The 115,343-nt window shown below is 35.1% G+C and carries 98 protein-coding genes, 1 tRNA gene, 4 pseudogenes and 1 riboswitch (1 of these 104 running past the window's edge); of the genes and pseudogenes, 74 read left to right on the top strand and 29 right to left on the bottom strand.

Annotated elements, in window-relative coordinates; genetic code table 11:
* The 6 genes and pseudogenes from ACEVFT_RS13810 to ACEVFT_RS13785 form a co-directional block, all read left to right on the top strand.
* Nucleotides 1-1,042 carry the 3' portion of a spore germination protein gene (locus ACEVFT_RS13810; protein WP_393950374.1) on the top strand. The gene continues 599 nt to the left of window position 1, outside the view, so the window shows 1,042 of its 1,641 coding nt (coding positions 600-1,641); its start codon lies beyond the left edge, outside the window; the stop codon is at nt 1,040-1,042.
* A gap of 29 nt (nt 1,043-1,071) precedes the next feature.
* Complete coding sequence (locus ACEVFT_RS13805; RefSeq protein ID WP_393950372.1) at nt 1,072-2,160, top strand: spore germination protein; 1,089 nt, start codon at nt 1,072-1,074, stop codon at nt 2,158-2,160.
* Complete coding sequence (locus ACEVFT_RS13800; protein ID WP_393950371.1) at nt 2,139-3,353, top strand: Ger(x)C family spore germination protein; 1,215 nt, start codon at nt 2,139-2,141, stop codon at nt 3,351-3,353. The genes ACEVFT_RS13805 and ACEVFT_RS13800 overlap by 22 nt, the downstream gene beginning before the upstream one ends.
* 678 nt (nt 3,354-4,031) lie before the next feature.
* A pseudogene (locus ACEVFT_RS13795) lies at nt 4,032-4,112 on the top strand (helix-turn-helix domain-containing protein); the annotation flags it as partial.
* A 40-nt stretch (nt 4,113-4,152) separates the two neighbouring features.
* A pseudogene (locus ACEVFT_RS13790) lies at nt 4,153-4,281 on the top strand (alpha/beta fold hydrolase); the annotation flags it as partial.
* A 175-nt stretch (nt 4,282-4,456) separates the two neighbouring features.
* Nucleotides 4,457-4,612 carry a hypothetical protein gene (locus ACEVFT_RS13785; protein WP_393950369.1) on the top strand — a complete coding sequence of 52 codons (156 nt, stop codon included), beginning with the start codon at nt 4,457-4,459 and terminating at the stop codon, nt 4,610-4,612.
* Nucleotides 4,613-5,083: 471 nt separating this feature from the next.
* Here the strand turns inward: ACEVFT_RS13785 and ACEVFT_RS13780 are convergent, their stop codons facing one another.
* The 6 genes from ACEVFT_RS13780 to ACEVFT_RS13755 all read right to left on the bottom strand — a co-directional run bounded on the left by ACEVFT_RS13780 (nt 5,084) and on the right by ACEVFT_RS13755 (nt 10,828).
* Nucleotides 5,084-6,247, bottom strand: a complete 1,164-nt coding sequence (locus ACEVFT_RS13780; protein WP_393950367.1) for a site-specific integrase — start codon at nt 6,245-6,247, stop codon at nt 5,084-5,086.
* Between the two features lie 289 nt (nt 6,248-6,536).
* Entirely contained in the window at nt 6,537-7,715 is a 1,179-nt protein-coding gene (locus ACEVFT_RS13775) for a tyrosine-type recombinase/integrase (protein ID WP_048390905.1), read from the bottom strand.
* 79 nt (nt 7,716-7,794) lie between these two features.
* Entirely contained in the window at nt 7,795-7,980 is a 186-nt protein-coding gene (locus ACEVFT_RS13770; RefSeq protein WP_258860346.1) for a helix-turn-helix domain-containing protein, read from the bottom strand.
* Between the two features lie 89 nt (nt 7,981-8,069).
* On the bottom strand, nt 8,070-9,767 hold the full coding sequence (locus ACEVFT_RS13765; protein ID WP_393950364.1) for a YfjI family protein: 1,698 nt from the start codon (nt 9,765-9,767) through the stop codon (nt 8,070-8,072).
* Nucleotides 9,768-10,176: 409 nt separating this feature from the next.
* Entirely contained in the window at nt 10,177-10,593 is a 417-nt protein-coding gene (locus ACEVFT_RS13760) for a hypothetical protein (protein WP_393950362.1), read from the bottom strand.
* Between the two features lie 22 nt (nt 10,594-10,615).
* Nucleotides 10,616-10,828: a competence protein CoiA family protein gene (locus ACEVFT_RS13755; RefSeq protein ID WP_393950360.1), complete on the bottom strand. Its 213-nt coding sequence runs from the start codon at nt 10,826-10,828 to the stop codon at nt 10,616-10,618.
* A 141-nt stretch (nt 10,829-10,969) separates the two neighbouring features.
* On the opposite strand from ACEVFT_RS13755, the gene ACEVFT_RS13750 reads away from it, so the two are divergent.
* The 12 genes from ACEVFT_RS13750 to ACEVFT_RS13695 all read left to right on the top strand — a co-directional run bounded on the left by ACEVFT_RS13750 (nt 10,970) and on the right by ACEVFT_RS13695 (nt 31,688).
* Nucleotides 10,970-11,581, top strand: a complete 612-nt coding sequence (locus tag ACEVFT_RS13750; RefSeq protein WP_393950358.1) for a BrxA family protein — start codon at nt 10,970-10,972, stop codon at nt 11,579-11,581.
* The gene (locus ACEVFT_RS13745) at nt 11,568-12,110 is read left to right on the top strand and encodes a BREX protein BrxB domain-containing protein (RefSeq protein ID WP_393950356.1); all 543 of its coding nucleotides are present in this window, start codon (nt 11,568-11,570) and stop codon (nt 12,108-12,110) included. Before ACEVFT_RS13750 ends, ACEVFT_RS13745 begins: the two co-directional genes overlap by 14 nt.
* A gap of 12 nt (nt 12,111-12,122) precedes the next feature.
* The gene (gene brxC / locus ACEVFT_RS13740; protein WP_393950354.1) at nt 12,123-15,713 is read left to right on the top strand and encodes a BREX system P-loop protein BrxC; all 3,591 of its coding nucleotides are present in this window, start codon (nt 12,123-12,125) and stop codon (nt 15,711-15,713) included.
* A gap of 49 nt (nt 15,714-15,762) precedes the next feature.
* The gene (pglX, locus tag ACEVFT_RS13735) at nt 15,763-19,230 is read left to right on the top strand and encodes a BREX-1 system adenine-specific DNA-methyltransferase PglX (RefSeq protein ID WP_393950352.1); all 3,468 of its coding nucleotides are present in this window, start codon (nt 15,763-15,765) and stop codon (nt 19,228-19,230) included.
* 186 nt (nt 19,231-19,416) lie between these two features.
* Nucleotides 19,417-21,915, top strand: coding sequence for a BREX-1 system phosphatase PglZ type A (gene pglZ / locus ACEVFT_RS13730; protein WP_393950350.1), 2,499 nt, complete (start codon nt 19,417-19,419; stop codon nt 21,913-21,915).
* A gap of 241 nt (nt 21,916-22,156) precedes the next feature.
* Entirely contained in the window at nt 22,157-23,965 is a 1,809-nt protein-coding gene (locus ACEVFT_RS13725; RefSeq protein WP_393950348.1) for a hypothetical protein, read from the top strand.
* Nucleotides 23,966-24,242: 277 nt separating this feature from the next.
* On the top strand, nt 24,243-27,416 hold the full coding sequence (locus tag ACEVFT_RS13720) for a helicase-related protein (RefSeq protein WP_393950346.1): 3,174 nt from the start codon (nt 24,243-24,245) through the stop codon (nt 27,414-27,416).
* Between the two features lie 6 nt (nt 27,417-27,422).
* Complete coding sequence (locus ACEVFT_RS13715; protein WP_393950344.1) at nt 27,423-27,638, top strand: YdbC family protein; 216 nt, start codon at nt 27,423-27,425, stop codon at nt 27,636-27,638.
* A 232-nt stretch (nt 27,639-27,870) separates the two neighbouring features.
* Complete coding sequence (locus ACEVFT_RS13710; protein ID WP_393950342.1) at nt 27,871-28,434, top strand: hypothetical protein; 564 nt, start codon at nt 27,871-27,873, stop codon at nt 28,432-28,434.
* Nucleotides 28,435-28,463: 29 nt separating this feature from the next.
* Nucleotides 28,464-29,171, top strand: coding sequence for a hypothetical protein (locus tag ACEVFT_RS13705; protein WP_393950341.1), 708 nt, complete (start codon nt 28,464-28,466; stop codon nt 29,169-29,171).
* Nucleotides 29,172-29,844: 673 nt separating this feature from the next.
* Entirely contained in the window at nt 29,845-30,621 is a 777-nt protein-coding gene (locus ACEVFT_RS13700; RefSeq protein WP_393950339.1) for an MPN domain-containing protein, read from the top strand.
* Nucleotides 30,621-31,688 carry a DUF4145 domain-containing protein gene (locus ACEVFT_RS13695; RefSeq protein WP_393950337.1) on the top strand — a complete coding sequence of 356 codons (1,068 nt, stop codon included), beginning with the start codon at nt 30,621-30,623 and terminating at the stop codon, nt 31,686-31,688. The genes ACEVFT_RS13700 and ACEVFT_RS13695 overlap by 1 nt, the downstream gene beginning before the upstream one ends.
* 232 nt (nt 31,689-31,920) lie before the next feature.
* Here ACEVFT_RS13695 and ACEVFT_RS13690 read toward each other — a convergent pair whose 3' ends face one another.
* From ACEVFT_RS13690 to ACEVFT_RS13680, 3 genes are all read right to left on the bottom strand, one after another.
* A complete protein-coding gene (locus ACEVFT_RS13690; protein WP_393950335.1) occupies nt 31,921-32,841 on the bottom strand; it encodes a ParB/RepB/Spo0J family partition protein in 921 nt (306 codons plus the stop codon).
* Between the two features lie 20 nt (nt 32,842-32,861).
* Nucleotides 32,862-33,770, bottom strand: a complete 909-nt coding sequence (locus tag ACEVFT_RS13685; RefSeq protein ID WP_393950333.1) for a ParB/RepB/Spo0J family partition protein — start codon at nt 33,768-33,770, stop codon at nt 32,862-32,864.
* Between the two features lie 229 nt (nt 33,771-33,999).
* Nucleotides 34,000-34,641 carry a hypothetical protein gene (locus ACEVFT_RS13680; RefSeq protein ID WP_269897754.1) on the bottom strand — a complete coding sequence of 214 codons (642 nt, stop codon included), beginning with the start codon at nt 34,639-34,641 and terminating at the stop codon, nt 34,000-34,002.
* A gap of 921 nt (nt 34,642-35,562) precedes the next feature.
* Between ACEVFT_RS13680 and ACEVFT_RS24760 the strand changes: the two are divergent.
* A pseudogene (locus tag ACEVFT_RS24760) lies at nt 35,563-35,742 on the top strand (DUF7695 domain-containing protein); the annotation flags it as partial.
* A 658-nt stretch (nt 35,743-36,400) separates the two neighbouring features.
* Here the strand turns inward: ACEVFT_RS24760 and ACEVFT_RS13675 are convergent.
* Nucleotides 36,401-36,745, bottom strand: a complete 345-nt coding sequence (locus ACEVFT_RS13675; protein ID WP_048390943.1) for a helix-turn-helix domain-containing protein — start codon at nt 36,743-36,745, stop codon at nt 36,401-36,403.
* A gap of 115 nt (nt 36,746-36,860) precedes the next feature.
* Between ACEVFT_RS13675 and ACEVFT_RS13670 the strand changes: the two genes are divergently transcribed.
* From ACEVFT_RS13670 to ACEVFT_RS13655, 4 genes and pseudogenes are all read left to right on the top strand, one after another.
* Nucleotides 36,861-37,151 carry a hypothetical protein gene (locus ACEVFT_RS13670; protein WP_066037122.1) on the top strand — a complete coding sequence of 97 codons (291 nt, stop codon included), beginning with the start codon at nt 36,861-36,863 and terminating at the stop codon, nt 37,149-37,151.
* 1 nt (nt 37,152) lies between these two features.
* On the top strand, nt 37,153-37,452 hold the full coding sequence (locus ACEVFT_RS13665; protein WP_048390948.1) for a hypothetical protein: 300 nt from the start codon (nt 37,153-37,155) through the stop codon (nt 37,450-37,452).
* Nucleotides 37,453-37,713: 261 nt separating this feature from the next.
* Nucleotides 37,714-38,220 (top strand): DEAD/DEAH box helicase family protein, encoded by a 507-nt coding sequence (locus ACEVFT_RS13660; protein ID WP_393950329.1) that lies wholly within the window; start codon nt 37,714-37,716, stop codon nt 38,218-38,220.
* Nucleotides 38,183-38,911: pseudogene (locus tag ACEVFT_RS13655) on the top strand (IS3 family transposase); the annotation flags it as partial. The gene ACEVFT_RS13660 and the pseudogene ACEVFT_RS13655, both read left to right, overlap by 38 nt.
* A gap of 153 nt (nt 38,912-39,064) precedes the next feature.
* Here the strand turns inward: ACEVFT_RS13655 and ACEVFT_RS13650 are convergent.
* Nucleotides 39,065-40,708 (bottom strand): competence protein CoiA, encoded by a 1,644-nt coding sequence (locus ACEVFT_RS13650; RefSeq protein ID WP_393950327.1) that lies wholly within the window; start codon nt 40,706-40,708, stop codon nt 39,065-39,067.
* A 198-nt stretch (nt 40,709-40,906) separates the two neighbouring features.
* Between ACEVFT_RS13650 and ACEVFT_RS13645 the strand changes: the two genes are divergently transcribed.
* From ACEVFT_RS13645 to ACEVFT_RS13565, 17 genes are all read left to right on the top strand, one after another.
* Complete coding sequence (locus tag ACEVFT_RS13645) at nt 40,907-42,583, top strand: dynamin family protein (protein ID WP_393950325.1); 1,677 nt, start codon at nt 40,907-40,909, stop codon at nt 42,581-42,583.
* Entirely contained in the window at nt 42,580-44,763 is a 2,184-nt protein-coding gene (locus ACEVFT_RS13640; RefSeq protein WP_393950324.1) for a dynamin family protein, read from the top strand. Before ACEVFT_RS13645 ends, ACEVFT_RS13640 begins: the two co-directional genes overlap by 4 nt.
* 10 nt (nt 44,764-44,773) lie before the next feature.
* Nucleotides 44,774-46,072 (top strand): dynamin family protein, encoded by a 1,299-nt coding sequence (locus ACEVFT_RS13635; RefSeq protein WP_393950322.1) that lies wholly within the window; start codon nt 44,774-44,776, stop codon nt 46,070-46,072.
* The gene (locus ACEVFT_RS13630; protein ID WP_393950321.1) at nt 46,069-48,492 is read left to right on the top strand and encodes a CFI-box-CTERM domain-containing protein; all 2,424 of its coding nucleotides are present in this window, start codon (nt 46,069-46,071) and stop codon (nt 48,490-48,492) included. Before ACEVFT_RS13635 ends, ACEVFT_RS13630 begins: the two co-directional genes overlap by 4 nt.
* A 208-nt stretch (nt 48,493-48,700) precedes the next feature.
* On the top strand, nt 48,701-50,683 hold the full coding sequence (locus tag ACEVFT_RS13625; RefSeq protein WP_393950319.1) for a DUF262 domain-containing protein: 1,983 nt from the start codon (nt 48,701-48,703) through the stop codon (nt 50,681-50,683).
* Between the two features lie 65 nt (nt 50,684-50,748).
* Nucleotides 50,749-51,390 (top strand): hypothetical protein, encoded by a 642-nt coding sequence (locus ACEVFT_RS13620; protein WP_258860370.1) that lies wholly within the window; start codon nt 50,749-50,751, stop codon nt 51,388-51,390.
* Nucleotides 51,390-52,610, top strand: coding sequence for an adenine nucleotide alpha hydrolase family protein (locus ACEVFT_RS13615; protein WP_393950317.1), 1,221 nt, complete (start codon nt 51,390-51,392; stop codon nt 52,608-52,610). The genes ACEVFT_RS13620 and ACEVFT_RS13615 overlap by 1 nt, the downstream gene beginning before the upstream one ends.
* Complete coding sequence (locus ACEVFT_RS13610; RefSeq protein WP_340807275.1) at nt 52,600-53,307, top strand: TatD family hydrolase; 708 nt, start codon at nt 52,600-52,602, stop codon at nt 53,305-53,307. The genes ACEVFT_RS13615 and ACEVFT_RS13610 overlap by 11 nt, the downstream gene beginning before the upstream one ends.
* A gap of 350 nt (nt 53,308-53,657) precedes the next feature.
* Entirely contained in the window at nt 53,658-55,085 is a 1,428-nt protein-coding gene (locus ACEVFT_RS13605; RefSeq protein ID WP_393950314.1) for a reverse transcriptase domain-containing protein, read from the top strand.
* A gap of 383 nt (nt 55,086-55,468) precedes the next feature.
* Entirely contained in the window at nt 55,469-55,618 is a 150-nt protein-coding gene (locus tag ACEVFT_RS13600) for a hypothetical protein (RefSeq protein WP_347723990.1), read from the top strand.
* Between the two features lie 590 nt (nt 55,619-56,208).
* Nucleotides 56,209-57,495: an S-layer homology domain-containing protein gene (locus ACEVFT_RS13595; protein WP_393950313.1), complete on the top strand. Its 1,287-nt coding sequence runs from the start codon at nt 56,209-56,211 to the stop codon at nt 57,493-57,495.
* Nucleotides 57,496-58,141: 646 nt separating this feature from the next.
* Nucleotides 58,142-58,690 (top strand): helix-turn-helix domain-containing protein, encoded by a 549-nt coding sequence (locus tag ACEVFT_RS13590; protein WP_205445365.1) that lies wholly within the window; start codon nt 58,142-58,144, stop codon nt 58,688-58,690.
* A gap of 138 nt (nt 58,691-58,828) precedes the next feature.
* Nucleotides 58,829-60,085 carry a hydroxymethylglutaryl-CoA reductase, degradative gene (locus ACEVFT_RS13585; RefSeq protein WP_393950311.1) on the top strand — a complete coding sequence of 419 codons (1,257 nt, stop codon included), beginning with the start codon at nt 58,829-58,831 and terminating at the stop codon, nt 60,083-60,085.
* A gap of 3 nt (nt 60,086-60,088) precedes the next feature.
* Nucleotides 60,089-60,529: a hypothetical protein gene (locus ACEVFT_RS13580; RefSeq protein WP_205445362.1), complete on the top strand. Its 441-nt coding sequence runs from the start codon at nt 60,089-60,091 to the stop codon at nt 60,527-60,529.
* Nucleotides 60,526-61,881, top strand: a complete 1,356-nt coding sequence (locus tag ACEVFT_RS13575; protein WP_205445360.1) for a tripartite tricarboxylate transporter permease — start codon at nt 60,526-60,528, stop codon at nt 61,879-61,881. The genes ACEVFT_RS13580 and ACEVFT_RS13575 overlap by 4 nt, the downstream gene beginning before the upstream one ends.
* Nucleotides 61,882-61,900: 19 nt before the next feature.
* Complete coding sequence (locus ACEVFT_RS13570; RefSeq protein ID WP_393950308.1) at nt 61,901-62,797, top strand: hydroxymethylglutaryl-CoA lyase; 897 nt, start codon at nt 61,901-61,903, stop codon at nt 62,795-62,797.
* A 360-nt stretch (nt 62,798-63,157) separates the two neighbouring features.
* The gene (locus ACEVFT_RS13565; protein WP_393950307.1) at nt 63,158-65,113 is read left to right on the top strand and encodes an AraC family transcriptional regulator; all 1,956 of its coding nucleotides are present in this window, start codon (nt 63,158-63,160) and stop codon (nt 65,111-65,113) included.
* Nucleotides 65,114-65,335: 222 nt separating this feature from the next.
* Here ACEVFT_RS13565 and ACEVFT_RS13560 read toward each other — a convergent pair whose 3' ends face one another.
* Entirely contained in the window at nt 65,336-66,067 is a 732-nt protein-coding gene (locus ACEVFT_RS13560) for a response regulator transcription factor (protein ID WP_393950305.1), read from the bottom strand.
* 130 nt (nt 66,068-66,197) lie between these two features.
* Here ACEVFT_RS13560 and ACEVFT_RS13555 point away from each other — a divergent pair, with 130 nt between their 5' ends.
* Both ACEVFT_RS13555 and ACEVFT_RS13550 read left to right on the top strand, forming a co-directional pair.
* Nucleotides 66,198-67,658 carry an amidase gene (locus ACEVFT_RS13555; protein WP_393950304.1) on the top strand — a complete coding sequence of 487 codons (1,461 nt, stop codon included), beginning with the start codon at nt 66,198-66,200 and terminating at the stop codon, nt 67,656-67,658.
* A gap of 132 nt (nt 67,659-67,790) precedes the next feature.
* Nucleotides 67,791-69,047, top strand: a complete 1,257-nt coding sequence (locus tag ACEVFT_RS13550) for an MFS transporter (protein ID WP_393950302.1) — start codon at nt 67,791-67,793, stop codon at nt 69,045-69,047.
* Between the two features lie 71 nt (nt 69,048-69,118).
* Here ACEVFT_RS13550 and ACEVFT_RS13545 read toward each other — a convergent pair whose 3' ends face one another.
* The gene (locus ACEVFT_RS13545) at nt 69,119-69,559 is read right to left on the bottom strand and encodes a cell wall hydrolase (protein ID WP_205445351.1); all 441 of its coding nucleotides are present in this window, start codon (nt 69,557-69,559) and stop codon (nt 69,119-69,121) included.
* Between the two features lie 134 nt (nt 69,560-69,693).
* A complete protein-coding gene (locus tag ACEVFT_RS13540) occupies nt 69,694-70,248 on the bottom strand; it encodes an ECF transporter S component (RefSeq protein WP_393950300.1) in 555 nt (184 codons plus the stop codon).
* A 178-nt stretch (nt 70,249-70,426) separates the two neighbouring features.
* Between ACEVFT_RS13540 and ACEVFT_RS13535 the strand changes: the two genes are divergently transcribed.
* The 5 genes from ACEVFT_RS13535 (at nt 70,427) to ACEVFT_RS13515 (ending at nt 76,165) form a co-directional block, all read left to right on the top strand.
* Complete coding sequence (locus ACEVFT_RS13535; RefSeq protein WP_393950298.1) at nt 70,427-71,275, top strand: pyridoxamine kinase; 849 nt, start codon at nt 70,427-70,429, stop codon at nt 71,273-71,275.
* A 301-nt stretch (nt 71,276-71,576) separates the two neighbouring features.
* The gene (locus tag ACEVFT_RS13530) at nt 71,577-71,993 is read left to right on the top strand and encodes an SRA domain-containing endonuclease (protein ID WP_131521186.1); all 417 of its coding nucleotides are present in this window, start codon (nt 71,577-71,579) and stop codon (nt 71,991-71,993) included.
* A gap of 27 nt (nt 71,994-72,020) precedes the next feature.
* Nucleotides 72,021-73,937 (top strand): McrB family protein, encoded by a 1,917-nt coding sequence (locus ACEVFT_RS13525; RefSeq protein ID WP_393950297.1) that lies wholly within the window; start codon nt 72,021-72,023, stop codon nt 73,935-73,937.
* Nucleotides 73,921-75,207 carry an McrC family protein gene (locus tag ACEVFT_RS13520; protein WP_393950296.1) on the top strand — a complete coding sequence of 429 codons (1,287 nt, stop codon included), beginning with the start codon at nt 73,921-73,923 and terminating at the stop codon, nt 75,205-75,207. Before ACEVFT_RS13525 ends, ACEVFT_RS13520 begins: the two co-directional genes overlap by 17 nt.
* Before the next feature lie 37 nt (nt 75,208-75,244).
* Nucleotides 75,245-76,165, top strand: a complete 921-nt coding sequence (locus ACEVFT_RS13515; protein WP_393950294.1) for an EamA family transporter — start codon at nt 75,245-75,247, stop codon at nt 76,163-76,165.
* 114 nt (nt 76,166-76,279) lie between these two features.
* On the opposite strand, the gene ACEVFT_RS13510 is transcribed toward ACEVFT_RS13515, so the two are convergent.
* Entirely contained in the window at nt 76,280-76,822 is a 543-nt protein-coding gene (locus ACEVFT_RS13510) for a DinB family protein (RefSeq protein WP_393950292.1), read from the bottom strand.
* Nucleotides 76,823-76,930: 108 nt separating this feature from the next.
* Between ACEVFT_RS13510 and ACEVFT_RS13505 the strand changes: the two genes are divergently transcribed.
* A complete protein-coding gene (locus ACEVFT_RS13505; protein WP_393950290.1) occupies nt 76,931-77,428 on the top strand; it encodes a GNAT family N-acetyltransferase in 498 nt (165 codons plus the stop codon).
* Between the two features lie 60 nt (nt 77,429-77,488).
* Here ACEVFT_RS13505 and ACEVFT_RS13500 read toward each other — a convergent pair whose 3' ends face one another.
* The 7 genes from ACEVFT_RS13500 to ACEVFT_RS13470 all read right to left on the bottom strand — a co-directional run bounded on the left by ACEVFT_RS13500 (nt 77,489) and on the right by ACEVFT_RS13470 (nt 82,289).
* Complete coding sequence (locus tag ACEVFT_RS13500) at nt 77,489-77,734, bottom strand: hypothetical protein (protein WP_205445342.1); 246 nt, start codon at nt 77,732-77,734, stop codon at nt 77,489-77,491.
* A 696-nt stretch (nt 77,735-78,430) separates the two neighbouring features.
* On the bottom strand, nt 78,431-79,324 hold the full coding sequence (locus tag ACEVFT_RS13495) for a S8 family peptidase (protein ID WP_393950289.1): 894 nt from the start codon (nt 79,322-79,324) through the stop codon (nt 78,431-78,433).
* Nucleotides 79,325-79,834: 510 nt separating this feature from the next.
* The gene (locus ACEVFT_RS13490; protein ID WP_016993734.1) at nt 79,835-80,515 is read right to left on the bottom strand and encodes a hypothetical protein; all 681 of its coding nucleotides are present in this window, start codon (nt 80,513-80,515) and stop codon (nt 79,835-79,837) included.
* Between the two features lie 602 nt (nt 80,516-81,117).
* Nucleotides 81,118-81,369: a hypothetical protein gene (locus ACEVFT_RS13485; RefSeq protein ID WP_016993735.1), complete on the bottom strand. Its 252-nt coding sequence runs from the start codon at nt 81,367-81,369 to the stop codon at nt 81,118-81,120.
* 440 nt (nt 81,370-81,809) lie between these two features.
* Nucleotides 81,810-81,998, bottom strand: a complete 189-nt coding sequence (locus ACEVFT_RS13480; protein WP_342441448.1) for a hypothetical protein — start codon at nt 81,996-81,998, stop codon at nt 81,810-81,812.
* 5 nt (nt 81,999-82,003) lie between these two features.
* Nucleotides 82,004-82,177: a YvrJ family protein gene (locus ACEVFT_RS13475; protein WP_016993736.1), complete on the bottom strand. Its 174-nt coding sequence runs from the start codon at nt 82,175-82,177 to the stop codon at nt 82,004-82,006.
* A gap of 41 nt (nt 82,178-82,218) precedes the next feature.
* Nucleotides 82,219-82,289, bottom strand: a tRNA-Cys gene (locus ACEVFT_RS13470).
* Nucleotides 82,290-82,423: 134 nt separating this feature from the next.
* Here ACEVFT_RS13470 and ACEVFT_RS13465 point away from each other — a divergent pair.
* The 3 genes from ACEVFT_RS13465 (at nt 82,424) to ACEVFT_RS13455 (ending at nt 83,604) form a co-directional block, all read left to right on the top strand.
* Nucleotides 82,424-82,666, top strand: a complete 243-nt coding sequence (locus ACEVFT_RS13465) for a glutaredoxin family protein (protein ID WP_202342580.1) — start codon at nt 82,424-82,426, stop codon at nt 82,664-82,666.
* 143 nt (nt 82,667-82,809) lie between these two features.
* Entirely contained in the window at nt 82,810-83,400 is a 591-nt protein-coding gene (locus tag ACEVFT_RS13460) for a sigma-70 family RNA polymerase sigma factor (RefSeq protein ID WP_393950286.1), read from the top strand.
* A 3-nt stretch (nt 83,401-83,403) separates the two neighbouring features.
* Entirely contained in the window at nt 83,404-83,604 is a 201-nt protein-coding gene (locus tag ACEVFT_RS13455; protein WP_205445336.1) for a hypothetical protein, read from the top strand.
* Between the two features lie 195 nt (nt 83,605-83,799).
* Here ACEVFT_RS13455 and ACEVFT_RS13450 read toward each other — a convergent pair whose 3' ends face one another.
* The 3 genes from ACEVFT_RS13450 to ACEVFT_RS13440 form a co-directional block, all read right to left on the bottom strand.
* Entirely contained in the window at nt 83,800-84,699 is a 900-nt protein-coding gene (locus tag ACEVFT_RS13450) for a 3-hydroxyacyl-CoA dehydrogenase (protein ID WP_393950284.1), read from the bottom strand.
* Nucleotides 84,700-84,921: 222 nt separating this feature from the next.
* Nucleotides 84,922-85,818, bottom strand: a complete 897-nt coding sequence (locus tag ACEVFT_RS13445; protein WP_393950283.1) for a multicopper oxidase domain-containing protein — start codon at nt 85,816-85,818, stop codon at nt 84,922-84,924.
* 232 nt (nt 85,819-86,050) lie between these two features.
* Complete coding sequence (locus ACEVFT_RS13440) at nt 86,051-86,737, bottom strand: ZIP family metal transporter (RefSeq protein WP_243456400.1); 687 nt, start codon at nt 86,735-86,737, stop codon at nt 86,051-86,053.
* 418 nt (nt 86,738-87,155) lie between these two features.
* Between ACEVFT_RS13440 and ACEVFT_RS13435 the strand changes: the two genes are divergently transcribed.
* Together ACEVFT_RS13435 and ACEVFT_RS13430 are read left to right on the top strand one after the other, a co-directional pair.
* Nucleotides 87,156-88,844, top strand: a complete 1,689-nt coding sequence (locus ACEVFT_RS13435) for an FAD-dependent oxidoreductase (protein ID WP_393950282.1) — start codon at nt 87,156-87,158, stop codon at nt 88,842-88,844.
* A 131-nt stretch (nt 88,845-88,975) separates the two neighbouring features.
* Nucleotides 88,976-90,589: a GNAT family N-acetyltransferase gene (locus ACEVFT_RS13430; RefSeq protein ID WP_393950280.1), complete on the top strand. Its 1,614-nt coding sequence runs from the start codon at nt 88,976-88,978 to the stop codon at nt 90,587-90,589.
* Nucleotides 90,590-90,629: 40 nt separating this feature from the next.
* Here ACEVFT_RS13430 and ACEVFT_RS13425 read toward each other — a convergent pair whose 3' ends face one another.
* Complete coding sequence (locus ACEVFT_RS13425; protein WP_342533261.1) at nt 90,630-91,247, bottom strand: NUMOD4 domain-containing protein; 618 nt, start codon at nt 91,245-91,247, stop codon at nt 90,630-90,632.
* 225 nt (nt 91,248-91,472) lie between these two features.
* On the opposite strand from ACEVFT_RS13425, the gene ACEVFT_RS13420 reads away from it, so the two are divergent.
* The 7 genes from ACEVFT_RS13420 (at nt 91,473) to ACEVFT_RS13390 (ending at nt 98,909) form a co-directional block, all read left to right on the top strand.
* Nucleotides 91,473-93,074, top strand: a complete 1,602-nt coding sequence (locus ACEVFT_RS13420) for a Na/Pi cotransporter family protein (protein WP_393950489.1) — start codon at nt 91,473-91,475, stop codon at nt 93,072-93,074.
* A gap of 68 nt (nt 93,075-93,142) precedes the next feature.
* Nucleotides 93,143-93,592: an SACOL1771 family peroxiredoxin gene (locus ACEVFT_RS13415; protein WP_393950279.1), complete on the top strand. Its 450-nt coding sequence runs from the start codon at nt 93,143-93,145 to the stop codon at nt 93,590-93,592.
* A 141-nt stretch (nt 93,593-93,733) separates the two neighbouring features.
* The gene (locus ACEVFT_RS13410) at nt 93,734-94,369 is read left to right on the top strand and encodes a sugar transferase (RefSeq protein WP_205445321.1); all 636 of its coding nucleotides are present in this window, start codon (nt 93,734-93,736) and stop codon (nt 94,367-94,369) included.
* A gap of 46 nt (nt 94,370-94,415) precedes the next feature.
* On the top strand, nt 94,416-95,510 hold the full coding sequence (locus ACEVFT_RS13405) for a glycosyltransferase family 4 protein (protein WP_393950277.1): 1,095 nt from the start codon (nt 94,416-94,418) through the stop codon (nt 95,508-95,510).
* A 1-nt stretch (nt 95,511) separates the two neighbouring features.
* Nucleotides 95,512-97,185, top strand: a complete 1,674-nt coding sequence (locus ACEVFT_RS13400; RefSeq protein WP_393950276.1) for a GNAT family N-acetyltransferase — start codon at nt 95,512-95,514, stop codon at nt 97,183-97,185.
* Nucleotides 97,166-97,912: a hypothetical protein gene (locus tag ACEVFT_RS13395; RefSeq protein WP_342533257.1), complete on the top strand. Its 747-nt coding sequence runs from the start codon at nt 97,166-97,168 to the stop codon at nt 97,910-97,912. The genes ACEVFT_RS13400 and ACEVFT_RS13395 overlap by 20 nt, the downstream gene beginning before the upstream one ends.
* 4 nt (nt 97,913-97,916) lie before the next feature.
* Complete coding sequence (locus ACEVFT_RS13390) at nt 97,917-98,909, top strand: polysaccharide deacetylase family protein (RefSeq protein ID WP_342533256.1); 993 nt, start codon at nt 97,917-97,919, stop codon at nt 98,907-98,909.
* A gap of 90 nt (nt 98,910-98,999) precedes the next feature.
* Here ACEVFT_RS13390 and ACEVFT_RS13385 read toward each other — a convergent pair whose 3' ends face one another.
* Nucleotides 99,000-99,956, bottom strand: coding sequence for a hypothetical protein (locus ACEVFT_RS13385; protein ID WP_393950273.1), 957 nt, complete (start codon nt 99,954-99,956; stop codon nt 99,000-99,002).
* A 291-nt stretch (nt 99,957-100,247) separates the two neighbouring features.
* Here ACEVFT_RS13385 and ACEVFT_RS13380 point away from each other — a divergent pair, with 291 nt between their 5' ends.
* The 4 genes from ACEVFT_RS13380 (at nt 100,248) to spoIIP (ending at nt 103,760) form a co-directional block, all read left to right on the top strand.
* Nucleotides 100,248-101,234, top strand: a complete 987-nt coding sequence (locus ACEVFT_RS13380; RefSeq protein ID WP_342441433.1) for an agmatinase family protein — start codon at nt 100,248-100,250, stop codon at nt 101,232-101,234.
* A gap of 115 nt (nt 101,235-101,349) precedes the next feature.
* Nucleotides 101,350-102,237, top strand: coding sequence for a 5'-3' exonuclease (locus tag ACEVFT_RS13375; protein ID WP_393950271.1), 888 nt, complete (start codon nt 101,350-101,352; stop codon nt 102,235-102,237).
* A gap of 112 nt (nt 102,238-102,349) precedes the next feature.
* Entirely contained in the window at nt 102,350-102,889 is a 540-nt protein-coding gene (locus ACEVFT_RS13370) for an RNA polymerase sigma factor (RefSeq protein WP_393950269.1), read from the top strand.
* Nucleotides 102,879-103,760: a stage II sporulation protein P gene (spoIIP, locus tag ACEVFT_RS13365; RefSeq protein WP_393950267.1), complete on the top strand. Its 882-nt coding sequence runs from the start codon at nt 102,879-102,881 to the stop codon at nt 103,758-103,760. The genes ACEVFT_RS13370 and spoIIP overlap by 11 nt, the downstream gene beginning before the upstream one ends.
* 11 nt (nt 103,761-103,771) lie before the next feature.
* Here spoIIP and ACEVFT_RS13360 read toward each other — a convergent pair whose 3' ends face one another.
* Together ACEVFT_RS13360 and ACEVFT_RS13355 are read right to left on the bottom strand one after the other, a co-directional pair.
* Nucleotides 103,772-104,284: a C39 family peptidase gene (locus ACEVFT_RS13360; protein ID WP_393950265.1), complete on the bottom strand. Its 513-nt coding sequence runs from the start codon at nt 104,282-104,284 to the stop codon at nt 103,772-103,774.
* Between the two features lie 56 nt (nt 104,285-104,340).
* Nucleotides 104,341-104,685: a thioredoxin family protein gene (locus ACEVFT_RS13355; protein ID WP_205445306.1), complete on the bottom strand. Its 345-nt coding sequence runs from the start codon at nt 104,683-104,685 to the stop codon at nt 104,341-104,343.
* 351 nt (nt 104,686-105,036) lie between these two features.
* On the opposite strand from ACEVFT_RS13355, the gene ACEVFT_RS13350 reads away from it, so the two are divergent.
* The 10 genes from ACEVFT_RS13350 (at nt 105,037) to ACEVFT_RS13305 (ending at nt 115,185) form a co-directional block, all read left to right on the top strand.
* Nucleotides 105,037-107,421, top strand: coding sequence for a 3-hydroxyacyl-CoA dehydrogenase/enoyl-CoA hydratase family protein (locus ACEVFT_RS13350; protein ID WP_393950263.1), 2,385 nt, complete (start codon nt 105,037-105,039; stop codon nt 107,419-107,421).
* 49 nt (nt 107,422-107,470) lie between these two features.
* The gene (locus ACEVFT_RS13345) at nt 107,471-108,643 is read left to right on the top strand and encodes an acetyl-CoA C-acetyltransferase (protein WP_205445302.1); all 1,173 of its coding nucleotides are present in this window, start codon (nt 107,471-107,473) and stop codon (nt 108,641-108,643) included.
* A 126-nt stretch (nt 108,644-108,769) separates the two neighbouring features.
* On the top strand, nt 108,770-110,554 hold the full coding sequence (locus ACEVFT_RS13340; protein ID WP_393950261.1) for an acyl-CoA dehydrogenase family protein: 1,785 nt from the start codon (nt 108,770-108,772) through the stop codon (nt 110,552-110,554).
* 206 nt (nt 110,555-110,760) lie between these two features.
* On the top strand, nt 110,761-111,117 hold the full coding sequence (locus ACEVFT_RS13335) for an arsenate reductase family protein (protein WP_205445298.1): 357 nt from the start codon (nt 110,761-110,763) through the stop codon (nt 111,115-111,117).
* An 80-nt stretch (nt 111,118-111,197) separates the two neighbouring features.
* Nucleotides 111,198-111,578, top strand: a complete 381-nt coding sequence (gene gcvH, locus ACEVFT_RS13330) for a glycine cleavage system protein GcvH (RefSeq protein ID WP_205445297.1) — start codon at nt 111,198-111,200, stop codon at nt 111,576-111,578.
* A gap of 90 nt (nt 111,579-111,668) precedes the next feature.
* Entirely contained in the window at nt 111,669-112,010 is a 342-nt protein-coding gene (locus tag ACEVFT_RS13325) for a toprim domain-containing protein (RefSeq protein ID WP_004228229.1), read from the top strand.
* Nucleotides 112,011-112,023: 13 nt separating this feature from the next.
* Nucleotides 112,024-112,335 carry a thioredoxin family protein gene (locus ACEVFT_RS13320; protein ID WP_205445295.1) on the top strand — a complete coding sequence of 104 codons (312 nt, stop codon included), beginning with the start codon at nt 112,024-112,026 and terminating at the stop codon, nt 112,333-112,335.
* A gap of 56 nt (nt 112,336-112,391) precedes the next feature.
* A riboswitch (SAM riboswitch) is annotated at nt 112,392-112,495 on the top strand.
* Nucleotides 112,496-112,577: 82 nt separating this feature from the next.
* Nucleotides 112,578-113,606: a methionine ABC transporter ATP-binding protein gene (locus tag ACEVFT_RS13315; RefSeq protein WP_342534804.1), complete on the top strand. Its 1,029-nt coding sequence runs from the start codon at nt 112,578-112,580 to the stop codon at nt 113,604-113,606.
* A complete protein-coding gene (locus ACEVFT_RS13310; RefSeq protein WP_342533246.1) occupies nt 113,596-114,264 on the top strand; it encodes a methionine ABC transporter permease in 669 nt (222 codons plus the stop codon). Before ACEVFT_RS13315 ends, ACEVFT_RS13310 begins: the two co-directional genes overlap by 11 nt.
* Before the next feature lie 69 nt (nt 114,265-114,333).
* Nucleotides 114,334-115,185, top strand: coding sequence for a MetQ/NlpA family ABC transporter substrate-binding protein (locus ACEVFT_RS13305; RefSeq protein WP_393950258.1), 852 nt, complete (start codon nt 114,334-114,336; stop codon nt 115,183-115,185).
* The last annotated feature ends 158 nt before the right edge of the window (nt 115,186-115,343 follow it).

The following is a 115,343-nucleotide window of genomic DNA, read 5'->3' as shown; positions in this document are numbered from 1 at the left end:
ACGAGTAGGCTTTACTGAAATGTTAAGTGATAATACCGCAATTTTACGACAACATGGAGAAAATGAATCCTTATCTTTTATAAAATTCCAAGTCGGAAAGCGAGAAAAAAAAGACCTCGTTGTTGCTTATATGGAAGGGATTACTGATCCAGATTTATTACAAGAAACTAAGAGTAGAATTCAGAAAATCGATATTGATTATCTACCAGAAACGGGATATGTTGAGCAACTAATCGAAGATAACTATCTCAGTATTTTTCCACAGGTCCAGAATACGGAGCGTCCCGATCGTGTCATTAGTGCTTTGATGGAGGGACGTGTCGCAATCTTGTTGGATGGGACACCTTTTGCCTTAATCGTTCCTGTTACATTTAGTATGTTATTGCAGTCACCCGAAGACTATTACGAACGTTGGATTCCTGGCACACTCATTCGCCTATTGCGTTTCTTAGCAGCCTTCATTGCATTATTAGTACCCTCGCTATACATTTCTTTTATTTCGTTTCAGCCGGGGTTAATTCCCACCAAGCTAGCCATTTCTATAGCAGGAACGCGAGATGGAGTGCCATTCCCTGCACTTTTAGAAGCACTCATTATGGAAATATCCATCGAAATATTACGAGAAGCAGGGCTACGCTTACCCAAACCGATTGGTCCAGCGATGGGGATAGTAGGAGGACTGATTATTGGGGAAGCAGCTGTAAATGCAGGGATTGTTAGCCCTATTATGGTAATAGTAGTGGCGTTAACTGCCATTTCTTCCTTTGCCATTCCTCAGTATAGTGCTGGGATTGCTCTGCGCATTCTTCGTTTTGTGGCCATGTTCTGTGCTGCAATATTTGGGTTGTATGGGGTCATTTTGTTTTTCCTTTTCTTATGCAGTCATTTAGTAATACTGAAGAGTTTTGGAGTCCCTTATGTTAGTCCAGCCGTTCCTTATTACTTAAATGATTGGAAAGATTTTATGGTTCGTGTACCACTAAAGATGATGAAACGTCGTCCCAAGATGATAAAGACAAAAGATCCAATACGGAAAGGATAAATCGGGACAAAAGAAGGAGAAAAGTATAAATGAACAGTTCAAAAGATATAATTACGACTCCACAAGCAGTTGTTGTTGTTACCAATTTTATACTTGCAACTGGAATCCTTACTTTGCCCAGAACATCTGTGGAGAAAGTGAAAACACCAGATGTTTGGATTACTGTCATCTTAGGTGGGCTTATTATGATGATAGCAGGAATAATCATGGTGAAACTAAGTCAAAAATTTCCATATAAAACCTTTTATCAATACAGTCAAGACATATTAGGTAAATGGGTTGGTAGGTTATTTAGCCTACCAATTATTGGTTATTTTTTGGTGACTTCAGGATTTCAAGTTCGTTCAATGGCAGAAGTGACCAATTTTTATTTACTGGAAAGTACCCCTATTTGGGCTATTATTATGCCTTTTATGTGGATAGGTCTCTATCTAATTATTGGGGGTATCAATTCAATTGCTCGTATGTTTGAAATTATTTTTCCTATTACAGTTGTCTTTTTTTTGCTTGTTCTTTTCATGAGTTTCAAGTTGTTTGAAATTGATAATTTACGACCAGTATTAGGGTCAGGTATCATGCCAGTGTTAAAAGGAATTCAAACAACAAGTCTTGCTTTTACAGGACCTGAAATTATGCTACTTCTTGTGGCATTTATGGAAAAACCAAACAAAGCTGTAAAAGTAGTTTTAATTGGAACATTCATACCTATGATTTTCTACATTTTTCTTGTAATAATGGTCATCGGAGCGTTATCCATAGATGGTGTTGTAATAAGAACTTGGCCAAGTATTGACCTCATACGAAGTTATGAAATATCAGGTCTAATCTTTGAACGGTTCGAATCTATTCTATTGGTGATATGGATAATGCAAATATTTGCCACCTATACTATAGGCTTCTATGCAGCCGCTTTAGGATTGGCTCAACTTTTCAACAGAAAATTAAGTCAAATTATTTATGGATTACTTCCTGTTATTTATATTATTGCTATGACTCCAAATAACATCAATGAACTTTTTAAACTCGGTGATTGGCTTGGAATAGTCATGTGGATTTTATTTGGTGGGATACCCTTATTCCTTTTATCAATCATAAAATGGAAAGGAGCAAAAGCGTGAAAAGATGTAAAAATGTAAAACTGATATCTCTTACGGTTCTGTTTCTTCCGTTTCTTACAGGGTGCTGGAGTAGTCATGAAATTGAAGATGTTAGCATAGAGGTAGGCTTATCATTAGATAAGGGAGAGGTTTCAACCATTGAGAAGGAGTTAGAGGAACAAGGTGGGGGGTATCCAAAAAACAATAACATAACATTAACCTTTCAAACTGTAAATACAAAAGTTGCTGTTACAGGTAGTAAAGGTGGCGGATCGGAGCAAAAATCTTACTTGAATGTTTCAGAAACTGGAGACTCCACTTTTCAAATGGTCCGTGAAATTTCATTGAGAAGGGATCGTCCTATAATTGGTCATCACTTAAAGGTAATTATTATAAGTGAGGAGCTCTTAAACACCTATAACTTAGAAGAACTACTTGATAGTTATCTCCGAGATAACGATATTAGACCAAGTTGCCTAGTGTTAATTAGCAAGGGGAGGGCGAGTGATGCGCTTGAATCCAACCAAATCGGAGAAATACCTTCTTTTCGTTTGGTTAAAATGGTTGAAAATGGATATAGGAGCAACAAAATATTACCACCTATGCCGCTTGCTAAACTGACTGGAAAGATGCAGTCAGATTCCAGTTATCTCTTGCAAAACGTGATCTCAACAAATGGAGAGGTCAAATTTGCTGGAGCCGCAGTGATAAAAGGAGAGAGTAATATGTTGGTTGGTTTTTTGAAAGAAGAGGAATTAGAGGGGATTACATGGATAACTGGGAAAGTGAAAGGTGGTTTGGTTAAAAGTTCTGAAAAGGGACAATTAATCGCGTACGAGATAAAATCAATAAAAAGCAAAATCATCCCAAAAGTTAGAGGTGGAAATATTTCTTTTGATGTAAACATTAAATCAGAAGGACGTTTATCTGAGAATTGGGTGAATTCAGGGGACCCTTTTGATAATGAGTTTCTTAAGAAAACTGAAAAAGTAGTAGAATCTGAAGTGAAGCGTCTTATGAAGAATGTAGTACAGAAAATGCAGGAGGATTACGAAGTAGACGTTGCTGGATTTGGAAACGAGCTGAGGATTAAGTACCCTAAAGTATGGAGAAAAGTAAAAAAAGATTGGGATCAAACATTCAGTAAGATTCCAATCAAATACAACGTAGAAATAAGAATTACTGATTACGGGGCTATCGGCTCTAAGAAGTAACAACCTTATTAAGGATGTTTTAATGTGGGAAGAAATTTATTTTTGTTCTTGGAACAAATACTTTAAATCGAGGTAATCATTTTATTTCGAACAAGAAATTTAACACACGGAAATAAGATTAAAAAAATAGAGAAAATTGGTTGCTAATATGTATTGTAAATAAATCTTTTATTGATTAAAATGAATTTTTTTGTAAATATTAAATTATACAAAAGGTATGAATGGCTAATAAAACTAACTGAAAATAATTTATGGAAATAAAAAATCTATCGGCATAGTTAACTGACCCTTCGGGTTAGACAAAACAAAAAAGCATCTTCGATTGAATTTAGGGTAATGTATCCTAAATTTCAATTAAAGATGCTTTTTTTATGAGAACGGGAGTGAGTTATCTGCAAAAAGTAAAATTAAAGGCAGTTGAAATGAAATTACAAGGCTACAAAGGTTATATTAGAAGAATTAAATATTCGTAATGACACTCAAATTGAAACAAGGACACGTAGGTATAGAAATGGGAAAATGCATCGTTTCAAACAGCTTGTGAGGAAGCAGTATACTTTTTCTTTCAGATATCGAACAACTGAAATTCAAAAATAAATTTTTAAGCAATAAATCGAGGTTTAAAAAAAGTACGCCGAATAGGAGAGGAAGTGATTGGACAAGTGATTGTTGAGATAATTGAAATTAAAAGAACAAGTAACGATTAAACAACTATGTACAATATTGAATGTCCCTCAATCTACGTATTATAGATGGCGTCAGGAATCCAAACGGATTCAAGGGGCGTCCATCCAATGCTTATTTATCTCTATTAAACCAATTGAAAATAGAAAGGGTTCATGTAATTGCAATATCTTCGGGAGGACCAAGTGGAATCATTTTCGCATCACAATATCCAGAACGTGTAAGAAGCCTTAATCTACAATCGGGCGATTCTTGAATTCCACACTTTAATATAGGCTTGTTTAATTTTATTATGTATAGCATTATATAGTGGTAGATCGGTAGCAACTTCATTCTATTATATAGAGAAAAATAGTAACAATATTTTTTATTTATACGAAGAACTTTTAGGTAATGGTCAAACAACTGCCAAAAGAATTTTGCAATTTAATTCTATTGGGAAATTAAATGAACTTTGGGGAAAAAATGATGTAAGTGATTTATATAATATTGCAATTCATGAATATGGAAATCATAAATTGTGGATTCAAGAAAATAAAGAATTAAAAGAAGAGATTCTATATATAAAAAGATAGAAAGTGTTCTCGCTTGGAGATTTCTTTCTATTTGAAATCTAAATAATCTACAAAATTCTGTATCGTCTCCGACTTAATCTTCTTAGTCATGTGAATGTAAATGTTCATCGTCATATGTTAGGTAGTGGGTGTTTGATACTCATACGAGAAGATGTATTAGGGTGTTTGATAGGCAATAAAAAGAAGCTAGTTTCCCTGTATGGAGATTTATAATATGGTGTTGACACGTCTGGCTATAATCTGGCTAATAATAATTTAAAGTGCTTGAAAACGTTGATATGACTAGGTTTATAAGCAATTAGTTCAAATCCCCGCCGTCTCCATACAGTGAAATTTACTGAATTTCATGGAGTGTCATAAATGTTGATATATCAACGTTTATGGCGCTTTTTTATTGCCTTTGAGTTGTACTGAATAGGATTGAATCCTTATTAAAAACCTTATTAACCTTTGTTAATCCTTTGTTAGGAATTAATCGGATTCATTGTTTAAAAAGGCTGTAAATTTATTAATAGTACCTTCTTTCGTTTTTCGCGTAACATGGGCATAAATTTCTAATGTTGTTTTCACATCGTTATGGCCTAAACGATACTGAACTTCTTTAATCGAGGCACCCGCTTCGAATAACAACGAGCAATGTGTGTGACGTAGTCCGTGTGTCGTAATATGCACCAAACTGTGTTTTACAAGGAAGTCTGAAAGCCATTGTACAGTTTTATTAGGGTCTTGAAGAACGTTGTAAATATTAGAGAACACTAATTGTTGCTTCTTATTAGTGTTAATCCCTTTCTCAGCAAAAATCTTTTCTTGCTCACTTCGCCATAATTTTAAAATCTCAATGGTTTCTTCATCAATTTTGATTGTTCGAGGTTTACCATTTTTTGTTGGTCCAAGATAAAGCCCTTTCTCGCCACGTTTCACTGCTTTAGTAATTCGAACATCAAAAGTATCAAAGTCGATATCCTTCCATTTTAAAGCGAAAATTTCCCCTTTACGCATTCCAGAGAAAGCGAGCAAACGAAAAACAGCTCGCTTTTTAATATTAGGGTCTTCTTGTAAAAGGGTTAAGAACTGTACAAGCTCCTCACGCGAATAAAAATTTTCAAACTCTTCATCGTCCTCATCAATTGAAATTTTTGCTTTGATAATAGGCATTTCGATTAATTCAAAAGGGTTATTATCAATGATGCCATGTTTCATAGCGTACTTCATAACAAGAGCTGCATAGTTCTTCACCATTTTGAAGCGCTTTAGTTTTTTGGCCCATTGGTTTACATGCTTTTGACAGATTGCGGCATCAATATTAGCAATTCGATATGATCCGAAGGCAGTTAAAATGTGATTGCTGAAAATACGTTTAGTTTTTAGTAGGGTGCTATCCTCTACTGTATTTTCATATTGTTCTAACCATAATTCATAGACCTCTTGATACGTGTCTTTAGAAACTTTTCCGAAAGTACCATTTTTAATTTCTTGTTGCAACTCATAATAAGCCTCTTTAGCTTCTTTCTTTGTTTTAAAGCCGCTACGAGTAGTTGTTTTTTCCTTGCCTGTTAATGAATCTGTGCCAATATAAATGTGGAATTTATATCGGAGTTCATTAGTTTTTAGTTTGTAACTTTTAATATTAACCATATGTTCCTCCTGTTTCGTGCTTACGGAGACAAAGAGGTTGTAGTAACTAGTACTACAGTTTCAGTTTATGTGATAGGCGACGCTTTAGCAAATAAGACATTGTAAGACAACAAAAAACGCAATAGAGTTTTGATGCTCTATTGCGTATTAAATAAATATTTATTCGATTAGATATCGGGAGGTGCAGAGTGGAAAGTCATCGAATGAGAATTCCTTAGAGGCACTCTTCGTAACATTTTAAGTCCGGTATTTTCTTTTAAATTTCATTTTTCATCTGTTTTCCTCCTGATTAATTGATATCAAATTCTTTATAGTAATCAAGTAAACATTGTAAAGTATTTTGTTTTATTTTATTTGTAGCATGCGAATAAAACATATGAGTCGTATTCTCCTTTTTTGAATGTCCTACACGATCCTTAATACCAAAAAAGTCTGCTTCGGCTTCAAGAAGGTGTGTCACGTGGGTATGGCGTAAACCATGAACTGTAACATACTTGATATTAGCTTTATCAATAGCTTCAGTTAGATAGTCATTTGGAGAACTTGTTTTTAAATATTTATTGACTGTGTTATTGAAAATTATCTGTTCGTTATCCGATTTACGAGGTAGACCCAATTGCTTCAACTGTCTAAATTGTAACTCTTCCCATGTTTTCAACATCTCTAAGGTTGTAGGGTCTAAAGGAATAATATGACTAATTTTCCCTTTGGTAAGACCAACATTTTTACCCCTGTTATGTTTTGAATAGGAGTAAGCTGAATGAATCGAAAGTTGTCCGTTATCAAAATCTACATCAGACCAGGTTAAAACCAATAATTCGCCTTTACGCATCCCTGTATACATAAGAAGACGTAATAAACATTGTTTTTTATAATCTAGTTCGGGTAAAACTTGAAGTAATTTTTTGAAATCTGCTACTTCGATGTAATTACCGTTTTGAGTATGAGGTACTTCCTTTGGAATTCGTGCAAACTTGAAAGGATTTTTATGAATATCTCCGAGACGAAACGCTGTTTCCATAACATCTGAAGCATAGTTAACAATGTGATGAAAATACTTCAGTTTTTTTGAAAGTCCGATAGCAAATTGCTCGCACATTGCGACATTAATTTTTGCTAATTTCTTTTCGCCGAAGAACGGTAAAATATGATTTTTAAAATAACCCTCTGTTTTAGAGTAAGTACTCATTGTAATTCCTGATACTTTATATGCTTCGTCCCAAAATACATAAGCATCTTTAAACGTCTTTAACATATTTGAGGGATTTAGCCCGTTACTAAATTCAAATTTTAGCTTTTCAATTGCTCGCTCCGCTTGTTTTACAGTTTTAAATTTACTTCGGGTTACGATTTTTTCTTTACCTGTTAAAGGATCAACGCCAAGGTATACGGTAAAACGAAATACTGTTGTTCCATCCTTTAATTGATATGATTTAATTTGTGGGTATTTTTTTGAAATATTTAGCATGTTATATATCCTCCTCGATTGAATTTTATTTAATTGAAGAGATTAGTTTTGCGAAGTAATTCCCCTCAAATCTCTAGTTTTAAAAGCTATTTTGTTTCATAAATTCATCTAATGCTGATTTTGATACACGTCGAATACGACCGATCTCTGCTACCTCTAATCCCTTTGCACGAAAAGACATTAGCGTTTTGTAAGATACATTTAAATACTCAGCAGCGGTTTTTAAATTCATCCATTCTTCATTTTCTAATTCACGTGGTTGCATTGAATTTCCTACCTTTCTCTAATCTAGCTTTGTTGTTTAAAAGCTGGAAATATAATAACAGCCGTTTTTTCATATTCGAATAGCTACTGTTAATTTTTTTTATCTTTGTTTACAAAAGGTGATAAGATAATAAATTCTTTTCGTCCTGATTTACCACCTAAGTCAAAATGGATAAAACCACGCTCTTCTAAAATTTTTAATGATAGGTTAAACGTTGGGGCAGTAGTAAAAATCTTTTTTGTCTTTTGCCATAAATCTTGCTTAGAAACTTTACGCTGTTTCTTTTCTTCTGTTAGTAGTTCTAACTTACCTAGTAAATATTGAGCCATATCGTTCGATTCTTTGCTAAACATGATGCCATAAGCGTTAATAATTTGGGAATCAAAATATTCCTTTAACTTTAGTGCTGCCTTTAAAGTTTTTACTTCAATTGTTGTAGGAATATCTGATTTGTCCTTTGCAATGTCGGTGTGTTTAGCAACATGTAATAAACCTGTAATTCGTAATAAATTACCGATAATTTTCCCACCCCAACTTTTTAAAGAGTCACAATATAGTTGTTCTGGTAAAAATAATGTCTCCACATGGTGTTCAAATTTCTTCAGGACATCGTATGATTCCGAGGAAAGTTCAAGTGCAACTGAATCTTTACCTTCGAAACTTAGTAGTTTAGAAATTAAATTGTTATATAAATATTTAGTTTCTGAATCTACTGGTTTAGCATTGTACACATCTCGTTTACCTAATAAATCTTCAGGCATAGAGATTAAAAAACGAGGAATTAAGCCTCGATCAATGATTTTCTGAGGCATATCCTGAATAACGGTCGGCTGGGCTGAGATGCAAATTGTTACTAAAGGTTCTTCTATTCGTTCAGTATCTCTTGAGATTCGGTCAGTTCGCAGGGAGTCACCCGAATAACCCTTTAAATACACATCTAGTTTACTTGCTTCAAATTTAATAGATGATTTTAACCGTTCAAATAAATCTCCTTCTGAAGAGGCAATCGCAATACGTTCAGAATTTTGGGAAATCCTAGATACTATTACTTCTTCAGTTGAGTTATCTAAAATGAGAGTTGGAGCTGGCTTTGGTTTTAATTTTTCTCTTAAGGTCCACAAATTTTCCAAATCGTCTAGTGGCTCAGTATCACCTGATTTTGCATATTCATTTTCAAGTTTATCTATACGCCTATTTAGTAAAGATAGATGTTTTTCATTCTTTTTCTGCACTTCTTGATGCGATTTAATAAGATTCGATTCATAATCGAATAAAGGTCCCATCATTAATCCAAAAACAGCCGACTTACGATTTGATGCTTGTAATAGCACGGCTGTGTATGTGTTTAAAGGTTCTTTCCATCCTTTGATTGGTTCAACGTGAAACTTTTTTTGTAAAACAGTTGATAGTACACCAATTAAACAAATTGCAGCAAGATCTACTGGGGTCTGTGTAAAGCGACTTACTGCTAAAACCATATTTTTTAAAGTATTAGGAAAAATATTAACGTCAAATTGCTTTAGAGATGATTCTTCAAATGTTATGGGTGGTTGCCATTCAAACCCATACTCATCTAGGCTATTAATACTTTCGTACAACTCTTTATACAATTTAATACTTGATTGTTGTCCGTCGCTTTGAACATTAGGTGGCTTTTCCTTAGCATGTTTTTTTTCACTTTTAATATCTAGTTCTAATTTAGCTTCAGCTAATTTTAGTTTAGAAAAATCGTCTTCTACTTCTTGATCTTCTTGTTCGAATTCATTACATTCCAGATTGTTTTGCATATCGAATTTTCCTCCGTTATTACTAATTTCATGCCTAGGTACCTAAAGATAAAAAAAATGCATTAATAGCAACCCTTCCGGATAGGGTGCTGTTGAATCCTAGAAGGACTAAAAAGGCTTGTCCTACTAAAATTTGAAGTATTCTACCATGGCTTTTTAAGTATTCGAATAGCTTTGATCTTTTTTTTTGATTATTTTCGAAAATAAATGCCAATGAATTGTTTCAAATCTGCAAATCATTATATCTTTAGACTTTTTAATTCTTATAGGTCTAAAGAACCTTTTGAAGGTTGTAAAATAGTTTTGTAATTAGCAATGAAAAAAGCAAAAAAGGGTCACCCGTTAGGACAACCCTTTTCGCTCTTTGATATATGATTTGGTTTCAATTGAGGAAAAACAAATTTTGCATTTAATTATTAGAAAGGAAGGCTTTCATTACTAGTTCACGCTTTTTATCCTTATCTGATTTTACATAGTTACTTTGACTATATCTTTCTAAATACGTTTGCTGGTTTTCAATAGCTTGTTTTCTGTTTTCTTCCACCGCTGACTTAGCTAAAAGAGCCTTTTCTTCAAGTTGGCGTTCAAAAGCTTCCTTTGCCTGTAAAAAATGTTCAGCGTATTTTGATTGATTATTAATTTCGATGTCTAGGTCCGCTAGGCTAAGATTTTCATCGTTTATTTTAAATGCTTGAGAAAATGTTAGTTTATAAGGCATTGCGAAGAAGTGTGCTTTCGGCGGTAAAGTATTTGGATGTTCTAAAACATGAAAAGCTTCAATAGAAATGGCTTCATTAGCCGGCGTGATATACATTATACTTTTCACGTTTAAGTCTGTTTTAGGTAACTTAAGTACCGCCTGTAGGTCCTCTAATTCCCCTAGTTGTTTTAAAAAATCCTGCCAATGAATATCCGCTTTTTACATATAATTGCGCTTTGCAGTATGGGCAAATAAACGTACCTTTTTTGGAAATTTGCTTATGATTATCGATTTCAGGTGCGGGCAAATTTTGCGGGATTATATAAAGTCTATCATCGTTTGTATGCCAAGCTTCTCTCATAATAGAACCTCCTGTAAAATGGTATTTATAAGTTATACGAGTAACTATATTGAAGGTTTCACTATTTGGAATATAAATCAATTACCCATTTGTATAGGCAATCGTTATACTTATAGTAAGAATAAAAATGGAGGTCATAATATGGAATACTCTGCGGGAATTACAAGTGAACGTTGGTACCAGCAAGATATTGAGTATGTTTTAGCCTTATTAGAACAAGGATTGAATCGAGATGAGATTCGAGAAATTGTATTAAATGAAAATCCATTTTTAGTGAAAAGTGAGTCTGCACTTCAGAAAAGGTTTCAGTTGGCTTTTAAAAGAGCAATGAGCCTGTCTGATGAACTAAGAAGCCTCTATTTACAAGGAACTAAATACGATCAAAAAGCTTTGATTTTATATACATTTTTAAAAACGTATCGTTACGCCTATGAAAGTTTCTATGAATTAATTGTCTATCGTTATCAGCAGAAAAATAAACAATTAACTTTAGCGCATATGAATTTCTACATGGAAGAAAAAGAGCAGCAATCTGATAAAATTGCGAGTTGGCATATTGTTTCTAAGAAAAAGATTAACAATACGCTTCTATTATTATACAGGACGAGTGGTATAATTGACCTAAATGAAGATGTGTATATAATTGCACCCTTGCATGTGAGTCCACAGTTAAAAGAATACGCTTTAAAAAAGGATAGCTTATTGGCGGCAATGATTACGTTAGAGGTAGGTGGAAATGATGACGATTTATAAACGTTTAGAGCAATTAGAAGCACGCATTCATCAGGAGGGCTTTACTAAGCCTACTGGTATTGGCAGTGAAATCCCGCACTTTGTATTTGATTATCCAGCAGAAGACGAGCTAATCGTCCGTACATATACAGAAGGACTATTAAAGCGTACGCCATTGAATATTAAAGAAATCAACTTATTTGAATTCTTGCTTGCGTTATTTGAAGACGATTTAGAGGAACTTATTGAATTAGCTGAAGAAGAAGGATACGAAGAACTTTCACAAGCGATTCAAACTGTACTTGAAGATCGTACACTATTAGTAGATAGCTTTATTGAAAAAGCAGAGGATGCAGAGCTAATCTTTATCACAGGGGTAGGCACAGTTCATCCGTTTATAAGATCTAGCCATTTATTAAAGAAACTATCGAACCATGCATTTAGGACGCCATTAGTACTTTTTTATCCAGGCCATTTTACAGGTCTTGATTTACGTTTATATAATCAATTCCGTCATGAAGACGAATATCAAATTACACGAATTTCATAGGGAGTGCTTTAAATGATCATTAAAGATATTTTTAAAGAAGATATTAATCGTCCCATTAATGGTGTTGTACAAGCCGGACAAACAGACGAAGAAACAATTCACACAGAGTTAAAGGAATACGTTGTCACAGATGAGATTTTAAATAGCTTAAAAGATTTTTATAAAAACTATGAAGATGTTTATAAAGTACCTACAAAAGACGTGGGTGTTTGGATATCGGGTTTCTTTGGTTCAGGTAAATCTCACTTTTTAAAAATCCTTTCTTATTTATTAGACAATAAAGAAATTAAAGGTCGTCCACCATTCCAATGTTTTGAGGACAAAATTACTGATGAAACATTATTAGCGGCGATGCGTCGAATCGGTGCTAAAGAGTCTGATGCACTATTATTCAATGTTGGCTCTGAGGCAAGTACAAATGCGACGCGTGGCAGTAAAGAAAGTATAATTGAAATCATTTTACGTATTTTCAATGAGCATGTAGGCTATTCAACAACACTTTGGGTGGCGGATTTTGAACGCCAATTAGAGCGTGAAGGAAAGTACCTTGCTTTCACGAATAAAATTGAAGAACTGTACGGAGAAACGTGGCAAGACTATCGTTTAAAATTCCGTATGCGTTTCGGGAAAATGATTGCGGCATTAACTGCGATTGGCTATGACGAAGCATCGGCTGATTTTATGGTACGCAATGCGCAAAAGGAATTTAGCATTTCAGCGAAAGAGCTAGGGAAACTAATCGCGGAATATTGCGAATCAAAAGGTTCAGATTACCGTTTAGTATTCCTAATCGATGAAGTAGGTCAATACATCGGTATGGATAACAATTTAATGTTGGACTTACAAAACGCAGTGGAAGAAATCGGTGCTGCAACAAACGGACAAGCTTGGATTGCAATAACGTCACAAGAAAGCATTAAATCAGTGGCAAATGTAGTTGATACAACGAGCTTCTCGAAAATTCAAGGCCGCTTCAAAACACGTATTAATCTATCAAGTTCCAATACAGATGAAGTATTAAAGCGTCGTTTACTCGAAAAGTCGGAAACGGCTACAAAAACATTAGAAACGATGTATGAGCCGAATGAGCAATTAATTCGCAACCGCTTATCTTTTGATAAAGAGAAAACACAATATCGTTCAGCGTACCGAACAACAGATGAGTTTGTGGCCATATATCCGTTCGTTCCGTATCAAGTAGAACTATTACAAGCTGTACTAGAGAAAATCGGTATTCACGGTGAAGGAAGTTCATATGCATCGCGTGGGGAACGTTCATTACTGAAATCGTTCCAAGATGCAGCGATTAAGCATATTGATGATGAGCTTGGCACATTAGTAACGATGGCAGAATTTTACCCAACAATTCGTCAGCATTTAGAGTCAACGATTGTACAAACGATTACGAAAGCAGAAAGCCGAGCTACTAATAACGAGGGTCTGTACGTAGCTGATGTTGATATTTTAAAAGTTCTTTACTTAATTAAAGGAATCGACCATATTCAAGCTACACCAAGTAATATCGCGGCTCTCCTTTTAACACGCATAGATGCTGAACAAAATGAAACAGCGATTAAAGAGTCGTTAAACCGTTTAGAGCAAACGATGTTCATTGAAAAGCATGCGGACGGTACGTATTCATTCCTTTCTGATGAGGAACAAGAAATTAATAGTGAGATTCGAAATGTAGATGTGAATGCGAGTACCATTAAGGCGAACTTAGCAGAGACATTTTTCTCTGAAATGTACAATAAAGCGAAATTTACAAATAGCAAAGGCTTTATTTTTGAATACAATAAACGCTTTGATAACTATTCAAAATCGAATATGAAATATCCGTTAACGATGCAAGTTATTACAGGCTCTATGTCACTAGCAGAAGCGGCTTTGCAATCTGTTGAAGGACAAATGGTTGTCTACTTAAACGAAGAGCTAGTGGCAGAGGCGGAAGAAGCGATTCGTTTATCGGAGCAAATTCGACGTTATGTATCTGCAAAGCGTAACCCAAGTACAACACAAGCGCAGCACCGCATTTACGATACAAAATTAGCAAGTGTCGATGATTATGATAAAAAAGCAAAAGAATTATTAGCAAAAGCGTGTGAATCAGCAACGTTTTATATTCAAATGCAGGAGCGAACATTCCGTGGTAGCTTTGAAAAGCAAGTAAATGATGCATTTGAAATGCTCGTACAAAACACTTATAAATACTTAGAATATATCGATGAGCCAATCCCTATGAAGAATGTGACGGTTGAATGGAAACGTATATATGAACAAGGAATTCAGCAAGATTTGCTAAATACAACAGGGAATATTAGAGCTTATAATGAAGTGCTTCGTTATTTAGAAGAGCTGATTCGTTTACATCAAAAGCCATCGTTAAAAGAGGTACTAGATAAATATAGCCAAGTGCCATATGGTTGGACAGAAATTGATACAATTGGAATTTTGTTAGCGTTAATACATGATAGTAAATTGAAATTTACGATTACAGATGAACTATTTAGCCCAACTATTGCAACGGACTTTTATACAAAATTAAACCGTGCAACAGATCGCGATAAAATCCGCGTCGTGCCTGAAATCGAAGTTAATCCGGAAGTAAGACGGAACTTCATTCGTATATATAAAAAATTCTTCGGTCGATTAGATTGCGGTGACTCTTATCAAGAATTTGCAGACGCTTTAACTGCGGAAATGCATAAAAATTTTGGGGAACCACTTCAAAATATTACAGATCGTTATCAGCAAGGGAATTCGTCACAATATCCGTATCCTGAATATACAAAAGTAGTGTCAATTTCAAATGATATAAAACGCTTAATGCAAATTCGTGACCCTGAACAGTTAGTGAAGGCTTTCATCGACGCTGAGGGTGAATTAATTGATGCACAGGAAGAGCTAGATGATTTAATAGGATTTTATTTAAATGCACCAATTAAACGATTTGACGAAGCTGTACAGTATTTAAAAAATATTCAAAATGACTTAAATCATACACAATCAGATCAAGTGAAACTACTAAAGAAGCAACTTACGGATATTTTAGTAAAAATAGAGCCATATGATGATATCCATTTAACTCCGCGGATTATTGAAAAGTTACAGAAGGCAATTCAGCAGGAAGTGGTTGAACATAAGCAGGCAGTTAGTACACAAATTACACAGCTTGAGCAAAAATTAACTGAGCTTAAAGAATACTATTCAAATAACGAAGAGGTAAGTAAATTAATTGCTGAAAGGATGCTTCGATTTACGAATATACAGCAACAACTCTTAGCAGCGGATAGTTTAATTATGATTCAACTGAAATTAAGTGAGCTTCGAGATGTGACAGCACAAATTCAACAAGCGGCGAAACAAAAAGAAGATGAATTGCTTCGTGTAGTGAAGAAGCCAGTTGTAGACACACCACCTGGGGCTACACCACCGCCAGTTGTAAGGGAAAAAAGTATGAAGGTCATTTCATCGCAGATGTTGCGAGATATGTTAGTAAAAACAGAAATCCAAACACAGTCAGAATTAGATGATTTATTAGCAGAGCTAAAACAGCAGCTATTAAAAGAGTTAAAAGACAACACGTTAAAATTTGAATTATAAAAAGGAGGGGGATTTCCCCTTCTTTTACTTATAAGAGGTGAGCAAAATTATGAATAAAACAGCATTGAAAAACTTCGCAACTTGGTCACGTCGTAAATTAATTGAGCAAGTCCAAACAAAAGCCCGTTTATACGGAATCGATGAAAAGAATGGTTTACATATCGAGGAACAGTTTGGACAGCTATTAATTAACGGTCAAACGTATCCGCTATCAATCAAGCCTGCATTTACGTCATTACAAAAGCAGTTAGAACAAAAAGGTTATAAACAACTTCTTGAAGAAGCAGCTTACACATGGTTTAACCGAATCATCGCTATTCGCTATATGGAGGTACACGAATACTTATCAGAGCAGGTTAATGTGCTATCAAGTAGTATAGGACGAGCGGATCCAGATATTTTATTTGAATATGACACGATGGATTTAAATATTAAGGTTGAAGAAATACGTGAGCTAGTTAATGCTGGTAATACAGAGGAAGCATACCGCATTTTATTTGTGGCACAATGTAATGCGTTAAATCGCATTTTGCCGTTTATGTTTGAACCGATTCAGGATTATACAGAGTTACTATTACCGGACTTCTTATTAGATGCAGAATCTGTCATTAAAACTCTTGTGCAAAATAGAGAATTAACAGAAAGCTTTGCTGAAATTGAAGTGATTGGTTGGTTGTATCAATACTATATCGCCGAAGAAAAAGACCGTGTGTTTGCGCAAAAATCGAAGTATAAAAAAGAGGAAATTCCATTTGCGACACAGCTATTTACACCAAAATGGATTGTACAATATATGGTACAAAACTCACTTGGGCTTTATTGGACAGAAGCGCATCGAGAAGACGAAGATTTAATCGATAATTGGGATTACTTTATCAAACACGAAGAAGAGGATTTCCACGAAAAAATCGTGCCGTATGTGAATAAAGAATTAAAGGTAGAAGACATTAAGCTACTAGATCCTGCAATGGGTAGTGGGCATATTTTAGTTTATGCCTTTGAAGTTTTCCATGAAATTTACGAGAAGTGTGGATACCCTGAGCGTGATATCCCGCGCCTCATTTTAGAAAATAACTTATATGGTTTAGATATTGACGATCGTGCTTATCAATTAGCGGCATTTGCAGTTGTAATGAAGGCGGCACAATCTTCCCGCCGTTTCTTACGTAGTGTAGAACGTGAAGGTATTCAATTAAATCTAGCATCGATTCAAGAAACGAATCATATTTCAGACGATGTTGTTGCCTATATTGCACAGCAAGAGGATGGTGAGCGATACGATCGAGTAAAGGCATTTTTTAATCAATATCACAATGCGAAAACGTACGGTTCGTTAATTAATATTACGGAACGTGAGATAGCATTTATTGAAGAGCGATTTGAGCATATAATTAATAATCCAGTAAAAGATTTGTTCTATGTAGAACAGCATGATTTAGCGAAAAAAGTATTGCCAGCATTAATTCATCAGACGAAGATTATGCGCAAAGAATACGATATTGTTATTTTAAATCCACCGTATTTAAGTAATTCTAAGATGAATAATGAAATGTCAAAATTTTCCAAGTTAAATTATTCTTTAAGTAAGAATGATTTGTTTTCGATGTTTATTGAGAAAAGTCTAGAATTTACAAAATTAAATGGATTAAATGCAACGATAAATCAACAGGTATGGATGTTTACTTCGCGTTACAAGAAGGTTAGAACAAAAATTCTAAAAAACACTTCAATAATGTCGATGGTCTACCTTGGAAGTAATGCTTTTGAGGAAATTAATGGGGAAGTTGTTCAATCAACTGCATATGTACTTTTAAAAGGCAATATCTCTGATTTTAAAGGTGTATACTTTAAATTAAATAAGTTTTCAGACTCGGAAAGTAAACGTATAGCATTATTAAACTCAGAAAACAAATTCTATAAAAATCAAAAATTCTTCGATAATATTCCTGATTTCCCTTTAGCATTTTGGGCAACTGAAAAAACTGCAAAATTATTTAAAAATGAGATGAGTATAGTTAATTTTGCGGAACCTAAAGTAGGGCTGCAAACTGGGGAAAATGAAAAGTTTATAAGATATTGGTATGAGGTTAATTCTAATGATATATCATTCCCAGGGGAGTACAATATAGAAAATAAAAACACGAAAAAATGGTTCTCATATAATAAAGGAGGGACATTTAGGAAGTGGTATGGAAACAACGATTTAGTAGTTAATTGGAGAGATAACGGAAGGGATATTAAAGCCGATAAACATCAAAAATTATTAGAAGGAAAAATTGAAAAAAAGAATAGTGGATGTTGGAATGAAAACTATTACTTTAAAAGGGGCATTACTTGGTCAACGTTGACAACTAAAGATATATCTTTCCGCTATTCTGAAGAAGGGAATCTATTTGATAATAAAGGATCTATGATTTTCTTTGAGGAAGAAGACATTCAATTCTTTATAATGGGATATTTAAATTCAAGCGTGGCTAATTTATTTCTGAGTTATTTATCGCCAACATTAGATTATTCTCCGGGAACAGTTGCTAATTTACCCTATAAACATGATTTTTCTAAGAAAATTGTTGAGTTGGTAAAAGAGGCTATTGAAGTTGTTAAAGAGGATTGGTTGACGCATGAAACTTCTCCTGGATATAAAATTGCCAATTTAATTAAATATGATGTTAATTTATGTTCAGAAGCTTACAATATTTGGTTGAGGGAATGTGAAAGTAGAAAATCAAAACTAATTGATATAGAAAAAGGAATTGATGAATATTTTATAGACTTATATGATGTAAGAGAAGAAGTACATGAATTTTTGATAGAAAATGGAAGTTTGGATTCGTATTTGAGAGAATCGACAGAAGAAGTTTTATCAAAAGAATTAATTAGTTATTTTATTGGTACTATATTTGGGCGTTTTCAAGGTAGTCAAATAAAATCTAATCGAAATATAATATCGTTACTGGATAGTAACGAATTAATAGCATATTTTAAAAAATTTCTTTGTGAAGAATTTGGAGAAAATGAGTTAACCGAAAATTTCGAGTGGGTTATGAGCCATATATCTGTGAATGGTTCTACTGTAGAAGAGAAATTTGTGAATTATATATTCAATAATTTTTATAAAGATCATTCAACATTATATAATAATTTACCGATTTATTGGTTAGTAGACTCAGGCAAACAAAAAGGTCTACGTACATTAATCTATATGCACCGCTACCAACCTGATACGATGGCAACGATTCGATTCGATCATTTACAGGAAATCCAAGCTAAGTATCAGCAAGAAATTGCGGACTTAGAAAATCGTTTAGTAAATCCGAATTTAAGTGCAACGGATAAGAAGAAGCTAAATACTGAGAAAGTATCGTTTGAGAAGAAAATTGAAGAGCTTCGAGAGTTTGATAAGCGTTTAGCGGTAATTGCAGCGGAGGAAATCGAAATTGATTTAGATGTCGGTGTGAAGGTGAACTATGACGAGTTTTATCGTGGTGGTAAAGGTGTATTAGCAAAGATTAAATAGTTACTAAGTATAAAACATTCGTTATACTATTTTTATAGTGTGACGAATGTTTTAATATATAAAATAAAAACACCTTAGCCCTTGCTAATGCAGTGAGGATAAATGATGATCAAATTGGTATTCTAAATAGTATACATGCTTTTTATAAGTGTTACATTATAAAAAATTTTAGAAAGGAGCTTCACATTGAACGTATTACAATTATTAAAAGAACGCATAGAAGTTGAAGTACATAGGAAGCCTCGTACAGTTGTTTTTTGGTATGACGAGCAAGGGGAGCATACGGTGGAATCGCTAAAGGAAGAACTAGCAGATCAGCCAGTTCATGTACGAGCTTTGACACGTAATAATTTTTTCTCGTTAAAAATAGAAATTGAAACAGAAAAAAGAGATGATTCATTTTTACTATATGCAAATTTTGCAAAACCTGAAAAGGAAAAAAATTATTTACTTGATATGGAGCTATACGGTACAGAATTTAAAGCAGATACAACGGCTTTATTAGCAGAACAGTTACAAGTGAGTGATGCACTGTTACGAGAAATGATGGAAAAGTATCCCGAGTTTTTCAAAAGTGTGGAACGTAAAGAAAAGCTGAAAAAAGTTTTGAAGCCAAAAGCAAGTGAGCATGAATTTGAATACGCGATGTTAGCTGTATTAACTGGAACGCAAATTGCGGATATGGATAAAATTGCGCAAAATCTATTGATGTCTGGCTTACAAGAAGATTCGAATGAGTTATATAAATCAATTGCGAAGCGTTTCAGTAAAGAGCAACTCTTTGTTTTATTAGGACAATATTTCGGTGTTCATATTGAGGCATATACATTGCAACATTTAATGGAGCATATTTTGTATGCCCATTTCCAACGTTATGCGCAGTTTGAGGATGCTACATTGCAAAGAAAGTATGAAACGACACGGGCTAATGCCAGCGCATTATTTGTAGATGATTGGTTACAAACGAAGGACCGTGAAGTGTTAGAGCAGTATATGCAAGGAATAGAAGCCACGTTTTCAATCGTCGAATTGTTAAATGACCGTCCAGCTGAGCATTATGCAAATATTTCAACGTTCCTGGTTATAGATGTTTTATTAATTGAAAAGCTGACGAAAGAGCTACTGCATCAAACTGCTAATCTCGAGGAATGGAAAGAAATTTTACAAAATCGTTTAAAAATGCATTGGGCAAATCGTAACAAGCGTATTCATGGACTTTTAACTGTCTTATTACATGCAGTGGATTTAACGATGCACAAAACATTGTTAAAGCAATATGATACGCGTATTCCATTATATGTGCAGTATGCAAGTGATCTATATTTAATTGATCAGGCATATCGTCGTTTTATAGTAGGTTACATGCAACTTGAAAATAGAGAAGTATTAGATGAGTTGGCTGAAAAGTTAACGAACTGGTATGAAAATAAGTATTTATCAAAAGTAGCGGAAGAAACGAACTATACTTTAGAACAACAGGAATTAGGTAAGCTCCCAAAACAGGCTGCCTTCTATAAGGAAAACATTGAGCCGATTATGCAAAAGGAATCAACTCGCGTATTCGTTATTATTTCAGATGCGTTACGTTTTGAAGCGGGGGCAGAACTGCGTGAGCGATTAGATACACGTGCAAATGGTAGTGCTACGATTAGTCCACTCGTTGCGAATATGCCAACCTATACACAGCTTGGTATGGCCTCACTTTTACCACATAAAACGTTGACGATTACACCGAACGGAACAGTGTTAGCAGATGGTGAACCGACAAATGGTTTAACGAATCGTATTAAGATTTTACAAAAATCTGAGCCAGAAGCGATTGCCTTCCGATTTGACGAAATCTCGTCTTGGACACGTGCTACAGCAGATGAGCAGTTAAAGGGTAAACGTTTAGTGTATGTGTATCATGATGTGATTGACTCTGTAGGTGATTCTGTAAAGTCAGAGCGTGAAACGTATGCTGCGATTGACCGCGCAATGGATGATTTAGTGAAGCTTGTGGATTTACTTTCAAGATGGCAAGCGAAGCGTATTTTCATTACGGCGGATCACGGGTTCTTATATCAAAATTCAAAAGTTGAAAATGCTGAGAAAGTAGCAAGTGCTGAAGGTGAGAAATTTGATAGTAATCGTCGCTTTGTTATTGGAGAAAATTTAGTTGTTGGTGCTGGGGCCATTGTTGTACCCGAAGCCTTTACAACGTTACAAGGTGCGGAGAAAGCTATTGCAAAAGGTATTAACCGTTTCGTTGGCGGCGGTGGTCTACAGTTTGTTCATGGTGGGGCAACGCCACAAGAGACCATTACACCGATAATTGATTATCGTCGTACGTCACAGGCGACACCTGTTGAAATAAATGTAGCAATGCCATCACGTGTCATTAAAAACTATCGTGTTGAAGTACCGATGTACCAGGAGCAAAGTATTTCGACAGAATTTATGGCACATACTGTTCGCTTTGCATTTTATTTAGACGAAGAACGTATTTCAAATGAAATCGATTATACGTTTAATATGCAGGGGCAAAATCATGAACGTACTGCGAAACTGGTATTTGATTTAACCGAGCAATATTATAAAGCAGGACAAAAATGTACGCTAAAAATGGCGACAGTAGAGGGAAATAAAGTAACGCCTTATAGTGAAGCGGAATTTACAATTCATATGTATAATGCGTTGTATTAATAATGAAAGTGGTTCTCTAATTCAATGAGTGACCACTTTTATTGTTATATTAGCAGAGCAATTAACAAATGAATTTATTAATCTGGAGTAAAATGACTGTTACGAGCTTGATAGCCGAGGATTTGTTTACATATTTAGTTTAGTTCATTTTTATGTAATTATATTCTAATTGTGGTATTTGATTCAATGTTTTAAAATGGAGGTATATTCGTATTAATTTTATTTAAAAGGGGTTGGGAGAATGGGGCAAACATATAGTTCTAAGACAATTGATGAGATAATTTTAGAAGTTCAATATGAATTAACAAATGCAGAAAATTTGCCGGAAGCAAAGGCGAAAAATTTTCAAAAGATTTATGATTTATTAATCCGTAAAAAAATGATTCTAGACTTTTTGAAATTTAATCTTGTATTTATAGGTGAAAAAGGTATTGGTAAAACAACGTCAATTTTAAGGTTATTCGAATTAATTCAAAATGAAAAAGGTCTCCTTTCAACAGCTGCTGGCGGGACAACTGTATGTGAAGTAGTAATACAGCGAAGTCAAAATAATAAATCATATTTTGAAGTAATACCAGAAGATGAACAGCTGGTTCACCAATATATTGAAGACTATTGTGCTAGTTTTCAAACAGAGGAATTAACTAAAACACTCTATGTACCAAATGAGATAGAGCGTTTTTTAAGAAATATGGCGGGTTATAAAAAAGTAGCCTTAGAAGAAAAGTATGGTGAATTTACAAGTCATGAAGATTTTTTACAATTCTTTAAAGCGGAATTAAATCTTGAGAATCGTAAAGAATTAATTGTTGATGTAGCTTATAATGATGAAAAATCATATTTTGAAAGTTCTGTGAAAATTTTTGAGTTAATTAATTTAGGAAAAGTACCAACAATTCCTTTCCCTAAGAAAATTATCATTCATGCAACCCCCGATGTTATAGATTTCGATTCTTACTCTTTTGTGAACAGTATTATTGATACTAGAGGTATTGACTCCGATGGAAAAAACATAGATCGTTTTAGACGGGAAGATATCTTGGAGTATTTAGATAAGAGAGAAAATGAATCTATCTATGTAGTTGTTGATGGTTTCAAACCAGCCCCTAGTTCTGATATATCGAATCTACTAAAATCGCGTATTCGTGATAAACATCATGCAAATAAATTTTATTTATTAATTAATGTTTATAACGAAGAAGCAAGTGAAGTAATGACTGATGATGGAATAGCAGAAACAGCATCTGAAGGTATTAACTATCGTAAAGATAATATAATTAGTAAATTTAAGCATCTTGGAATTCCGTTTTCAGAAGATCACATTCTTTTTTATAATTCAAAGAAAAATGAACCGATAAACGCAGAAATTATTTCACAAATTAATAACAACCTCTTGAAAGAACGTGATGAACATATATTAGAATGCGAGCAAGCCTATGAGAAATTCCAAAAGTTGAAATATGATTTTGAAAACAGCGAATATGCCAATGAAAAACTTCTTAGTTTGAAAGAGGAAATCGAAAGTAAGCCTGATAATTCAAACGTGCTAGCTACGGTATTAGGTACATTTATCTCAGATAAATTACGGAATGTTCATCCTGCAAGATTAGATGCGGTTAACAGATATAGAGGTCACTATTCAGCTTATAATTATTACCATTATTTAGCTTTAGCGACAGAAGACGCTTTTAATAGTTTGTTTGAGGGATCAAAAAAAGAAGTTGAAACCAAATTATCTAGTATTTTAAGTTTACGTAATTTATCGGAATTAGAGAGATTTGAATATGAATTATTTTTAGATGATTTTATTAATCGTTTCTCCTCTATACGGTTAGAAATTACCGAATTAGTTAAAGAAGCGGTTATTAGAGAGTTTCAACCAATCTTCTGGGAAAAAGCAACTGAACAATATGGAAAAGGGGAGTGGCCAGAAGGGAACTATCGAGATGCTGTGTTTAAATACTACCGTGAAGAGTTAATTCGAATTTTAACTAAAGTGGATACTCAAAGTCTCTTTATAAATGGTTGGAAAGGCACTCTTGATATATAAAATTTATGATTTATTGATTTAAAAGGTTTGGACTTTTGTAATTAAATAATGAAAACAAGTAGCAGTACGTCCTTTGATTTAGAAGGAAGTGCTGTTATTTTGTTTTATGAAATTAATCTTGGTCTCCTAATTTCGAAATTAATACCTATGGAATAGTATAAGCTTTCGTAATATATTTTACATATTTTATAATGGTATTTCGTGAGTTCTTCTTTAATTGGGTAATTAGCTGTATAATTTTTAATAGAAAAAGATGTAAAGATTGTGAGGGATATATTTGCTAAAAATCGGAGAAATAATCAAAGGCTCATTCTGGCCAGAAATAGTAGAAATAAAGCACTTTGAAGAAATCGATGAAGATTTATATTTAGTAGAATCGATTGGACGTAAAACGAATAAGTATTATGAACAGTATTTAGATAAAGTGCAGCTTAGCCAATTGGAAAATATTCAGGAAGAAGAAAGTACATTCAATGCTGAGCGTTTACAACATTATTTACAGTATTACATTTTAAAAACGGAAGAAAAATATTCCCAATCCCGCGCACGTGGCAATAAAAAGGTCATTCCGCTTCCGCACCAAATTGAAGCTGTTTACAGTAGAATGCTACAGTCACCGCAAGTACGCTATTTACTTGCCGATGATCCAGGGGCAGGGAAAACGATTATGTCGGGTATGTTAATTCGCGAATTAATGGCAAGACAAGCTGCAGAGCGAGTTTTGATTTTAGTACCTCCATTAGTATTAAAGCAATGGCAGGAGGAATTAAAGGATAAGTTCGGGGAAGAGTTTACAATTGTTAACCGTAGCTTGTTGAATAGTTCGAGCGAAGTGAACCCTTTTGAATCACATGACAAAATCATTTCATCACTTTATTGGGCTGCAAGAGAAGAAATTAAAACTTACATAATGAAGGCTAATTTTGATTTAGTCATTGTCGATGAGGCACATAAAATGGCTGCCTATACGCATGGTGTAAAGAAGCGGAAAATTAGTCGTACGAAGATTTATCAGCTAGGAGAAGGTTTACTTCGCCATACTGAGCATTGCTTATTGTTAACTGCTACACCCCATAAGGGCGATAAAGAAAACTTCCGTCATTTGATGAGCTTAGTAGATCATGATATTTTTTCACGATTAAATACGGGAGATTCTATTTATGAAAAGAGTAATCCATTTGTTATTCGTCGTTTAAAAGAAACGATGAAAAACTTTGATGGCACTCCGTTATTCCCGAAGCGTACAACGAAAACGATTGCATTCGACTTAAGCTATGAAGAACAAGAGCTTTATGAAGAAGTAACTGCGTATGCGCGAGAGCATTTTAATCGTGCCAAGCAAAATAATAAACCGAATGTTGCATTTGCGATGATGATTTTGCAGCGTCGTTTAAGTTCATCCATTGACGCGATTTATTTATCGTTAAAACGACGAAAAGAAAAATTAGAAGAATTACTTGAATCGGAATTATCAACAGTAAAAATGGTTGAACCTTTTGAATACGACGAACTTTCGATTGATGAGCAAGAGGAAGTTGAGGCACTAATCGAAGGTGAAACAGATGTTATTGATATTGAGGAATTACGTGTTGAAATTGAGATTTTAAATGACTTAGTTCAGAAAGCAGAAAGACTAGTTTATCAAGATGTAGAGGTCAAGTATGCAGAATTAGAAAATACTTTATTTGGTGAGGAAGGATTGCTTTCTAAAGGTGAGAAAATTTTAATCTTTACAGAATCTAAGGACACTTTATATTACCTAGAACGAAAGCTATTAAATCATGTGCCTGAAATTACAAAAATTGTCGGTAATTTTTCGATGGATCAGCGTCGTGAACAGGTTGAAAGATTCCGTAATGATGTGCAAATTATGCTGGCAACAGATGCCGGTGGGGAATCTATTAACCTTCAGTTCTGTAATCAAATGATTAACTATGACATCCCGTGGAATCCGAACCGTTTAGAGCAGCGTATGGGGCGTATTCACCGTATTGGTCAGAAGAATGAAGTATTTATTTTCAATCTAGTTGCGAGTAATACACGAGAAGGTGACGTACTTATTCGTTTATTAACGAAAATGGATCAAATGCGTGAAGACTTAGGGCAAGATCAAGTATATGATTTTATCGGTGAGGTACTCGAAGAAAATAATATAGATTTGGCGAATTTAATGGAACGTGCAATAAGTGGGCGTGAAAATTTAGATGAGCTTGTGGCAACGATGGAAAAAACGTTATCTGATGAGCATAAACGCTTGTTAGAACTCGCGAAACAAGAGCGTTTAGATGATTCTAGTTTCGATTTACCTGGAGCGAGAAGAGCTTATCAAGAAATTTCAATCAATAGTATGCCACCTCGCGTATACGGTGAATTTGCAGTAAAGCAATTTGAAACTTCTCGAATCAAATTGAATTTCTCAAATGATAGCAAAGCAGTTCGAATTGATCGTTTCCCTAAAAATATTCGTGAATTAATAAAGAGAAAGAAATATTCATTCCGAACAGACGAATCGTTAAGATTTTCATTAAGTGCATCTAAACAGACGGAAGATGTAACACTACTTCCTAATGATCACCCTGTCAAGAAGCTAGCAATGGAATTAGCAAATCAGGAGTTACAGCAGGTTGCATTACCTGTTTGTAATGTAAAAGCAACTGTAGGCGAGCCGTTAATTATTGAATTAAGCCGTATAAGTGTTGTCGATGGGAATAGTCGTGAATTGGAGCAGGAATTGATGTTACTTGCTAAAAGAGAAACAGGAGAATTTATTCAAATCGATCCGTATTTCTTATTCCAACAGCCATTAAAATTTGTAAATAGTGAAGCTAACGAAGATAAGTCGTTTAAACGAGAGTCAATTATTCAAGCGAAAAAAGTACTACAATCCGTTCAGATGAAGCGTGATGATTATTTAAATCGAAAAAGCACGTATTTACGTCGCTCATTTGATGAACAAATGCAAGTATTACAGGAACGTTTAACGAACTATTTAGATGATAATCCGAACAATAAAAATAGCGCATTAATTAATCAAACATACACGCAAATTGAAGATTTAGAAGAGCGCAGTAACGAACGTTTAGAGGATATCGAACGTGAACGAAGTATCCAACTACAATCGATTAAATCGCTTACGCAATTGCATGTGCAACCGATTAGTAGTGCTGCGCGGATTATACCAGCTGATTATGTAGAGGTTGTGAAGCAATACGAATATGACAATGGACGATTAAATATTCGTGAAAAGAAAGCATACGGACTGGTTGATTACACAAGTGAAGAAGCGGATGGAAATACGCGCTTTATTTTAGTAACACCATTTTTAAAAGCATTGGATGATCAAATTATTAAAGAGGATTATAAAGAATTAAATGGTTCAGTTTATATTTATATATTACAACAAGGAAAGATTATTGAAGAAATTAAGATGGAACAATTAGTGGGGGTGTAAAAAACAATGGCAGAAATCAAATACGAAGTTGTAGAACATATCGGAGTACTTTCAGAATCAGCGAAGGGTTGGAAGAAAGAACTAAACCGTATTAGTTGGAATAGCAATGCACCGAAATACGACATCCGTGAATGGGCGCCAAATCGTGAGAAGATGGGGAAGGGTGTTACGTTGTCAGAGGAAGAGTTTAAAGCGTTAAAATTATTAATGAATAATCTGTGATATATACTATTTTAGCATACTGACCTAGGTCAGTATGTTTAAATAGTTTGATGAAGCAATTATTAACAGCGAAATCTGTGCTTCATATAGGTGAAACATACGTACAAATCATAAAACATTCTGATGGAAAACCGAGTCAATCAAACTCTTAAAACTGGGTATGTCGTGGTGTCCCAAGCCAAGGGCCTATCATTTTAAAAATCTTATCGTAATTGAAAGGGAGTTATTAATTATGAGTCAAGCAAAAGAAGGGCATTTATCTCATATAAGCAGAAATATAAAGCTATATTTTTTAGGAGGTGGCTATTTTTTAGATGAATTTATTACGCCATACGAGTACGTTGAAAAGCATGTTTCAAGTTATAATCCAATGAAAAACAATGAATTATATTTATTAACGCAAAATGAAAAAGAAAAATATGTAATCAACTTTGATACGATAAGAAATTATATTAATGGTACTGGGAAAATTGATATAAGTAATTTATACGACGTAGATCAAATTGGACTATCTGTATTATTTAATTGTAATCCTAATATCCAACCAATCTGTGTTAGTCAAGGGAAACATTTTGACTTTGATTTAATGCGTACTTATGGAATTGGTTATATACACATCAAAACATTCAACTCCACGACCGACCTGCTTAACTATGTAAAAACCATTCCTACTTCATTAGTTAAGAATATGAATATTTTCCCTTTAAATAAATTTACTTTACTAGAAGATATATATGGTGAAGACATGCTCTATTATTTAAATCGACTGAAAGATAGTATTTATGAAATTTATTAAATATTATTTTGGAAGGGGAAATATAAATTTTGAGTAAAAAAAGGCGTTTAAAGAAAAAAGCAGCATGGATTGACAATATTGAACGAGAAATAATTGAACATGGAAATCACTTTTACTATACGATTACTGATACATATGGTGATGCAAAGTTTGATTTAAAAGAAAGTAAAATTATTGTTGATTCAAAATACATTTGTAAAGATGTTATTACATTAAGGTATGAATATTATGACTACTATGGTTCTAAATATGGCCAAAATATTCAAGGTGCTGAAAAATGGATTAAAGAAAAAGGTTTGATTGCTCCAGAAAAGTATTTAGAAAAATTATTAACTCAAAATCAAAAATATCATAGTTTTGATAAGGACTATACTTTTTTTATTGAATGTCAGTTAAATAACCCACCTGCGAATTTCAAAAACCTTTTAGAAAAAATTTATTTTTATGCCTTTTTATTTATAGGTATTGCTCAACTATTTACAGTTTTTATGCTCATGCAAGAGTTAATGGGTGAAAAAACAAAAGATTATTTAGGAAATATACATTCTGAATATGGAACACCTGAGTTTTTATATTTTGGATTGGGTTCCTTAGTTTTCTTTATTTACTTCTATATATTAAAAAAATTTCAATATGGAAGACTCCATTGGCACAATAATACTCATGCATTGACATTAATCTTTTTACCTATTGGAATATATTTGATAATAGGAATTTCTGTTTACACAATATTTTAAATTCTATATAGGTTTGTTAACACCTGCAATGATGTATTTGACAAAATAAAAAATGGTACTACGATATTGTAGGTCGTTGTCAAGTTTGTGCTACCCGTTTAATTATTGGACCTAATCACTATTATATTGAAGTATATAGTTTAATATAATACAAGGAAGGCCATGCGAGGCATAATCGACTATTCAACATTTTAGGTCTTTGCCCGAACTGTCATGCACTTATGAAGCATGGACAACAATTAGATTTAACATCTTTTATTGAAGAAGCTAAGGCCTTTTTAATAAGAAACAGCCACGCAAGAAATAGAATTATATAACGGTGATTACTATGATATCCCATGCGAAATTAACGAAGAAGCAGATTCAATCGTTTTTTCACAGCAACATTTGAATTATTTTGCGATGTTTATTTTAGTTGATGAAGAGTAACGCCCCTATAACATTTAGTGAAAAATTGGCAGATAGGGGAGAGTTTCATTAGTTGGAATTGAAGAATACCGAAGCACGACATCCATGAATGTTGCTAAACTTAAGAGGATGGGAAAAGGTGTTACGCTGTCAGAGGAAGAGTTTGAAGAGTTAAAAGCCTTATTAAATCTAGTATAACAATTAGTAAGCGTACCATATTTTTATTCTGGTACGCTTTCATTTTAAAGATATGGGGGGATTTTTTATGCACTTAGAACTAATCAACAATACATTAACAACCATGCTACTTGACTGTATCAGCCATTATCCAAAGCGCGGTCAGCAAAAGGAATGCTTTGGTTTAATATTTGGTGAACAAGATAGAAATGCAGTTGGTGAGTATACATTTCCAGTTGCGAATGTACTGAATAAAACAGCTTCAAGTGTAAAGGCAAATGAGCAAGTGAATGATATTGTGAAGGAAGCGAGAAAGCTTGTGACAACAAGTGACTTTGTTGCTTATTATCATAGCCATCCATATGATGAAATATTTGATGAATGGGCAGATCCGAGTGTTGGAGATCTTCGAGTAGCAAAGGATATTAATTCTAATATAGAAGTAATATTTGCGATTGTGAAAAGTAAAGATGTGGATACAAATGCTACGTTAAAGTATGAATATTTAACAGATATGCAGTATCGTTTTTTTGAAGAAAAAAGTGCAAAAAACAATGAACCACCTGAGGCAGAATTAATCGGAAAAGACGGTCACATTATTCAAGGTCACTACAGAGACTATGATTTTATAGTACGTGCCTACAAATGGACCGGAAGTGTTTTTGAAGAAATTAAATTATATTCGTCTGAAGTGGAAATGAGTTTACTACTATATGAACAAGGCCTAATTATAGAAGAGTTACCCAAAGAAGCAATGTATCATTTGAAAAAGCTAGAGTACTCTTTACGCTTAGCAAACAAAGATAAGTATAAAGAAAAAATTCCATATTTGATTGAAAAAATTAAGTCGGTAGGTGTGAAATAGTGTCGCAAAAATTACAAGAGATTTTATTCGGAATTAATCCAAGTTTAGCTGAGCTAACGCAAGATATCGAAAAGCTCATTTTTGTTTCACCTAGAGCAGCGATGCAAACAACACGAACAATGGCGGAAACCTTAGTTCGTCAAGTTGCACAATTGGAAGGGCTTGAGCATAGCGAATTCAATTTCGGTGAATTACAAATGAAGTTAAAAAATGAAGGCATTGTTACCCCAACAACGGATAATGCGATTCACTTCGTTCGTCGCCAAGGAAATACAGCAAGTCATGATGGTACGCGCAAAATGTTAATTCGAGAAGCATTAACTTGTTGGGAGTATCAGCATTTGATTTTGACATGGTTTATCGAAACATATGCTTCACCAGATATTGAGGTGCCAGAGTATATCGAGCCTGTTCCTGAGAAAAGCTCGGCTGATAGTGAGTATTTAATTGAACATATTGAAGCATTAATGCAGACGTTTGTGCAAAAAGAGCCGATGCCAGTAAATGTTGTAACCGAGCAAAAGGTTAGTCGTAGAATTTACTATAAAGATCAATTTGTTGAGATACCTGATTTTTTACGAGATGCATTTTTATTGCCACAGCGTTTCCCAAAATCTACAATGTTTTTAATTCGTTTGAATGGCGAACAGCAAGCACGTATTATGAGTGAACTGCCATATCAATTAGTAGGTATGCACCAGCATGTAAAGCGTTTTAAAGAAGCCAATGATGAATGCTTCTTTGAAGAATTACGATTATTCGTTGAAGAAGAACAAAAACGCAAAATATTGATGGAGCAATATCGCGGGGAAGTCTTGTTATTTTACAAATCAGATTTTGTTATTTTAACAGAAGCATTAGGAAATGTTGCGTTAACGAAGGACAACTTTCCAGGGCAAACAAGCTTGCTTAACTCGTTACAAGAGCAAGGTTTCTTACATGTTAAGGATTTTCCGAAAGAGCTAGTCCTATTAGGCAAGTACCGCAATGTCGGCGAGACGGCATTAGCGAATTTATTTAATCAGCTGAAAGTGAAGGGAATGGAGTTTACAAAGATTGAGATTTAAGGTTAGTAAAGGATATAGGGATGGCTTAAATAAGTGTTACTCTAGTATAAAGAAATATATATAAGAAGAGAATATGCTGCAAGCAAACAAGCAAATTAAGTGTAAGAAGATAACCTAATTACCCATTCATCAGTTCGGGCCTCCAGTAATTGTTACGAAGGAAGTAGGATATATTAAAGGGTTGACTAAAAGTACATATGCCTTTAAAAATTTGGCATATGTACAAATATAGTTATTTATTTAAGTATTCTTCAAGTTCTTCTTTTTTTAACTTAATAAAAATGTCTAGTGATTCTAGCTCTTTAAACAATTTAATGGAGTCTTCAGTATTATTAGTGTCCATTTGAGAAATTTCGGTAGTTCTTTTTTGTAATGTTTTAATCTCTCTTTTAATTTTTGAATCGATGAGTATTTCATCTTCTTCAATCAAAGAATATACTTCCATATAATTCATTTTAGGTGTTCTAAAAAATGTTTTTAGAACGGATTTAGGAGCATTTTCTAACAATTTGTCTGATCTCAAATGATTGGAAGTAATTCTTTTATGTTCAGCTTTATTAACTAGACTATCACGAATCATTTGTTCAGAAAGTTCCTCTACAATATCAGGGTGATGTTGTTTTAGTTGCCCAATAAAATCTACTATTCTAGCTAATATAGTAATGGAAAGATTCTTTTTCTGAAGTTTTTCTTCAATATCCATATGAGGATAATAATTAAAAACTTTTAAAGCTTCTCGTACAACTTTCACTCCTTTGTCCGTTTTATATGCAAGTTCTTTCATAGTCCAATTTTCTGTACTATTATTAGAAAGGTCAAAAATATATTTACCCCATTCATAGGTAGTCCAATCCTCCTTACCTCTTTGAGCTGAAGAAAGTCTATCTAATTCTTCATCAATACTCTCAGGAGGAGAAACAACATATACTGGTATTTGCTTCATTCCAATTTGGTTAGCTGCATAATGTCTACGATGACCAGATAAAATAATATATTTTCCATCTTTCGGATAGCAAGTGATAGCAGTTTCCCATCCACGATTTTCAAGAATACGTTGTAATTTTTCAGAGTCAATTTTATAGTCTTTGCGGGGGTTTAAAGGGTTGGGTTTTATTTGTTCTATAGGGATATATTTTAAATGTAAACGTGTCATTTGATTACTCCTAACTGTTATTAATTAGAATTTAATTTTTTTAATAAGGTTTCAACTTGATTCTCTAAGTTCCTGATTTCTTCTAGTATTTTTGATGCTTCATTTTTTCTGTTGTATTTAATACCAGTAATGTTTTTTGTTGCCTTTTTTATGATGGATACATTTGTTTTGACATCATAATTTTTAGTTGTGTTATTTAATAAATTTACTTCTTGTATAAAAGTAGATATTTTCTTGTTTGGGTCAAAGAGAAAAGTCATTAACTCATTTTGGGTAGCCTTTTCTATATAATTGCCCTTTAAAATTTCACTGTGTAGACACTTGTTTTCAAATTTTCTAAGCATTATCTCTTTAATATATTTTTCGCCTAAATCATGGTACAAGTCGGGATGGAATTTTTTTACTCTCATACACCATAGACGAATGGTATCTAACATATTTACAGAGTAGGTATTATTGTTTAACTGAACTTCAATTTCGTTTCTCTCGTAAAACTTACCCACAGCAATGCGTTTTTTTATTGTGGGAATAGACTCACTTAATTTAATTGCAATATTTTCGATTTTAGAATTTAAATCATTTTCAAATAAATTTATAGTGTGCGTAATCCATTCATATGGACTCCAATCAGTTTGATTACCTTGAATTGATCCCAATCTTTCTAATTCTTCCAAGGTGTTTTTAGGTTCTGGAACTAAATAAATAGGGATTTCTTTCAATCCAAGAGACTGACTCGCTTGCCATCTTCTGTGACCACTGAGTATGCAGTAAAAAGGACCAGATTTATAAGCAACGATAGCTTCTTCAAACCCTTTAGTCTTAAGAATATGTTTCATTTCTTTTGATTTGAAATTAGGGTCCTTTCTAGGGTTTTTGGGATTAGGAATGACTCTATTTATATCAGCCCAAATGAGTTTGTTAGTTAGCATAGTTATAGACTCCTATATGTTCAAAATTAGTTTTTGTTTTTTGATGCTTTTCTTTTTCTTCAGTCTTTTGAGATGAATATTATTAAACAAAAAGATCGTTTTAGTCTTAAGAATTTTGTTTCATTTCTTTTGATTTGAAATTAGGGTCCTTTTTTGGGTTTTTGGGATTAAGAATGACTGTATTTATATCAGCCTGAATGGGTTTTTTAGTTAGCATAGTTATAGAATCCTATATGTTCAAAATTAGTTTTTGTTTTTCTGAAGCTTTTCTTTTTCTTTCACGATCTTTTTGTTTTTTATATTCATCTCGGCAGTGAGGATGGAGAATGGTTCTATGATTGCTTAAATTACTTTTTTGTTTTGGTGTAACATTAAAAATAGGCTCTCTACAGAAACTACAAATGTAATATTCTTTTTTCATGTGGATGTATTTAGCGGTAATAAAAAAGAGATATTCTCGTACGGTATTAAATTTAAAAGTAAGTATAGGTGAAGCATCTGTAAGAGTTGGTACAATTTGTAGTTCAGGATTAACAACAGAAATCTCTGAGTTAATCAAGCTATAAATTCGGTTTATAGCATTTCCAGATGTACTTTTCTTTTTTAAGTCATCTAATAACATTTTAATTTCATTAGTTAGACTATTTAGGAATCCTGCGTTATTAAAAGACACAAAAATAAAGTTTTCAACTGTAAGTTTATCTGTGATATTTTTCAGATCTTCTCGAGGAAGTAGTTTATAAAGCAAAGGAAAAAAATCTTCCATACTTATATACTCGCCTTTAAAAGGTAACTTATGAGCTAGATGAGTAATGGACTTTATGTCTTTAAAATCTGTTGATAACAATATTAAGAAGATGTCATCATTCATTATATAGACCTCTTTTTCTAAAGTAATTAATAATAATGAAATGATAATAGTTATTAAGTCCTTATTCAAGAAGGAAACGGGGTGGAATCAGTAAAATGGTTCTAAATAACTGTAAAGTACCTTTTTTAGGTAATCCGAAGTACTTTGAATAGAATTTTTTTTCTGTTCTTGAATTTAAAAAGAGATCGTTCTATTGCAAACATTGAGTTATAGATAAGTTGGAGGAGTTGTTTGGTAGTTTAGTCATTCTGTAATCCGGAGTGTAGAGATTAGCTTTTTTTCAGTGCTGCTAGGACCGTTGTATTCTTTGTAACCACTATTAGCCAAACATGCCATTAATCCTTACTTACTTCGTTTTTATCAAAACAGCACCAACAAGAAATGTCGCAGGATGTGTTAGGGGATGAACATTCACTTTATAAGAGACTTGGAATAAAAGTTGATAGCATTTGCTAAAAAGGTGGTTTATATTATTGTAGTTAAAGAAGAGTGTGAAAGTAAATAAAATAATAAATGCCTAAATTGTAAGTGCCTTTGAGAAATAGAATACCTTTAATCCTTAGGTATTTGAGTCACTAAAAGACTCTGAATTAAAGCTAAAAATATTACAAAATAGTCCCCATAAAAGTGATGTGACTTATATATTTTTTTGATCATTATAGGGGTTTTCCAGAGATATTTGTCTGCTCGGAAGCCTTGTAATTGCACGTATGAAACATAGACGTATAAAGGCCTTATATAGGTTTGGGGTTATGAAGTCGTTCATACACTTAAAGGGGTATACTTAGCTATACCCCCTTAAGTGTATGAAACGATGGTTGAATAGATTAAAGAAATTAGAAATTTATAAAAAATTAAAATATGGAGGCTTAATTAATGAAAATAATCATTCGCAATAAAGTACGTTGAAAAAAATGTAATGACATAATTGAATCTAAGAATAATTATGATTTTAGGTACTGTAAATGTGGCTCGATTTTTGCGGATGAAGGCAAAGAATATCAGAAGTTTGGATGGGCATTAAAAAATCCAGAAGAAGGAACAACGGTAGATGATTATATAAATTTGAGTTATTCAATTTATGAAGAGATGGATAATTAACTTTTGCCACTATTAAAAATCGCTATAGCCTTCTATCATTTAATATGTTAGGGAAATATTGGTAATGCCATTTACATCATAACAGATAGCTAGATCCCTAATAATTAGAGAAACCGCTTCATTTGAAATCCTAAATGATATCAAATAGATAATATTGAAAGTACTTATTTGCCAATATGATAACTAATAATAGTTACTATAAAAAATGCTATAGTAACCATTATTGGTGACTATTCAGAATCCCTTCTATAAAGGGGGGATGACCAGTTTAGTCAAGTTGCAATATGTTTAATATTATCAATTGAAACTATTGGTTACTATAAAAGAGCCAGTAATGGTAACCACTATTGGTAACTATTAAGAGTCTCTCCTAAAGGCAAACATTTGGTTTTACTTATAGTAAATAAAGTTTTAACTCTATATACAGCATGTAAAGGAATAAGCTCAATTTCTAACGCTGCCCTTCCATTTTGTCATTCTAATATTAGACAGTCTTTAGAGTAAATAATGATTTTTTTAAATAGTTCGGCTTTGAGTATATTTCGCGTATTCAATTTTTGCTTTTTTAGTAGTAAATTTAGTATTTTGAAACAAAAACATTTCAGGTATTATCTTTAAAACGTAAAAATCGCCACTTAGATTCTAAGTAGCGATTTTTTCATTTTACATATGGTTGTAGTAAAACATACAGGCCCTTTTTTTGATCATCTGATAACTGTTGGATGATATCAATTAATTTGTCGTCGATTGTTTTAACTTCTACAGGAGAGACATCTAATTTTAAGTCCATTTGCTTTTCGACCATAGCAAAAAATTCAGTTAGTGTAAGTTCAAATACTTCACATACATTTGATAGTTGTGCAAAGTTTATATCAGTGACACCACTTTCTAGTCTAGAGATTGAGGCCTGAGATAGTGCAACCTTATCGCCTAATTCTTGCATACTCATATTGTTTTGTTTTCGTAAACTTCTTATTGTACGTCCGATTGAGACAGCATTCATCGTCCTATCAACTCCAGTTAATTAGTCAATTTAAGCGTACAATTATTCCGTTTTACAATCAATATTTAATGTTTTATACTATTATTGAGAATTCTAAAAAACTGCATAAAAGGAGATGGCTATTATCGATAATTTTAATGCAGCAATGCAACAATTTTTGAATCAACGCGTTGATGGAGTATTGTATGAAATTAGTTCAAATGTAAAAAAAGAAGGTTTATCGCAGAGTATCGATAAATTGCTAAATCAATCTAATTTATCCTTGAATAAAGAGGCAAAGGATGAATTTACAGAAAAAATTCATGATTTAGTGTTTGAGTATCAGCATAATATTCTGCAGCAAATTTATCTAGTTGGCTTTCTGGATGGATTAAAACTTGATTCTAAAATGAAAGAGGTCTTATAAAATGCATAAATGGTACAAAGGTCAAATTACAATTCAGTTAGGTACAATTGTTGAGGCGCAAGAAGATAGCACGAAAGAACGCAACTCTGCACACGATGCTATTAATCTCGATTTTTTAACTGAATTAAAAGAGTTAGTGAAGGCTAAGGGCTACTCTTCAAATTTCGTTAGCTTTGATTTGCAACTCGCTGGCGATGCTACTTCGACTGACATTGAAGGGTTAGAAGAAACTGTTCGTCAAGCGAAAGCAAAAGAAGATGTAATTCGAGGAAAAGCTACTGTTACTAAAATCTATTTTTAATAATTGGACGTTAAGCAGTCATTTTATTGATTGTTTAACGTTTTATTAATACTAATTTACTCAAGGCAAAAAACCCCCAACTCTAATAAAGTGACAGTGTGAGTCACTTCATGAGTTGGGGGTTTTCCATTGCTATTTATTAATCTAAGATTATATAAAACCTTTGTTCGTTATTGTAAAACAGAAAGGTTGGGGATTTTAAAACAATATAATATCTAAAGGTATAAATATGGTATTATAGAATTAACAAAGAGGTATATTATGGTAATTTTTAATTCTACTTACGCAAACATTATAGAAAATAGCAAACTATATCAAGCTCAAATTGATGCATATCAGGCCGTTCAAAATTATTACGAACAATTTCCAGAATTTAAAAAAAGAGAAGTGTTAGTTGTTATGCCTACTGGATCTGGTAAAACTGGTTTAATGTCTATTCTACCTTTTGCTAATTGTAAAGGAAAAGTACTATTAATCACTCCAGGAAAAGTTGTTAGAAGAACGGTTTTTGATGAATTTGATACAGTGTTTAATCCTCAAAATTCATTTTTGTATAAATATAACGTTGTTTTAAAGTCAGATCGACTTCCGAAAGCTTTACTATATCAAGGTTTTAAAAAGGGTAGTGAACAGGAAAGAAGTATTGCTATTCGAAAGCTAAAAGAAGCAGATATTGTTATTACTAATATCCATCGAATAAACAGCAGTAGTGATGAAGTTAACTTATCCAGATACCGACTTAAAGGCCGAAATTCAATCTATCTATAACGACCATGAAGGCCGTTACGGATACCTTCGCATTCGTGATGAACTCACAAATCGTGGACGAAGAGTGAATCATAAGAAGGTACAACGTATCATGAAAACACTTAATTTAAAGTGCGTAGTCAGAAGGAAAAAGTATAAATCATATAAAGGGACAGTCGGTAAAATCGCACCGAATATTTTAGACCGAAATTTTACAGCTGAAGCCCCTAATGAAAAGTGGGTAACAGATATTTCAGAGTTTAAAATGTTTGGTGAAAAACTCTATTTATCTCCTGTTCTAGACTTATTTAACGGAGAGATTATTACTTACACAATTGGTTATCGACCAACGTATTCACTTGTTTCAGAAATGGTAGAGAAAGCATTAGAGAAGTTACCAGAGGAATGCCAATTACTGATGCATTCCGATCAAGGCTGGCATTATCAAATGAAGCAATACCGTCACGCACTTGCATCAAAAGGCATTGTGCAAAGTATGTCACGTAAAGGCAACTGTTATGACAACTCGGTAATGGAGAATTTCTTTGGGATTTTGAAATCGGAATTCCTTTATTTAAAGGAGTTCGAAAGTGTTGAGCATTTTAAATTGGAACTCGAAAACTATATAACGTATTACAACACGAAACGAATTAAGGCAAAATTAAAACTGAGTCCGGTACAATACCGAACTCAGTTTACCCAAGCAGCCTAAATGAAATAACCGTGTCTAACTTTTAGGGGTCACTTCAAAGTCACCTAACGAGTTGGGGTTTTCCCTTGTTATTATTAATTTAAGTAAATTATAAAATGTCTGTTCGTACGTGTAAAAAAATTTAAAAATTTTATGATTAAAACTACATTGATGCTAGTTAAATTTTTCTTCTATCAATGCCAGGAATGTATCATGCATTGCTTGTGAAATGAATTTCCCTTCTCGTAATAATTCAATTAAATGCTCGATAAATTCTGCCTCGTGGGCTTCTGTTTCAATTATTTTATCTGTTACAGCTTGTTGAACCCATTTTATTAGACCTTCTTCAATATGCAAAGGGGACTCCATGTTATGCAGCACAAGATTTTGGTAATATTGGGCATCTTGTTCTAAGAGTTCTTGTACCTTATCAGTGGAAAATATTTCTATATCGTAATAATCGCCCCAACCAATGGCAAATAAATTAAACTCCGAAAAATATAAAGCAACATGTGTATTAAGCTCTTTATGATCTACTAGCGGTAGCACATTGTTTTCAATTTTAAAAGGGTGTATGTACTTACGATATAATGTTTGTTTATACAAAAATCCGCATTTCTCCAATAGAACAAGGTAGCTATGAATTAATGTTGCAACCAGCTTGCTGTCCTTAATATCATATCGAAGCTGATCTTTAATATCTTGAAATAAATAATTCGAGAAAATCAGTTGCTTCTTACTGTAATTGTGTTTGATCGCTTTGTGAAAAACGAGTAATTGCCATAAAGGATAGGGTGTATGTATGCATTTATAATTTTCCATTTGGATATTAAAAATGCCAGGGAAATTAGTATCTGTTAAACCGTATTCCTTCACGAGTCTCCTAAACAATACTTGCTCTCGATTCGACATCCGTTGTAATACTTTATCTATATTGAAATTACTTAAATATCTTTTATATTGGTGGAACCGTTTCTGCTTTTCTTGTTTTTGACGAATTATTTGCATACGTGCTGCGCTTTGCACTTTACGTTCTTTCCAAAGTTCAGCAGCTTCAATTTTTCTATCATTTAAATAATGTTGAATTTTCTCATAGGAAAGTTTGTTATATAAAACGAATTTGCATGGCGATTGTATTTTAGCAATTGTCATTTCAGGTATTGCAATTTCTTGAAGATTTACAACAAATCTCGTTTCAGTTCGATACCTAATACCGAAAAATTTGCCAATGTGTTTTACAAGGTTATTCTCAACGTCAATGAAGTAAACGCTGCGTTCCTTTTCATTCACTAATTGCTGCGGGTATTTTAAGCGCAGAACAACCTCATCATCCTCGATATCTTTAGCTGTTATTTCTTTATAATAATTCGCACCAAAAAGCCAGATGTCTTTGATCTCCGCAATTGCATAAAGTTTCCGTCGTTCTAGCCATTTCTCAGCTGTTTGTTCCGCACATTGTATTTCAAAAGCAAACTTATGACCATTTCCAAAATCCGCATACACATCCGCGATTTGATTGGTCTTAGCAATACGTTCTTCTAAAGCAACGTAAGCGTTTGGATATTTCTCTTTTAACCAATTATAAATCGCAAGTTTACCACCGAGATGTTCCTGCGTTTCAGGCTCCCCAACAAAACTACATTCGACATGACGTTCATGATAAAAGTGATGAATCTTCTTAGTTCCGCCACGAAAGAAAACGTTCTTCTGACAGTGTGGACAGTATAATTCTTTGGCTTTAGCTAAAGAATATAGGCGTTCTTTATCGTCATGGAAGGCAAATTGTTTTTCACCATTTGGATTTATTGCTACAAACATCTAATCACCTCAAATTTTTAAAATTTGATAAATATAGAAAATGAAAGCTGTTTTATTCACCGGATGGTATAATAGTTATATAAAAAATACACTTTATTACTTTTTGGGTCATATTATGTCCGTTTCAAGATGTAAAATAGATTCTAATATAAGATTTTCGATGGTAATTAAGTAAAAATTCGATAAAAGGTGATAAATATGATTGATAAAACAATTATACAACAACATTTAAATATTTTAGGGGAAATTGGTAATGACATTAAAATTAATCAAGAAATTATCAATCGAATAGAGGAATTAAAAAGTATATGTGATGAATTTTCAATTAAAATTTTAGCAATTGGGTCATTCAGTGCTGGAAAAAGTGCTTTGATGAACTTTTTACTTGAAGAAGAATTACTAACTGAAGAGCAAACACCTGAAACGGCCATTGCAACAGAATTAAAATATAGCCTAGTGGAAAGCTACGAAATAGTTGATGTAAATAAAGAGCGTAAATATGTAGAAAAACAACAAATTCAATCCGTAAATCCGAATGTTTGCTTAAATATTCGTTACAATTTAAATAATAATTTTTTACAAACATTTGAAGACTATGTATTTGTAGATATGCCGGGCTTTAACTCAAATATTGAACAGCATAACCGCGCAATTTTGCAATATGTAGAGAGAGGGAATGCGTACTTACTAGTAATTGATTGCGAAGAGGGTGGAATGAAAGCCTCGGTTTTAGAGTTTGTTGAAGAAATACGTAAATACGATCACAATTTAATTATTGTGCTTTCAAAGGTAGATAAAAAAGCCGCGGAAGATGTGCAAGTAATTGAACAAAAAATTAAAGCGCAAGCATCGTACTTATTTGGATATGATGTTCCAGTTGTAAAATATAGCAAACATGATAACGATACGAAGCAAGGTTTACTGGATACTATCCACGTACTAAATAGTCAACAAATTTTTGAACAAGCTACATTGCCAAAAATAAAAGAAATTTATCAATTCTTGGAGTTAGCGTTAGAACAGTCGATTAAATCTTTAGCTTTTGATGATAGTGCTTTAAGAGAAGAGATTCAAAAAAGGGAAAAGGCTAAAAGTGAGTTAGAATACAAGCTTCAACAGGAACGTTCGAAGTTAACTAATCGAATGACCTCACAAGTATTGCCTAGCATTATTGCCGAAGTTGAAAATGCACTATATGTTCATTCGACAGAGCTTGCCAATGCAGCAATATCAGGTTCAAATGCATTTAGCATTCGTATGAATTCGATTTTACGTCCGGTACTTCTTGAAAATACAAAGAAATATACAAATATTTCTTTTGAAGAATTTTTAAGGGATGTTAATTTATCAGAAATATTAGTAGATAAAACAGAAGAAATAGTTTACACCGTAACGGATAAAATTCGTAAAGTAGAGTCGATTTTTTCTCAAAAAAACGAAGGAACAGACAATTTCAACAAAGTTTATAAATCGGTAACAGGTGCATTAGCCATTGCAACAACAGCTGTTGCACCCTGGTTAGAGATTATTATTTTATTCCTTCCTGAAATTTTAAAACTATTAGGTGTGGGGGGGAAACAATCTCAGGTCAACAAAGTAAAGCAATCTATTGAATCAGAGGTAATTCCACAAGTCATTGAGAAACTTAGTCCAGCAATTCAAGAATCTTTAGCAGAAATGGAAGATGTTATGATTGAAGAACTAGAAGAAAATTTAAGATTAATCATTTCCATTGAAGGAGAAGCTTTACAAGCAGCGTTAAATCAACAGGATGACATGCAGATAGAACATGATAAAAAGTTAGTACAATATAAAACAACACTAGATTTAGTACGTGATGAATTACAAAAAGTTGAGAAGTTGGTGACAGTATGAATGTAGAAGCTATTCAATTTATCGATAAAATTCAACATATATCAGACGAACTTAGAAAGTACAATAAGTTTTTAAGCGAAGACCGCATTGCACTATTCCAAACAAATTACCTGAAACTAAAAAATAATTTAGAAGGAATTATGAAATCAAAGCGTAATTTGCAAATTGGGATTATTGGTGAAGTAAAAGCAGGGAAGTCTTCATTTATTAATGCTCTAATTTTTGATGGTAAAGATATTTTGCCAAAAGCCCCAACGCCAATGACTGCGGCACTTACGAAAATTAGCTATGGTGACAGATTTGAAGCAGAAATTGTTTTTTACGATGAAAATGACTGGAACATTATTCAGCATAACGCGCATTTAGCAGACCGATTTTTAAGAGAGCTGTACGAGCAAGAAATGGAAAAAAGTGCATATGCGATGGATTTTGAACAATTTTGTGTTTTTAAAAAAGATGATGTGCCGAAAGAATATTCAGCTTGTAAAGAGCTTATTGAAATGGCTGAAAAAAATAATTTAAATGTATCACAATATATTGGTCAAAAAATTGAAATCAATGCTGATGAGCAAGATGAATATATTGAAAAATTAAATCATTATGTTGGCGCAGAAGGGCAGTTTACACCTATTGTAAAATATTCGGTAATTAAGCTAAATAATGAACGTTTAAAAAATATTGAAATTGTCGATACACCGGGGATGAATGATCCAATCGTAAGTAGAACGATTGTAACTTCAGATTTTTTAATGAATTGTGATGTAGTGTTCTTTTTAAGCTATGCAGGGCAATTTTTATCACAGGAAGAAATGGGCTTACTTACTCGCTCGTTACCAGAAAACTCAATTAGCCATGCATATTTAATTGCTAGTAAATTTGACTCGGCAATATTAGATTATAAACAAAAGAAAGCTCCATTAAAAACAGCGGTGCAACATACGTTATTTAATCTTAATCAACAAGCAACTACAACAATTGGTGAGAGCATTACACAGCAAAATACTCCAGCTGTAGTAAAGGTAATTCAAGCAAATCTCCCGCCACACCCAACCTCAGGACTTATGTATAGCAGTGCAATGAAGCTTTATCATAATGAGCCATTAACAAAAGCAGAAGAGCATATTTTAAAGCAGTTTGAAAAGCGTTTTGAGGGTTTTAGCCGAAGTCCTAAAGAGCTGATGAAGCTTGCAAATGTACACACAATAGAAGGGAAAATTTTATCGAAAGTAAAAACAGAAAAAGACAATATTATTACTGAACGTTCATCCACGATTATTCAAGATCAGCATATTGAATTTTTACGTTTAATTCGTCAAATGGAAGAACAAACGATTGATAATATTCAAGAAATGAAGCATTCCGATGTTTCGGGCTTGAAAAATAAAGTCGAAAAAATTTCTTCGAAGCTCCAATCTATTCGAAAAAATGTGAATGATATTTTTACAGCAAATTATTTAAAAGCTAGCCGTATACTAGTTGATATTAAAATTGATGTAGAAAAGGAAATCAATAATCATACAGGTGTGAAAGTGGCGGTTTCTACTTCATCAGATACAGGTACAAGACGAACAGGATTTCTTGGCTTAAAACGTGAATCTTATACGATTACAACGACAAACTATACAGCTGAAGTAACAGAGGTAGTCGCAAGTATTCGGAAATATATTACAAGATCTCGTGAAATGATTAATAACGAATTTAAACGCTTATTTGATTTACAAAATATGAAAAAGGATGTCGCAAACGAAGTAGTAGGCGCCTTTGAATTAATAAGTAATGAATTTAATGAATCTGAAATTAAGCGTGCTTTAGAAATTGTGTTAAATCAAATTGTTATCCAAGATATCGAAGTTGACCAAAGTAAATATGATGCAAAAATCACTTCCACTTTTTCATCGCCATCTGTTCGTAATGAAGAAATTTCGAACTTACAGCTAGAGCAGGAACGTATTTTGCAACAAGTAGCAAACGATATCAAATCTGAAATTGACAGCAAAATTAAAGAAATTGAGTTGCTATTAGAAAAGTATGCAGCGAATTTCATCGACGATATCGAAGCGCAAATTACGGTAAATGCAAAAAAAATCGAAATGCTATTAAAAGATAAAGAAGCAAACTTGAAACGAATGGAAGAAATTGCATTGAAATTAAATGTGTTTAAAAAACAATTAGCGCAGTAGGAGAATTCATATGACGAAGAAAATGGATTTATTTTCACTTGATGATTCCGATTTATTTGCTGCAGATGATGATTTATTTGATTTTAGTTTAGAGAAAGAGTACGAGGCGGAAAACCTTTATTTAGCGGACTCAGCTAAAGGGTTAAACCTTATTTCAAACTTATTAGGCGTAACTGATGAAACGAAAAGTAAATTACGAAATATACGTCGTCTGGACACTCTCATTGATAACAAGCTATTGCAATCTATCAATAAAATTCAACTGAAAAATGAAGTTCATTTGTATCAAGAGCTTGTAAAATTAAGTGATAAATTATTTGAGCAAAATAAAGTAGCTTTACTGAAAAAAAAGAAAACGATTGGTATTGGCGGTCAATTTAGCGCGGGAAAATCAAAGTTTATTAATTCGGTTATTGGTGAGACAATTTTACCAGAAGACCAAGTGCCAACAACATCGATTGCTACGTATATCGTAAAAGGCGACAACTTGTTTATCGAAGCTTTAACAAAAAACAACCAATCTGTACAGTTAGATTTAGATGCCGTAAAAGCGCTAAGTCACGCGTTTTACAGTACGTACAATTTAGGATTTTCGCACTTCATCAATAACTTAGTTATTTCAACACCGGTATTTCCCTACGAATCGATTGCGATTTTAGATACACCAGGGTACTCAAAAGTTGATACAACGAAAAAGCAAGCGATTACAGATAATGAAAAGGCATTAATGCAATTAAAATCTGTCGACTACTTAATTTGGTTAATTGATGTGGAAAATGGCGTTATTAAGCAAGCGGATATTGATTTTATTGAATTATTAAATATGAAAAATCCGGTTCTAATTGTATTTAACAAATGCGACAAAAAAACAGAATCGGATGTGGAAAATATTATTAATACAACAAAGGAATATTTGAAAAAATCAAACATTCCTTTGTATGAGGTAGTTGCTTATTCTGCTCAAGATGAAAAAGAGTACTTAAATCGCAACTATTTAAAAACGTACTTTAAGGAAATTAACCGTAAGTCGAATACATTTGTACCATTAGAAGAGGAAATTCAAAAAATCATTAATCAGCTAGAGCATCAAATTGATGAGTATTTCAATGCGGTGCAAAAAAGACGTAATGATGTTGGCAACTTTATTTTTAAATCTGACGATATTTCAGAAATTCAAACGTTAACAAAGGTTTATGCAATGCTACAACAAGAAATAAAAGAAATTAGTAATTGTAGAAAAAATTTAGCAAAAACAAAGGAACAAATTTTGAATCAATTCAATGCTCTTGTTTCTGGAGGTTTCCAATGACAAAAATCGAAAAAACCTTTCAAGTATTAGGAAAGTTATTAACAGAGGAAACAACCTCACAGTTTAACAATGTCAAAGCAAATCAGCAATTTCAATCGTTTTTACAATATGTAACAACAGAAGTTTATCCAGTCATTGATAAAAGCAGCTATGAAAATAAAACTAATTTTTTAATCAATTTAAAATCGGCTATACGAGAAATTGAATTTATCGTTCGCACACCCCATTTGCAAAATAAAACGCTAGTTGTTATAGAGGGTAAAAAGCATGCCGTTCCACAATGGTTTGAGCAAAATCAAATGCAGGAATATGCAAAATTTATTAGACAAAACGCAAACATTCCGATGATTTTATCTGCATCAGAAAAAACAACGATTGTTGCACAAAATACATTAGAAAACTTATCAAAGTTATCGCCCGATGAATTTCGACATGTGAATCAGCAATTATATAAAGAAAAGCTCGATGTAGATCAATTTATTCAAGTGTTTTATATAGAAGCAAAATGTCCGTTTGAGCATATTGCATTTATTTACTTACCACAATTTGTTTCAAGACAAAGTGAAATATATAAAATGCTACATAATATGGCAGAAGCGTCGATTATGATTGAACCCCTTCATAAGCAATTGAATCAATATAAAGCACCGAACTATGCTAAACAACGTTTTATTATTGGAGAAAACGTAGAAACAGAGTTGTCTTCTTTAATACTTGAAGAAGTGCCAGTATTACTTCAGCAGCTTAATAAGCCATGTATGATGCCGGCGATCTATGATATTTTTACTGAAACATATCAAGATTACTTAATTAATGTGACAAAAGAGTTAGCTTATGAGCAATATTTAGTAAATGGGCTTTCTAAAGATTTAGTAACGGTTAGCGATGAAGAGCTTGAGGCAAATATTATATCAATTCGCAATAATTTAAAGAAACAGTTACAGGCTAAACAAATATCCCACAAAAATTTAGTTAAACATTTATTACAATGCAACAAACATTTAATGGAGATTGAAAAATTATTTGTAAGTCCTATACTTTCTGATGCCCTTTTCTCTAACAAAGCTCAGCTTTACATCGCAAAACAGGCACTTGTCGCACTTGAAATAAAAGATAATACGGGATATAAAGTAGCAATTGAGCGTTTGAGAAATTCTGACTCTATTTATACATCAATCATTCAGGCCTATTCAAAAGGTAAAAAAGAAGAAATTGTTAAATGTATAAATATTTTAAATGAATTACCATTAAACGATGTGACAGCATATATTAGTATTAAATATTTTTCAGTTATTAAAAGTAAATCTCTTTATAACAAGCTTAAAAAGTTTTATCACAATAACTACGATGCAGAGGTTAATCTGTATTTAGGTAAAGCTGCAATTTCAGTTTCAAATAATGTCGATGCACAATTTTATTTTAAAAAAGCAATGAATCTCGGTAATTCTGAAGCAGCCGAGCTTTTATTATCGTTTATAAATAAAAAGAATATTATAGAGGTAGAAAGCATTGCACGTTTATTAGTTCCTGAAGCTTGCTATCTAGTAGGAAAATATTATTTAAATAGCAAATATAGCAAAGCGTTAACGTTTTTAAAGATTGCCGCGACATTTGAACATTTTCAAGCATTGCAAAAACTAGCAGAAATAGAATTTAATCGTTTTAGAAAAGGTCGAAACAATTTACCAGATGATCGCTTAGAGGTTGTATTTTCGAATGCACTAAAATTAAATCACTACGTTCATGAAAAAGAGCGCTCAAAAGAAGTAACAGAACGTTTAGGGAAGTTATATTATTGGGACGGAGATCATCGCAAAGCGATTAATTATTTATCAACAGTAGATAACGCAGAATGTAACTTTATGTGCGGGAAAATTTATCAATACGGTAATGTATTGTCGCAGGACTTACAAAAATCCAAAAATTATTTTGAAAAAGCTGTAAGGCAGTCACATTCTTATGCAGAAATAGAGCTACATAAAGTAACCGGTTGGATTCAATCAAACGAAGTGAAGCAAAGTTATAGCAGTAGTAGATCGTATAGTTCTTCTTCTTCAAGTTCAAGCTACTCATCAAGTAAATCTTGGTGTTTCTTAACAACAGCAACTTGTATTGCTTTAGGGAAAGAAGATAATTGTGATGAAATATTAAATTATAAAAAATATCGTGATGAGCATTTACGTTTCGATGATGATGGAAGAGACTTAATAGTAGAGTATTATCGCATTGCACCTGTAATTGTGGAAAAAATTGATGCCGAACCAAATCCGAAAGCGTTATATTTACACTTATATAATCAATATATAAAAGTTGGATATGACTACTTACAAAAAAATGATTTAGTTAATGCAAAAAAGATTTATATAGAGATGGTGAAAAATTTATGTGAAAAGTATAATGTTGTGCCATTTCAATATTAATAAAAGTAGGGACTGTGTTCACTTGATGCTAGTCTATTTATTATGAAATTTAAATTAAAGCTTGTAATTAAAGAGTAGAAGAGAGCGCAATTGCTTACTTCTGCTTTTATTATAAATAAAGTAAAAATGTGGTAAAGTGAACTTATCAAAAAAGGTTGAAAGTAAGCAAAACTATATACATCGACCCTATAAATTTGGAGTGATCTAAGTGAAAGCAAATGAAACAAATTTACAAGAAATAATTGAAGGCTCGAAGCAATATATCATACCAATGTTTCAACGTACATATAGTTGGGATCAAAAACAATGGCTAACATTATGGGAAGATTTAATGGAGTTAGTTGATGAGGCACAACAATATGAAAATCACTTTATCGGATCAATCGTATCTATACCGGTAAATGCAAATCCTACTGGCGTGCAACAATTTTTAGTAATTGATGGACAACAACGATTAACGACATTACTTGTTCTATTAAGCGTTATTCGTGACAAAGCAGAGGAAGATGGATTACCTGAATTAGCTGCTGAAATTAACGAAACGATGCTTGTAAATCGTTTTAAAAAAGGTGAAGAGTATTTTAAATTGTTACCAACGCAAGTTGATAAAGATATCTTTAAAAGAATTATAAAAAAAGAAGTTTTAGAATCAGATCAAAGTAGTGGGCTTATAAAATGCTATGACTACTTTAAAAATAAGTTGCATGATTTAACAACGGATGTGGAGCAGTTGAAAAATGGGGTTTTACATAATCTTTCGTTAGTTAGTATTGTACTGTCTCCAGATGATAATCCGTATTTAGTATTTGAAAGCTTAAATGCAAAAGGACAACCATTAACAGAAGCAGACTTAATTCGAAACTACTTATTTATGCGTATCGAACCATCAGAGCAAGAAGAAATGTATAAAGGCTATTGGCTGCCAATGCAAACGAATTTAGGCGATTCTTTAACTGAGTTCATCAGACATTTTTTAATGGGTGTAAACTTAAATGTCAAAAAGAAAGATGTTTATGTGAAATTAAAGCAGCAAGCAGATAAAGCGAATGTCATTGATTATTTGAAGGAGCTGGCTGTATTTGCAACTTACTATGATAAATTACTACATCCAGAAAAAGAGTCTAATGAAAAAATTCAATACTACTTAAAGCGTATTCAACAGTTTGAAGCACGTACCGCTTTTCCATTTTTACTTTATGTTTATCGTGATTTTGATGTGAAGAAATACAGTCTGGAACAATTCATTGAAATTTTGTCGATAATCGATAATTTCATTGTTAGAAGATACGTTTGCAATATCGAATCGAAACCATTAAATAAAATGTTTGGTTCGCTATATAACCAGTTAAAACCATTTAGTGAAGCTGACTCTATTCAAGAATTAAAAGCATTTTTACAGGTGAGAGGCTACCCTAAGGATACTGAAGTTCTTCATGAATTAATCAATTCACCTTTATATGGCGCTGGTGATAAGAGAGAGAAATGTAAGTTTATTTTAAGTGTACTTGAAGAAAGCTTTGGTCATAAAGAGAAAGTTGATTTAACGAAGGCTACCATTGAACATATCATGCCACAAACTTTAACTGAATCTTGGGAAGCTGAATTAGGTAGCAATTTTGAAGAAGTTCACGAAAAATATTTGCATGTTATTGGGAACTTAACATTAAGTGGCTATAATTCAGAGCTATCGAACGAATCATTCTCTACTAAGAAAAAATATTATAGTAAGAGCAATTTTGAATTGAATAAGGATCTCGTTAAATATAATACTTGGGATGAACAAGCAATCACTGACAGAACAGAAAAATTATATAAAAAATTCATTTTAGCATGGCCGTATTTTGGACTTGCTAGTGTTAAAGACAATGATGTAACAGGTAGCTCGCCACGCTTATTATTCATAGGTGATGAAACGACTAAGGTAAAAGTTTGGAGAGAAGTTTTAGAACATACTATTCTGTTCATTTACAAAAATAATCCTGAATACTACCAAGAATTGTTGCAGACGAGATCATTACTAATCTCAGTAGAAAAGAAGAATAACGAGATGCGTAGTGCTAAGCAATTGTCGAATGGGCATTTTATAGAAGTTAATTTTAGTGCAAAAAGTATTTACACGACATGTAAGAAGTTATTTATTGATGCAGGTTTTGATGCTGATACATGGGGTGTAGAGGTTGAGATGAAATAAATTATTAAGTTCAATTGTTTTCAAATAATTATCGTTTTTTAGCATATAAGAAAAGGTGAGTGTTTATGGGAACTTCAAAAAGAAAGCTTAATAAAGAAATCAAGAAAATGCTGCAAGATGTACCTGTTGAAAAAATCAATGACAAAACACCAGATGTTACAAAGAAAATAATTACTTTGAAAAGAATAAATACAGAATTTTTAGATGAAGCAACTTTAAACAAATGTATCAGTATCATTTCTAATCAATTTGAAGTTTTAAGTAAGGAAGGCTTTAATGGCATTACTCAGCAAGAAATAAAAAACGATCCCATTACAACCGAGCAATTTGTAAATCATATCTTGGATTTAATAGATAATGAGGATAATTTATTCGCAGATAAAGCTCTTTTAGAAAGAAGCTTTAAAATTACAATGACAAATTTTTTGAAGAATGAAGACTTAGTTCTAACGAGTTTTATCGAAAAATTATTATTTAATGTAGTAAAGCAAATACTCATAGGGGAATTACATGATACATTAAAAGAAGTTTATGATGAATTAAATTATGATGATATTGAATTAATGGTTAATAATGTCTCAAATCAAATTATAGATAATGAAACACAGCGTAAAATAGATCAATATATAGCAAAAGACTTAGAGTTTAGTGAAGTACTAAAATCTGTTGTTGAAGCTGCTAAAAATGTAACGTTTGGTGAGTTCTAATGAACGGATTAGTAAACGAGAAATTACATCTTCAATTGATGCAGGAATTTGAGGTTGATTATTTTAAGGACAAAGATAAAACTATTGTCGATTTAATTACAGTAATGGGTTCAGTATATTGCGTTGATGTATCTGTAACTGCCAGGAAAACCCATCTTTCTATTGAGATTCCAGTTTTCCATGTTGAAGTTTGGCAAGGTTTAACTAATAGACTTAGACTTTTACTAAAATGGGTTTCTGGTGAAGACTATCAAATTTCTTTTAAGCCATTTAATAAGGATTTAATAGCAAGAAAAGAAAGACAAATGAAATTATCGTTATATGGTCCAAATCAAAGAATTGTAAGCTTATTTTCAGGAGGATTAGATTCTTTAACAGGAGCGTATTATAATTTCAAAAATGACATTTCTAGCGATTATATTGGATTTCTCAATAAACGAGAAGAAGCAACTAAACAGAGGTTCCTTGCTGATTTTTATAAGAAAAAACTAAATCCTACCCCTGATATAATTTTGATAGAGAAACCAGTTGATAAGAAACAACACTATACACAAGCAACCCGTTCACTGCTCTATTTTTCTTTAGCAGTAGCTAAGGCATATTATAATCAATCTAATCAGGTTAACCTGTATGAAAATGGTGTTTTAACATTAAATCCAAACCTTTATGATAGATTTACAACGAAGACAACACATCCCAAAACTTTGTTTGAATACAATAATTTATTGGAGGATTTAAACATAAATGTACAAGTTAAACATCCGTTATTATTCAAAACAAAAGGTGAATCAATAAATGAAATGAATTTAGATTTTAAAGGTGTAATCAAAGATTCATTCACATGTGGAGCTGGAAGATCGGACGTATTAAAAGTACATGTTGGGCAATGTGGAGTATGTATTCCATGCTTATTGAGAAAAATTTCAATGGCTGCATATGACAATGAACAGTATGATTGTTTATATTACTTTGATTATGAAGAACAGAATTTTGAACCAGATGTATATTATTATGAATTTATTTCTAATGTGCAATACTTTCAAAAATATGTGCAGCTCATAAGAAACAACGAAATTTTTAGTGAATTAAACATTAAGTCAAAGTACTATGATGAGGCTGATTATTTAGTTAAAACGAATGAAATGCTGAATAAGTTTGCTAAAGAATTTGAAAGGTATATGGAAAAGTATGACTTACATCGATACGCACGTGCATATTGATTTCTATCCTAATCCGTATGAGTTGGCCTTAGAATATGAAACAAGCAAAATCTACACATTATTTGTAACTAATTTACCTGAGTTATACGAAAAGTACTTCGGTAGGTTTTCAAACTTTAAATACATTCGACTATGCCTAGGATATCATCCACAAGTTTCAAATGAATATCTTTTAAATAAAGACCTTTTCGAAAAATATATAGCTACCACTAGATACATTGGGGAGGTAGGGTTAGATTTTTTTTCTGGAATAAGCGATAGAGAAAAAAGCATTCAAATAGAGGCTTTTCGATATGTTTCTAGTCAAAGGTTTAATAAAGGGCGTATATATACTATCCATAGTAAAGGCGCTGAGAGGGAAGTACTTGATATTTTGCTTGAAAATGAAGTTAAACATGCAATTTTTCATTGGTACACAGGCAAAATTAGTGTTTTGAAACAAGCGGTTGAAAAAGGATATTATTTTTCTATAAATCCGAAAATGTTAATGACTAAAAACGGATTAAATATAATTGCCCATATTCCAGTTAAACAAATACTTTTTGAAACGGATGGACCATTTGCTCGAATTGATCGAAAACCTATTTACCCTAAAGATATTCCAAATTTTTATTCTGCTGTTGATAAGGAAGTAGATGGATTTGATAAAATTTGCTTTTCGAACTTCCGAAGACTTTTAATTGAAAAGGATTTATAACATAGTGTATATGCACCGTGAATATTAGACTATCCCGAAAATATTTTTTATGTTAAAATTTAACACGTAGGTTTTAGCCTATAGCGTGTGTATTACACACGCGTCCCGATAATCGGTATAGGGCATTCGTTTCGACGATTTATAATATAATTATAGACGCTGAAATTGAATGGAGGATAATGCTAATGAATCTCTTAATGCAACTATTAATTGACTTATCAGTTTATCCAGCAGTCTTATATTACATATGAGGCTGTTAGAACTTTAACCTATCTTATTAAGATAGGGAGGCGGTTGAATCCCATTCCTCCTTGCCCACCGCCGCAGAAAATGGAGGAATACCATATTTTATGGAAGAAAAAAATTTTTTTGAAAAAATAGTGATAAAAGAAAATATTAAAAATGTATTTGAAGAATATGTTGCTCAAAAGACTGATAATTTGACTGAGGAAAAAAAAGTGAAAGTCCCAGAAGGTCTAGATAATATCGATTACATCCTATTTCAAAAAAACCTTCCTCATCAGATAGATATGATTTATAAAAGAATTAGAAGAGGAAATTACTTTTTTTATCCTTTAAGAGAGATAGAAATTTCTAAAGACCCTCAATTAAATATAGAAGAAGCAAAGAAGCTTGGGAAAACAAGAGTTTTATCAATTGCTACAATAAGAGATGTACTGACTCAAAAGATGTTATATGATTTTTTAAGCCCGATTACTGAAAGAGAATTTACTAAATTACCTTATGTGAGTTTTGCATATCGTAAGAATGTGAATGCCCAAAAGGCAGCTCAAAAAGTTTATAATGATTTAAATGAAGGATATATATACGCTTTGGATGCTGATTTAAAAGGTTTTTTTGATAATATACCTCATGATAAACTTTACGATCAGATTAAGATTTTCTTTAATGATATGCCAAAAATCCAAAAACTTTTATATCGTTTTATTCATGTAGATAAGGGTTATAAAAGGAAGAATAAAAATAAGGTTATAAGAGTAAAAAGAAATGAAGGGATTCCTCAAGGTGGAATTATTTCGGGAATGCTAGCAAATATTTATTTACATCAATTTGACTGCTGGGTAATGTCGACATTAAAATCCAAACATAATATCAGATATACTAGGTATGCAGACGATTTTGTAATTTTAGCTAAATCCGAAAAAGATATTATTAAAGTAAAAGACGAGTGTGAAAAATATTTAAATAGTATTAAATTAACATTACATCCAGACCCTGAAAAAACTAAGATTAGTAAGGTGAATTGTAAGAGAGGAATAAACTTTGTTGGATTTACAATTTCCAATAGGCATATTAGTATCAAACAATCGAATGTTTTGAAGTTCAAAAAAAGAATTGAAAATATTTTAAATACGACAGATTTTAGTAAAAAGAGGTCCTTGGAACTTTTAAAGTTAAGAATGAGTTATAAATATTTTGGAAATGATTACAAAAAAAATAAATGCAAAAATTGTGGTGAATTTGAAAAATCTAGAAATTGGATGCGATTTTTTTTAGTTATTACAGACTATAATCAATTAAATACGCTAGATAATTGGGTATATAAATCAATTAATTATTATTATTTTCAGGCCACGGGAAAAAGGTTACCTAAAAACAGCTTGAAAAAATTTGATTTTCCATCTTTAGAAAAACTTTATTATGAGTATCGTAAACAGTTAAAAAAAGAAACAATGTCTTGTAAGTGTACAAGTATGAATCAGGATTTATACGCAACAGAAGATCCCTATAAAGAACTGTTTAATATATATCCATAACTTAATCAAAAATTCTTAAGTCTCCGTAAGCATTTTTATCAAACCTTATTAATTCCTTTGTAAGAGCCATTTTTGACCCTCGAAAATGCCCTTCAAACGTTGATATAATAAGGTTTTCTGTTTTATAGACTGAACACCCGCCGTCTCCATACATAAAAATGAGCAATATTGTAGCGCTAAATAAGAATAAAGGTATCATCATCTAAAATGTGTGTGGATACAGATATGTTAATATATCTGGCAAAGAATTATTTACTAAGCTTTTACTGAATTTAAAATTTAGCGGTACAACAATATAGTAAAAAGGTTTACATCAACAAAATAAGGTATACTATATTTGTTGAATAGGTTTCTTTAAAGGCAGAAAAAGTAGGTGAACCAAAGTGGGGAAATATCAATTGGATACTAAAGGTAAGATGGCTGTGGCAAAGTATCATGAAAAAAACAAGCCAGCTAAATTTGATAAAAAGCAGCAACTTGAGAAAATACGTGCGGAGTATTTGAAAAAGAAGCAAGAACAAACAGATCAATAATTGAATGAAAACATAGGAAGACTAAAATCTCCCTATGTTTTTCTTTGTTATTGGGGGTAGAATTTATTATTTTCCTAAACTGCAGATTCTTGACAGAAAACTTGTCATCAAATATCGATTCCTCATTAATTGATTTTGACATTTCTTGTCCCACCCTAGCATTTTTTATTTGCTTCCATAGGGAAGACAAACTCATTGGAAATACAAATAAATGATTTAATACATGGGAAAGTGATGACTTTTGAATGAGCTCATTATTTATATCGTACTAAAGCATAAGAAACCATTGAAAGTTTTAGAGAATTTATGAATGAAGTAAAGTGAATGAGCTCTAGTAACTCCCCCTTTATTTGCAAAGGTGAGAACGAGTCAACTAGAGTGAACTACCTCAAACAGCAGTGAAATATATCCAGAATTTACATAGTGTAGATTTGATGTATTCAAACTATAGACAAATTCAGTGAATTTTTTACAAAATCCCCCCCTTTTTTACTAAGCTCCTATTATGATACAAAATCCTCTTATGTAGAAAATATAATTATTGTAATTTAGTATAAATATGATTATTTTTGAAAACAGAGGAGCGTTATATGAGGAAAAAGTTACTATTACTAATGATTGTTTTAATTATTGCGATTAATAATCTTTACTTTGCATCGAATGTTTATGCAGCTGAAATGATTTTTAAAGATGTGGATCAAAAGCATTGGGCAGGCAAGGAAATCCAATACTTATCTCAACAAAATATTATTCAGGGAAATCCAGATGGGAGTTTTGCACCTAATGATAAATTAACGCGATTACAAATTGCGTTAATGGTTACGAGAGCGAAGGGATACAGTGTGATCGATCGACCTGACCCACAATTGGTTGATGTGAAAAATGAAGATGCTCATTTCGATATCATTTCTGCCGTCATGGCTGAAGGGGTTTTTGATGATGTTGTAAAGGGGCAAGAATTTAAACCGAACGCATTTGTGACAAGGGCAGAAATGTCATCAATTCTAACAGGAGCTTTTGAATTAAGTGGTCTTTCTTCACTTCAATTTAAGGATGTCACAACGAACGATTGGGCCTATTCGTCTATTCAGGCATTAGTGAACAATGAAATTGTTTTCGGTTTTGCGGATGGGACGTTTCAACCAGAACGCTTTTTAACAAGAGCAGAATTTGCCGTGATGATGGCGAGGGTATTAGATGAAACGTATCGTGTAGCACCAGAGCCGCCAAAAGCGCAAGCCCCTGCAGAAGAACCCAAGCTAAATAAAATGTACATAACGGTTCCAATTATTAAGCAAAATCCAGAATTGCCAAATGGCTGTGAAATAACGTCTTTAACAGCTGTTTTAAACTATTATGGATTTTCAACAAACAAAATGGAAATGGCAAATAATTATTTACCGAAGGAATCATTTACCTATCAGAATAATAAAAGATACGGTCCGAATCCTTATAAAGCCTATGCAGGTGACCCTCGTTTAGGGACAGGCTTCTTTTCTTATGCACCTCCCATTGTTGCTTCTGCAGAAAAATTTTTCATCGGAAGAACGACTAAATACACAGCAACTGATGTAAGTGGCAAGGAAAAAGAGTTTTTCTATGAGAAAATTAATCATAATGTTCCAGTAGTCATTTGGGTGACCTTGGATTTAAGTACGCCAAAAGTATCGTCTTCTTGGTATTTCAGTGATACAAAGGAATATTTTAAAGCACCGATTAATCTCCATGCTGTTGTGCTAGTTGGCTATAATGAGCTCAATAATACCGTTCATGTGATGAATCCGCTAAAAGGAAGAGTCTCACATAATGCCGATAAGTTTTTCAAAAGCTATAAAGAACTTGGAAGTCACGCGATGATTGTTGAGAGAAATAAATAGAGTAAAGCAAGGTTACAATGAGGCTTACGAAATTAATGAATGGTAAGGTTGTATAGTTAAAGGAATTATTATGATGCTAATAGTAGTTGGTAATATAACTATTGTAAAGAAGGATTGAAAAGAGAATATTCACATATTGCTAACGGTGAATGAAATGTAATGATAATTTATCTATCAATCCAAAGGTAAGATGGACAATAACAGTTGAAAATTTATTACCAAAATAGCTATGTTCACTTCTTTTTGCACTCGCACTACTGCAAAACTTAGCTACTTCACTAGACTATACCGTGCTCAATCAGCTTGATAGCGCATTAGAATGAGCGAAAAAATAAGGTGTTTACGTTTTATCTCCAAGAGCTACAACATAAGCTTATTACTGCTTACCCAAACTATTCATTGTGGAGCATGATGCAACAATTCCGAAAAGTACGATTCGCGGTATACAGACTAAGAAGATGTGAATGTCATCACTATAATGGTATAAGGGTGTGCTAAAAGTTTCGCTACTTTTAGCACACCCTTTTGTATTTAGTTGAACAGACGAAAATGATGGGGTGCTATACTCTCCGTATTTTTTTATCCATCATTTAAAAATATAGTATAGTTATTGTAAAAAACGAAATGATTGAGGGGACTGGAATAGATGAACTTACTAGAAGTTGGAGTAAAAATAAAGCAGATGCGGAAGAAAAATAAAATGTCTCAGGATGATTTAGCTTCGCAGATTAATTTAACGAAAAGCCATATTTCAAAAATAGAAAATGGCAAAGCGACACCGAGTCTGGTAACATTGTCCAAGATTGCAGAAATATTTGATGTGCCAATGGCTTGGTTTGTTATCCAGGATCAATTTGATGGCATTTCGATTGTCTCGAAAAAAGAGCGCAATGAGACTGTTGAAACGAATGAACTTGGCTATCAATATGAGCTGTTGGCGAATAAGAGTTATATGAGCAATATCAATCCTTCTATTGTTACTGTACATAATGGAGCGGAAAATTTAGCCCCTTATACACATGATAATGATGAATTTATTTATGTCATTTCGGGTAGTATCGTCTTGAAATATGATCATAAATTTTACAATTTAGAAGAGGGGGATTCTGCGTATTTTTCTGGGAAAAAGGAGCATATCTTTATTAACAATTCTGCGGAAAACTCAAAGGTATTAACGATTTATGTTGAGGATTAAATCTTTCCTTTAAACGTAAATATTATCGAAAATGCAAATTTCTTGTTTACAATACTATTCAGACAATTTACAATTGGTGTAATGTTATTCAACTAAGTTGAATTATATTACACTTTTTTTATTTTTGGGGGTATAGGGATGACTTCACGAATTAAAGGATTTTATTTACTTTCAGTAGAAGAGCGAATTAAGTTAATCGCTGAAAAATCAAATTTAACCAACGAGGAAGTTGAAGCTTTAAAAAGTGGAATTTCATTAGAGCTTGCAGATGCAATGGTTGAAAATGTTATTGGACATATTTCAGTGCCTCTAGGGGTAGCGGCCAACTTTAAGGTGAATGGCAAAGAGGTATTTATTCCGATGGCTACGGAAGAGCCGTCAGTAATCGCTGCGGCTAGTAATGCGGCACGTACAGCATATGAGTTAGGGGGTATTTTTACTTCCAGCTCGGGAACAGTTATGCGTGGACAGATTCAGGTATTAAATATTGAGGATCCTCATGCAGCGAGAGCGAAAATTTTTGAACATAAAGATGAGATTATCGAGCATTGTAATGAAAAAGATCCAACGTTAGTCAAGTTAGGCGGTGGAGTGAAGGATATAGAAGTACACTTAATCGACACAGCAAAAGAAACAATGGTTGTCGTCCATTTAATCGTAGATACGAAGGATGCAATGGGGGCAAACGCTGTCAATACAATGGCAGAATCTGTGTCACCATTAATCGAACGGATTACAAATGGACGAGTTGTGCTACGGATTATCTCAAATTTAGCAGATAAACGTATTGTCCGTGCGCGTGGTGAATTCTCAACAGAAATGCTTGGCGGTATAGAAATTGCCAAAAATATTGTAAGTGCTTACGAATTTGCAGATGCTGACCCGTATCGAGCTGCCACACATAATAAAGGGGTTATGAATGGTATCACAGCCGCAGTATTGGCATCGGGTAACGATACACGCGCTGTTGAGGCTGGTGCTCATGCCTATGCTGCTCGTTCTGGTAGATATCGTTCTTTAACAACGTGGGAGCTAAATAAAGCAGGCAATCTTGTTGGTACATTGGAATTGCCATTAGCTGTTGGTATTGTGGGAGGGGCTACGAAGACTCATCCAGTTGCAAAAGCAGCGCTAAAAATTATGGATGTGCAATCTGCAGAGGAGCTAGCCAGCTACATTGCCGCAGTTGGATTAGTAGAAAATCTAGCAAGCTTACGCGCACTTTCAGCAGAGGGTATTCAATCTGGTCATATGCGTTTGCATGCGAAAAACTTGGCTGTAATGGCTGGGGCAACAGGCGATATTATTGATCGTGTTGTGCAGCAGGCGGTAGAAGAGAAAGATTTCCGTTATGATCGTGTTTTAGAGATTACAAACTCTCTGCGAGGTGAATAAAACATGGCGAATACTCCATACAATGAGCAAAAAAATGTAGAGGAAAAAAAGTTTATTGAAATTTTAGGTGACACAGTTTCTGGTAATCAGTTAATTCTTTCAATTATTTTAAGCGTTGCCGCAAGCTTTTTAGGCTATCAGTTTGGCCAGTGGGTTTTTCCGAAGTTTGCAGACCCTCAAATGATTAACTCGTATTCATTGTTAACAGGCATTGCAGGTATTCTGATTGTTGTTGCTATTAATACGATTCTTTTTAAACCAAAACGTATTTTAGTAGAAGATGAAGCATCCAGTCATTCTTTAAAGGAAGCATTTGAAGATTTACAAATTGATATAGACGAGGAAATACGCTTAATCGAGGAAGATCCGGTGACAAAAAAAGAGCTCGAGGATTTTGGTATTCTTTCTAGCTTACAAGGCTTGAAAGGAGCGGATAAAAAATGAGTATTTATTTAATTGCTCTTCTATTTGCCCTTTTGGGTGCAGCAATCTTTACTGTCATTGGGCTTATTTCAGGTACAGATGAAACAGCGATTATGGTACCAATTACGCTGTTAGTTATTTTGCTGGGAGCGCCTCCTGAAGGGGTATTCGCCTTTTTCATGGCAGGCGTGTTAGCTAAGCACTTAACACATGCTGTACCAACTGCATTATTAGGTATTCCTGGGGACACAACAGCTGTACCTTTAATTGACCATGCCAATACATTACGCCGTTTAGGGATGCCCCACGTGGCGCTACGTAAAATGATTTCCGGCGGCGTTATCGGTGCATTTATCGCCCTACCAACAGCTGTACTTTTAGGTCAGTTTTTAGGTCAATTTGCCGACTTTTTTAAATCTTCATCAGGCATCATTTTTACACTTGCCGCTATTTTAATCGCGTTCTTTTCAAAAGGAAAATGGGCAAGTATATTAATCATTATCCCATTTGCGTTTTTCATTAAAGCTTTAGATAGCGTTAGCTTTGCGATGCTGGATAAACATTTAAGCATTACATTCTTTTTAGGAATTGCCATTGGACCAATGTTTTGTAATATTTTAATGGCGGCATCTTCTGTTGCTAAAAATGATCTAGCACGTAGTAAGCCAAATCAATATAATCTTGCTCCTGAAACGAAATCATGGAAAGGCTATTTCCCAAATCCATTTAAAATTTTATCGAAAAGGCAGACCATTTTTACGAGTATTACAACGTTTCTTTCCTCCCTCACATTTGTCTTCAGTCCTGTTGGGATGACGTCATTGATGGGGGAAATTGTAGGCTCTCGCACAAAAGGTGCCTATAAAAAATCAACAACGAGTCTTACTGTAATGAATGGTGTAACGGAATCGACTTATATTGCTGAAGCGATTATTCCATTAATTGCATTCGGTATTCCGTTAAGTCCAGTTGCACTTGGACCAGCATCACCTTTATTTAATGCACCACCGATTTTTACAGTAGATCCAGTAAACAACTTACACACGCTAATGTCTTCATGGGATTTTTTCATTTTTGGGTTAATCGGTATTAGTGTAGCTGCTTTAATTGCTTATCCATTTGCGATGAATTATGCACGTAAAGCGTCTGTATTAGTATTGAAATATATTAGCCAGGAAGCAATCGTAGCGATGTTCATCGGTTTAGCATTCTTGCTTGCCTATAACGAGGCGCAATTGCTAGGAGTAGTGTTAACATTTACAGTCGCAACTGTTGGTGGTTTATTAAATCGAATTTTAGGTGTAGGAGCCGGTGTGCAATTCATGGTATTCTACGCATCAAGTTGGATTATGCTACAACTGTTCGGCATTTAATTAAAGGAAGTGTATCTTGATGAACTTACCAAAAGCAGTGGAAATAAGAGAAGTAGGTCCGCGTGACGGCTTACAAAATGAGAAAATTTTTATTCCAACTGATTTGAAGGTGCAATGGATTAACTTAATAAGTGAAACAGGTGTCCGCCATATCGAGGTATCCTCTTTTGTTAGTCCAAAGTGGATACCGGCTTTAGCCGATCATCATGAAGTATTCGAGCAAATCACACGTCATGAAAAAATAACGTATGCAGCTCTTGTGCCCAATTTGAAAGGGATAGAAGGGGCCATCCAACAAAAGGTTGATGAAATTGCTTTATTTATTTCTGCTTCTGAGGAACATAATCAAAGTAATGTAAACGCTTCAATCAGCCAATCTTTGCAAAACTTAAAAGCTGTAGCTGAAGTAGCAAATCGTGAAGGTATATCGTTAAGAGGCTATATTTCAACTGTATTTGGCAGTCCGTTTGGTGACGAAGTAAAGCTTAAAAAAGTGAAGGAAATCATTGATGCCTATCTAGAAATGGGCGTTTCTGAAATTTCACTCGGCGATACAATTGGTATAGCAGACCCTGTACAAGTAAAGGCTATTTTATCAGAGCTGCTCACTCGATACGACCATGATTTGTTTGCCCTTCATTTTCATGATACGTATGGCCGTGCTTTAGCGAATATATTTGCAGCACTTGAACTCGGGATTACAAAATACGACAGTGCTATTGGTGGTTTGGGGGGGTGCCCCTATGCCCCTGGTGCAAGCGGCAATGTGTCAACGAATGATTTAGTAAATTTCCTACATCGTATAGGCGTGCAAACGAATATTGATGAAGATAAACTATTTACCGCTACACGATTTTTACAGCAGGCAATAAATAGACAGCTTGATAGTAAAGTGTATAAAGTGCAAAGTAATTAAGTAAAAGAATGGGACCGCACCCCTATAGTTAGAATCAAAATCAGAACTGCACCACCAATTGTTAGACACACTCTACCAATTGATGATGCAGTTTTTTCTATGGGGAAATTTCCTGCTGAGAAAAAAATAGAGGCTGTTTTAAGCTATTTGAAATCATAAATAAATTACACACAACGGTGTAACAAGCTACGTCCTTAATTGGAATTCTTCATCTAGTCAGAAATGATTTGACTGTCCTTGACATATCTTGAAACAAAAATCAAAATGAGAATGATTATCATAAATAATTTCAATTGTAATATGCATGGGAAGGAGCAATCTAATGGACTGGGTAGATAGTAGTCGTTACGTGGTTTTATTATGAATATAGGTGAACAAATTCAATTGTGGAATCAAGTTGACATTCGTGTACTCGACATTCGGATAAAACGAATAGGGCGCGGCGATGTGATTTGTGATTATGTAACACCAGCAAGCATGTTTATGTTTGTGGCAAATGGCCATGCTGAACTGTGGACAAACGATGAAGTATGGCTATCCGAACGGTTTCATTTAATACATATCGGCAAGGGGCAGCGGATAACGGTTCAATCCACTGACTTTCTTGACACCTACATGATTTTATACAATGCTTCTTTACCCGCTTCAGCATTGCGGGAGTTTCATATGATGATGCAAACAGACAATCCATTTATGCAAAGCTGGGCAGTGTCACCATCCGAACCGCTCGTTATGCTGGAGATGCTAGAAACAATGCTTACCGACTGGCAACAAATAGACAATGGGCAGATAGACAAAGAGAAAAACATGAAGGATGTCCATGAATTGAGAAAACTGAAGGCCAAGGGGGAATTCATCCGTTTCGTACATGCAACGTTACAGGAGCGGCTGGAGCATGCTCACGCCCCATCTCTAACAGAACAAGTTGTCCGCTATATCGCAAAAAATTATCGTGGTATGATTTCTATGGAGCAGTTGGCCCAGCAAATGAATTACACTCCACAGTACGTTTCGAGGAAATTCAAAGAGCAGATGGGATGCAGTCCACTTGATTATACGATTCGATTACGCATAGACTTGGCGCGAAAATTGCTGTGTGATACCGAAGCGACGCTACAGGAAGTAGCTGCTTATGTTGGATATCCAGACACGGTCTATTTTAACCGTATGTTTAAGAAACAAACAGGCATAACTCCAGGAGAATACCGCAAGCAATATCAGTATATAGGTTCGAAAGATACAATGAATAGGTCAAATCTGTCCATTGTTGCACCACATCCAGCAATGTATCATTTAAATGGTAATGATATTCATTATCAATTAATGTTAGATGGAGGAAATGATATGGAAATTAGAAAGAAAAATCTATTAGCGATGGCACTATTGTGTCTGACTATGGTCGCATCAGGATGTGGAACATCATCAGAAGGGGCTAACGGAAATAGTGGTGCAACAAAATCGAATCAAGTAAAGTCAGAGGCACCTGCCAACATCCAAATGCGAACAATTAAGACGGCACTCGGAGATGTAGAAGTGCCTATACAACCACAACGTATAGCAGCACCTGCCTATTTAGGAACGGTGTTGGCACTTGACGTCCAACCAGTTGCATCTGATTTTTTATTGATGGAAAGCCCGTATTTAGAAGGGATGCTTGATGGTGTAACGGATGTAGGAGATTCGCTAGAAGCACTGGTTGAATTGAAACCAGATTTAATCATTACAAATATTAATAAAGAAGAAACAGTGGACAAATATTCACTCATCGCGCCAACCGTGGCTATGCCTTATAATAGCTTTGAAACGATTCAGGAGGAAATGCGTTATTTCGGTGATTTATTAGACAAAAAGGATGTAGCTGAACAATGGATTACCGATTTTGAGAGTCGCACTGGTAAATTACGTGATGAAGTTCAAGCTGCACTTGGTGAGGGAGAGACAGTTTCCATCATGCAGGAGTATGATGGAAAGGTATTCTTATTCGGATCAAAGTCTGGACGCGGCGGTCGAATTATGTATGAAATATTAGGTGCGAATCCACCCTCAACGGTTCCAGAACATATGCTAGCTGAATCATTTTACGAGTTTTCGCTAGAAATGCTTCCTGAATATACTGGAGATTATTTGGTTTTAACAACAAAATCAACGTTGGAGGAACTGCAGGCTGATCCGATTTGGGGTAACTTGCCTGCGATTCGAGATGGAAAAGTATACTTGTGGACGGAAAGTGAGTCATGGTTTAGAGACCCAATTGCAGTAGAAGGACAAATAGACAATTTAGCTAAATGGATTATTGAAACTGCCAAAACAAAATAAAAGTGTAGCTAATGAACATCTATGATAAATAAATATCAAACATGATAGAAAAGAGACATTTTGATCTTGGAAATGTCTCTTTTCTAATGTCAATTTAGAAAATATTATATATACCCTTATAGTCCAAATGACAAATCATATCTATAAGGCTCCAGTTTGTAGAAGAGTTCAATGTCACAATATGTGGGTATCGAACAGGAAATTATTCTTTGGAGGAACCTACTAAACATGATCAATATACTTCAAACACTTTGCTAGTAGCTGGGTGCGATTGGTTACTTGAAACTTTCTATATAGGTTTTGAAGATGTTTTTTAATCGTATTTTCACTGACGAATAATTGCTGGGCGATTTCTCCATTTTTCAAGCCTTTGAAAACAAAGTTTAAAACTTCTCTTTCTCGTTCCGTCATTTTAAATAGGATGGAGGGCTGTGAATAGTGATGAAGGGAATACATATTTTCGATATTTCTTTTCAAATACACTAATTTTAAAATATCTTTTTCATTAAATAACTTTTCTCCTGTTTTCCTTAAAAAGCCAATAACCGCTACGAGCTTATTGTCTACCCTCAAATACATCGCCATTTCATCTTCATAGCGATTTTCTTTTAAAAAAACTTCTTTATAGTGGGTTTGTTTTTGCAGACACATAACTTCATTCCTATTCATTAGCTGAATGGAATGCTGTGTACCTATATTTTGAGGGTGTAATGGATCAAATTTTTGATATATTTGTAAATAATCATTAATCGTATGACCCTCTATATTTAAAAGCACAGGAGCATCTAATTCATTATTCGATATTTCCCAAAATAACATATGGTGATAGCCGAGATGCTGACTTAATGTATGCAATAGTTCATGTTTAAAACTTTCATTACTTTGTTTCACATTCATATTCGAAATATGATAGCTCGCTTTAAGAATGTTTTCTAGATCATTTTCCAAAAACATGAAAACACCTCGTTTCTCTATTATGCATTTATATTCTACTTAAAACAGAATTATCCTTTCGGGTAATATCTTAATTTTAGAATATTCAGTACATTGTAATTGCAAGATGACTACTATACGAGGTGATGATATGAATTTACAAGAGTATGCATCATATGACGGTATTGGGTTGGCAGAGTTAGTAAAATCAAAGGAAGTAACACCACAGGAGTTAAAGGAGCTAGCGTTAGAAGGAATAAAAAAAGTAAATCCATCCATTAATGCGGTCGTTAGTGTGTTAGAAGAGCAGGCTGACAAAGCAATTGAGAAGGTTGATGAAAATGCTCCGTTTTCAGGTGTTCCATTTTTAATTAAAGAGCTTGTGTTACATGCAGAGGGTGTACCGCATAGTATGGGGAGTCGTATAGGGGAAAATACGATTATTCCGGTCGATAGTGAATTAATGGCGCGTTTTAGAAAGGCTGGCTTGATTTTAGCAGGTACTACGACAACACCTGAGTTTGGCTATAATGCAGCTACTGAAGCGGTTATTTATGGTGCAACGCGCAATCCATGGAATTTAAATCATAGTCCAGGTGGTTCGAGTGGTGGATCAGCAGCAGCTGTTGCGAGTGGTATTGTGCCAATCGCTCATGCCAATGATGGCGGTGGTTCTATTCGTATTCCCGCTTCCTGTAGTGGGCTAGTTGGATTGAAACCTACACGAGGAAGAGTTCCCGCTGGTCCATTTAATAGTGAGCCTTTAAATGGTATTGCCATTGAGTTCGCTGTGACTCGTACAATTCGTGATACAGCGGTGCTACTGGATCAAGTAGCAGGCCCTGATTTAGGGAGCTATTCCAAATTAGAAGTAACGCATGCACCGTATGGACAACTTATCCAAGAAAAAGTGCGCCCTCTAAAAATTGCTTGGACAACTGAAGCAAATTCTGGGGCATTTGTCGATCCGGAATGTATAGAAGCAGTTCATAAAACAGCCCAAGTTTTAAAAGACCTAGGACACGAAGTAGTAGAAGCGCGTCCGAAATATGAACAAGCATCATTTACAAAGGCGACGGTTGATATTTGGACAGCAAATATTTATCAAATGATTAAGGGTGCCGCAGCGGGAACTGGTAAAGCAGTTTCTCCAGACAATATTGAAGCAGCCATTTGGAAATGCTATGAATATGGTGGTCATTTAAAGGCGGCTGATTTATTGGAAGCTATTCATACAAATGCAGTCGTTTCACGTCAAGTTGCAAGCTTCTTTGAAGACTATGACATTTTATTGAGTCCAACAATTGGCACGCTTCCTGCTAAAATTGGTGAATTAAATGCGAACAATCCTAACATTTCAGCTGTTGAATGGACGGAGCAAATTTTCACGTATGCACCGTTTACAAATTTATTTAATGCTACAGGTCAGCCTTCCTTATCATTGCCTTTAGCAGAAAGTAAATCAGGCTTACCAATTGGTCTACAAATGACAGGTAAATTTGCAGATGAATTGACGTTATTACAGCTAGGTAGACAATTAGAAGAAGCAATGCCTTGGAAAGACCTTAAACCAGTAGTACATGTCAGTGAACAGCCTCAACCAGCAGTATAATATAGCATCAACGCACTTAGCATAGACTAGGTGCGTTTTCTTGACGTAATTTTGAAGCTTCCTCAAAAGCAGGTCTTCATCCTGACCTTAAACTCATATACATAAAATAAAAGCTAATAGGAGTAGTGATTATTGGACAAACAACAACATAAGTACAGATGGATTGTGTTTGTTGCTGTATTGTTTACCTATTTGTTAATGGCAAGTCAGCGAACTGCTCCAGGGTTAATTACAGATCAATTGATGAAGGATTTTGGGGTAACGGCATCGACAATCGGGTTATTGACGAGTATTCAATTTTTTGTGTACACGAGTTTGCAAATTCCGATGGGGATTTTAGCTGATCGATTTGGGCCAAACTTTTTCCTCATCATTGGTGCCACCCTTACAGGAATAGGGACCATTCTTTACAGTCTAGGTACACATGAAGTTGTCCTATTCTTTTCTAGAATGCTTACTGGCGTAGGAGATGCGACCATATGGGTGAATATGGTGCTTATTTTGGCACAATGGTTTCATAAAAAGGAGTTTGTTCGATTAATTGGCTTTGCAGGCATGACTGGGAGCTTAGGCTTCTTATTGGCGACAGTTCCTTTTGCTACATTGATCCTTTTATTAGGTTGGCGAATCACCTTTTTTTCAACGGGATTATTATTATGTTTATGTGGTGTACTTCTTTATTTTGTGCTTATAAAAAACACGAAACGTATCTTTTCAAAGGAACCCATAAGCATAACTGAAGAAATACAACGTGAAAAAAGCTCCATATTATTACGAAGAATATTTTCAAGCAGGCAAGCATGGGCTTTATTTTTTTGCCATTTTGGCGTTGTTGGAGGTTATGTTGGTTTTATCAGTTCGTGGGCAGTACCATATGGGATCAATATGTATGAGATGTCCCGTTCAGAGGCTAGTCAGCTGATTATGGTTGGATTAGTCGGGGCGCTTATAGGAGCTCCTTTAATGAGTTGGATTGCCGGCTGGCTAGGAACGATTAAAAAACCATATATTGTTGTTCATATTACAGTTTTATTGAGCTGGTTTTCATTTCTTTTATTGAAAGGACATCCTACATTTTTCATGCTCATCGTCCTATTCTTTCTCATTGGCTTTGGCTATGGCGCAAGTGCCTTAACCTTTGCGGCAGTTCGTCAAACTTTCCCTCTAACTGAATCCGGCATTGTTTCTGGGTTTGCCAATACAGGTGGCTTTCTAAGTGCTGCATTGTTGCCCATTATTTTTGGCTATATTTTAGATTACTTTCAAGTTGCCACAGGAAATGTAAGTGATGGGTACTACTATGGCTTCATTTCGCCAGTGATATTTTCAATAATTGGCTTGATTGGTGTGATAATGTTTAAGGAAAAGCTTTTGAAAGTAATGGATTAAGCCATGTTAAATAATAGGAGAATAAAGGGAATACCTGCGATTGAGGTATTCCCTTTTCAACGATGAACTAACTATCCCATATATACACTAGCACAAGTATCTGGAGCAGGTTCATAGAAGCAATGATTCTTAAATTGCCCTGTAAACGGCTGGCCGTACCATGTTGGGGGACATGGGGCATATGGATTGAAGTACCAAAGTGCGTATTTTGCTGGATGATCTCGCCAGAAATCTAAGTTCTGTTTCGCTAATCTTTTTTCCGTTTCTCTCGCTCGTTGGTAAAACATATTGCCTTTTTGAACGGCTTCGAAAGAATAGTTTCCACCTTGTACCTGATAAATAACCTGCTCAATCGTTCTAACATCGTTGAAGTCTAAACAAGATGCTACTGCACGATTGACAATGACATTGCCCACGTAAAGCATGCCTTGTTTTCCTTCACCCTCAGCTTCTGCTCTCATCATCCTTGCCATTAAAGCAACGTCTGCATCACGGTATTTTACTCTTGGCATTTTTACACCTCCACCCTATAGTATGAAAAAAATCAAGGCTAGTTTCGCTTTATCTTGAAATTCATTGTTTCTGCATAGCACACCATAAAAAACGCCATCTGTACTGTGTAAAACAGCAAGATGGCGTATTTCCATTAAAAATTCTTTTTGAAGTATGGTGTTTTTTTCAGTACAACACATACTGGGATGGCGATAACTAAGCCTACGATGTTTTGAATGATGTCTCCTGGAATGGATGCCATCGGGGCAATCCAGCTGTTGAACATAATGGCTTGCCCAACATAGTAAACGGCAATCATCACGGGCATTGATACTACTGCTCCTAAAATATTCAGCCCAAGATTATCACCTTTATGTCCTTTTGACCAAGCAATTTTACCAACAATGAAGCCTTGTAATGCGCGTGAAATAATAGTCGTGGGTGCCCAAATTAACCAGCCACCTACGATATCGAATAAGCCCATTCCAATGGCTCCAGCAAGTGCACCTTTTTTAGGTCCGAATAAAATAGCAGAAATAAACAGCATGGATGTTCCTAAGTGGATAAGTCCACCTTGCCCGATCGGTAGCTTAAGATTGATAAACATTGTAGCAACAAAAACAAGTGCTGCTAAAATGGCTGTAATGACTAAATCAAATGTTTTAGTGCGTGATTTTGTATAGGATGTTGGCCTTTGTATATTTTGCATTTGTCTCTTCCTCACTATGATGAATATTTTGATGATTTTTACTTTAGCAAAGGACTGACTGTTGTAAAAGTGTCAATTTTATAAAAAAGTTAAGGGTCAGTTTGAGGTTATTTTCGCATTTATCTAATTGTGATACGATGAGGAGAGTAAAAGCAGGATGAGTTAGGTGGAATGAATGATGAAAAAAGTTGCGGTAATTCAAGATATGTCGTCCTTTGGCAAGTGCTCGTTAACGGCTGCGATGCCTGTGCTGTCTGTGATGGGTGTACAGGCTGTGCCACTACCTACAGCTATTTTAACGGCACAAACGGGGTATTCGAGCTTTTATTGCGAAGATTTAACATCAAAGATGGACTCTTTTATAGATGAGTGGAGCAAGCTTGGAGCTACCTTTGATGGTATTCACACAGGCTTTGTTACAGGTAAGGAGCAAATCGATAATATATTTCGCTTTTTAGACGTGTTTCACTCAAAGAAGACGACATTGCTTGTTGATCCAGTGATGGGTGATCATGGTGAAGTCTATAAAATGTTTACCGGTGAATTGCTTGATCGTATGAGAGCATTAGTAAAGTGTGCGGACATTATTACGCCAAATGTTACGGAATGTTGCTTACTTACAGGTTTATCCTATGAGAGGCTAAAGAGCTATCAAATTGATACAGATTATATTCATGCCCTTGAAGAGGCAGGTCAGCAGTTACAGCAAGCAACTGGAGCAAACGTCATTATTACTGGTTTGAATCCACCAGCAGCAGATGTGGACAAGCGTTATGTTGGGAATATGTTTGTCGACTCTGAGCGGTCTTTTCATAGTATCCGCAACTATAATGGTGAGAGCTATTCAGGTACAGGCGACCTGTTCGCATCCATCATGATGGGTGGCATGATGCGAGGACAAGATTTAATGGAATCAATGAAACTAGCGGAAACATTTTTAGCCGCTGCAATTGAAGCTACTTCGAAGGAGCAAGTACCCCGTGAGGCAGGCGTGCATTTTGAAAAGTTTTTACGCATGCTCCTTTAGAAGATACAATTAACTTGAAATATTCTCTGTATCAATTTGATTTTTTATGAATTGATCCGTAAAAAATTTTTAGTGTTGATAATCATGAAAAAATTAAATAGAAAGGCGTGAAGGCTATTATTGCTTACACGTCTTTTTATTTTAAAGGGAATTTGCAGCAAATAATTCTGTTAAAAGACTTGAATAAATTAGTGAAAAATAACTGGAAATTATGTTTGATTTCATTAACAATTAGTAAAATTAGAACAAATTTATGGTACTATAATGGAAATAAAATAATGAGTGTAGGGAGTGTAATTTATTGAAGGAAATAAAAGATTTACAAATAAATACGATAATTGATAACCATCAACTTTGTGAAATTTTTAAATGTTCTCCACAGGGTGGCATGAGAAGATCACACCGAACAAATACCTTAGTGTTAATATCAGATCGAACAAAATTATATGATGACAGGACTGTAAATGAAATTTATCACTATACTGGCATGGGACAAAAGGGCGATCAGCATTTAAAGTCACAAAATAAGACATTAGCTGAATCCAAATCAAATGGTATAACAGTTCATTATTTTGAAGTTATGACAAAGGGGAAATATACATATCGAGGTGAGGTAGTTCTCGCTGCCGACCCGTACACTGATCTTCAGAAAGATGTTGATGGACGAATGCGTAATGTTTGGGTATTTCCTTTGAAAAAGGCTGATAATTTACTTTAATAGAACCAGATCGAGAGAGGGTTTTTTATGAAAAAGGTAGAGGCTATTTGGTTAGCAGGAGCAATATTAACATATGAAAAATTTATCGAAAAAGAGAATGTTAAAAGTGAAGATTTGTATTTTAAGCAGAGTGAAATTGTTAAAAAAGCGGAGGAATTAAACAAAGATATAATTCCTCCTGCATTGGCATCATCTCACTGTGTAGCAAATGCTACTGGTTCTATTTATAACTATCTAGTGGCAGGAGATTTTAATGATTCGATTAAGCGAAGAATATCTTATTACGGAGAATTTAATAACCAAAAAGAACGCCCTGCATTAAATAGAGAAATAACCGTAACGACCATAATGGGTCAGAAAAAAATTGCTGAATTATATGATTTCATTGAAGGAAAGTTTACTCATTTCATTTTAACAAACCTAATAATTGAGGAGGACTCCCCAAAAATGAATAAATGTAATATCAATACAATCCTGTACGGTCCACCAGGAACAGGGAAAACGTATAATACAGTGAACTACGCGGTTAGTATTATTGAGAATAAAGAATTTAAGGCGATTTGTGCAGAAGCGTATCAAGACGTTTTTGAACGTTATCTTGCGTATAAAAAGCAAGGTCAGATTCGATTCGTTACTTTTCATCAATCATATGGATATGAAGAGTTTATTGAGGGAATCAAGCCTGTTTTAAACGATGAAGCAGAAGAGAGCATTCAATACAAAATTGAATCAGGGGTGTTTAAAGAATTTTGTGAGCAAGCGCAGCAATTAAAATTAACTGCTCATAATCAGGTGATGGAAGGAAATAAAAAAGTTTGGAAGATTTCTCTAGGAGGCAGTGGGAATAATTGGCTGAAAGAGGAATGCTTTAAGGACAATCAAATTCGTATAGGCTGGGATGAGGAAGGTACTGACTTTATTGAGGATGGGGACTATCCTTCAGATACCTTGTACTATTTCTATGAGGGAATGAGTGTTGGAGATATTGTCTTTTCCTTAGGTGATCAAAAGCATATTGATGCAATTGGCATTATCACGGGAGAGCCAGAATGGTTAGAGGCTGAGGAAGATTTTAAAAGGAGTCGAGAAGTAGAATGGATTGCCACGGATATCTATGAAAATATTTATGAGCTAAATGGTAAAACGAACTTAGTGCAGCAAACCATTTATGAGCTTTGGAGACTATCGATTAATGATGTGAATAATTTAATTTTAAAATACTCGCAAAATGATCAAATCGATGTGGAAGAAAACACTAATAACTATGTCTTTATTATCGATGAAATTAATCGAGGCAATATATCGAAGATTTTTGGTGAACTTATTACATTAATTGAGCCGACAAAACGAATTGGGGCGCAAGAAGAAATGCATGTAAAGCTTCCCTATTCTAAAAAGGATTTTGGCGTACCTCAAAATGTCTATTTACTGGGAACTATGAATACAGCCGATCGTTCGATTGCCCTGATGGATACAGCACTTAGAAGACGCTTTGACTTTATTGAAATGCTGCCAAATTTGAATGCAGTAGCTGATATAAAAGTTGGGAATATCCATATTCAACGTCTAATGGAAGTCATGAACGCTCGTATTGAAGCACTGTATGATCGTGAACATACTATTGGTCATGCATATTTTATGAGCTTAAAAGAAGACAATTCATTAGAAAATCTAGCTACTATTTTTAAGAATGCGATTATTCCGCTTCTCCAAGAATATTTTTATGAAGACTACAGCAAGATTCAGTTAGTATTAGGAGATCATTTAAAGCCGAAGCAATATCGATTTATTTTAGATGAGATATTAAGTATAAAAGGATTGTTTGGTCGAGACATTGATATAGACCTCCCAGAAACAAAATACCATCTTCAAGCAAATGCATTCGAGGAACCATCAAGCTATATCGGGATATATGGAAGGGTCGAGAATGAAGAGGTTAATTGAAATTAAGGAATACGATATCCTGACATGCAATAAAGCTTATAAAGATGAGTATATATACTTAGACAAGGATTCTTTCGAGCAGCTTGAAAATATGATTTTGCACTGCAATGAAATGGAAGATGTTGATGCATACGATTTTTTCTCTGTTTCCACAAAGCGGCATGTTGGAAAGGTCATTCGTACAAAAAATTATGTTGGTATTGTGCAATTGAAGAATGGTACACAAATTCAAATTTTGCCAAAAATATATGGGAAAACAGCCATTGACCCTAAAAAAACATTTGTGAAAATGCTTAAATCGCTACAAGATTTTCCTAGCAAAACATTTAATGAGACTAGCCTTCGGACAGATCGTATGACATTATTGGAAATTTTCATTCGATTGTACATTCAAGAAGTGCAAAAACTGATTAAAAAGGGGCTTAAATCATCCTATTATGCGATGGAAGATAACTTAAATGTATACAAAGGTAAAATGGTATTTTCACAGCAATTAAAATATAACCTTGTTCATAGAGAACGTTTCTATACACGCTACGACGAGTTCGGGATGAATCGGGCCGAAAATCGCTTAATCAAGGCTACATTACTTAAACTGCTAAAACAATCAACAAGTAATGACAATATAAACGAAATTCGTAAACTGCTCGTACACTTTGAACTGATTGAGCAATCAAAAAACTACAGCAAAGACTTTTCAAAGGTAAAGATTGATCGTAACTCAAAAGAATATGAAACGATTATGCAATGGTCTAACATTTTTTTAAATGATGAAAGCTTTACAACTTTTTCGGGAAATTCATTTGGAAAAGCGTTATTATTCCCAATGGAAAAAGTTTTTGAGTCTTATATTGGCTTTCATTTGAAAAAGCTACTAAGTAATTCAGCATGGCAGGTGCAATTACAGGATAAAGGCTATCATTTATTTCAAGGAAAATTTGCATTACGACCAGATATAGTGTTAACTAATGGCGCTGGCAAAATTGTTTTAGATACAAAATGGAAAATGCTAAGTAATACGCCACACAATAACTATGGAATTACACAGGCAGATATGTATCAAATGTATGCTTATGCTAAAAAATATCACGCTAAAGAAATTTGGCTTATCTATCCATTGAATACTGAAGTTGAACAAATGAAAGAAATCTACTTCAACACAAATGAAGGTGATCAAAGTACCGAAGTGAAGGTATTCTTCGTCGACTGCCACCATGTAGAGGACAGTTTGGAGAAACTAGTAAAGAAGTTTACTCTAGCGACGCAATAGTAAACATATGAGTAGACATCCTATCAGGGGGAAATCTATGGGAGTTATAGTTGAAAATAAACGTAATCTATATGCAATAGGGGTAATAAGTTTACTATTGTCAGCCATTTTAACGTCTATTAGCCAAGTGTATTACTCGAACCGTGTACAAGCGGTGCATCCGTTTCTTTTCACAGGCATTAGTTTTTTTCTCACGACTGTCTTCTTTCAATTAATCACAAGTAAGCAAAAGGTAGAGCCCTGCTGGAAAGAGGCACGATCATCGTTATGGAAGTTAAACGGTGCTTCAATATTAGCCTTTATGGGGTTTTACTTTGCATTAAAATATATTGAACCTGCGATAGTGAGCTCTCTTGAAATGGGACTAGGCCCATTGTTTGCATTGCTACTTGCAATACAGCAGAAAAAACGAGTGATAAATGCACAGTGGGGTATTGCAATTGGCATATTTGCAGCTAGTTTATTACTAATTGGTGCTATTTTTACAGGGAAATCGGCTGTACAAACATGGGATCAATCAAGTATTTTAGGAGTCGGGGCAAGCATATTGTGTGGACTTGGTGCTGTATTATGTACAGTCTATTCTAAGCAGCTCAGTCAATTAGGATGGACAAGCTCAATGATTTTAGCAAAAAGATTTTATGGTATCATTTTGCTATCATTTATCGCTACATATGATGTCATGTTTACTTATTTACTTGAAAACATTGGCTGGATTTTACTGATGACAGTCATCGGTGTTTTGATTCCAATGTATTTATTACAGAAGGGTATTCAATATTGTGAAGTATTTCTAGTCATGATGTCACTGTGCTTTATTCCTGTATGTACCTTCTTTTTTCAGCTTTTTGATACAAGGTTACAATGGTCAAATATTACGTTAATGGGTGTCTTATTACTATTATTGTTTGGAATTTTAAGTGTTGTTGTAGAGCAAAGAGATCGTAGCGTTTCCTAATGAAATTTTTCCATGACAAAGTTGCTATACTGAAAAATCCAGAGCCAGTTTTGATGAGCATAAAATCAAATTGGCTCTATTTGACTTCATTAATTGTACCTTTCAATATAATTTTCAAATTCTTAACCCTTTCATAATATTAAAATGATGTCTCTCATGAATAGCCAACAACTGAATAGCTTGAATTAGATTAGGATAATGCGCAATGGGGTCTGGAAAGATAATGTGTCCGGCAACATCCTCGTCTATATCTTTTACTAATTTTTGCAAAGCAAATGTCTCGTTGATAAGTAATTGCTCGATATCATAACTATTTAAGGCAAAGCGTATTTTCTTAGATGGAACTAAAATACTTGGTGCCCGCATTCCTTGTCCTTTTTTAGATTGATATTCTTCATAAATATCATGTATTTCAGTAGCGAAGGGCTTGTTTCTTCGCATTTTGGCAAAAGGTGTGAGGAAGAAAGAATATTTGGTTGCTGTATGTAACATTTTGAGAATCAAATAGAGGTGATAAAAGTGTTCACCAATGGACCATTTTCCTTCATGTCCTTGCTGCCATAGTTCCTCCTGTGGAAGCGTATGAATAGCTGGTAGATAGTGTGCTCGTTGCTCCTCTAACGTAAGAAAATGTTTCACCATACTAGTAGATTTCATAGATTTTCAACTCCTTTATTTCCATTTTAAGGATTGTTATAGGAAAAGTACATTAAATGCTAATCGTTATGGCCGATAAATAGGAAAAGTACGATTGGAGGGAAAGGCATGGAAATTAGACAATTAACAGCAGCAGATGCTGAGGTATATAGAGATTTAAGGTTAGAGGGATTGCAAACAAATCCAGAAGCGTTTGGCTCTAGCTTCGAGGAAGAAAAGGATTTGTCGCTTGAGTCGTTTGCAAGTAGGCTCGAAGGACAAGGAACATTTACATTTGGGGCATTTGACCAGGAGGATTTACTCGGTGTGACGACATTGGTGCAAGCAAATAAAGTGAAGCTAAAGCATAAAGCGAGCATTTTTGCCGTTTATGTTTCTCCAAAAAAGCGAGGGGTGGGCATAGGAAAACAACTAATGGTAGAGGTCATCAATCAAGCAAAGACACTAGTAGACGTCGAGCAAATTAATTTAACAGTTGTGTCTTCCAATGAATCAGCAAAAGGATTATACACATCGTTAGGCTTTCACGTTTTTGGAACAGAGCGAAACGCCTTAAAAATAGGACAGCAATATTTTGATGAGGATTACATGGTGCTGTATTTCTAAAAAAGCTAAAAAGCCTTTGAAGTTTCTATCTTCAAAGGCTTCAATTTATTATGATGAGTATCAATGGAACAATGAAAATAAAGCAATGAATAAAAGAATCCCCGTAATATAAAGAATAAGTAAAGAGCTAACAATGCCCACTTTTTTTATAAGTAACCATATACTTAGCAAGATAATAATGACCGATAATGGGAGTGCTAGCCAAAATCCAAGAATCCCCAAGTATTCAATCGTAATGGGGAATGAATGGTGAAAGTAATTGTAGGGAATATCTAGCATGAGAAAAATGGTCAAGATCAGTTCCATAAAATCCCCCCATCTACATATTTGTTCTTACATATATGGTATGCAGATAAACAGGTAAGTCACACGGCAGTACTTTTTAAAAAGGGTGCTGCCGTCATTTCGGATTAAAGCTCTTACAAATAAATACCTCAGTGCCTGTTGCCTCAAGAGTCTCAGGACATACTACAGCGGTGGCTGGTATTCGTGCATTCTTCGGACTGCAAGCATTACTCTATAGGTCTGAAGGTACGCTCAATAAAAATATATAAATATAAACACATACATAAGAGTAATATGCCTAAGTTTATAACAAATAAGCCCATTTCTGACCAACTACCAATGATCAACGACAGAAGAATAATGATTCCGAAGAAAATAAGTGTTAGCTTTGATGCTTTTCTTTTATCTTTTATAACAAGCAGACTTATTCCAAATACTAACATATTAGCGAAAAAGCCTATTCCTATTGGAAGTAGAATATCCATCTCCCTATTCAAATCCTTTCAATAAATAAGTTTTTGCTAAATACCTAAGGTTTCAAATATTAACAGCTCTTACTGTTTATTATAGTGAGAATGGTAATGAGTAGTACAATGAACTAAAAACAAGAAAAATACTCCTCTTAAAAGGAAATTGTTGATGTTTACCTTTTAAAGGGAGTAATTAAATTGCCATTGTTACCACAAATTATTTCAACTGAATAAAACCATTCCCTACCTAATTAATGGAGAAATGATCCAATGAAAGAGCATGAGTTAACAAGTAGTCAAATACATACATTGGAATCAAATGGGGTTCACAATGTTTGATTATTTTTATGATAAGTGCAGCCGCACCGGCAACAAACGGAGCTGCCATAGAGGTTCCTGTCAATTCTACATAATCACTGTTTAAATGCGTTGATAATATATTTTCACCAGGCCCTACAAAATCTAAGTTAACATTCGTATTAGAAAATTTTGAAGGCGTGTCTGTTTCAGATATAGAGCCGACTTGAATTACTTCCTTGTAAAAACCAGGGTATGATATTTCGATAGTTGCGCTTTCTCCATCGCCCTCATTTCCCGCTGCTGCAACTAATACTATACCTTTTGAACGGGCATATTTTATGGCTTTATGCAATTCTTCATTTGGTTCTGGGCTGCCAAGTGACATATTAATAATGTTTACTTTTTCTCCATTAGGTCCAGTCCAATTAACTGCATACATAATCGCCTTAATCAAACTTTCAAAGCTTCCTCTTCCTTTGTGATTTATTACTTTTAATATAAGAAGTTTACTTTTTGGCGCAATACCTGTGATTCCCTTGCCATTATCAACAGCAGCTAGAATTCCAGATACATGTGTACCATGTCCAAGATAATCTTTAAATATTGAAGGATTACCTTCATCATCATCTGTGAAATTATAGCCATCAATAATATTGTCCTTTAAACTCGGGTGGTCAACCTGAACACCACTATCTAATACAGCAATAACAGATCCTGAACCTTGATCTGTTTCTTGCCACAATTCCCTTGCTCGAATCTTATCTAAATTATCAGGAACTGCATTTAAAACTTTAAACAACTTGACCACTTTTACCCGCTCTAAAATGATTTCATATTTCATTTTGTCATCTCCTTTTAAATAATAAAGTGTTAGAAGGAAGATGATAATAAATAAAAAGGAGAAATTCGCTCAATATTAAACAAAAATCTACCCCTGAAATGTTAGTAAAAGTCTAACATTTTCGGAGGTAGATTAAATTTAATATTTCTCTTATAAAATTGAGTATTCTGTTACTATTATTAAGCAATATTAAAGAATAAATCTTTAGCTTTTTGGACCAATTTTCCCACCTTTTACTAACCAATTCCAATACCTTTCGAAAAACTTCGACTTTGTTTGAAATGCATAAGGTAGTCCAATAAACAACCAAAAAAGAGAAGCATACACCAATAAAAATATAAGTAATCCTATCCATATACCTTTTATCTGAAAACTAATAAAAATGCTAGAAAACATAATAAGTAAATGTATTATAATTATTCTCTTATAGGCTAACAAGAATCTCCCCTCCTATTTTAATTATAACATTATTGGTGGGGAGATATTAACTTTATAACTTGTTATTTCTATTTAGCAAAACCCTAATGATTTACAACCTGGTCCACATGTGATCTTATTTTCGCTAAGGCACACTAATCCAAAAACAGCTGCACAAATAAATGGACACGCTACAGTACCGATTGGAGCACAAGCTACCATACAAGCTGCTGTACCAGCTAAGGTACATCCTAAACCTTGGATAGTGTCACAAACAGTAGTACAGATAGTACAATTTGACCACATTAGATTAAGTTCATTATTTTGTGTAGAAGAACGTAATTCATTGACATCATATAATGGGTTTGTGTGCCATTCATAATCGAAATACTCTCCATTAATCTTAATAGTTACAATTGGGAATAAATTTACTCCAACAGATTGTGTAACTTCGATAACACTTGAATGACCATGGAAATGCGAAACAGCTTTAAATTCTGCGTTTTCGACAGTAAAAGTAATTACTGTCTGAAGTTCTTCCATAACTAAAGTAAGAACTTGTACAGGGGTAGTTCCTTTAGTAAATTCTCCGCCTAATGATTGTGTTATTAAAGCTCGAAGATCAGTATACTTAGCTTTAATAGCAGGGTAATGATTTAGTGAGTTGTTGATAAGCGTCTGCACACTTTCATTTGCCAATGCTTTTTCAACTAAATTGTTAACCTCATTTTTCGATAACTCTTTAATTCCTGATTTAGTTTGTTTTTCAGTCATTGTTTTCTCTCCCTTTTAAAGTATTTGAAGCAACATTTAGTATGATGTGCTTCATTACTATGTAAAGTGAAATACAACTGGAGATTTAAACTGCATTTTTAAATTTTTTTCAGGAAATATAAATTAAACCTATAAAACGAAATTATATGCTTTTGAATGGTTTGTTACGTTCTGAATAAGGAGGCTAATAGCTCTAATCTATGGAACTTGATAAAACGATTAAAGTAGTACATTTAGAATATAGGTAATATGCATTATAATTAATAGTTATTTTAATTAAATAGAATAGAATGATTCAGAGAGAAATAAAAAGTACAATTTTTTCTTTATATTGTTCTGAAAAATAATTTAGGACCTATTCGTGCATTTATTTTTAACCAATACTAAAACATCTCAAAAACTACGCCTTTTTGGCAATTATAATGAAGGCTCATAAGCACCAAATACAAAAAAGCAAGACCCGAGAATCCAATTATATACTTTTCATCTATTTAGCCTAAAAAATACTATGGATTATTATAAGAAGATATAGTATAGCTATTCTTTGTAGACTATCATAAAATTCCTATCATTCTGACTTTTGAAGATAAACTTTGCTTCTTTTAAGGTTTATTAAATCCATAAAAAGCCATTAGATAAATCCCGATAAACACTACTAATATAAACGAATTAAGGACAACTAAAATCATACGAGTGGGTCCCTTTATCCCTAAAATAGCAAATATTAGTCCTGAAATTCCTAAAATAAATGGAATTGTTATTCCAATTCCCAGAATATATTGAGGAGCCAATCCAATAAGAAATGTTAAAAACAAGAAAATTATTGATAAATACGTAAAAATTTTTCTTTGCAAATAGCACCGCCCCTTTGTATGTAAATGAAGGTTTGACTTTATTACAATTATACCACACGTGTTATTTACAGTTTTCATCACATCGAATAAACCATTCCTTGCCTGAAATCAACTTTGCCTTTTTTTATTTATAATAGTCAGTACTTAAAGATTATGAAAAAACCTTATTATCACCATTACATAATAATATAAAAGTTGCTCCATAAATGCTGATTTCCTGTTATTCTACTGTATAAAAAATGGTGTGGTAGGGGATGCGGTAGTAGAATGACTTTTAATTATCCTCAATTCCATTTTGCTAATAATATTTCTAATAGCATTTTTAATAGGAACGTTTGGATTTAAAGAAGCTTAAATCACTTATTAAAAATTAAAACCCATCAAATAAAATTAGGTAGTTCTTAACCTAAATTATTTGATGGGTTTATTTTGTTAATAGATCATGTTTCATTAGCATGAATCTGACAATATTCCCTCAATAAATTAGAAGAAATACTGGTATTTTGTATAAGATTTATTAGTAAATCGCGTTCTTTTGGGGACAGACTGTCACTCGCTAAACAATTTGTATAAAATGATTGCACTTCTCTTGCTTTACAGTAACAGGCCATTAATTTTTCAATTTCCATGTGGATTACCCTCCTTTCTTGTAATTAAGAGATTTTATAACTTCAGATAACTCCATGATGACAGCTTCTAATTTATCTATTTTCCTTTCAAAGCGAATGAACAGATAGACTGTTATGGCAATAGGGAATCCAAAATTTCCTATTAGGCTAATCCAAATTGGAACATTTTCTGGTGTCATAATGTAAATCACCCTCCCTCTTACTCCAAATTAGTAATATAAGGTGATACTCGGATTCGAACCGAGGATCCAGGTTTTGCAGACCCTTGCCTTACCGCTTGGCTATATCACCAAAATTGTAACTGTACTATGTAAAGAGGATTCTTCTGTAATAAAAACAACCTTCCTATAAAAAAAATATTATTTTGTCGTGGTTTCATTTCTTATGTTTTAATCCTCTTTATAGAAAAAAAGGAGGTCTCTAAGATGAAGTATGATATAACGGTATATTCAAGCGATGGATGTCAATATTGTGTTAGGTTGAAGGAGTGGTTAGAGGAAAATAATATTACTTATATTAATAAGGATATTAATGAAGAGCACGTATTAATGGAGTTTAAGCAATTTAATAGTAGCGCTATCCCATTTACTTTATTAGTCGCTGATAATAAAGTAGAGAGAATTATTGGTTATCAGCCAGAAAAAATAAAAGCTATATTAGATATTTAACTAAGTTGGATTAAATCACCTTTTTTGTATAAAAGGTGATTTTTTTTATCTTTTTAAGAACACTTGTTCTTATTTTAGTTTATAATATAGATACAACATTCACTTTATATAGAAAGAAGGCGGATAATAGGAGGGATTATTAAATGAAGAATGATAAACAAAAAATAGAGGAATTTTTCTATAGAAATAATGAGCAGGTTAACAATCCAATTATTAAAAGCTTTTTGTCGGATTCCCAAAATCTTTATTTGGTGCAAAAAGCGATCTTATATCCAACTGATTTGAATAAGAAACTCGTTGATGAATCTTTTCAATCGCACTATATAAATGTTAGGAAGATCAAATATGTAAGTAATTTAATTTATTTCTTTAGTTTAGATTTTGATAAAAAAAGAAGAAGGCTGCAAAATCGGTCTTTATTAATATTAGATAAGGGATTATCAGAGGAGGGGGAGACGACCCTAAAAGAGTTAATAGAAGATACACGCAATGAAAATGGTCTAGATCATTTAATTGGTGGAGGATTATTGGACAATATAGAAGATGTACAGCTCTTAAAGTCCTTGCAAAAACTAACGGTAAGACAGCTTCAAATTTTAGAGATGATTTATGTAAAAGAGCTTTCTATAAAAGAGATAGCTCAACTATTACAAACAACTCCCCAGAATATATCCAATCATCATAGAAAGGCTTTAAATAAACTCAATCATTCACTCGGAAAAAAGGAGGAATAAATTATGGGAAATTTAGAAAATCAACATACTGAAGAGACGCTAACAATAATCGAGAATTTCATCCCAAAAATTAAACATTGTTTACACAATACAGACTATCATGAAAGGGAAGACCTAGAACAAGAAATTAAATTAAAAATTATAGAAAAGCTTGCAACAGTAAAATTTCAAGACGCGCCTAGTTTTTGGGACTTTTTCTTGTGAAAGCTACTAGGCGATTTTCTATTCTGGTGTTCGAGTAGTCACCAGATTACATATACTGTTGTTGCCAGAGTTCATTCCTACATGTATGATGGAATAACTTACGCGGCTTATCTGAAGATAGGATTGTCAATACGAACATTGGAAAAGAAAAAAAGATGCACATAGTAAAAAGTACTATGTACATCTTTTTATCGATTATGCTTTTAGAAAATCTGGTTTAGCAAAGCTTGGGTTTGGATATGTGTAGAAGCCTTCACCTGTTGCGCGACCAAGTTTGCCTTTGTCGATATACTCTGTTTTTAAGAGGTTGGCTAATTTTTTCATGTTTTCATCGCCAGTGGCAGTTGCTTTCGCTTCGACAATATTATAGGCAGTGTTAATGCCAACGATGTCTAGAATAGCAAATGGTCCAAGTGGAGCGCCTGTACCAATCATCCATGTTTTATCGATTGTTTCTGGATCAGCCACTTCTTTTACAAGTAAGGATTCAGCTGCATCTAAAAACGGCACTAGTAATGAGTTTAAAATATAGCCAGGTTGCTCTTTATGCAATGGTAGTGGTACCATGCCGATGGCGCGTGCAAATTCAACAACTTCATCAAATACTTTCATATCTGTACCAGGGTGTTTCATTATTTCCGCAGTATTGTTTTTCCAGATCGTATTAGCAAAGTGTAGAGCTAAAAATTTCTCAGGACGGCCAGTTGCTTCAGCAAATTGGCTTGGTAATAAAGTAGACGAGTTTGTTGCAAAAATTGTTTTTGCTGGTGCTACTTTTCCAAGATTCGTGTAAAAATCTGTTTTGATGCTCACAACCTCAGGAATTGCTTCTATAACAAGATCAGCATTGGCAACGGCTTGAGCCAAGTCACTATTAAATGAAAGACGTGTATAGGCTGCATCCACTTCTTCTTGAGTTGCACCTAAGTCTTGTTGATAAAATGGTTTTAATTTTGTAATACGATCCTGCGCATTTTTTAACGCCTGATCGTTAATATCATATACTGTTACATTAAAACCTTTGAAAGCAGATTGATAAGCAATTTGACTCCCTAATACACCACTACCTGCAACTGTAATGTTTTGATAATTCATCGAAATTCCTCCTTTGGAATTGTTACATTAATATAATAGTGTGGATATGTAGATAATCCTTTGTTACAATTACATACTACTTCTACCCTTGAATAAAAATCAAATGAAAGCCTTTGATATTATATAAATATAAAGTTTTTGTCGCGAAGTTCCTTTTCAAGTATGTACCCACTATTAAAGAAATATAACGTAAAAAAGAACAGCTTTTAAGCTGCCCTCATTTTAGAGGTAATTCACCGTGGTAAACATGCCCCCAATACCAGGCGCGCCGTTATTTGTTACGTGATGTGGCATATGACAATGGATGGGCCAGATACCAGGATTATTAGCTGTAAAGCATATATCCCAAGTTTCACCAGAGGCCACAAGAATGGTGTTCTTGGCAATTTGCTTATGACTAGCGATAGGAAAACCGTCTGCCCCAACAACATGAAATTGGTGACCATGTAAATGGATGGGGTGGTGATGCATTTGAATATTGCCAAAACGAATGTTTACAGTATCACCGAAATGTATGGCTAATGGTTTTGTAAAAGGATAGCATTTGCCATTGATCGTAAAGAAATTAAATTCTGGTTTGATAAAATTTAACGGATACGTACCTTTTGTAAGCTTCCCCCAAGGCAATTGGTCGACGGCCCATTCTTGTAATAGGCATAGATAATCCTTATGCTGATGAGTATTTTGTAAGTTTGGATCTTCAACGATCAAGCCACCTAATAGACCAGCGTTATCTTGCACAGCAACATTTACATGGGAATGATACATATACGTTCCTGGAGGATTTTTAATCGTAAAATGATAATCGAAATAATGCCCAGGTTCAATAAAGGGTGACGGTTCAATTGGGGGGACACCGTCCATTGTGTTCGGGACGATTAAGCCATGCCAATGCACACTGGTTTTTTCAGGCAGTCGATTAATGACACGAATACATACACGATCACCAGGGTAAACACGAATGGTTGGCCCAGGAGTGGAACCATTGTAGCCCCAAGCCTGAATGAATATCCCATCGACAAGCTCCCATGTTATTTCTTCCGCAATTAAAGTGAAAAACTTCGAACCATCTACCTGCATACGATAAGGCAAATCTTTTATACCAGGGGTGATAACCATTTTGAAACCTCCTGTAAGCTTGATTTCCATTAATGTATGTCTATAGTGATGGGATTTAGGACCATATTCGACTTTATATCTAATTAAATATGTAATGTGGCTTGTCGTTTGTTCATCTGCTAAACTAGCTCCAAATTCAAGAATAGAAGTAGGATTCTCACGCTTGCTTTAATGCCAGTAATTGAAGAATAAAATAACAAAGGGGTGTCTCAAGTGCAGAGACATCCCTTTGTTATTCAACAAGTATATGGAAAATATAGCTTAGAAAATAACCTAAAAAGAGATACATAAAAAATGCTTTAAATGAGACTTTTTGTAGCTGATGTAAAATGAATTCAGAAATACTAGCTGTAGCAATCAATCCTATCGAAATGCCCATTAAGATCCCTTGTGCTTTGTCTGGTAAAGCCCAATATTGACCAAACCAGATGAAAATACTAAAGAATATAGAAAAGATAAAGAAATAAATGAAAAGTCTCCATAGCCTTTCGCCCTGAGAGATGAGTGCGGTAGATAGAGCAAAGCCCTCTGGGACATGGTGAAGAATAATGGAGGCAGTGAGAGAAATACTTAATGCAGCATTTCCAAGTAAATTTCCGACAGTGAGACTAATGGGTATTGTATGGATAATCATAGCAAGGGTTAATAGAGAGACCGAGGGATTTTGTGTATGAGAAGCATGAAATAAGGTGTCTAGTAGTTGAAAGATGAAATAGCCAATAAAAATACCCAGTATAATACCGAATGGTTGATAGATTTGAAATGAAGATGGGATGATATCTAGCACAAGTAAGCCTACTAAAAAACCCCCACATAATAATGATAATCCTTGTGTTGTATGCTGAAATAGCTTAGAGAAAATCCAGGCAATCGCGCCCCCAATGCTCACACTGAAAAATAGAAAACCGCCAAGTATCATTGCACTCACCTGTAAAATTCCTCCGCCCTATCATCAACTTAATGTCTTTTTCAAAATATATGCTAAGTAGAAATGAATATGCTTGCAGTCGATTTGGCAGCGTAAAAACATGATGTGCATACTGCGTTAGACAAGGAAAGAATAGAGTCAGAATCTATGCTAGTTGTAATGATACTTTACAGAGGGAAATGATGACATGAAGGCTGTAACATATCAGAGAATTGCAAGTAAAGCTTATTTAGTGAAGTGGAAGATAACTGTATAAAGGTGATTCTAAAACCTTAAAGGGAGCGATTATGCTCTTTTTTTGTGGAAATATAGGGAATGGTATAAATTGACTGAATATTGGTTTAATTCTATACTTTTTAATAGAAAGGCCAGATTCATCGATTTAGCTCATATAGGGAGGAATGGTTGAATGAAATGGGATGCAAGTTATGATGTAGTGGTAGTAGGCTCTGGTGCAGCGGGATTGACAGCAGGTTTAACAGCAAAGTTACAAGGAATGAAATCATTAGTGATTGAAAAAACAGATCGCTATGGTGGTGCTTCTGCTATTTCAGGCGGTGCCTTATGGATTCCTAATAATCATGTCATTAAAGGTGCAGGTGTCCCAGATACACATGAACTTGCACGCCAATATCTAGATTCAACAATCGGTGATCGTGTGCCAGAAGCGTTAAAGGAAGCTTATATTACGAGAGGACCTGAAATGTTACGCTTTTTATACAATAAAACAAAGCATATGCGGTTCCAGTATGCAAAAGGCTACTCGGATTATTATCCAGAAAAAACAGGTGGCTTGTCACAAGGACGCTCCATTGAACCACTTATTTTCGATTTAACGAAAATGGGTTCTTTAGCAAATTCTATGCGTCGAGCAACTCTATCAACAAAAGGCTTCACGATGAATAGCTACGAGTTTCATAAGGTGAACATGATTACTCGGACGTTAAAAGGAAAAACAACTGCCCTGAAATTAGGAGCGCGTTTAGTAAGGTCAAAGGTGACTAAGAGTGACCCAGTCGCATTAGGAGAAGCTTTAGTTGCTCGTTTACGACTCTCTCTTGCAGAAGCAAATGGTGAGCTTTGGCTATCAACTGCCTTTAAAGATTTCATTATGGACAAGGAACGAGTGAATGGAATTATTGTGGAACGAGATGGACAAGAGCTGAAAATTGAGGCAAAGAAAGGTGTTGTTCTTTCTTCAGGTGGTTTTTCACATAATCAGACACTCCGAGAAAAGTATTTACCAAGTCCAACGAAAGCTGCATGGACTTCTTCACCAGAAGGGCAAACAGGTGACATCATTGAACCTGGCGTAAAAATTGGTGCTACGTTGGATTTAATGGATAAAGTGTGGGGAGCACCTTCTGTTATTGATCCACAAGGACATCCATTCTTCCTTGTGGCAGATCGCGGTGTACCCAATATGATGGTGGTGGATAGTACAGGACAGCGTTTTGTCAATGAAGCGGCACCATATCATGAATTTGTGGATACGATGTATAAGCATCAAGAGGCAACCAAACAGGCGGTTCCTTCCTGGATACTGATTGATGCCTCTGCTAAAAGCCGTTATATTTTTACAGGACTGTTCCCTGGACAAGCCTTCCCGAAAAGTTGGTTTGAGCATGGAGTCGCAAAAAGTGCGGAAACGATTGAAGAGCTTGCTAGACAAATGGATGTGCCAGCGGAGAGTCTAGTAGCGACGGTGAATCGTTTTAATGACTTTGCGAGGAACGGACATGATGATGATTTTTATCGAGGAGATAGTGCCTATGATAATTACTACGGGGACCCGACACTACCAAATCCAAATTTAGCAGAAATCAAGAAAGCGCCATTCTATGCATTGCGTCTTTATCCTGGAGATATTGGCACAAAAGGAGGCCTCGTAGTGGACGAATATGCTCGGGTGATAAAGGAGGATGGTCAACCCATTGAAGGATTGTATGCTTCAGGCAATTGTTCAGCGTCTATCATGGGAGAAACGTATCCTGGCCCAGGCGCAACCATTGGACCTGGTATGACATTAAGCTATGTAGCGACAGCACATATGGCCAATGCAGTGACAAAAGGTGAGGTATCACTTGTAAACGTATAAATGAGACATAACCCTTCCTTTCTAACGAGGAGGGGTTTTTACGTTGGTGTAATGTTCTAATACTTTCTTGCTAGGAATATAGTGGCTACTAAATGTATGGTTGATAACGGAAAAAGGAGCGATTTAGTACATTGCTAGCTTATAAACTCATCACGACTATCGAAGAGTTAGAGCCCTATAGAAGTACTTGGTCAGGGATACTTGAAAAAGAGCACAATAATAATCCTTTTATTGAGTACGAATGGATTTCAACTTGGTGGGCAACGCTTGGGGTTCAGGAAAATGTAGAGATTTACATAGTGGAACATCAGGGTGTGGCAGTGGCTTTTTTTCCGTTAGTGCATTGTATACGATTTGGTACAATCCATTATTTTAGCTTTTTAGGACAAGGTTTTGCGACCTATATGGAAGTGATCGCTGACAAGGAGTGGCTGGAACATTCCATTACGTTTCTATTGAAGGAGTTTTCGCGAAAATATAAGCGTTATTTAATCGTGTTACATGGTTTAGTAGAAAGTAAGAAAACCTCTCAAGAATTAGAGAAGTATGCGATCGAATATCAGATGCCCCATTCGATTTTTCGGACTGTCACATCCTATATCGATTTTCAATCCATTACAATAGATACATTTCTACAGAAGCATCGCAAGAAATTCAAAAGCCTTAAACGTCGTGAAAACAAATTAAAGTCACTTGGTCATGTTGTCTTTCAGGAAGTAAATCCCAATTATCTGCAAGACATGTTTACGTTGTTCACAAGAAGATGGCAAAAGAAAATTGATAAAAGTGGCTTTACAGAAAAGCAAACACGTCTATTTTATGAGCGGCTAGCTAAAACCAACAGCAAGGTGCTTCGGGTAGAAGTCGATAGCTTACAATTTGAAAGGCAGTGGATTGCTTTTACAATTGACCTATGCTGTAGAGAGCGTAATTTTTGCCAGGCAATGGGCCATGAGCCTGATTTTAACCTATTTGGCCCAGGGCGCCTTATTGAAAAGGAAAACATGCTAAAAGCACATCAATCTGGCTATCGTTATTATGACTTAGGCAGTGGCTATGAGCCATATAAGTTTGAATGGTATACACATATTGATTTCACTAGAAAATTTGTCATGAGTACAAAAGGAGTTAAAGAGCGTAATATTCGATTATGGATGGTCATACGTGATCGGCTAAAAGGGTTATTAACGAATAATCATCAGCTAGTGAAACTGAAGCGAGACAGATTAGGAGAACTGCGTTATTTTTTGAAGCATGCAAATACAAAAGATTGGCTAAGAGCTGTTACGAAAATGTTCCAACGAATACTATCGGTTCATATTTTAGACGTTTATATTGCAGAGCAAAAACAAGATAGCGAAAAAGTGAGATTTCAAGAATTACCAATGAAGGATATCATGACGATGAAAGAGCGAGCGAACAATGTTGCAGACCTCTATAAGGGGTATCGACTCTTTGCAGATGGCGATCAAGTCATATACAAGAGACACGATAAAACGGCAACGGAAGAAACGGTTGACTATTCCTATGAGCTGTCAGATAATATGTCGTTTATAAAAGAATATGACAGCCGGCGACTAGTTGAGATTGTTACTGAAGTGCAGCGTGAAGGGAGGGCAGTTTGTACAATAGCCCCATGGTATGATAGAAGCAGACGGCGAAAGCTCGTACAGGCAGGTTTCCATAAAGTAGCCAAAATCAACATAATAAAGATTTTCAAATGGCAAAAAATATATCATGTCTAAACAACAACACCCTCAGCTTTTTTTCGCTGAGGGTGTTCCATTAAAAATGGATACCAGGTTTATCGATTAGCTTACAGCCTGTACCATACTTAGCTTTTAAGGCACCTTTGAAAAGAGTATGCTCCAGCTCTGGGAATGTCTGTTTCCAAAGTTCAAAAACATTATGGCTAGATGCTTTGCCGTCCTTCGTTAGTCGTGCAATATGGAAGCCATATTCATCATTGCAACGAGCCAATGGGCGGTTTTCACGTACCGTAATAATTCGACCGCTCGTCGTCATTTCATATAATCCTTCATAGCCAGCAATCGCACGTCTTTCCTCTTGACCTTCAACTAAAGGTTTTTCATCGATTGGCGCTACTTTTTCTTCTGTCGTGTCTTCCTGTTCAGAAGATTGAGTTTCTTCAGCACTGTTTCTTGCTGGTAGTTGTTCAACAATCACAAAATCTTTCTTGGAAGCTTTATCGCTCATTGTCGCCATAACGTTCATGATAGAGCCTACATAACGTAATGGTTTCTCTCTTCCTTCTTCAAAAACAAAAATATTATATTCGGTTTTATTTATCTTTTTCATAATAATATTGCCTGTTGTAATAGTAAAACCGATGAACTTGTTCTTTTTAAGTGCCTGTATTGCTTCTTGCTTTGTTAAAATCATTTTGAAAATCTCCTAAAGAATTATTTATTCTATTCTACCATAAAAATTATCACATTGTTTTTCGTAAAATAATGGTTGATTTTGTACAATGCAGGGAAATATCCCTATTTTCTCAAATTTAATAATGGTACTATTAAGAATGTTTGAGGAATAAAACTCCTTTAAAAAGGGAGTCGTTCATAAATAGATACAATTTTAGTAGGGAGTGTTGATAGGTTGATCAATGTGCTTGGGGGCATCGGTTTATTTTTACTTGGAATGACGATGCTAACGAACGGTTTAAAGGAATTGGCAGGGGATGCCTTAAAAAAATGGCTCAATCGTTTTACAGGTGGAACCATTAGCTCGGTCTTATCGGGTACATTCATGACAATGATTGTACAATCCTCCACGGCCACAACCCTGATTACGATTGGTTTTGTCAGTGCGGGACTCCTCACGTTTGTCCAATCGATTGGTGTCATTATTGGTGCGAATATCGGGAGTACAAGTACTGGCTGGATTATTTCATTAATCGGCTTCAAGATAAATATGCAGACAATGTCACTGCCTTTTATTGCACTTGGTGTATTTGTACAATTGCTCGCACCACGAGATTACAAAGCAATTGGAGGGCTAGTTACTGGTTTTGGTTTATTATTTTTAGGCATCGATGTTCTTCAGGGAGGAATGGCTGCTGTACAAGATAAAATCCCATTCGATGCATTTAGTGCAAATACTATTAGTGGAAAACTAATTTTAATTGTTTTGGGTCTTATCATGACCGTTATTATGCAGGCTTCTAGTGCTGCAATAGCAGCCACTTTAACAGCCTTATATGCAGGTGCCATTGATTTTGAACAGGCTGCTTATTTAGTTATAGGTCAAAATATTGGGACGACTGCTACAGCCTTGTTTGCAGCGATTGGTGCATCTACAGCTGCTAAGCGAACAGCTGTGACCCATGTAATGTTCAATGTAGTCACTGCTATACTAGTGACATTTGGTGCAACGTTTATGTTTGCTCTTACAGAACTCGTCACAAAATCCATCAATGGTAGCTTTGATGAAACACTGGGTATTGCTGTTTTCCATACATTATTTAGTGTGATTGGCGCGATACTTTTTGTACCATTTGTCCGTCCTTTTGCAAAGGCCATTGAAAAAATGATTCCTGAAAAAGGCAATCATTTAACACGTAATTTAGATAGTAGTGTTGCCAAATTACCTGGGGTTGCTGTGGAGGTATCCTTTAATACATTACAAGATATTACCAAGGAAATGACGACTGTACTTGTTTCTCTTATTCAAGGGAAAAAACGCACAGCTGAAACAGACAGTAGATTGGCTCAAATGGATGAGGCGATTGAAAAAACACGTTTATTTATGGATGCTATCCAATCTTCCTCACAAAAGGAACGTTATAAGCATATAGCCCTTTTACATGCTTTAGACCACCTCTATCGTTTGTCAAAGGCATTACGCGAACAACATCCTAATGCCTTTCAGTTACAGGAGGCATTAACTCAAAAGTGGTTAGAGGTATTGGAAAAAGTACTACTAATCATCGATGAGGATGAACGCCTACCTGAGATAGCAACCTTGCTTGAGGTTACTTCCTCTGAAATGGCGGCCGTGCGACGTGATAAACGAAACGCATATTTTGAGCATACTGTTGAAAATGTGGTAGAGTTAGAGACAGCCGTATCGAAAGTGGAGGCTTTGCTGTGGATTGATCGTCTTGTCTATCACTATTGGCGTACAACGGCTCGCCTTGCTGAGTACCAGACTGTGACCAAAAAAGGTCGCCATAATGAGACAGAAAAAAATACAGTAACAGTTGAATAAAAGGAATGCTCGCCTTACGTTTGTAAGCGAGCATTTTTCTTAGCTACACAAATAAAGGGGGATCTAGGATGGTTCAGCATAAATTCACAATGGACTTAACTTGGTCTGAGGGAAGAAATGGTACAGGAAACATTAAAGCAAGTAATCTGCAAACACAAATTTCTATTCCTCGGGAAATGAATGGGCCTGGCATTGGTACAAATCCAGATGAAATGCTTTTAGGTGCAGCCGCAACTTGTTATTTAATTACATTAGCTGCTCTACTCGAAAGGTCAGAAATAGATGTGGCGGAATTATCTATGCAGGCACACGGATTTGTCAGTGTAGAAAATGGCGTTTTTACGTATGAAAAAATTGTGCATAAGCCGATTATTACTGTGCAAGAGCTAACAGAACAACTTGAAAAAAGAATGATACGCTTAGCACAAAAGGCGGAACAAACTTGTATGATTAGTAAAGCATTAAAAGGAAATGTTGTGATTGAATGTGATGTTCAAATTTTGGAAGCAAGCATATAATAAGACAACAGGAGTTATTCAGCAAGTGTCGCTGATATAACTCTTTTTTTCATAAAATAAGCACTTTTTCTAAAATAGTTCTAGAAATGTTCAAAATGAATATATAGAGTTAAGTGCTAAAAAAATGCAAAGGATGATGTATTGCACGTTCAGACAGCTCAGAATCTCACATTCTATGGTCAGTACGGCAAAAGAATATTTGATATTGTTGGGGCATTATTTTTACTTTTTATGACGATTCCTCTAATGCTAGCAGTATTCCTCATTTTACTCATAACAACAGGTCGCCCCATTTTCTTCAAACAAATACGAACTGGCCATGATCATCACCGCTTTGTGATTTGGAAGCTCCGAACAATGTGTATCCAGGCAGTTCCGGTAAATATGCCTTCTCTTTGTGCCAACGGTATCCCTGATGATTATTATTTTAAAACAGAGCAAGATACACGCATCACAAAAGTAGGCGCTATCCTTCGAAAGCTCAGTATTGATGAAATTCCACAACTTTTAAATGTGTTAAAGGGTGATATGAGCATTGTAGGTCCACGTCCTGAGGTTCCAGCGATCACGAATGCATATAATTCCTTACAGGTTCGGCGTTTGGAGGTAAAGCCAGGCTTAACAGGTCTAGCTCAAATTAACGGTAGGTCGAATATTTCACATGGACAAAAAATATCATATGACATTGAATACGTTGACCATTATTCCTTTTGGTTGGATGTCCAAATTTTGTTGAAGACAATTTATGTTGTAGTTGCACGCACAGGTGCTTACTAAAAAATAAGGAGTGGCCATACTGAAAATCGTTCAGCTTATTACACGAATGGATAAAGTTGGAGGTGCACAAAAGCATGTGGAGGCACTTGCTATCCATTTAAAACAGGATGGGCATGATGTCACAGTAGTGACGGGCTCCTATCAACCATCACTATGGCACTTACAAGAGCATAAAATTCCTGTTATCAGTATACCTGCTCTTCAACGGGCTATTCATATAGCGAAAGATTTTCAAACATTTTGGCAATTAAGAGCCGTTTTCAAACGTCTACAACCAGACGTTATAGCCACCCATTCATCCAAGGCTGGTGTGATTGGTCGAGTAGTTGGTAGTTTATTACGAATTCCAACTATTTTTACGGCACACAGTTGGAGCTTTACAGAAGGTGTTCCTCAAAAGAAAAAGCTGTTCTATCATCGGATGGAAAAATCAATTCAGCCATTCACGACAAAAATTATTACGGTGTCTGAATATGATCGGGAACTAGCACTACTGAAAAAGGTTGCTCCTGCTCATAAATTGCTGACTATTCATAATGGCATTGAACCGATAGAGAGAAATGAAACAACTGAAAAGATATGCATGGAGCAGCCAGTCATTGTCATGGTTGCTCGTTTTGAAGTGCCTAAAAGACAGGATATTTTACTAAAGACTTTAGCGGAACTGACGGATATCCCTTGGCACCTTCAATTGATTGGGGATGGTTCCCTGAGACCGGCTCTAGAAAATATCGTTGAACAGCATGGCTTAACAAATCGTGTAACATTTTTAGGCAATCAATTAGACGTTCATTCTTATCTTGAGAAATGCCACTTGTTTGTTCTGTTATCAGATTGGGAAGGCTTGCCGATTTCGATTATTGAAGCAATGCGTGTAGGTCTTCCTATTATTGCAACCAATGTAGGTGGTGTAAAAGAGCTCATTGTTGATCATGACAATGGATTTTTAGTAGAGCGAGAGGATAACGAATTATTGAAGAAGAGGCTGCATCAACTGTTAATGGATACCACTTTAAGAGAGCAAATGGGAACTGCAAGTGAACACCGTTATTTACAGTATTTCACCTTTATCCCTATGTATCAAAAAACATTAACGGTTTATCAACAGGCTGTTTCAGAACTAGTGAAGAAAGGGGATTAAATTGCAATTAATTCGCATTAGAACTGATGATGAGCTTATGTGGTACAAGGAAATTTGGGATGCCATTTTAGAAGAAGAGGACAATGATAATCCATTTATAGAATTTGCTTGGTTTTATAATTGGTGGCAAATTGTAGGACGGAAAGAGCGTGTAGAGCTTTATGCCATTGAACATGAGGGGACGATTATGGCTTTTTTCCCCTTTACAGTGTCAATTCGGTGGGGGATTAGAGTGTATGCTTTTGCAGGAGAAAACATCGCTAATTATACAGGGATTGTGACTAAAAAGGAATGGTTACAGCAAGTAACAACCTTTGTATTCGATGAGCTTATTAAAAAGCATCGGCATATTATTTTTTCCTTGCATGGTTTATTAGAAAGTAAACAGTCTACTAAAACCCTAGAGCAATACTTTGTAGAAAGACAATTATGTACAAGTATTTTCCGTGTTGTGACACCTTATCTCGCTTTTTCAGAAATAAATTTTCAGCACCATTTCAATCAACGTCGCAAAATGCATGGCGTTGATCGACGGGAACGAAAACTAAGAAATTTAGGCTCCTTAGCAAGACGTGAGCCTTCACAAGACGAGCTTTGGCAAATGTTTCGGTTATTTGATCGGCGATGGGCAAAAAAGCTGGATACAAGTGGCTTTACAAAGGGGAAGAAAAGAGATTTTTTTGAGCGTTTAACGATGCTTAAAGGTGAGGCATTACAGGTAGAGGTCGATGCACTTGTCTTTGAAAACCAGTGGATTGCTTTCACCTATGGACTTTGCTGTCGAGGCCGCTATGTAACGTATGCACTTGCACATGAACCAACATTTAATTTATTTGGTGCTGGACGGATAGTCAATCAGGAAACCATTCAGCGAACGTTTGCTGCTAACTATCGCTTATTTGATATGAGCATAGGCTACGAGCCATATAAATTTGACTGGCGCTCGGACATTGATTTTACAAGACAGATGCTTGCTAGCAGCGGTACGAAACGTACAAATCTACTGGCAGGTTTTTTATCGTTAAAGCAACGACTCAAGGAATATGTGAAAGGGAACCAAAGAGTCGTAGAGTGGAAGCGTAACACACTAGGTCATTTACGTTATTTAGTAAAGTATGGAAAGGTAAAAGATTGGCTAGAATATGGACAACAATTCGTAGAAAAATTTATTCGTTTGAAACAAGTGGAGCTGTATGAATTATCCCCATCAGAGGACATATCACCACAGCAGCCTGTTGGAAACTTATTTGAAAAAATGTCGATTCAGGAAGCGATGCTGCTTGATCAGGAAGAAGTCATGGCTCTCTTTTATAAGGGCTATACGATCTATAAAGACTCCTTTGCGGAAACGAATAAGCCAGCGTTTGCATTGCATGCCACAAATTGGCATGTAGATTCAATGCAAATTGTAGAAGCCTTACCAAAGCAAACCTATTTTTTAGCCTATGATGTTTTCAAGCAAATCGATATTATTACAGCTTTCTTCCGAAAAATAAATCCATCACAAACACTGTGGGTAACGGTAAGTTTTTGGCAATGGCGCAAGCGGAAGCGCTTAGTACAGCTAGGCTATAAACCTATTTCTCGAATGAAACATTATAAAATCGCTCGTTTTGAGCGACACCATGTAGAAAAATATACAGAGAGTGGGGGCGATGTACATTCTGTCCATTAAAAGTAAGCGATGGAATATCGCAATGCATCATTTTTATTTTCTCGAAAAGCCAGCCAATGTTCGAAAGTCCATGAAAGTTGTAGGCTATACGCATTCACTAGTACCTAGTCGGAAACTTGTGAAAAGAGAAACAATTCACATTGATTTGCAAGAACACGAGCTTTCATTGTATTTAGCGCTTTCTGAAGGAAATCGCAAAATCCTACGACGTGCCCAAAAGGAATTTTATCAAGTCATTTTATATAAAGAGCCATCCATAGAAAACTTGCGAGCCTTTCAGCAATTTTACAATCAATTTGCCAAAAGAAAAAAGATTGAAACAATCGGTAAGTCGCAAATGGAAATCATCCTGCTCCTCAATGAACAGGGCGCATTATTATTATCTGAGATCCAAAGTATTTGCGGACAAACACTGTGTTATCGACTAGATATTGTGCATGAAAAAAAAGCGATGTCCTTTTACGAGGCAACATGTCATGCATCCGCTATGCCTGCTCAATTAAAACGACCGATCCGTTATGCAAATCGTTTTTTAATTTGGCATAACCTGCTACACCTAAAGGAGCACGGTTTTGTTTTATATGATATGGGCGAGTTAACGGACAATCGAAATGTACGAGCCTTTAAATTGTGCTTTGGTGGCCAGATTGTTCATGTTTACTCAGGCTACATTATCCAATCAAAAATACGTGCACTATTACTAGGTGTGCAAAAATGGAGGAAGTAGCAACATGAATGGTGGGGGTCTCGTTATTTCATTAGATTTTGAGCTGAATTGGGGTGTCCATGATGTATTTCGTTATGGACAATACAATAAAAACCTATATGGTGTACGTAAAGCCTTGCCCAGGATACTAGCACTATTTGACCAATATGACATCCATGCAACTTGGGCAACCGTCGGATTATTGTTTGCTGAATCGAAGGCAGAAATGGCTCATTATTTACGAGGTGTCCCTGTGAAATATGAAAACATGCGCTTTGCAGCACATACACAGCTTGCAAAGGTGGGCGAAAATGAACAAGAGGACCTCCTGCATTTTGGTAAATCTTTAATTGAGGAAATTAAACGTACACCACATCAGGAAATAGGAAGTCATACATTTTCTCATTTTTATTGCTTGGAAAAGGGCCAAACAGAAGCTGCCTTTTGCGCAGATTTACACGCAACCAAAACAATCAGTGAAGGTTATACTACGCCTATGAAGTCCATTGTTTTTCCTCGTAATCAAGTAAACAAAGACTATTTAACAGCTTGTCTAGAAGCGGGCTATGTTTGCTATAGAGGTACAGAAAATCATGCATTATATGACGCTCAAAAGTTTACGAAAAAGGGAAGACTTTTAGGTGCAAAGAAGTGGCTAGATAGCTATTGGAATATAACTGGCCATCATATAGCCACACTGGAGGAAATGCAAGAGGAGCAACTGATTAATATTCGATCAAGTGCTTTTTTAAGGCCATATTGTAGTCCATTGCGTGCATTCGAAAGTTTAAAAATAAAGCGAATAAAGGAAGGCATGCTCAAGGCTGCACAGGCACAAGCTTTTTATCATTTATGGTGGCACCCTCATAATTTTGGTAAGCATATTGAAAAAAATTTGGCGATGCTAGAAGAACTATTACGTTATTTTGAAGAATTGCGTAGCCAGTATGATTTTCAAAGCTATTCCATGTATGAGGTAGCAGAACTTTGCGAAAACCTTTCGAAACAGCAGAAGTAGTCAATTCGAGAGGTTCTAATAAAGAGGCGAGATGTTGAAATGGTGGAGTTTCCTGCTTGATAAAGGGTGATTTCTGGTCAAAGAGCTGAGCTAAGTGCTCGTAAAAGAGTAGAAGCTGCTCATAAAGAGTTTCGAAGTGATCACAGAATGGTGGAAGCTGCTCATAAAGAGTGTTGAAGTGATCAAAGCAAGGTGGAAGCCGCTCATAAAGAGTGTTGAAGTGATCAAAGCAGGTTGGAAGCTGCTCATAAAGAGTGTCGAAGTGATCACAGAAGGGTGGATCCCGCTCATAAAGAGTGTCAAAGTGATCAAAGCAAGGTGAACCCCGCTCAAAAAGGGTGTCGAAGTGATCACAGAAGGGTGGAAGCTGCTCATAAAGAGTGTCGAAGTGATCAAAGCAAGGTGAAACTCGCTCATAAAGGGTGTCGAAGTGATCAAAGCAGGTTGAACCTCGCTCATAAAGAGTGTCAAAGTGATCAAAGTAGGTTGAACCCCGCTCATAAAGAGTGTCAAAGTGATCAAAGCAAGGTGAAACTCGCTCATAAAGAGTGTCAAAGTGATCAAAGCAAGGTGGATCCCGCTCATAAAGAGTGTTGAAGTGATCAAAGCAGGTTGGATCCCGCTCATAAAGAGTGTTGAAGTAATCAAAGCAGGTTGAATGCCGCTCATAAAGAGTGTTGAAGTGATCAAAGCAGGTAAAAACCTGCTCAAAAAGGGAGTCAAAGTGATCAAAGCAGTTTGAACTCCGCTCATAAAGAGTGTCAAAGTGATCAAAGCAAGGTGAAACTCGCTCATAAAGAGTGTCAAAGTGATCAAAGCAGGTTGAACCCCACTCATAAAAGGTGTCAAAGTGATCAAAGCAAGGTGAAACTCGCTCATAAAGAGTGTTGAAGTGATCACAGATGGATGGAAGCCGCTCATAAAGAGTGTCAAAGTGATCAAAGCAGGTTGAATGCCGCTCATAAAGAGTGTTGAAGTGATCAAAGCAGGTTGGATCCCGCTCATAAAGAGTGTCAAAGTGATCAAAGCAAGGTGAAACTCGCTCATAAAGAGTGTCAAAGTGATCAAAGCAGGTTGAATCCCACTCCAAAAGTGGAGAAAAGCCACAATCTCCTAATAAAAGATATATGTAATTTCTGAGCAAACTGATTTCAAGTTTGCTTTTTTTGTTGGATCAAAAGAAAATTTCCAAGAAAAGAGGAAAAAAGAAAAACTTTGACGAAAATCATTGTACGAATGGTACTATTACTATAGAGAAAATATGTTAGGACATTTATAGGGGAGCAACAATTGATTTAGGTCAATTTAACTTGAATGAAAAGAAGGTGGTAGATGAATATGTTTATACAGTCAGAATGCCAATGGAAGCAGGAAAATGGATCAGCGATGCATCAGTGGATAAAGCAGCAGACAAATCCGAATCCAAATGAGGTGGATATTGTTGTATATGGCGCCCTTTTATCGTATGCCAATGGTGCGTCGTCAAAAGCACAATACCCAACAGCCTTTCGTAAGGCTTGGCCAGGTTTTCAATCGTATAATTTAGATGAGCAGGTGAATTTACGCGCTCTTTCGGTTGTGGATTTAGGGGACGTGGCAATTCTAGAACAAGATAGAATGCTTTCGGAGTCTGCCATCGAGGCTGCTGCGGAAAATTTAAGTATAGCTTTTCAAAGAAGCTTTACTTGTTTGATTGGTGGAGATCATACTATTACCGCGCACTCCATAAAAGGGATAAAAAACGCCTTCCCACAGGATCGCATTGGCATTATTCAGATTGATACGCATTTAGATGCAAGGAACCAAGAGGAGATTGGTTTAGCGCAAGATTCTCCAATTCATCAGTTAATTGCTGCAGGGGTTGTAGAGGGGAGACATGTCTATAATGTTGGTTTGCATGGATTTTTCAATTCACCAGAAATGATTCATTATGCTAAAGAACAAGGCATTCATATGATTACGTTAAAGCAAATGCGACGAGATGGTATTCAGCTCACAATACGTGAAATGCTGCGTCAGCTTATGTATGAAGTAGATCGCATTTATGTGTCAGTGGATTTAGATGCACTTGATATTGTATTTGCATGTGATGTTCCTGCAGCTTCACCTGGTGGTTTAACGGCTTATGAATTGTTTGATATCCTTAAGCTTATTGGTGAAAATGAGGGTGTTCGTCATATTGATTTTGTTTATGCTGATCCTAAAGAAGGCATACTGCGTCCAGAAACCGTTAAGATTGGTGTGACGGCATTTTTACAATGGTTAACTGGTATTCAACTAGATCATCGCAATCGTATCTCGAAAAAAGGGAAGGTTACGTTGTAGAGTAAGTGTATTTCCGAGTATTAACAATGCTGATTATTGAAAGTTTGCTATAATGTTTAAGTAGACAACACTAAATAGATACAAACTTTGTATTGTAATAGAGAGGAAATTATTCATGACAACAAAACCAAAATTATTGATTGTTGACGGTATGGCACTGTTATTCCGTTCTTTTTTCGCTTCGGCTGCCATGGGGCATTTTATTCGCTTGGCAGATGGAACACCAACGAATGGAGCCCAAGGATTTGTGCGACATGTTCTAACAGCACAATCAATCATGAAGCCTACACATATGGCTGTTTGCTGGGATATGGGAGCACATACATTCCGCAATGATTTATTTGATGGCTATAAAGCAAATCGCCCAGCCCCACCAGAGGAAATGCTGCCACAATTTGATATGGCGAAAAATTTATCGCAGCAAATTGGCTGGCAGAATTTCGGAGTGAAGGGCATGGAGGCAGATGATTTAATTGGCTCCATGATTACGAAATGGCAGGACGAGGCAGACATTACTGTCATTAGTGGTGATAAGGATTTACTTCAGCTTTTAAGACCTTCTACAGAAATTGCGTTTATGAAAAAGGGCTATACAGAATACGATATTTATACACACGCTCGCTTTAAAGAAGAATATTGTATTGAACCAGCACAGTTTGCACAGGTGAAAGCCTTTATGGGTGATTCAAGTGATGGCTACCCAGGTGTGAAAGGGATTGGCCCTAAACAAGCGTTAACGCTTATTCAAACATATGGCTCGATAGACAAAATACTAGAGTCGCTTGGTGAATTAAAGCCAGGTCAACGAACAAAAATCCAAGATAATTTAGATATGTTGCAGCTATCACATGAGCTTGCAACGATTCAAACCAATGTACCAATTGACGCCGATTTTACGAGCCTTGTGTTACCAAACTATGAACCACATATTATTAAAGAAATAGAAGAGCGTGGCTACACGCTAATTGCCAAGCACGCCCGATCTTTGTATACCCTTATTTAGCTTATCATCGCAGAGTATAGCAATATGCTCTGCTTTTTTTATTGAAATTTTTTGTAACCTTTTTTCACTTTCAAACGAATTATAAGTGACAATACATGGAGGAGGGGAAAGCTTGTTTGATTCGCCTAATTTAGAATCAAAAATAGTAGAAATTTATAATTTGCATTATTTGGATGTGTATCGGTTTTTGATTTATTTTATGGATAATCAAAATGATGCAGAGGATTTAACACAAGAAGTATTTATTCGAGTTTTGAAAAGCTTACCGAAATTTAATAGTAACTATCCTTTAAAGACTTGGATTTTATCAATAGCAAAACATGTAGCAATCGATCATTATCGAAAAAGGAGGTTTACGGCCCTGTTTAAAGAGGGATTTTTTAAACAGTTATCATCGAGTGACAAGAAACCTGATGAAGAATTTGAAATAACAGAAACGAAAAGATTAATTCATGAGGCTATTGCAACATTAAAGCCTGATTTCAGAGCAGTTGTCATTCTCCGAGGTATCAATGAATTTTCAGTAAGTGAAACAGCAGCCGTTTTACAATGTAGTATGGCGAAAGTCAAAGTGGATTACCATCGAGCCTTGAAAATTTTGAAAAAGAAACTGAATATTGAAATAGAGGGGGCTTTGACAAATGCGAAGTGAGCAGGAATTAATGGATGAGCTAAAAGAAATGTACCCTCAGTATCCATCAAAAGAGTTTAAAAGCTCAACAGAAAAGTTGCTTCGAATGAAAGCGAGGGACTTAGAGAAAAAAAGAAAAATTATCAGATTTACGACAATTATTTCAAGCGGAGTTTTCGTATCTGTTTTCATTTTTTGTTTGCTAATTCTTGAAAGAGAAGGGATCAACCAGACATTTGGACAATCTGCACAAACGTTATCAAAGCCTTTAGTTTACATTTATCATACACATAATCGGGAATCTTATTTCCCCGAACTTGACGCACAAAAGGAAAAGATGACGGCAGTGAGTGAGACGAAAAATGTTACGCTTGTTGGGAAAAGATTAAGTAAAGCATTAAATGATCTGCAAATTAATGCCATTCATGATAATACAGATATCTTTGGCGTCTTAGAAAAATATAATAAGCATTTCCCAGAAGCCTATACATTTTCCGGTTACTATTTAAAAAAAGCGTTAGAAGAGAATGAAAGTATTCAGATGGTGTTTGACATTCACCGAGATTCCAGTAGTAGAAGTGATTCAACGATCGAAATAAATGGTAAATCATATGCAAAAATTCAATTTATTGTTTCGGAAATCAGTATCAATTATGAGCAGAATAAGCAATTTGCTGTACAGCTTCATGAACAATTAGAGCAGCGATATCCGGGTCTATCGAGAGGAGTTATCGAAAAGGGAGAGAGGACCGCCAATACCTATAATCAAGATATACATGAAAATTCTTTGTTGTTAAATATTGGTGGTGTAGAAAATAGTCTAGAGGAAACCTATCGAACTGCTGATATTTTTGCAGAGGTGATTAATGACACATTAAAAAAGAGCAAATAATTAGCTAATGGTTATTTGCTCTCGTGAGGTGCCAATTTAACAAAAGATAATACCTTCTCGTTGTCCTTATAGAGAGCCTGACGAATTTGGCTATCACGATGTGGCCCCCCATTATCATGGAATATTAACCATAGCTCATCATTTTTTATCTCATAGCCAATAAGTGGTACCCAATGATAGGAAAAGGTTGATTTCTTATCTCGCCACTGGAGGCTAAAATAGCGGTCAAAACGCATAGCAACTGGGCGACCTGCATCAATTTCCTGTAGAGCTTCCTTTAATGAACAAGTTCGAATATCCCTGGTTGGTAGCAGTCGACGAAGGTTACGAATCAGTATCCATTTAAATAAGCCAATTTTTGTGCCACCAAGCAGTTTATACAGCTCATTAATGGAAGGCGTTGACTCGTTTAAAAAGTTTAAGATGACGTGAATCGTAGTAGGTCCACAGGCAGAATTGCGATAGCTTGGTGCAATGGAAACCTCATATTGTGAGGTTCCTCGTAGTGGCAAATGTTGACGCATAATAGGCTCCTTTCAAAAAGAGCTGCATTTCACGAAGAAATGCAGCTCTTTATTCATTATTGCTGAGCAGATAAAAATTCTGTTACTTGCTGTGGTGTTTTGGCATTTGCACTATGTAAGTGTGCAAGTTTTTCACCGTTTTGGAAAATCAATAAGCTTGGAATTCCCATAACATCGTACTTATCAGCGATTTCTGGAAGCTCGTCACGGTTTAGCTCATACCAGTCATATTGGTTGTACTCTTCAATGATTGGATCGATGAACATATTCATACGTGTGCAATCTGGGCACCAGCCAGCATAAAATTTTACTAAAACCTTTTGGTCGCCAGCGATTAGTTCATTAAATTGTTCTGCAGTAGTAATAGTTTTCATTAAGTATTCACTCTCCTTGCTATCCATTCTACACATTTTTCTTGCAATTCGAAAGTTTTCTGTTTGGCCGTTTCGATCGCTACTTCTTGTCCGCTTTTAGCTCGCTAAAAACAAAAAAAGATGTATATTGCAAAAATAATTCTTGAAAAAAGATTGCTAAATTAGACAAAATAATCTACACTAAAAACAGAAAAGTAGTTTTATCTTCATTCATTGTGAAGTGTCGTTGGAACGAAGATAAACCTTAGTCGTGCTTGGTTGAGTGGAGAGAATCTCATTCAACAAAAGGACAAAAAATTCACTAAGGTACACTTGATATTTTTTTGGCCAAAAAATGAATGGCTATTCATTCAATGGGAGAATAAGGGGGAATTGCTTGTGACTTACAACATTAAAAAAGCAGCTGTTCTAGGTTCTGGGGTGATGGGCTCTGGAATTGCAGCACATTTAGCAAATATCGGTATACCAACATTACTATTGGATATTGCACCAAAGGAACTGACGCAAGAGGAAGAGGCAAAGGGTCTTTCTTTAGCGCATCCAGCTGTAAGAAATCGTATTGTAAACGGAGCTTTGCAAAAGTTATTAAAGCAAAAGCCAGCACCACTTACTTCTAAGAAAAATTTATCACTACTAACGGTTGGCAACTTTGAAGACGATCTAGGAAAACTAAAAGATGTAGATTGGATTATTGAAGTTGTTGTAGAAAATTTACCAATTAAACAAAGTCTTTACGAAAAAATTGATGCTGTTCGTACACCAGGAACAATCATTAGTTCAAATACATCTGGTATTAGCATTAATGCGATGGCAGAGGGACGTTCAGATGATTTCCAAAAGCATTTTCTGGGCACACACTTTTTCAACCCACCTCGCTATTTAAAATTATTAGAAGTGATTCCTGCCAATACAACTGCACCTGAAGTAGTTAGCTTCATGAAAACGTTTGGGGAAGATGTGCTTGGTAAAGGTGTTGTACTTGCAAAGGATACACCAAACTTTATTGCCAACCGCATCGGAACATATGGTTTACTTATCACCTTACAGGAGATGTTAAAAGGTGGTTACTCTGTTGGTGAAGTAGATTCTGTAACAGGTCCGCTTATTGGTCGTCCAAAATCTGCAACTTTCCGTACGCTAGATGTAGTGGGGTTAGATACATTCATTCATGTAGCGAAAAATGTTTACGATCAAACAACTGGTGAGGAGCAGCAAGTATTTGCAGTGCCAGAGTTTTTACAAAAAATGGTCGCGAACGGTTGGCTGGGTGCTAAATCGGGTCAAGGTTTCTTCTTAAAGCAAGGAAAAGAGATACATGAAATTGATCCAACAACCTTAACGTATAGTCCAGCGAAAAAATTAAAAACACCTTCTATTGAAATGGCGAAACAAACTCGTGGATTGGCTAATAAAGTTAAGGCGTTAACCTATGCGAAGGATCGTACAGGTGAGCTATTATGGGGAATTTTTGCACCAACATTACTTTATTCTGCACAGCTACATGGTGAGATTGCAGATGATATCGTAGCCATCGATAATGCGATGAAATGGGGCTTCGGCTGGCAACAAGGGCCGTTTGAAATTTGGGATGCTATAGGCGTAAAAGATTCTGTGGCAAAAATGGAGGCTGAAGGTCGAGAGGTACCTGCATTTATCAAAGAGATGTTAGCAAATGGCTTCGAGACATTCTATACAGAATTAGATGGCGACTTAGCTTATTATAATGGTTCACAATATGTCAAAGTACCAGTCAATGAAAAAGAGATTAATTTAAAACGTTATAAGAAAAAGCATGGTGTGATTAAATCAAACACAGGTGCTAGTTTAATAGATTTAGGGGATGGAATTGCATTACTTGAGTTCCATTCGCAATCCAACGCAATCGGTCTAGATATTATTCAAATGATTAACTTTGCGGTAGATGAGGTAGAGGCTAACTATAAGGGCTTAGTCATCGGTAATCAGGGGAAAAACTTCTGTGTTGGCGCAAATCTAGGAATGATTTTAGTAGAAGCACAGGATGATAATATTTTTGAGCTAGATTTCGTGATTAAGGCATTCCAAGATGCTATGCAAAAAATCAAATATTCACGTAAGCCTGTTGTAGCAGCACCGTTTGCCATGACATTAGGTGGAGGGGCAGAGGTTTGCTTACCGGCTGCACATATTCAAGCAACGATGGAAACATATATGGGCTTAGTGGAAGTTGGGGTTGGGTTAATTCCAGGTGGCGGCGGAAATAAAGCGCTCTATCAAAAATTCCTAAAGGGCTTACCAAATGGCGTAGAGGTAGACTATCAACATATTGCTAATAAAGTATTTGAAACAATTGCGATGGCGAAGGTTTCAACATCTGGTGAGGAAGCACGTGAAAATAATTTCCTAAACTTTGCGGATGGTATTTCAGTTAATCCAGATCATCAATTATATGATGCGAAGCAGGCGGCATTAGCGCTTTACGAAGCAGGCTATCAACCACCTGTACCAACAAAAGTGCCAGTGGTCGGTGCATCAGGCTATGGAACATTACTCATCGGTGCGCAAGGGATGTTTGAGTCAGGCTTTATTAGCGAACATGATTTGAAAATTGCTAAAAAATTAGCCTATGTTATTGCAGGTGGTAAGGTTCCATATGGCACTTTAGTCGATGAGCAATATTTATTGAACTTAGAGCGTGAGGCATTCCTTAGCCTTGTTGCTAATCCACTTTCACAGCAAAGAATGCAACACATGCTGTTAAAAGGTAAACCACTTCGTAACTAATTGACGAAATAGATCAATCTTGCACATGAAACAAAGGGGGATTAATACGATGCGTGAAGCCGTTATTGTAGCAGGAGCACGAACTCCAATTGGAAAAGCAAAAAAAGGTTCTTTAGCAACAGTAAGACCAGATGATTTTGGTGCTGTCGTAGTCAAAGAAACATTGAAAAGAGCAGGCTATGAAGGGCCGATTGATGATTTAATTTTAGGCTGTGCGATGCCAGAAGCAGAGCAAGGGATGAATGTGGCACGTAGTATTGGTGCACTTGCTGGATTACCAGATACAACGCCTGCTCTGACGATTAATAGATTTTGTTCATCAGGTTTACAGGCGATTGCCTATGCAGCAGAGCGAATCATGCTAGGACACTCAAAGGCCATTCTTGCTGGTGGTGTAGAATCCATGAGTATGGTGCCGATGGTGGGGAATACACCACGTTTAAATCCGACTTTAGCGGAAACGGCTCCACAATATTATATGGGCATGGGGCATACAGCTGAGGAAGTAGCTCGTCAATACAATGTTAGTCGTGAAGATCAAGATGCTTTTGCTGTTCGCTCACACGCCCTTGCTGAAAAGGCGATTAAAGAAGGTAAATTCAATGATGAAATTGTACCAATCGAAGTGGAACAGCATTACGTAGACGATAACAATAAACCACAAGTAAAAAAATTCACATTTAGTATGGATGAAGGTGTACGTCCAGGTACATCAGTTGAAGGTTTAGCAAAACTGCGTCCAGCTTTCCATGTAAAAGGCAGTGTAACAGCTGGTAATGCCTCCCAAACTTCTGATGGTGCAGCAGCCGTACTAGTAATGGATCGTGAAGAAGCTGACAAGCAGGGACTGACACCAATGGCAAAATTCCTAGGCTTTGCAGTTGGTGGTGTACCTCCTGAAGTAATGGGCATCGGCCCTATCGTGGCAGTGCCAAAAGCATTGGAAATTGCAGGTTTATCCATCGATGATATTGATTTATGGGAAATCAATGAAGCATTTGCTTCACAGTCACTAGAGGTTGTACGTCATTTAGGCATCGACCAAGATAAAGTCAATGTCAATGGTGGAGCGATTGCATTAGGTCATCCACTAGGCGCAACGGGAGCTATTTTAACATTAAAGCTGATTCATGAATTGAAGCGTCAAGGTAAAAAATATGGCGTCGTGACAATGTGTATTGGTGGCGGTATGGGCGCTGCTGGTGTATTTGAAATTTTATAAATTTAGCTAGATCAGCTTGAGGTGTACTGTTTACGGTTGCCTCCGAACATTGTATACATCAAGCTTTTCTATACATGATCATTAGGGGAATCAACAAACAAAACGATATATTGGGAGGAATTTATCATGACTGAAAAAACAACTGATTTCATTAAAGGCGGCGGATTTCTTATTGAAGATGTGGAATTAGATCGTGTATTTACACCGGAAGATTTCACTGACGAGCATAAAATGATTGCTAAAACAACAGAGGAATATGTGGCAAATGAAGTCTTACCAGTAGTTGAAAATTTAGAGCACCATGAATTTGAGCATTCAGTGCGTCTCCTAAAAAGTGCAGGCGAATTAGGCTTACTTGGAGCAGATGTACCTGAAGAATACGAAGGGCTTGGATTAGACAAAGTTTCTTCAGCTTTAATCGCTGAAAAAATGTCTGTTGCAGGTGGTTTCTCTATCACACATGGTGCCCATGTTGGTATTGGGTCATTACCAATTGTTCTATTCGGTAATGAAGATCAAAAGAAAAAATATTTACCTAAGCTTGCTTCAGGTGAATTAATTGCTGCTTATGCATTAACAGAGCCAGGCTCAGGTTCTGATGCTTTAGGTGCAAAAACGACTGCGAAATTAAATGAAGCTGGCACACATTATATTTTAAATGGTGAAAAGCAATGGATTACGAATGCAGGCTTTGCTGATGTATTTGTTGTCTACGCAAAAATTGATGGCGATAAATTCTCTGCATTTATCGTAGAACGAGCATACACTGGTGTTTCGGTAGGCCCAGAAGAGAAGAAAATGGGGATTAAATCATCATCTACTCGTACATTAGTATTAGAAGATGCGGAAGTACCTGTAGAAAATCTATTAGGTGAAATTGGTCGTGGTCATGTCATTGCGTTCAATATTTTAAACATTGGTCGTTATAAACTTGGCGTGGGCACAATTGGTGGATCTAAACGTGCATTGGAGTTAGCTATTCAGTATACAAACCAACGTCAGCAATTTAAAACAAAGCTTTCTGAATTCAATCTGACAAAAGAGAAATTATCAACAATGGCTTCTCAATTATATGCTTCAGAATCATTAAACTATCGTACTGTTGGTCTATTTGAGGATCGCTTAAGCCAATTAAGCCTAGAAGAGCAAAAGCAAGGAAAAGTGATTGCAGGTGCGATTGCTGAATATGCTATTGAATGCTCGATTGCCAAAGTATTCGGTTCAGAAACATTAGACTATATTGCAGATGAAGCAGTACAACTTCATGGCGGTTATGGCTTTATGGCTGAGTATGAGGTAGAGCGTATTTACCGTGATTCTCGTATTAATCGAATTTTTGAAGGCACAAACGAAATTAACCGCATGATAGTACCTGGTACATTTATGAAAAAGGCACTAAAAGGTGAGCTTCCTCTATTACAAGTTGCTCAAAGTTTACAGCAAGAGCTGCTCATGCTAATGCCAGAAGATATCGGTACAGAGCCGCTAGCACAAGAAAAATATTTAGTGAAAAATGCGAAGAAGATTGCGGTATTAGCTGCAGGCTTAGCAGCACAACGCTTTGGTGCAAAACTTGATCAAGAGCAAGAAGTATTGGTGAACATTGCCAATATCGCTAACCAATTATTTGCGATGGAATCAGCTGTCTTACGTACAGAAAAGGCAATTGCTCGTGACGGCGCTGAAAAAGCTCATCAAAAATTGCTATACACACAAATTTTCTGCCAAGAAGCATTCGCAGAAATCGAAAAAGAAGCAAAAGACACAATTCTTGCTTCAGCAGATGGCGATGCAGCCCGTATGACATTATCTGCACTGCGTAAGCTAACGCGCAATAATCCATACAACTTAATTGCGAAGAAGCGTGAGGCGTCAGTTAAACTAATTGATGCTGAAAAATATATTGTTTAATAGCGCACACCTAGCCTAGCTATCTGCAAAAGATAGCTAGGTTTTTTATATGAGATGGATAGAAGTGCAAAATTGGTGGATAGAATCGTATAAGAGACGGATAAAAATGTGAAACTGGTGGATAAACTTACAAAAAAGAGTGAAGTTCACCATTGAAAACAACTATGATGGTATACTACAGAAAAAGACAGAAGAGGAGCATTGTAATGACGATTCAATTTTTCCATTATCCGAAATGTACAACATGTAAAAAGGCACAGAAGTGGTTAAATGAGCATGAGGTTTCCTATGAAGAGGTACATATCGCAGAGCAACCGCCAACTAAGGAAGAATTAACAGCTATTTGGCAAGCTAGTGGACAGCCTTTGAAGAAGTTTTTTAATACTTCTGGCATGAAATATCGTGAGCTTGGCTTAAAAGACAAGTTAGCGGAAATGACTGAGGATGAACAGCTTGAGCTACTTGCTTCCGACGGTATGTTAATTAAACGTCCCATCGTCACAGATGGAAAAAAAGTTACTTTAGGTTTTAAAGAAGCAGATTTTGAGCAAGCTTGGAAATAACGTATTTAACCTTGTATTTATAGGAGAAGTATGGCAAACTGAAAGTGAATATATTACATATTTATGGAGGGGTTTTTTGCATGAGCACACCTAAAGACTTACGATACTCTGAAGAACATGAATGGGTAAAAGTAGAAGATGGAAAAGTACGTATTGGTATTACTCACTTCGCACAATCTGAATTAGGAGATATCGTATTCGTTGAGCTTCCACAAGTTGGCGACGAAATCAAAACAGATGATCCATTCGGTAGCGTAGAATCAGTAAAAACTGTTTCTGAATTATACGCACCAATCTCAGGTACTGTAGTTGAAGTAAATGCAGATTTAGAAGATAGCCCAGAATTCGTTAATGAATCACCATATGAAAAAGCATGGATGATCGTTGTTGAGCCTGCTGATGCATCAGAAATTGAGAAACTAATGACAGCAGAGCAATACGAAGAAATGATCGCTGAATAAGACAAGCCATAATCAAAAAACGTCGGAAACTACCGGCGTTTTTTGTTATATAATGACTTATAAGTGGGATCTCTAAATGGAGGTGGCGTAATGTTCGAGGGAAAATGCTTGATAGTAGAAGGACGCTCAGATAAGCTACAAATTGAGCCTATTTTAAATGAGAATGTTACAATACTATGTACGAACGGCACAATTGGTGTGCATCAATTAGAAGAACTACTTGATCCCTACGAGGGCTGTGAGCTATTTACTTTTTTTGATGCAGATACTTCTGGTGATAAGCTACGTGCATTAATGGACAGACATTATCCAGAAGCTGAGCACCTTCGTACAATGCCAACGTACAAGGAAGTAGAGACAACACCAAGAAAAGTGTTAGCAATGATTTTACTGCGTGCACATTTCTCAATCCATAATGAATATATTTTGTAAGGTTGCGTGAAAAATGGAAGAATGGTCAACAGAGCAGTGGGCAGCGGCCCAACAGTCGGGAGAGACAGCTGCATTTTATTTATATACACCAATGTGTGGAACGTGCGCAGTGGCATCCAAAATGATGTCCATTATTGAACAATTACTGCCACAGCTACAAATTGGCAAAGCGAATATCAATTTTTTGGAACACATAGCCTATGAACATCAAATTGAAAGTGTTCCATGTCTACTCATCAGTGATGGCGAAAAAGTGACAGAAAAGATTTATGCTTTTCAATCCGTACCATTTTTATATGAATTGTTAAAAAAATCAATTGACTGAACTTTACTAGCGTGGTAAAGTATCAAATATATTACTAAAACATTAAATATATCGAACTCTTATGAAGAGTGGCGGAGGGAAGTGCCCTATGAAGCCCGGCAACCATCACAATGTGAAAAGGTGCCAAATCACCCAAAGATTTTTCTTTGAAAGATGAGAGAACGGTTTAACGTATAATACGTGACCCCTTCTACTTGTCTGTGAGTGAAGGGGTTTTCTATATGAGAAAAGGAGTATTCGCTATGATCCAGCTTCAAAATATTACAAAGAAATACAAAACAGCAAATGGCGAATTAACGGCAGTCAAAGACGTCAACCTTACCATCAATAAAGGTGAAATTTTTGGCATTATCGGCTATAGTGGCGCTGGTAAAAGTACCATGATTCGTTTATTAAACGGTTTAGAGAAACCGACAACAGGAACAGTAACGGTGAACAATCAAGAATTTTCATCGATAAAAGGACAAAAGCTTCGAGCAGCTAGACAAAAGGTAAGTATGATTTTCCAGCATTTCAATTTACTTTGGTCGAGAACAGTGGCTGAAAATATTGCTTTCCCTTTAGAAATCGCTGGTTTTCCAAAGGCTCAACGTGAAGCACGTGTAAAGGAATTAATTGCACTTGTAGGCCTAGAAGGACGTGATAAGGCATATCCATCCCAGCTTTCCGGTGGACAAAAGCAACGTGTAGGGATTGCCCGTGCATTAGCGAATAATCCAGAAGTTTTACTATGTGATGAGGCGACATCGGCACTCGATCCTGAAACGACGGATGCCATTCTCGATTTACTCGTTGATATAAATGAACGCTTAGGCTTAACAATCGTCCTGATTACACACGAAATGCATGTCATCCGCAAAATTTGTCATCGTGTAGCGGTGATGGAGGCAGGCGAAATTGTGGAACGTGGTGAGGTATTACAAGTCTTCCAAGCACCACAAGCGGCCATTACCAAAAAGTTTGTATCTCAAATTACAGACACAAAGGAAACACAGGATACGGTGGCACAAATCAAAGCAAACTATCCAACTGGACAACTTGTCAAACTGATTTTTGTTGGTGAAAAAACAGAACAACCTGTTATCTCACATCTTGTGAAACAATTTGATGTAGAGGTAAGTATTGTTCATGGTAATATTTCACAAACAAAAAATGGTGCATACGGTACACTGATTGTGCAAATTGATGGCTCGAAGACAAACGTGGCTGAAGCCCTTCGTTATTTAAATACAGTCGAAGTACAAACGGAGGTGATTGCAAATGCTAACTAATCTCTTTCCGAATGTAGACTGGGAAAATATGTGGCAAGCTACGTATGAAACATTGTATATGACAGCTATTTCTACAGTTGTGACATTTATTCTTGGGTTAGCCATTGGTATCATTCTATTTTTAACTAGTCCCAATCAGTTATGGGCAAATAAAATCGTTAGCTTTTTAACAGGATCACTCGTTAATATATTCCGCTCCATTCCATTTATCGTATTAATTATTTTATTAATTCCATTTACGAAGTTTTTACTTGGTACAATTCGAGGAGCTAATGCGGCGTTACCAGCATTAATTATCGGTGCAGCACCATTTTATGCTCGTATGGTATTAATTGCGTTACGCGAAATTGATAAAGGTGTTATAGAAGCAGCCCGTTCAATGGGGGCAAAAACTTCTACAATTATTTGGAAAGTATTGATCCCTGAATCATTACCAGCTTTAATTTCTGGTATCACTGTAACAGCTGTTGCCCTTGTAGGTTATACTGCGATGGCTGGAATTATCGGTGCAGGTGGTCTTGGTAACCTAGCGTTCCTAGACGGCTTCCAACGAAATCGCCAAGATGTGACATTAATGGCAACTATTTTGATCTTAGTAGTCGTATTTATTATTCAATGGATTGGTGATTTATTTACCGAGAGAATTGATAAACGCTAGAAAGAAAATTGAGGTTATTCCGGTTCTTACCGCTAACATATTTTAAACAAATAAAAGGGAGTGTCATAAATGAAGAAGTTATTAGCAGGATTATTTTTATCAATACTTGTACTAGCATTAGCAGCTTGCGGTACAGATAAAAAAGAAGATGAAAAATCAGCATCTGGCGATCAAACAGATAGTAAAGAAAACGTAACATTAAAAGTAGGTGCTTCTAATACACCGCACGCAGTTATTTTAGAAAAAGCAAAACCTATTTTAGCTAAAGAAGGCGTGGACCTTGAAATTGAAACGTATACAGATTATGTTCTACCAAACCAAGATTTAGAGTCAAAAGAAATTGATGCAAACTATTTCCAGCACATTCCTTACTTAGAACTACAAATCAAAGACAATGGCTATGATTTTGTCAATGCTGGTGGCGTTCATATTGAACCAATCGGTATTTACTCAAAAAAATATAAAACGTTAGAAGACCTACCTGAGGGCGCAACAATTTTACTTTCTAACTCAGTATCTGACCATGGTCGTATGCTGTCATTATTAGAAGCTAAAGGCTTAATTAAATTAAAAGAAGGCATTGATAAAACAGCAGCAGAATTAAAAGATATTGATGAAAATCCTAAAAACTTTAAATTCGATGCAAATACTGCACCAGAAATGCTTGTACAAATGTATGAAAATGATGAAGGCGATGCAGTACTGATCAACTCTAACTTTGCCATCGATAACGGTCTAAACCCAATCGAAGATGCGATTTCTCTTGAAGATAAAGAATCTCCATATGTTAACATCATCGCAGTACGTGCAGGTGATGAAACAAAATCTGAAATTAAAAAATTATTAGAAGTATTAACATCTAAAGAAATCCAAGACTTCATTTTAGAAGAGTGGAAAGGTGCAGTAGTACCAGTTAAATAATCATCGAGACTGTAGACAAACTCAATGAATTTTGAGTTTGCCTGCAGTCTTTTTCTTTTACAATGAAATAAAATAAAGCCGTTGATTGCCACTACGGGCGGATGCTTTCCGCGGGCGGGGTCGAGCTGCTTCCCTCGCTTCCCTCAGGAGTCGCCACC

This window comes from Lysinibacillus sp. PWR01 (assembly GCF_043359455.1).
GTDB lineage: Bacteria > Bacillota > Bacilli > Bacillales_A > Planococcaceae > Lysinibacillus > Lysinibacillus fusiformis_F.
The sequence above is the reverse complement of the archived record's forward strand: the minus strand, read 5'-3'. Positions and strand labels throughout refer to the sequence as shown.

Bases quoted from the DNA above. Each gene is read 5' to 3' on its own strand.
- ACEVFT_RS13750 (WP_393950358.1), top strand. From the start codon at position 10,970: ATGGAATACTCTGCGGGAATTACAAGTGAACGTTGGTACCAGCAAGAT.
- ACEVFT_RS13440 (WP_243456400.1), bottom strand. From the start codon at position 86,737: ATGATACTTGGCGGTTTTCTATTTTTCAGTGTGAGCATTGGGGGCGCG.
- ACEVFT_RS13660 (WP_393950329.1), top strand. From the start codon at position 37,714: ATGGTAATTTTTAATTCTACTTACGCAAACATTATAGAAAATAGCAAA.
- ACEVFT_RS13745 (WP_393950356.1), top strand. From the start codon at position 11,568: ATGACGATTTATAAACGTTTAGAGCAATTAGAAGCACGCATTCATCAG.
- ACEVFT_RS13505 (WP_393950290.1), top strand. From the start codon at position 76,931: ATGGAAATTAGACAATTAACAGCAGCAGATGCTGAGGTATATAGAGAT.
- ACEVFT_RS13800 (WP_393950371.1), top strand. From the start codon at position 2,139: ATGGAAAGGAGCAAAAGCGTGAAAAGATGTAAAAATGTAAAACTGATA.
- ACEVFT_RS13635 (WP_393950322.1), top strand. From the start codon at position 44,774: ATGACGAAGAAAATGGATTTATTTTCACTTGATGATTCCGATTTATTT.
- ACEVFT_RS13390 (WP_342533256.1), top strand. From the start codon at position 97,917: ATGAATGGTGGGGGTCTCGTTATTTCATTAGATTTTGAGCTGAATTGG.
- ACEVFT_RS13515 (WP_393950294.1), top strand. From the start codon at position 75,245: ATGGGAGTTATAGTTGAAAATAAACGTAATCTATATGCAATAGGGGTA.
- ACEVFT_RS13765 (WP_393950364.1), bottom strand. From the start codon at position 9,767: ATGCAAAACAATCTGGAATGTAATGAATTCGAACAAGAAGATCAAGAA.
- ACEVFT_RS13775 (WP_048390905.1), bottom strand. From the start codon at position 7,715: ATGCTAAATATTTCAAAAAAATACCCACAAATTAAATCATATCAATTA.
- ACEVFT_RS13340 (WP_393950261.1), top strand. From the start codon at position 108,770: ATGACTGAAAAAACAACTGATTTCATTAAAGGCGGCGGATTTCTTATT.
- ACEVFT_RS13380 (WP_342441433.1), top strand. From the start codon at position 100,248: ATGTTTATACAGTCAGAATGCCAATGGAAGCAGGAAAATGGATCAGCG.
- ACEVFT_RS13570 (WP_393950308.1), top strand. From the start codon at position 61,901: ATGAACTTACCAAAAGCAGTGGAAATAAGAGAAGTAGGTCCGCGTGAC.
- ACEVFT_RS13500 (WP_205445342.1), bottom strand. From the start codon at position 77,734: ATGGAACTGATCTTGACCATTTTTCTCATGCTAGATATTCCCTACAAT.
- pglX (WP_393950352.1), top strand. From the start codon at position 15,763: ATGAATAAAACAGCATTGAAAAACTTCGCAACTTGGTCACGTCGTAAA.
- ACEVFT_RS13540 (WP_393950300.1), bottom strand. From the start codon at position 70,248: ATGCAAAATATACAAAGGCCAACATCCTATACAAAATCACGCACTAAA.
- ACEVFT_RS13665 (WP_048390948.1), top strand. From the start codon at position 37,153: ATGCATAAATGGTACAAAGGTCAAATTACAATTCAGTTAGGTACAATT.
- ACEVFT_RS13605 (WP_393950314.1), top strand. From the start codon at position 53,658: ATGGAAGAAAAAAATTTTTTTGAAAAAATAGTGATAAAAGAAAATATT.
- ACEVFT_RS13590 (WP_205445365.1), top strand. From the start codon at position 58,142: ATGAACTTACTAGAAGTTGGAGTAAAAATAAAGCAGATGCGGAAGAAA.
- ACEVFT_RS13615 (WP_393950317.1), top strand. From the start codon at position 51,390: ATGAACGGATTAGTAAACGAGAAATTACATCTTCAATTGATGCAGGAA.
- ACEVFT_RS13580 (WP_205445362.1), top strand. From the start codon at position 60,089: ATGGCGAATACTCCATACAATGAGCAAAAAAATGTAGAGGAAAAAAAG.
- ACEVFT_RS13385 (WP_393950273.1), bottom strand. From the start codon at position 99,956: ATGAGCGAGTTTCACCTTGCTTTGATCACTTTGACACTCTTTATGAGC.
- ACEVFT_RS13310 (WP_342533246.1), top strand. From the start codon at position 113,596: ATGCTAACTAATCTCTTTCCGAATGTAGACTGGGAAAATATGTGGCAA.
- ACEVFT_RS13395 (WP_342533257.1), top strand. From the start codon at position 97,166: ATGTACATTCTGTCCATTAAAAGTAAGCGATGGAATATCGCAATGCAT.
- ACEVFT_RS13640 (WP_393950324.1), top strand. From the start codon at position 42,580: ATGAATGTAGAAGCTATTCAATTTATCGATAAAATTCAACATATATCA.
- ACEVFT_RS13690 (WP_393950335.1), bottom strand. From the start codon at position 32,841: ATGACACGTTTACATTTAAAATATATCCCTATAGAACAAATAAAACCC.
- ACEVFT_RS13460 (WP_393950286.1), top strand. From the start codon at position 82,810: ATGAAGAATGATAAACAAAAAATAGAGGAATTTTTCTATAGAAATAAT.
- ACEVFT_RS13780 (WP_393950367.1), bottom strand. From the start codon at position 6,247: ATGGTTAATATTAAAAGTTACAAACTAAAAACTAATGAACTCCGATAT.
- ACEVFT_RS13620 (WP_258860370.1), top strand. From the start codon at position 50,749: ATGGGAACTTCAAAAAGAAAGCTTAATAAAGAAATCAAGAAAATGCTG.
- ACEVFT_RS13455 (WP_205445336.1), top strand. From the start codon at position 83,404: ATGGGAAATTTAGAAAATCAACATACTGAAGAGACGCTAACAATAATC.
- ACEVFT_RS13560 (WP_393950305.1), bottom strand. From the start codon at position 66,067: ATGTTTTTGGAAAATGATCTAGAAAACATTCTTAAAGCGAGCTATCAT.
- ACEVFT_RS13355 (WP_205445306.1), bottom strand. From the start codon at position 104,685: ATGGATAGCAAGGAGAGTGAATACTTAATGAAAACTATTACTACTGCA.
- ACEVFT_RS13415 (WP_393950279.1), top strand. From the start codon at position 93,143: ATGGTTCAGCATAAATTCACAATGGACTTAACTTGGTCTGAGGGAAGA.
- ACEVFT_RS13645 (WP_393950325.1), top strand. From the start codon at position 40,907: ATGATTGATAAAACAATTATACAACAACATTTAAATATTTTAGGGGAA.
- ACEVFT_RS13535 (WP_393950298.1), top strand. From the start codon at position 70,427: ATGAAAAAAGTTGCGGTAATTCAAGATATGTCGTCCTTTGGCAAGTGC.
- ACEVFT_RS13755 (WP_393950360.1), bottom strand. From the start codon at position 10,828: ATGAGAGAAGCTTGGCATACAAACGATGATAGACTTTATATAATCCCG.
- ACEVFT_RS13510 (WP_393950292.1), bottom strand. From the start codon at position 76,822: ATGAAATCTACTAGTATGGTGAAACATTTTCTTACGTTAGAGGAGCAA.
- ACEVFT_RS13630 (WP_393950321.1), top strand. From the start codon at position 46,069: ATGACAAAAATCGAAAAAACCTTTCAAGTATTAGGAAAGTTATTAACA.
- ACEVFT_RS13710 (WP_393950342.1), top strand. From the start codon at position 27,871: ATGAGTCAAGCAAAAGAAGGGCATTTATCTCATATAAGCAGAAATATA.
- ACEVFT_RS13435 (WP_393950282.1), top strand. From the start codon at position 87,156: ATGAAATGGGATGCAAGTTATGATGTAGTGGTAGTAGGCTCTGGTGCA.
- ACEVFT_RS13545 (WP_205445351.1), bottom strand. From the start codon at position 69,559: ATGCCAAGAGTAAAATACCGTGATGCAGACGTTGCTTTAATGGCAAGG.
- ACEVFT_RS13700 (WP_393950339.1), top strand. From the start codon at position 29,845: ATGCACTTAGAACTAATCAACAATACATTAACAACCATGCTACTTGAC.
- ACEVFT_RS13315 (WP_342534804.1), top strand. From the start codon at position 112,578: ATGATCCAGCTTCAAAATATTACAAAGAAATACAAAACAGCAAATGGC.
- ACEVFT_RS13565 (WP_393950307.1), top strand. From the start codon at position 63,158: ATGAATATAGGTGAACAAATTCAATTGTGGAATCAAGTTGACATTCGT.
- ACEVFT_RS13585 (WP_393950311.1), top strand. From the start codon at position 58,829: ATGACTTCACGAATTAAAGGATTTTATTTACTTTCAGTAGAAGAGCGA.
- ACEVFT_RS13805 (WP_393950372.1), top strand. From the start codon at position 1,072: ATGAACAGTTCAAAAGATATAATTACGACTCCACAAGCAGTTGTTGTT.
- ACEVFT_RS13475 (WP_016993736.1), bottom strand. From the start codon at position 82,177: ATGACACCAGAAAATGTTCCAATTTGGATTAGCCTAATAGGAAATTTT.
- ACEVFT_RS13685 (WP_393950333.1), bottom strand. From the start codon at position 33,770: ATGCTAACTAACAAACTCATTTGGGCTGATATAAATAGAGTCATTCCT.
- ACEVFT_RS13375 (WP_393950271.1), top strand. From the start codon at position 101,350: ATGACAACAAAACCAAAATTATTGATTGTTGACGGTATGGCACTGTTA.
- ACEVFT_RS13335 (WP_205445298.1), top strand. From the start codon at position 110,761: ATGACGATTCAATTTTTCCATTATCCGAAATGTACAACATGTAAAAAG.
- ACEVFT_RS13325 (WP_004228229.1), top strand. From the start codon at position 111,669: ATGTTCGAGGGAAAATGCTTGATAGTAGAAGGACGCTCAGATAAGCTA.
- ACEVFT_RS13345 (WP_205445302.1), top strand. From the start codon at position 107,471: ATGCGTGAAGCCGTTATTGTAGCAGGAGCACGAACTCCAATTGGAAAA.
- ACEVFT_RS13555 (WP_393950304.1), top strand. From the start codon at position 66,198: ATGAATTTACAAGAGTATGCATCATATGACGGTATTGGGTTGGCAGAG.
- ACEVFT_RS13675 (WP_048390943.1), bottom strand. From the start codon at position 36,745: ATGAATGCTGTCTCAATCGGACGTACAATAAGAAGTTTACGAAAACAA.
- ACEVFT_RS13360 (WP_393950265.1), bottom strand. From the start codon at position 104,284: ATGCGTCAACATTTGCCACTACGAGGAACCTCACAATATGAGGTTTCC.
- ACEVFT_RS13725 (WP_393950348.1), top strand. From the start codon at position 22,157: ATGGGGCAAACATATAGTTCTAAGACAATTGATGAGATAATTTTAGAA.
- ACEVFT_RS13465 (WP_202342580.1), top strand. From the start codon at position 82,424: ATGAAGTATGATATAACGGTATATTCAAGCGATGGATGTCAATATTGT.
- ACEVFT_RS13480 (WP_342441448.1), bottom strand. From the start codon at position 81,998: ATGGAAATTGAAAAATTAATGGCCTGTTACTGTAAAGCAAGAGAAGTG.
- ACEVFT_RS13680 (WP_269897754.1), bottom strand. From the start codon at position 34,641: ATGAATGATGACATCTTCTTAATATTGTTATCAACAGATTTTAAAGAC.
- ACEVFT_RS13525 (WP_393950297.1), top strand. From the start codon at position 72,021: ATGAAAAAGGTAGAGGCTATTTGGTTAGCAGGAGCAATATTAACATAT.
- ACEVFT_RS13650 (WP_393950327.1), bottom strand. From the start codon at position 40,708: ATGTTTGTAGCAATAAATCCAAATGGTGAAAAACAATTTGCCTTCCAT.
- ACEVFT_RS13450 (WP_393950284.1), bottom strand. From the start codon at position 84,699: ATGAATTATCAAAACATTACAGTTGCAGGTAGTGGTGTATTAGGGAGT.
- ACEVFT_RS13445 (WP_393950283.1), bottom strand. From the start codon at position 85,818: ATGGTTATCACCCCTGGTATAAAAGATTTGCCTTATCGTATGCAGGTA.
- ACEVFT_RS13670 (WP_066037122.1), top strand. From the start codon at position 36,861: ATGGCTATTATCGATAATTTTAATGCAGCAATGCAACAATTTTTGAAT.
- ACEVFT_RS13595 (WP_393950313.1), top strand. From the start codon at position 56,209: ATGAGGAAAAAGTTACTATTACTAATGATTGTTTTAATTATTGCGATT.
- ACEVFT_RS13405 (WP_393950277.1), top strand. From the start codon at position 94,416: ATGGATAAAGTTGGAGGTGCACAAAAGCATGTGGAGGCACTTGCTATC.
- ACEVFT_RS13575 (WP_205445360.1), top strand. From the start codon at position 60,526: ATGAGTATTTATTTAATTGCTCTTCTATTTGCCCTTTTGGGTGCAGCA.
- spoIIP (WP_393950267.1), top strand. From the start codon at position 102,879: ATGCGAAGTGAGCAGGAATTAATGGATGAGCTAAAAGAAATGTACCCT.
- ACEVFT_RS13770 (WP_258860346.1), bottom strand. From the start codon at position 7,980: ATGCAACCACGTGAATTAGAAAATGAAGAATGGATGAATTTAAAAACC.
- ACEVFT_RS13495 (WP_393950289.1), bottom strand. From the start codon at position 79,324: ATGAAATATGAAATCATTTTAGAGCGGGTAAAAGTGGTCAAGTTGTTT.
- gcvH (WP_205445297.1), top strand. From the start codon at position 111,198: ATGAGCACACCTAAAGACTTACGATACTCTGAAGAACATGAATGGGTA.
- ACEVFT_RS13320 (WP_205445295.1), top strand. From the start codon at position 112,024: ATGGAAGAATGGTCAACAGAGCAGTGGGCAGCGGCCCAACAGTCGGGA.
- ACEVFT_RS13490 (WP_016993734.1), bottom strand. From the start codon at position 80,515: ATGACTGAAAAACAAACTAAATCAGGAATTAAAGAGTTATCGAAAAAT.
- ACEVFT_RS13305 (WP_393950258.1), top strand. From the start codon at position 114,334: ATGAAGAAGTTATTAGCAGGATTATTTTTATCAATACTTGTACTAGCA.
- ACEVFT_RS13715 (WP_393950344.1), top strand. From the start codon at position 27,423: ATGGCAGAAATCAAATACGAAGTTGTAGAACATATCGGAGTACTTTCA.
- ACEVFT_RS13520 (WP_393950296.1), top strand. From the start codon at position 73,921: ATGAAGAGGTTAATTGAAATTAAGGAATACGATATCCTGACATGCAAT.
- brxC (WP_393950354.1), top strand. From the start codon at position 12,123: ATGATCATTAAAGATATTTTTAAAGAAGATATTAATCGTCCCATTAAT.
- ACEVFT_RS13425 (WP_342533261.1), bottom strand. From the start codon at position 91,247: ATGATTTTAACAAAGCAAGAAGCAATACAGGCACTTAAAAAGAACAAG.